We start from the raw sequence: 110927 nt of genomic DNA on the forward strand, positions 1-110927 counted from the left end.
TGGGCCCGATCCCGCCGCTCCTGATCCTCATCGGCAACGCGCTCACGCCCGGCAAGGGCTTCAGGCGCGGCCCGTTCGCCTCCGAGGCCGAGCTGCGCGCGATGGTCGACCTCGCCGAGAAGGAATCCCTCATCGAGGACGACGAGCGCCGCATGGTGCACTCCGTCTTCGAGCTCGGGGACACCCTCGTGCGTGAAGTCATGGTGCCCCGGACGGACTTGGTCGCCATCGAGCGCTTCAAGACCATCCGGCAGGCGCTGACGCTCGCGCTGCGGTCCGGTTTCTCGCGGATCCCGGTGACGGGCGAGAGCGAGGACGACATCGTGGGCATGGTCTATTTGAAGGACCTGGCCCGTAAGACGCACATCAACCGCGACAGCGAGTCGGAACTGGTGTCGACGGCGATGCGTCCCGCGACCTTCGTGCCCGACACGAAGAACGCGGGTGACCTGCTGCGCGAGATGCAGCAGGAGCGCAATCACGTCGCCGTCGTCATCGACGAGTACGGCGGCACGGCAGGGATCGTCACCATCGAGGACATCCTCGAAGAGATCGTCGGCGAGATCACCGACGAGTACGACCGTGAACTGCCGCCCGTCGAGGAACTCGACGACGGCTGCTACCGCGTCACCGCGCGCCTGGACATCGGTGACCTCGGCGAGCTCTTCGGGCTCGACGAGTTCGACGACGAGGACGTGGAGACGGTGGGCGGCCTGCTCGCCAAGGCGCTCGGCCGGGTGCCGATCGCCGACGCGTCGGCGCTTGTCCCGCTGCCGGACGGCCGACAGCTGCGGCTGACCGCGGAGTCCGCAGCCGGGCGCCGGAACAAGATCGTGACGGTGCTCGTGGAGCCGGTCGCGCCTGAGGGCGCGGAGAAGGAGACTTCGGCGTGAAACCGCAGGAACTGCGCGCGTTCTGCTTGTCCTTCAACGACGTGGTCGAGGAGTTTCCGTTCGGTCCTGACGCCTCGGTGTTCAAGGTTGCGGGGAAGATGTTCGCGCTCAGCACCCTGGACGCGACGCCGTTGACCGTGAACCTGAAGTGCGATCCCGACATCGCGGTCCAGCTGCGGGCCGCGCACCCGGAGATCGCGCCGGGGTGGCACATGAACAAGCGCCACTGGAACACCGTGACGGTCGACGCGAAACTCCCGGACCAGCAGGTCCGGGAGCTCGTCGAGGATTCGTACGACCTGGTGGTGGCCGGGCTTCCGAAGGCGCAACGCCTGCGGCTCGACCGCCCCTAGGCGCCATTCCCTCAGGTGTTACGGCGCCGGGTGCGCAGGCCCGTCGCGACCAGGGCCGCCGCCACGAGCACCACCGCCGCGTCGATCAGGAGCACGGTCCGCGTTCCCGCGAGCAGATCCGTGCTCGTGGTCGCGAGCACTCCCAGGAGCGGGATGCCGATCGTGATGCCCACCTGCTGGGTCGATGTCACCAGGCCCGTGGCCAGGCCCTGCTCCTCGTCCGGGACACCCGACGTGACGGTCACGCCGTACGAGATGATCGCGCCCAGGTGGAACATGCTCGCCACCGATACGCCCGCCGTGGCGAGCCAGACGGAGCCCGTGCCGTCGTCGATGCCCAGCAGCGACGCGATGAAAAGGCCCTGCCCCAGGAGCGAGACGACGAGGGTGCGGTGCGCCCCGAAGCGGCTGATGGCCTTGGGCGCGTAGATACCGGAGACCACCGAGAGCACGCCCTGCACGCCGAAGACGAGACCCGTCTGGAAGGCGGAGAGCTCCAGGACCTCCTGGAGGTAGAGCGTGAGGACGAAGACGACCGCCGACATCATCGAGAAGGTGACGAGACCGCCCAGGTTGCCCCACGCGACCGTCCGCCGCCGCAGCATGGGAAGCGAGACGAGCGGGGACGTGGCGCGCGACTCGACGTATCCGAAGGCCGCCAGCAGCAGGACGCCGGTGATCAGTGTGACGATGACGTCCGTGCCGCCGAAGCCGCGTTCGGCGGCCGTGGAGAGCGCGTAGATCAGGGCGAGCAGACCGCCGGTGACCGTGACCGCGCCGGGGATGTCGAGGCGGGGGCGGTCCGGGGTGCGGGACTCGGGCAGGAGGCCCGGCGCGAGCGGCAGCACGATCAGCACGAAGAGGGTCAGCAGGCCCATCGTGGAGCGCCAGCCGAGCGTGTCGGTCAGTACGCCGCCGAGCACCATGCCGACCGTGAAGCCGAGCGAGAGCAGCGTGCCGGAGATGCCGAGAGCCCGGTCGCGCTGCGGGCCCTCGGGGAAGGTCGTGGTCAGGAGCGACATGCCGGTCGGCACGATGGCCGCGGCGCCGACGCCCTGCAGCGCGCGCCCGGCGAGGAACGACGCCGGGTCCCAGGCGAAGGTAGCGAGCAGGGAGGCGAGGCCGAACAGGGCGAGGCCGCCGAGGAACAGCTTGCGCCGCCCGAACAGGTCGCCGGTGCGGCCGAAGAGGAGCAGGAAGCCACCGGAGGGAAGGGCGAACGCGGTCACCGCCCACTGCAGCGCGGACTGGCTCATGCCCAGGTCGGCGCCGAGCACGGGCAGCGCCACGTTAAGCACGGAGAAGTCGAGCGCGACCATGAACTGGGCCGCGCAGAGCACGAAGAGGACGAGCTTGTCGCGGGAGGAGAGCTTGGGGGCCGGGGGCTGAAGTGACGTGGCCGCCGTTGTGGTGGACGGGGGAGTGGTGGTGTCGATCGCCATGAGATGAGCTTCGGGCGTCAGGAATAGCCGTGGGGAGCCAGAACTTATGCTGGTGGTCGGAACACCAGGCAGGGGGACTGCTCATGGCGGGGACGAGTGAGGCCGTGGCGAGGGTGCCGCAGGACGCGTCCAAGGCGCGGAGGCTGGGCGAACTGCGCGAGTTCTTGATGAGCCGCCGCGCCCGGGTCAGCCCGGCGGACGCGGGGCTCCCGGACGGCGGGGCGCGGCGGCGTACGCCGGGTCTGCGCCGCGAGGAGGTCGCCGTGCTCGCCGGGGTCGGCGCGTCCTGGTACCAGTGGTTGGAGCAGGGGCGCGACATCTCGGTGTCGCCGCAGGTCCTGGACTCCGTGGGGCGCGTACTGAAGCTTTCGAGCGCCGAGCGGCGGCATCTGTACGTGCTCGCCGGGCTCAACCCGCCCGCGCCCGAGGTCGAGCAGGCGGACCGGGACATGTGCGCCGGGTTGCAGCGCCTTATCGACACGTGGATGCCGTACCCGGCGCACATCATGGACCGCTACTACAACTGCGTCCTGTACAACGACGCCGCCGGGATGGTCTTCGGGATGCGTCCCGAGATCACCCAGAACTGCATCGTGGACTTCTTCACCGACCCCATCTACCGCTCCCGGAGCGTGAGTTGGCGGACCAACGCGGAGTCGGTCGTCGCGCAGTTCCGTGCGTCGTGCTCGGAGGCGCCGGACGACGAGGGGTTCCAGGCGGTCCTGGCCGAGCTGCGGGACGTGGCGGGCGAGGAGTTCACCGAGCTGTGGGAGCGGCGGGACGTGCGGCCCGCGGGGCAGGTCCACAAGGAGCTCATCCATCCGCTGGTGGGGGCGTTGCACGTCGAGTCGACGGCGTTGCGGGTGCCTGCGCGGCCCGATCTGACGATCGTGATGCACACGCCGCTGCCGGAGGCGGATACTGCGGCGAAACTGGAGTGGCTCGCGTCGCCCGAGGGGCGGCGGGGGTCGATGTACCCGGTGGCGGTTTAGCTGCCTCTGCTCCGTATGCTCGGCGTATGACCGAGAGTGCTGCGCTTGGCGCGCTTGATGCTGAGGACCGGAAGATCGTTACGCTGGCTCGTTCGGCGCGGGCGCGGAACGGGGTGGCCGAGGGGGCCGCTGTGCGGGACGAGACGGGGCGTACGTATGTCGCCGGGACGGTTTCGCTCGACTCCCTGAAGCTTTCCGCCCTGCGTACCGCCGTCGCCATGGCTGTCGCCTCCGGCGCGGAGTCCCTGGAGGCGGCGGCGGTCGTCTCCTCCGGGGAGGCGCTGTCCTCCGAGGACCTTTCCGCTGTGCGGGACCTTGGTGGGGCCGGGACGCCGGTGTTTCTGGCGGGGGCTGACGGGGAGGTCCGGGTGCGGGTCGAGGCGAACTGACCTTTTCCCCAACCCCGCCCCTTCCCGGCTGTATCGATTTGCGGCTCCGCCGCGTGGCGTGCCTGCGCCCCGGGCCTACCTGGGGCTCCGCCCCAGACCCCGCTCCTCAAACGCCGGAGGGGCTGGATTGGGCGGGGTTGGGGAAATCAAACCGCGTCCGGGCCCCGTTCCCCCGTCCGTACCCGCACCACCGTCTCCACCGGCACCGCCCACACCTTCCCGTCACCGATCTTCCCCGTGGCCGCCGCGCGGACGATTCCGTCGATCACCGCGTCGGCGTCGGCATCATCGACGACGACCTCAAGACGCACCTTCGGCACCAGGTCCACCTGGTACTCCGCCCCCCGGTACACCTCCGTGTGCCCCCGCTGGCGCCCGTACCCGCTCGCCTCGGTGACCGTGAGGCCTTGTACGCCCAGTTCCTGCAAGGCCGTCTTCACCTCGTCGAGGCGGAACGGCTTGATGACCGCGGTAACGAGCTTCATCGGACGGTGCTCCCCTTCATCGGGCTGACCAGGACGCCGTGATCGTAGGCCGTCTCCGCGTGGTGCGTCTGGTCGAGGCCCGTCATCTCGTCGTCGGCGTTCGCGCGGAAGCCCATCACCTTGTCGATCGCCTTGCCGATGCAGTACGTCACGGTGAACGTGTACGCCGCCACGACGAGCACCGCCACCGCCTGCTTGCCCAGCTGCGCGAGCCCGCCCCCGTAGAAGAGACCCTCCGCGCCGTCCGTCATCGTGGCCGTCGCGAACAGGCCGATCAGGAGTGTGCCGATCACGCCGCCGACCAGGTGGACGCCCACGACGTCGAGAGAGTCGTCGTAGTCGAAGCGGAACTTCCACGCCACGGCGTACGAGCAGACCACGCCCGCCGCCAGACCGACCACCGCGGCGCCGAGCACCCCGACCACCCCGCACGCCGGAGTGATGGCGACGAGACCCGCCACCGCGCCCGATGCCGCGCCGAACGTCGTGGGGTGGCCGTCGCGCTTCTGCTCCACGAAGAGCCAGCCGAGCAGGCCCGTGCACCCGGCGAGCAGGGTGTTCAGGACGGAGGCCGCCGCGAGGCCGTTCGCGCCGAGGGCCGAGCCGCCGTTGAAGCCGAGCCAGCCGAACCAGAGCAGGCCCGCGCCCATCAGGACCATCGGCAGGTTGTGCGGGCGCATCGCGTCCTTCTTGAAGCCGATGCGCGGGCCGATGACCAGGACGAGGGCGAGGCCGGACGCGCCGGAGGCGATCTCGACGACCAGGCCGCCCGCGAAGTCCAGGGCGCCCAGGGACGAGGAGATCCAGCCGTCCGGGCCCCAGACCCAGTGCGCCACGGGAACGTATACGAGCAGCGCCCAGAGCGGCACGAAGACCAGCCAGGCCGCGAACTTCGTGCGGTCCGCGATGGCGCCGCTGATCAGCGCCGTGGTGAGGATCGCGAAGGTCAGCTGGAAGGTGGTGAAGAGGAGGGTGGGGACCGTCCCGGTGAGCGTGCTCGGGCCGATGCCCGCCATGCCGAAGTGGTCGACGCCGCCGATCAGGCCCGCGAACGTGTCGTCGCCGAACGCGAGCGAGTAGCCCGCGAGCAGCCACACCACGGTGACAAGGGCGATCGACACGAAACTCATGAGGAGCATGTTGAGGACGCTCTTCGTGCGGACCATGCCGCCGTAGAAGAGTGCGAGGCCCGGCGTCATCAGGAGGACCAGGGCGGTGGCCGCGAGCAGCCAGGCGGTGTCTCCGGTGTCGGGTCCCCCGGCCGCGGCCAGGGTGGTGGTGAGGGGGGCCGACGAGAACATGGACTGCACGGGGAATCTCTCCTCCGGGTGGGGGCAGAGGGGAAGCGTCACCGCCCAGCATTTCGGAAAGGGCACCCCGCGGTTTCCGCCGTGTTTCGTGTTGCGTGAGGGTTTCGTGGAGCTCACTGACACCGCGTCGGCGCCTCATTGGTGCCCGATCGGTGCCTCGGCGTGCTGCGGCCCTCCGTCGATCAGGGAGAATGGGCGCCATGAGCGTTCGTACCGAGTCATCCGAGCCGTCCGAGGCCCCCCATCGCGCCGGCTTCGCCTGCTTCGTGGGCCGCCCGAATGCGGGCAAGTCCACCCTTACGAATGCTCTGGTCGGCCAGAAGGTGGCGATCACCGCCAACCAGCCGCAGACCACGCGGCACACGGTGCGCGGCATCGTGCACCGGGAGGACGCGCAGCTGATCCTGGTGGACACCCCCGGGCTCCACAAGCCGCGCACGCTGCTCGGTGAGCGGCTCAACGACGTCGTACGGACCACGTGGGCCGAGGTCGACGTCATCGGGTTCTGTCTGCCCGCGAACGAGAAGCTCGGCCCCGGCGACCGGTTCATCGCCAAGGAACTGGCCACGATCAAGAAGACGCCGAAGATCGCGGTCGTGACGAAGACCGACCTCGTCGACAGCAAGACGCTCGCCGAGCAGCTCATCGCCATCGACCAGCTCGGCAAGGAGCTCGGCTTCGAGTGGGCGCAGATCGTGCCGGTGTCGGCCGTCGGCGACAAGCAGGTCCAGCTGCTCGCCGACCTGATCGTCCCGATGCTGCCCGAGAGCCCGCCGCTCTACCCCGAGGGCGACCTCACGGACGAGCCCGAGCAGGTCATGGTCGCCGAGCTGATCCGCGAGGCCGCGCTCGAGGGCGTACGGGACGAGCTGCCGCACTCCATCGCCGTCGTGGTGGAGGAGATGCTGCCGCGCCAGGACCGCCCCGCGGACAAGCCGATGCTCGACATCCACGCGAACGTCTACATCGAGCGGCCCAGCCAGAAGGGCATCATCATCGGCCCGAAGGGCAAGCGGCTCAAGGAGGTCGGGATCAAGTCCCGCCAGCAGATCGAGGCGCTCCTCGGGACGCCGGTCTTCCTGGATCTCCACGTGAAGGTCGCCAAGGACTGGCAGCGCGACCCGAAGCAGCTGCGCAAGCTCGGCTTCTGAGCGCCCCCCAGGTCAGTCCACGCCCCTGATCCGCGTCACCAGCAGCGCCCCCGCAAGGCCCACTCCTGCCGCCACCAGGTAAAGGACGCGGTAGCCGCCCAGGTGCGTCACGATCGGGGCCGCAAGGACGGGGGCGGCCACCTGGGGGAGCGAGTTGGCTATGTTGATGACGCCCATGTCCTTGCCGCGGTCCATGGCCTTGGGGAGTACGTCCGTCATCAGCGCGAAGTCCACCGACGTGAAGACGCCGAAGCCCACCCCGAGCACCGCCGCCGCGACGAGCGCGCCCGGCCACGTCTGCCAGCCGGCCAGCATCGCGGTCGCCAGGGCCATCAGGACGCCCGACCAGAGCACGAACGGTTTGCGGCGGCCCACGCGGTCCGACCAGACGCCGCCCACGACCACCGTCGCGAGCAGCGTCAGGCCGTTCACCGCCGTGAGGATCAGTACGCCCTCATCGGGGTCGGAGTAGTCCAGGCGGTCGCGCAGGTAGTAGAGGAGATAGAGCAGGACCAGGGCGTTGCTGAGGTTGATCAGGAAGCGGGTCAGCCAGGCCCAGCCGAGGTCCGGGTAGCGGCGCGGGCTCAGCCAGAACGCGGCGGCGAACGACCGCCACGCGAACGGCGGCCTGTCCCGTGGCGCCAGGCGCAGGTCCCGGTGGCGCAGGACGTACGGCAGGACCCCCGCCACCGTGAACACCGCGCAGGCCGCGTACCCCGCCCCCACACCCCCGGCCACCGTCGCCAGGCCCGTCCCCACCACCACGCCCAGGATCTGCGCCGCCCCGAGCCAGCCGCCCACCGCGCCCCGCTGGAGCCGCGGCACCCGGTCGGGCACGGCCGCCGTGACCGCGGCGAACGCGGCGTTCAGGGTGAGCTGGACCAGGCACCAGCCCGCCGCCATCCACCAGACCGACCCCGCGGCCGAGAGCAGCAGGAGCGCCGCAGCGCCGCCCGCCGTACCCGCCACGATCCACGGCGTACGCCGCCCGAAGCGCGACACCGTACGGTCCGAGAGCGCGCCGAAGAGCGGGTTCGACGCGAGCGACACCACCGCCCCCGCGCCCGCCACCCACGCGAGGACCGTCTCCTTCGACGTACCGGCCGGGGCGAGGTCCTCCGCCTGTAGGGCCAGGAGGATCTGCAGCGGGCCGTACCAGCCCACCCAGATCGCGCCGTTGGCGAGCGAGAGCGCGGACGTCCAGCTCCGCCCGACCCGCTCGGTCGGCTCCTTCAGGGCGTCGTCGACCGGCGTCGATGTCATGCCCGCTGGGCCCGCAGCGTCTCGCGCAGCCACGCGTACGACGCCTTGGGGGTGCGCTCGAGGGTGGTGTAGTCGACGTGGACGAGGCCGAAGCGCTGGCGGTAGCCCTCGGCCCACTCGAAGTTGTCCATCAGGGACCAGACGAAGTAGCCGCGCACGTCGACGCCCTGCGCCAACGCCCGGTGCAGTGAACGGAGATGACCGTCGAGGTACTCGATCCGGCGCTGGTCGTCGATGCCCTCGTACGAGCAGCCGTTCTCCGTGATCACCAGCGGCGGCAGGCGGTCGCCGTACCGGTCGCGGAAGCCGGTGAGGAGCTCGGTGAGCGACTCGGGGACCACCGGCCAGCCGAAGTCCGTCACCGGTCTGCCCTCGATCTCCCTGGGCGAGAAGGGGAGTTCGGGCGGGAGGGTGAGACCGGAGAATTCCGTGGCCGTGGGTGTCCCTGCCGTCGTCGCCGGGAGCGGCGCGCCCACCTTCGTCGGCTGGTAGAAGTTGATGCCGTACCAGTCGATCGGCTCCGCGATGACCTTGAGGTCCGCCTCGATGTCGCCGCAGTCCGCCAGCAACTCCCCTATTCCGTCCGGGTATCGGCCAAGGATCAGCGGGTCGGCGAACAGGCGGTTGAGGAGTACGTCGTAGAAGTCCGCCGCCTGTGTGTCCTCGGCCGAGGGTGACGCCGGCCAGGTGGGGCCGTGCGAGTTGGCGATGCCGATGTCGGTCACACCGGCCGCGCGCAGCGCCCGTACGGCGAGTCCGTGGGCCAGGAGCTGGTGGTGGGCCACCGGCAGCGCGTCGAACATGAGCTGTTCGCCCGGCGCGTGCTGGCCGAGCGCGTGACCGAGCAGGGTGTGCTCGGCGGGTTCGTTGAGGGTGATCCACTTCTTGGCCCGGTCGCCGATGCGGTCCGCCACCACGGCCGCGTACTCGGCGAAGCGCTCGGCCGTGTCCCGCCGCAGCCAGCCGCCCTCGTCGGCGAGCGCGAGCGGGGTGTCCCAGTGGAAGAGCGTGGGGACGGGGCTCACCCCCGCCGCGCACAGCTCGTCGACCAGACGGTCGTAGAAGTCGAGGCCCGTGGTGCTCACTTCCCCGGAGCCGCTCGGCAGCACGCGCGGCCACGACACCGAGAAGCGGTACGCGCCCGCCCCCAACTCCCTTATGAGAGCGACGTCTTCGCGGTAGCGGTGGTAGTGGTCGCAGGCGACGGCGGCCGTCGTGCCGTCCTTCACCTTGCCCGGCACCGCGGTGAACGCGTCCCAGACCGAGGGGCCGCGCTCGTCGACGGCGCCCTCGATCTGGTGAGCCGATGTGGACACCCCCCACAGGAAGTCGCGGGGGAACTGAGGTAGTGGATCGCGCGCGTCGCTCGCTGCCATGGGCGCGATCTTCCGTACGGCCGCGTACGGAAGTCAATGGGCGTACCTCAGAAAAGGTGAACAGTTCTCATGTCTTAGAACCTCTCGGGGGCTTCTGAGAGCCTCTCGGGGCCCTCGGAACCTCTCAGGCCCCTTCCTTCAGTACGCGCGTGATCAGCTTCCGCTGTGGATCGGTCAGGCGCGGATCCGCGCAGTACACCGTGTGCCCGTCGACGGTGAGCTGGTAGCTGAAGCCGTCCGGCACTCCTATCGGCGGCGTGCTCCGCGCGTCGGCCACGGCCTCCTCGGCCAGGACCTGCCACTCGTGGGCATCGGGCAGCCCCGAGGTCTCCACCTCGGAGTGCCGCTCGATGCCCGCGAAACCTCCTGTGCGCTTCACCTGGATACGCATGGGTCCTGTCTACTCCACCGGGTGGGCGGACGGTAGCGCCGCCGTCAGTCGGTGGCCGGCACCTTGACCGTGGACCACGCGTCGATGACGGCCTTGAGCTCGTCGCCGTCGCCGTACTTGGCGCGCGCCGCGGCGACCGTCAGCTTCGCGAAGTCCGCGAAGGACGCGTCCTGCGCGAGCTCGCCGCCGGTCAGGACGGCGTACCAGATCTGCCCGGCCCGCTCCCACGCGTTGCCGCCGAGCGTGTCGGCGACCAGGTAGAAGGCGCGGTTGGGGATGCCGGAGTTGATGTGCACGCCGCCGTTGTCGCGGCCCGTGTTGACGTAGTGGTCCATGTCGGCGGGCTGCGGGTCCTTGCCGAGCACGTCGTCGTCGTAGGCCGTGCCGGGGGCCTTCATGGAGCGCAGCGCCTTGCCCGTGACGCGCGGGGCGAGCAGCCCCGCGCCGATCAGCCAGTCGGCGTCGGCGGCGGTCTGGCCGAGCGTGTACTGCTTGATCAGCGAGCCGAAGACGTCCGACATCGACTCGTTCAGGGCGCCGGGCTGGCCGAAGTACGTGAGGTTGGCCGTGTACTGCGTGACGCCGTGGGTCAGCTCGTGGCCGATGACGTCGACGGGGATGGTGAAGTCGAGGAAGATCTCGCCGTCACCGTCGCCGAACACCATCTGCTCGCCGTTCCAGAAGGCGTTGTTGTAGTCCTCGGAGTAGTGCACGGTCGCGTTCAGCGGCAGGCCGCTGCCGTCGATGGAGTTGCGCTGGTACGTCTTCATGTACAGCTCGAAGGTCGCGCCGAGGCCCGCGTACGCGCGGTTGACGGTCGCGTCCTTGCCGGGCCGCTCGCCCTCACCGCGGACCTTGCGGCCCGGCAGGTCCGTCTTGTGCTTGGCGTCGTACAGCGTGCGGTGCGGCTTGCCCTCCGCCGCTTCCTTGGGCAGCGAGACGGCCGGGGCGCCGATGACCGTGGTCAGACGGCGGTGGGTGCGCTCGATGGAGTCGCGCTCCAGGGTGCGGCGGGCGGGTCCGGCGAGCGCGGGGTCGTCACTCTGGGCCAGAGTGTCGAGCACGTGCGGCGGGATGATCGTGCAGAAGACAGGCTCGAAGCCTGGATTGGCGGTCATGGCGGCAAATGTGGCACTGGGTCATGCCGCTGTCACTACCTGCAACCATGATTAGTGAAATAGAGGTATTGATCACCTCTTACCGGTAACACCGGTCCCGCATACTGATACGGAGCCACGCACACGGTGTGGCTCGGTTAGGCTGCGGAGCATCATGCGTTACGGGCTGCTTCTCCTTAGCTGCCGCGGCGAGGGCCTGTAGTCGAGGCCGACCCCCTCCCCGCGGAGTTCGGTGTTGCTCGCGAAGCGACCGTCGGCCGTCCTTAAGGACACTCCCGAGGAGCCCCCGCATCATGGCGATCAAGCCCAATCTGCAGCGTGCCACTTCCATGCCGATCCACAAGTACGGCCGGTACGACCAGGTCGACATCCCCGACCGCACGTGGCCCGACAACCGGATCACCGTCGCACCCCGCTGGCTCTCCACGGACCTGCGTGACGGCAACCAGGCGCTGATCGACCCGATGTCCCCGGCGCGCAAGCGCGAGATGTTCGACCTCCTGGTCCGCATGGGCTACAAGGAGATCGAGGTCGGCTTCCCCTCGTCGGGCCAGACGGACTTCGATTTCGTACGGTCGATCATCGAGGACGGCGCGATCCCGGACGACGTGACGATCTCCGTACTGACGCAGGCCCGCGAAGAGCTGATCGCGCGCACGGTCGAGTCGCTGATCGGCGCCAAGCGTGCCACCGTCCACCTGTACAACGCGACCGCGCCCGTCTGGCGCGAGGTCGTCTTCCGCGGCTCGAAGGACGCGGTCAAGCAGATCGCCGTCGACGGCACCCGCCTCGTCATGGAGTACGCCGAGAAGCTGCTGGGCCCCGAGACGGTCTTCGGCTACCAGTACAGCCCCGAGATCTTCACGGACACCGAGCTGGACTTCGCCCTGGAGGTCTGCGAGGCCGTCTGCGACGTGTGGCAGCCCGCCGAGGGCCGCGAGATCATCCTCAACCTGCCCGCCACGGTCGAGCGTTCGACGCCCTCCACCCACGCGGACCGCTTCGAGTGGATGTCCCGCAACCTGACCCGGCGCGAGCACGTCTGCCTGTCCGTCCACCCGCACAACGACCGCGGCACCGCCGTCGCCGCCGCCGAGCTGGCCATCATGGCCGGCGCCGACCGCATCGAGGGCTGCCTGTTCGGGCAGGGCGAGCGCACCGGCAACGTCGACCTGGTCACGCTGGGCATGAACCTGTTCTCGCAGGGCGTGGACCCGCAGATCGACTTCTCCGACATCGACGAGCTGCGCCGCACCGCCGAGTACTGCAACCAGATGGAGGTCCACCCGCGCCACCCGTACGCGGGCGACCTCGTCTACACCGCCTTCTCCGGCTCCCACCAGGACGCCATCAAGAAGGGCTTCGAGGCGATGGGCATCCGCGCCGAGCAGCAGGGCAAGACGATCGACGAGATCGAGTGGGCCGTCCCGTACCTGCCCATCGACCCGAAGGACGTCGGACGCTCCTACGAGGCCGTTATCCGCGTCAACTCGCAGTCCGGCAAGGGCGGCATCGCCTACGTCCTGCAGAACGACCACAAGCTGGACCTGCCGCGCCGCATGCAGGTGGAGTTCTCCAAGGCCATCCAGCTGAAGACCGACACCGAGGGCGGCGAGGTCACGCCTGGCGCGATCTGGAGCATCTTCCAGGACGAGTACCTGCCCAACCCCGAGAACCCGTGGGGCCGCATCCAGGTCAAGAACGGCCAGACGACCACGGACAAGGACGGCACCGACACGCTCACCGTCGAGGCGACGGTCGACGGCGCCGACACGGTCCTGACCGGCACCGGAAACGGCCCGATCTCGGCCTTCTTCGACGCGCTGCAGGGCATCGGCATCGACGTACGCCTCCTGGACTACCAGGAGCACACGATGAGTGAAGGAGCCTCCGCGCAGGCCGCGTCGTACATCGAGTGCGCGATCGGCGACAAGGTTCTGTGGGGCATCGGTATCGATGCGAATACGACACGCGCCTCGCTGAAGGCCGCGGTCTCCGCGGTGAACCGCGCGGCCCGCTGACCAGCGCCTCGCGGCTCCACTACGTAGCAGGAAAGCGCCGGACGGGCTCGAATCGGGCCCGTTCGGCGCTTTTGCGTGGGACCGTGTCCAGGTCGTCTACAGGCCATCTCTCGTGCAGGGTGCTGACGCCACATCAACAATGTGGCTAACATCACGCCCAACACGGCAACGTCGCCGGGGCGTTACGGAGGTGCGTGGTGCTGCCAGATCGGGAACGAAACGGCCGGGAATCCCGCATTTTCGCTACGCCCGTTTCACGCGGGCGGGTCCTGCGCAGGCGCGTGATCGGCGTGCATACGGCGTGGACCACCGTCGGGGACGGCGAGTTCTTCTGTCCGGCCTGCGGCGGTGACCGCAACTACCAGCGCCGCACCGGCCGTCGCCGCTTCGTCCTGCTTGGCGTCCCGGTCCTGCCGCGCGGCGCCGCGGGCCCCATCGTCGAGTGCGCCGCCTGCGGCGACCACTACGGCACTGACGTGCTAGACCACCCCACGACCACCCGGCTCTCCGCCATGGTGCGCGACGCCGTGCACACCGTCGTCCTCGCGATCCTCGCCGCGGGCGGCACCTCGTCGCGCACGACGCTGGACGCGGCCGTCGGCGTGCTGCGCGGCGCCGGGTTCGACGACGCCTGCGAGGAGCAGCTCGTCGCGCTCGTCGAGGCGCTCGCCGCGGACACCGGCCGTGCGACCGTGCCGGACTGCGGGCCCGGTCTGGCCATAGAGCTCCACGAGGCGCTCGGCCCACTGGCCCCGCACCTCGCCCCCGCCGGACGTGACGCGCTGCTGCTCCAGGGCGCGCGGATCGCGCTCGCCGACGGCCCGTACACCCCGGCCGAGCGCGAGGTGCTCACCACGGCGGGCGGCGCGCTGACCATCGGCGCAGACGAGGTGACGCGGCTGATGGTGGCGGCGCGGACGACGCACTTCTGACCGTCTCCGGGTCCCCTCACGCCCCCGCTGCGCCGATTGCGGCAGACGTACACTCCTGTCTGGCCAACGGCCATGGGGGCAGCAGCTGATGAGAGGGAACCTGTGAGGCAGCTACGTCTGCTGGGATGCGTCGCGGTCCTGGTCGTCATCACAGCGGGGTGCGGCGGTGAGGCTCCCTCGGCATCTCCCGAAGCTCCCGCCTCCCGCGCGCCGGTCAGTATCGACTTGAACCGCGTCGATTCCTGGTCGAAGAACAAGCCGAACATCCTCGAGGTGGACTTCACCAACCGACAGCGGGCCCGCCAGGACGTGACCGTCGAGCTGCGCATCGGCCTGGGGAAGCACAAGGGACAGGTGCCATCGGCCGCGTACGGCGACGACCGGCAAGAGGACGACAACTGGAAGAAGCTGACGCTCTCCACGCCTCGCGCGGGGCGGATAGGCGGCAAGAAGGACCTGGTGACGAGCGGCTCGTACCGCCTCCCGCTGCGTTCTGGGCAGAGCCGGACGCGGTTCCAGATCACCCCGCCGTTCGGCCCGCGGACCGAGGGCGACCGGCTGCCCGTCGAGGTGGTGTTCAAGGATCACGGCCGCCTCCTCGGACGCGAGTACCTGGGCGTCGAGTTGCAGGCGCTCTCCGGCACCGTGCGTCCCCGACGCAGCGCCGCGCTGAGCAAGGACGGCCGCTGGACGCCGTTCGAAGCCGCGGTCACCAACCAGTCGCAGAGCCCCTACCCGCAGGTCCGGGCCCAGCCCGAGTTCAGTACGTGCCAGAAGAGCGACGACCCTTTCGAGGAGTGTGCCTCCGGCGGCAAGGGCATGACGTCACAGGTGCGTGCTCAGTGGTACGACGGCAAGGCCTGGACGGATGTGCCCAGACAGGAAGCCGATCAGGATGACTTGCTCGTCTTGCCTGTCGGTGCCGTGCCCGCGGACAGCACGAAGAAGGTCAGACTCCGGTTCGCCGCCTCGCCGGAGAGCTTCGAGGACACCGACCGGCTCCAGTTGACCTTCGGTGTGTCCGGCCTCGCCGACGGAGCCAGGAAGCGCTCCGTCCACTACGACGACGCCATCCTCCTCACCCTCCGCTGACGGACAGCCGTGCAGCGAGCCGCCCTTACAGCAGCCCCGCCCCCGCCAGGAACTTCCCCACCCGCTCGACCTCCCCCGAGGACAACGGCACCTGCGGCTCAGCAGTGGCCGCACAAGCAATGACCCCCCGCAGATACAGCGCCGCCTTGAACGCCCCCAGCGCCGACGAACTACCCCCCATCCGCCCGGCACCCCCGACCCGCACCATCCCGAAGAGCCCGCACAACCGCTCCTGCTCGGCCCGGGCCCGCACCCAGTCCCCCTCCCGGCAGTAGCGGTACAGCCGCGCGTACCCCGCCGGATCCACGTTCCCGAGACCCGGCACCACCCCGTCCGCCCCCACGGCCAGCGCCGAGTCCACCGTCGTCTCCGACCCCGTGAGCACGCTGAAGCCCGAGACGTCCGTCCGGCCCCGCGCCCCGAGCACCAGCTCCCGGAAGTTCCCCTCGTCCCCGCTGGAGTCCTTCAACCCGGCGATGGTCCCCTCCGAGGCAAGCTCCAGGACCAGCTCCGCGTCCAGTTTCGAGTGGACCGCCACCGGGAGGTCGTACGCGAAGACCGGCACCGGGGACCCCGCCGCCACCAGACGGAAGTGACGGGCCACCTCCACCGGGTGCGTGCGCGTGTAGAAGGGTGCCGTCACCACCACCCCGTCGGCCCCCGCCCCCGTCACCGCGCGCACGTGGTCGAGGACCCGTGGCGTCGTCATGTCGATCGCCCCTGCCAGGACGGGCAGTTGACCCCCGACGTGCCCCGCCACCGTCTCGATCACGACCCTCCGCTGCCCGTCCGTCAGGTACGCCGCCTCCGACGACGAGCCGAGCACGAACAGACCGTCCACCCCTCCCGACACCAGATGGTCGACCAGCCTCACCAGCGATGACGTGTCCACCTCGCGCTCCGGTGTCAGAGGCGTACAGACAGGCGGGACGACACCGGTCAGCGGGGTGGGCATGGTCATGGAATCTCCCTGGGGCTCGCGTCCGTGGCGGCGGACTGGATCACTAGCTCGTGCGTGGACTGGCCGTCCCGCACGGGGTGGTGGCAGCGGTAGCGGTGCCCGGACCCCTCCGTCGACGCGAAGTCCGGCATGGCGGAGGCGCAGGCCTCGTCCGCCTTCCAGCACCTCGTACGGAACGGGCACCCGCTCGGCGGTCGCGTGGCCGACGGCACCGGGCCGACGAGCGGGATCGGGTCGATGGGGTCGAGGAGGCCAGGTGTCGCGGAGAACAGCGCGCGCGTGTACGGATGGCGCGCCCTGTCCAGGATCTCCTGGGCAGGAGACTCCTCCACGATTCTGCCCAGGTACATCGTGATGACCCGGTCGCTCATGCGCCGCACCGTCTGGATGTCGTGCGACACGAAGACCAGGGCGAGGCCGAGCCGCTCCTTCAGGTCCAGGAGGAGATTGAGGATCTGGGCGCGCACGGAGACGTCGAGCGCGCTCGTCGGCTCGTCCGCCACCACGAGCTCAGGTTCGAGCGCCAGCGCACGCGCGATCGCCACGCGCTGCCGCTGCCCGCCCGAGAGCTGTCCGGGCAGCCCGTCCGCCAGGACCTTGGGGAGGCCCACGAGTGACATCAACTCGCGGACACGATCGTCGCGTTGAGCGGGTGTCCCCAGCCTGTGTACGTCCAAGGGGTCACGGAGTATCTGCCGCACCGTCAGCCTGCGGTTCAGCGCGGTCGACGGGTCCTGGAAGATCATGCCGGTGTTCCTGCCGATCGCGGCCCGGCGCTCGGCTGGCGGCATCGTCCACAGGTCCCGCCCCCGGAAGGACACCGTGCCCGTGGTCGGCCGCTGCACCCCCACGAGTACCTTCGCGAGCGTCGACTTGCCGCACCCCGACTCGCCCACGACGCCCACGGTCTCGCCGGGCGCGATGGTCAGGTCGGCGCCGGTGAGGGCGTACACACGGTCGCGCGAGAACAGCCCGCCCGAGCGTGCCCGGTGCACGACGTGCGCGTCGGAGAGGGTGATCAGATCGTCCGTCGTCATTTGAGGGCCTCGCTTCCCCTGGGCTCCGGCACTCTCGGCGGCTGCCCCGCCGGATGGTGGCACGCGATGGAGTGACGCGCCCCGCCGACGACCTGGACGAGTTCGGGCGCCGTCGTCCGGCAGACCTCGCTCGCCAGCGGGCAACGGTCCGCGAACCTGCAGCCCGCCGGGAAGTCGGCGGGCGAAGGGACGACGCCCTTGATCTGGGTCAGGCGTTCCGCCGCCGATTCGAGCGAGAGCACCGAGCCGAGCAGGCCGCGCGTGTAGTGGTGCGACGGGGCCTCGACGAGGTCCGCCGTCACGCCCGTCTCGACGATCTGGCCCCCGTACATCACCACCACCCGGTCGGTGACGTCCGCGACGAGGGCCAGGTCGTGCGAGACGAGGATCAGGGCGAAGCCCAGCTCCTCGCGCAGGCGGAGGAGGAGTTGGATGACCTGGGCCTGGACGGTGACGTCCAGGGCCGTTGTCGGCTCGTCAGCGACGATCAGCTTCGGGTCGCGGGAGAGCGCCATCGCGATCAGGACGCGCTGGCGCTGACCGCCGGAGAGCTCGTGCGGGTAGCTGCGCAGGGTGCGGTCCGGGTCCAGGCCGACCAGTTCGAGGAGTTCGGTCGATGTGCGGCGCCCACCTCTTCGTACGACCTGTTTGAGCTGGGCGCGGACCGTCATCGCGGGGTTGAGGGAGGACAGGGCGTCCTGGTAGATCATCGCCATGTCGTGGCCGAGCAGCCGTCTGCGCGCCCGCATCGGCATCCCGAGCAACTGCTGCCCGTCGAACGTCACTTCACCGCCGACACGTGCGCCCTTCGGCTCCAGGCCCATCACGGTCAGCGCCGTGAGCGATTTGCCGCAGCCCGACTCGCCCACCAGGCCGAGCACTTCACCCGGCCGTACGTGGAAACTGATGCCGTCGACGATGTCCACCCCGCCGTGCCGGGCGTCGAAGCCGATCGCGAGATCGGAGACGGTCAGGACCGGCGCGCCTTCCGGGAGAGGGCGTGCGCGCGAGCGCAGACGCTGGGCCGCCTCCGTCAGGCCCGGCAGCTCGAGTACCTTGCCGCTGCCAGGTTCCGGCGCTTCGAGATGATCCTCCTTGCGGGCCGCGCCCGGCACGTCCCGGGTCGCGGGCGCCGCCCACGCGTCCGATACGCCCTCGGAGAGGATGTTCAGGGCAAGGACCGTGATCAGCATCAGGAGGCCCGGGAAGACCGTCGCCCACCAGCCGCCGAGCAGCACCATGTTCTTGCCGTCGGCGATGACGCTGCCCCAGGACGGGTCCGGGGGGCGCACGCCCGCGCCGATGAAGGACAGCGAGGCCTCGAAGACGATGGCCTCGGCGACCTGCACCGTACAGAAGACGAGGATCGGCGCGGCGCAGTTGATGGCCACGTGCTTGATGAGGATGTGCGGGGTACGGGCGCCGACGATGCGTTCGGCGACGACATAGTCCTCGCCGTACTGATCCATGACGTTCGCGCGTACGACCCGGGCGATCGGCGGTGTGAACAGGAACGCGATGGCGCAGATCAGTACGACGATGCCGCCCCCGAACACCGCCACGAGGACGGCCGCGAGCGCGATCCCGGGGAACGCCATGACGATGTCCAGGCACCGCATCAGCGTCTCGTCGACCGCCTTGCGCGAGGTCGCCGCGATCGCGCCGAGCACCGCGCCGACGATCAGGGCGAGCAGCGTCGCCCCGAGCCCGATCGCCAGGGACCAGCGTGCCCCGTACATCAGCCGGCTCAGGATGTCCCTGCCGAGGCTGTCCTGGCCCATCCAGTGGTCGCCCGACGGGTGTCCGGTGCCGTCCACCTGCGGCTGCTGGTCGAGAGGGTCGTGCGGGGCGATCAGCGGCGCGAAGAGCGCGACGAGGACGACCACGCCCACGACGCCCACCGCGACGCGGGAGAGGACGGGGAGGCGGCTCAGCGATCGCAGCCGTATGCCGGGCCGTGAGAGCCGCTCGGTCAGAGCCTTGCGCGACATGACCATCAGGCGGTCCCCCTCAGGCGCGGATTGACCAGCAGATGGAGGATGTCGAGGACCAGGTTCACGACCACGAACCCGACGGCCGTCGTGATGACGACCCCCTGTACGACGGCCGGGTCGCCGTTCTTCACGGCGTCGATCATCAGCTTCCCCATGCCGGGCAGCGAGAAGATCGTCTCGATGACGACCGCGCCGCCGAGCAGATAGCCGACGCGCAGGCCGAGCACGGTCAGCGGGTTGATGAGGGCGTTGCGCAGGACGTTGCGCCCGACGACCACGACCGGGGGGAGGCCGCTGCCGATCGCCGTCCGTACGTAGTCCTTGTCGAGCTCCTCGACCACCGCTGTACGGATGATGCGGGTGAGCCCGGCGGCCACGGGCAGGGAGAGCGCGAGGGCCGGGAGCGTCATCGACCTCAGCCAGCCGGTGAAGGAGTCGGCGGGGTTGATGTAGCCGCCGGTCGGGAACCAGCCCGCCTCCACCGCCAGATACTGGATCATGAGCAGCGCCAGCCAGAAGCCGGGCGCCGCCACGCCGGTCAGCGAGATGACGCGGATGAGCTGGTCGGGGAGCCGGTCGCGGTAGATCGCGGCGGTCACGCCGAGCAGCAACGAGATGACCACCGCGATGCCGAGCCCCATGAAGGTCAGCTGGAGGGTGAGCGGCAGCGCGGTGGTGACCTGCTCCACCACCGGCGAGCGGGTGAGCACGCTGATGCCCATGTCGCCCTGGAGCAGATCACCGACGAAGGCGAAGTAGCGCACCGGCAGCGGATCGAGCAGGCCGTTCTCCTCGCGGAACTGGTGCAGTTGCTCCGGGGTCGGATTGGCGCCCTGGAAGAACGCCGACGCCGGATCGATGTCCGAGAACCGCATCACGAGGAAGACGAACAGGACGATGCCGAGGAGCAGGGGGACGAGGAGGGCGAGGCGGCGGGCCAGGATTCTGACGATCGCGGTCACGTCTGGGTGACTCCCAACGACGGTGCTGAGAGGGCTGTTTAGGGGACTACTTGGCCCACTTGGCCTGGAGGAGATTGATACCGGGGTAGGGCTGGGCCTTGATGCCGGTGAGCTTCTTCGGGTCCCAGGCGGTCATCAGCTCGTTGTGGACGACCGGGTAGATCACCGCCTGCTCGGCGACGGTGTCGATGTAGTCCTGGACCATGGCCTTCTTCCTGGCCGCGTCCGGCTCGCGCGTCGCCTGGTCCATGTCCTTGAAGAGCTTCTTGGCCACGGAGTTGTCCGCCCAGCGCGCGTAGCCCATCCACAGGTTCTCGGGGCCGTAGTTGTAGTGCATGATCAGGTCGGGGTCGATGCCGAACTGGTTGGGGTTCGATGCGGCCGCGACGATCTGGTAGTCCTTCTTCTGGTCCATCTTGGTGAAGACGGCGGTGGTCTCCTGCGGATCCAGGGTCGTCTTGACACCGATCGCGTCCCACGAAGCCTTGATGGTCGGCAGACAGTCGACGATCCAACTCACGTTCACCGCCATGAGATTGATCGACAGGTCCTTGACCCCGGCCTCCTTCAGAAGCTTCTTCGCCTTCTCGGGGTCGTACGCGTAGACCGACTTGGCCCGGCGGTAGGCGGGGTTGGACTCGTTGAGGAACGAGGTCGACGCCTTGCCGTGCCCCTTGAGCGCGACCTCGATCATCTTCTCGGTGTCGATGGCGTAGTGCAGTGCCTGCCGCACGCGTACGTCGTCGAAGGGCTTGTGCGCGGTGTTGAACATCAGGAACAGGTTGTTCATCCCCGCCCCGCCCTCGACGCTGAGCCCGTCCTTCTTGAGCTGCTCGATGTTGGCGTACGGGATGTTGTCCGAGATCTCCGAGTCCGCGCTGCCGCCGGAGATCTTCGCGACGCGGGGCGCCGCGTCCACGATGGTCAGCCAGTTCATCTTCTTGAAGGCGGCCTTGCGCGGGCCGTTGTAGTCGCCGAAGGCCTCGAAAGTGGTGTTGGACTTCGGGTGGTGCGAGGACTGCTTGTACGGTCCTGAGCCGATGGCCTTGCCCTTGGTCGCGTCGTCCCAGGCGCCGGGCTTGGAGAAGACGTGCTTCGGCATGATCTTGGCGAGGGAGAGGCGGGCGAGGCCGTCCGGGAACGGGAACTTGAGGGTCAGCTCGACGGAGGTCGCGTCGACCTTCTTGACCCCCTTCAGCCAGCTCTCGAAGAAGCCCTTGGCCAGGGTCTGCGTCTTCGGGTCGAGGATGCGGTCGAAGACGAACACCACATCGTCGGCGGTGACGGGCTTCCCGTCGTGCCACTTGGCGCCGGGCCGCAACGTGAACTTCCAGGTGGTCGCCTTGTCGTCGGCGGGGATCTCCGTGGCGAGCGCGGCATACGGCTCGCGGGTGATGGGATCGGTGTTGAGCAGACCCTCGTAGATGTGCTCGTTGCCGGCCATCGCGAAGGCGGACGCGGTCTGCGTCGGGTCCCAACTGCCGTCGTTCCCATAGCCGATGACGGCGGTGAGAGTGGAGTCGCCGCCCTTGCCGCCGCCCCCTCCGGCGTCGTTCGTGGACTCGGGCCCCGACGAGCAGGCGGAGAGCGTGGTGGTGATGGCGGCGGCTGCGCCAAGGGCGCCGGTGTACTTGAGGAAGGACCGGCGGTCGGGTGCGGGTGCGGGGCCGGGGCCGGTGGGGCCGATGCGGGCCTTCATGCCGCCCACTTGCTCGCTCGCTTGCTCGCTCACTATGTCTCCCTTGAGAGATCCCACGTCCTACGTCATGGTGGCGTGGTGACCATAAGAGCGCCGCGATGGCCGGTCAAGAGATCGCGCACGGATCCGATTTGATGCTGTTCCTAACGATGTTGGTCCGGAGGTGGGACGTGGGATGTCATCCGTGTCTACGATGTGCCGCATGCCTCAGGAGCCAGCCCGCGAACGGCGTGTGGGCAGTCAAGTCCAGCGCTCGGTCATGCAGTTGATCCTCGACAGGCGACTTCGGCCGGGCGCGCTGCTGCCCACCGAGGCCGAGCTGATGGAGGAGCTGGGGGTCAGCAGGAACTCGGTGCGCGAGGCGCTGAAGGCCCTCCAGGCCCTGGACATCGTGGAGATCAGACACGGCTACGGGACGTACGTGGGCCAGGCGTCGCTGACCCCGCTGGCTGACGGTCTGACGTTCCGCGCGCTGGTGCAACTCGGCGACGACACCCATGCCTTGGCGGAGATCCTTCAGGTGCGGGAGGTGCTTGAGGAGGGCCTGGTGCGCCGCGTGGCGGTGCTGCTCACGGATGAGGAGCTGCGCCAACTGGAGTCACTTGTACGGAAGATGGAGGAGTCGGCGGACGGAGGGGCTGCCTTCCCCGAGCTGGACCGCGAGTTCCACGAGACGCTCTACCGTGCGCTGGGCAACGAGCTGGTGCCGCAGCTGCTCGGCGCGTTCTGGAACGTCTTCAACCGGGTGGCGGGTGTACGGGGGTGGGCCCGCGACCCGGCGCCTGACGTGACGGTGCGCAGGCACCGGGACATCGTGACGGCGCTGCGGGCGCGGGACGTGGAGCGGGCTCAGCGTGCGATGGCGGATCACTTCCGGGGGATCGCGGCGCGGTCGCAGCAGGGTGCGAGGGGCGTGGGATGAACGACGAACGCGGGATGAACGACGAACGCGGGATGAGACTGGGTCACTTCTATGACCGGGTTACGTCACTGGGGTTCGGGGGTGACTACAACCCCGAGCAGTGGGGCCCCGAAGTCCACGCGGAGGACCGGGAGCTGATGCGCGAGGCGGGCGTGAACCTCGTGACGCTCGGCATCTTCTCCTGGGCGAAGACGGAGCCCGCTCCCGGAACGTACGACTTCACCTGGCTCGACGGCCACATGGACCGCCTTGCGGAGGCGGGCGTCGCGGTCAGCCTCGCCACGATGACGGCGTCCCCGCCGCCCTGGCTGACCCGCCTGCACCCGGAGACGCTGCCGGTCCTCGAGGACGGCACGCGCCTGTACCCCGGCTCGCGCCAGCACTGGTGCCCGTCGAGCCCGGTCTACCGCCGCCATGCCGTACGCCTCGCGGAACGCCTGGCCACGCGCTACGGCACGCACCCCGCCCTCGCGCTCTGGCACATCGGCAACGAATACGGCTGCCACATCTCACGCCACTGCCACTGCGAGGTGTCGACGGCGGCGTTCCGCACGTGGCTGCGGAAGCGGTACGGGACGGTGGCGGCCCTCAACGACGCATGGTCGACGGACTTCTGGTCGCAGAGGTACGGCACGTTCGAGGAGATCCACACCCCGCGCAAGGCCCCGTCGTTCCGCAACCCGGCCCAGCAGCTGGACTACTGGCGCTTCTCGTCGGACGAACTCCTGGCGTGCTACCTGGCGGAGAAGGAGACCCTGACCCGCATCACGCCAACCGTGCCGGTGACGACGAACTTCGTCCCGATCGCGAAGACGCTGGACCTCTTCGCCTGGGCCCCGCACCTGGACGTGGTGGCGTACGACTCGTACCCGGACCCGCACGACCCGGACTCGCTCCAGCGGACGGCCTTCTCGTACGACGTCATGCGCGGCCTGAAGGGCGGCCGGCCGTGGCTGCTCCTCGAACAGGCCCCGGGCGCGGTGAACTGGCGCGAGCGCAACGGCAGGAAGCCGCCGGGCCGGATGCGCCTGGACAGCTGGCAGGCGGTGGCGCACGGCGCGGACTCGGTGCTGTTCTTCCAGTGGCGGCAGTCGCGCGGGGGAGCGGAGAAGTTCCACTCGGCGATGGTGCCGCACGGGGGCCGGGAGACGCGGATCTTCCGGGAGGTGCGGGAACTGGGCGCGGAACTGGCCCGCCACCCCGAGCTGTTGGGCTCCCGCTCCGAGCGTGCGGACGCGGCGCTGCTCCTGGACTGGCCGAGCTGGTGGGCCCTGGAACTGGACGCGCACCCCAGCAAGGACATCACGCTCCTCGAAGCGGCCCTGGCCCACCACAAGCCGCTGTACGACGCGTCGGTGGCGTGCGATGTGGTCCCGGTGGACGGCGACTTGACCGAGTACCGCTTGCTCCTGATCCCCAATCTTTACTCGGTCACGAAGGAAACCGCGGAACGAATCAGCGCGTACGTACGGGGTGGCGGCACGGTGGTCATGTCCTACTTCTCCGGAATCACGGACGAACACGACCGAGTCCACCTGGGCGGCTACCCGGCCCCGTTCCGCGAGCTCCTGGGCCTCCGGGTGGAGGAGTTCGACCCCCGCCCGGACGGCACCTGGTCGGAGGAGATCCACCTGGAGGGCGCGGAGGCGATCACCACGTTCACCGACGGCTCCCCGGCGGTGACCCGCCACGCCTACGGCGAGGGCACGGCCTGGTACCTGGGCACGCGCCCGCCCCCCAAGGAGATGCGGGAACTCCTGGACAGGGTGCGAACGGAGTGCGGCGTGACCCCGGTCCTGCCGGACCTCCCGGAAGGGGTGCAGGCGCGGACGCGGGTGACGGGGGCGGGGGAGCGGATCCATATCGTCCTGGACGAGCGGGACCTGAGCATGGACGTACGGAAGGGCGGCGGTACCCGGCTCACGGCTTCCGTGCCCGGAAGCGCAGCCCCCCGCTCTCCGGATGCCGGTCCACGACCGGGTCCTTGAAGCCGGCGGCGGACAGGCGGGACGGGAGTTCGGCAGGGGGCAGGGTGTTCATCGTGTCGCGGAAGTGCAGGAGGCGGAAGCGGAGGTTCGGTTGGCTGTCGCTGCCCGCGAAGACGCCGCCAGGGCGCAGTACGCGGAACGCCTCGGCGAAGATGCGGTCCTGGAGTGCGTCGGTGGGGACGTGATGCAGCATCGTGAAGCAGACCACCGCGGAGTACGTGGCGTCGGGCAGCGGCATGTCGGAGCCGTCCGCGTGCAGGATGCGGGCGCGGTCGCCCCACTCGCGCTCCAGGAGGCGGACCGTGTCGGCGTCGATCTCCAGCGCCGTGAGGCTGGGCACCTGGTCCACCAGTAGGCGCAGGTTGGCGCCGTAACCCGGGCCGATCTCCAGTACCTCGTCGCCGAGTTCGACGTCTTCGAGGGCCCAGGGCAGGATGCGGTCCTTGACCGTCTGAGCCCACTCCGGGGAACTGCACAGCTTGCGATGCGCTCGGTTCATTGGCATACCGACGACGCTAGATCCGGGCCCTCCGTGTCCGCCACGGGCTAGGCTGCCGTTCCATGTCGCAGACCGGACACCCTTACCCGGCGCTGACCGCGATCTTCGTCGGTGACTTCACCATGCCGCGCGGCGTGAAGTTCGCGACGCATCAGCATCCCGTCCATCAACTCGCCTGGTCCGCAAAGGGATTGCTCCGGATCAGGACGGACGACGGATCGTGGTTGCTGCCGCCCTCCCTCGCCCTGTGGATCCCCGCCGGGCTGCCCCACGCGACGGAGGCCGAGGGCGACACGGTGATGCGCAGCCCGTACGTCGACCCGGCATGCTGCCCCGAGTCCGTCACCTGGACGCGGCAGCTGACCGTACTCGCCGCCGGACCCCTCCTGCGCGCCCTGATCGACCACCTGCTCCGCGACGACCTCGCCCTGGACGCGCGATCCCGCGCGGAGCGGGTCCTCCTCGACGTGCTCCACCCCGTCCCTGTCACCAGCATCTCCGTGACGCAACCGAAGGACCCTCGCGCGCGGGAGGTGGCGGAGGCGCTCGTCGCCGACCCGTCCGACGGGCGCCCTCTGGAGGACTGGGGCCGGGCCGTCGGCGCCAGCGCTCGCACCCTCGCCCGGCTCTTCTCCGCCGAGACCGGCCTGGCGTTCGGCCAGTGGCGCGAGCGGCTGCGGATGCAGGCCGCTATGCCGATGCTTGCCACTGGCATGACGACCGAGGCGGTGGCCACGCGGGTCGGCTACGCCTCGGCCAGCTCGTTCGTCGCCGCGTTCCACCGCATCGTGGGGCTGACTCCGCGGCAGTATTTTCCGGTGCGGGAGGGGACGGGGCGGGGCTAGCGTGCGGGCATGCCCATGCCCATGCCTGAACTCCATTTGTTGCGCGCCGATCACGCTCCTGCTCTGCTCGCCTTCGAGCGCGAGAACCGGGAGTACTTCGCGAAGTCCGTCCGTGATCGTGGGGATGCCTACTTTGGCGAGTTCGGTGCGCGGCACGCGGCTCTGCTCGCGGAACAGGCCGCCGGAGCATGCCACTTCCATGTCCTGGTCGACGGGGACGGCGCTGTGCTAGGGCGGGTCAACCTCGTGGATGTCGCGGAGGGTGAAGCCGAGCTCGGATATCGCATCGCCGAGCGCGCGGCGGGCCGTGGCCTCGCCACCGGTGCCGTACGACGGCTGTGCGAGCTGGCCGCCGCCGAATACGGGCTGACCTCGCTGCGGGCCGCGACGGATGTGGAGAACACCGGGTCACGGGCGGTGCTCGAGCGTGCGGGGTTCGCGCTGGTGGGCCAGGGGCGGACAGAGGCGCGGTACTTCCGGGAGCTGTAGGCGGCCTGGGGTGGGACTTCTTTGCGGGCCGACCTCTGAGGCGTGGTCACTGCGCGTTGTGCTGGGGGGATTATTCAGTAGTCGGGGCGTGGGTGTCAGGGGTACCGGGAAGTATGGGCGATAGACATATGCCGTCGGTAATTTGGTGGTTACCTTCCTTCGAGCAGATGGGGGGTGGGGATCCCCGCCAGTGGGTTCCAGGTCGATGGTCTCCTTTCCGGAGCAGAAGAGCCCGTGTGGTGTCGGACCTGCCATGCAGCACCGTGATCCTTATCCGGTGGTGACCGTGGACGCGGACGGCATCGTGGTGGCTCACAACGAGCAGGCCGGTGTACTGCTGGCGCGCGTCGGGGTCGGCGTGGCGTTGGGTGATGTCGCGCCCGCTTGGCTGGTCGAGGCCCATGTGCGGCGTGTCGGTGGTGCGGGGGAAGGCGCGTCGGCGTGGGCGGGTGGCCGGATCGACGGGCGTCGGGTGAAGGCGCTTGCCGGGGCGGGTGTGGATGGGGCGGTGACGTGGTGGTTGGTCGTCGGCGACAGTGTTCCGGACGGCGCGGCGCTGGAGTTGGCGCGCGAGCGGGCCAGAGCCGGGTTGCTGCAGGAGCTCTCTTCCGAGCTGCTCGCCTCACTCAACCTCGAACGCTGTACGGCGGTGACCGTGCAACGGGCGGCGCAGCATCTGGCGGACGCGGCGGTCATCGTCGGAATGGGGGACGGATGCCTTTTCCCTGTGACGGGGTGCGCCATGGGTGGGCCTGTGGTGCAGGAGCGGGTTGTGCTGGATCCAGGGCAACTGCCGGGATTGGCTGAGGCGTTGTCGGGGCTTCCGGCCGTGTCCTCCGACTGGATCGATCCCCATCAGGTGCCGTCCTGGGCCATGCCCGACGGCTTCGTGGACGATGCCGCCGATATCGGTTCGGTGGTCGTGGTGCCGTTGCCCGGTCACGGTGCGCCTGCCGGGTGTCTCGTCCTGCTGCGCCGTCGCGAGGAAGCGACGTTCACCCCCGGCGAGGAGGCCTTCGCCCAGCTCTTCGCCGCACGCGCCGGTGCCGCTCTGTCCGTAGCCCGCAGTCACACCTGCCAGGCGCACATCAACGAAGTGCTGATGCGTGACCTGCTGCCGCCCACCCTCGGCCGGGTGCACGGCATCTGCTTCTCCGGCCGCTACCGTGCCTCGGCGGCGGGCGAACGCACCGGCGGCGACTTCTACGACCTGCACCCCGCTGCCACACCGGAAGCCGAGACCCTCGCGGTGCTGGGTGACGTGTGCGGCAAGGGTCTTGAAGCCGCGGTCACAGCAGGAAAGATTCGCACCGTACTTCAGGCGCTTGTGCCGTTCGCGGCTGACCACACCCGCTTGCTGACCCTCCTCAACAACGCACTCCTGGCCGCGGACCAGACCCCCTTCGTGACACTGGTCCTGGCCACCGCGGTACAGCAGGACGCATGGGTACGGCTGCGCATCACCAGCGCGGGCCATCCCGCCCCGCTCATCGTGCGCACCACCGGCCAGGTCGAGGAGACCCCGACCAGAGGCACACTCATCGGCGCGTTCGCCGACGTCGAGTTCACGACCGCCGAAGTGGCCCTGCGACCGGGTGAGACCTGCCTGCTGTACTCCGACGGGATCACCGAAGCGCGCGGCGGGCCGCTGGGGGACGTGATGTTCAGCGAGGACAGGCTGCGCGCCGTGCTGTCCCAGTGCGCCGGAATGCCGCCCGAGGTGCTCACCGAACGCGTGCAGCTGGTCGCCGCCCAGTGGGTGGGCGAAGGCCGGCACGACGACATGGCCGTTCTGGCGATCGGCGCCCCGTCGCAGCCGCCGCCGAGCGACAACCGTCTGACATCTCTCAAGGAACCAACCCAAGAAGGTGAGCCGCGTGAGCGGTGACAAGAACATCAACTCCTTCGCCGAGCCACGTGATCAGCTGTGGCAAGCGCTCGGCGAGTGCGACGAAACTCAGGCCGTCGCCATCGTGCGTCGGGCGCTCGGCACAGCAGACCGTGCCGCGGGTGAGCGGGTTCTGCTCGAACTGATCGCACCGGCTCAGGAGCGGATCGGTCTGGCCTGGGCGGCCAACGACATCACGGTGGCGCAGGAACACGCTGCCACCGCGATCAGCGAACGGTGCATCGCGGCGGTCGCCGACGCCACCGCCCCTGTTTTTGACGGCACGTTCGTGGGCCGTGTCCTGGTGGCGTGTGTCGACGGCGAGTGGCACGCCCTGCCCGCACGTCTGCTCAGCGAGGTGCTGCGACTGCGCGGCTGGCGCGTCGACTATCTCGGCGCCCAGGTCCCCACCGAGCATCTGGTCGCGCACGTGCACCGCACCCGCGCACAGGCGGTGCTGCTGTCCTCGTCCATCCCGACGCTTCTGCCCGGCGCCCACAACGCGATCGCCTCATGCCAGAGCGTGGGCGTTCCGGTAATCGCCGGAGGAGCCGCGTTCGGTCCGCAGGGCCGCTACGCGCGGTTGATGCAGGCCGAGTGGGCCGGGGACGCACCCGGCGCGGCCACCCTCCTCGGCCGGAACCTGATGGAGCCCGGCGCGGACGCGGCCCGTCTGCCGGACCTGGACCTGCCCCACCTGGGCGACCAGGAGTACACGATGATCCGCCGAAGCAGGCTGCAGCTGATCAAGCAGACCCTCGCCGACGTCGAGGACGGCTTTCCCGAGATGAGCGGGTACAGCGAGTACCAGCGCGAACGCACCGTCGAGGACATCGACTTCATCGTCAGCTACCTCGCCACGGCCGTCTACGTCGACGACCCGGCCCTGTTCACCCGGTTCATCACATGGACGGCGGACATCCTGGCGGCCCGTGGGGTTCCGCCGCGATGCCTGCTCCCCGCGCTCGACTCGCTCCTGGACCAGCTCAAGGACTTCCCCCGCGTGGTCGGCATCCTCACCGCCGCCCGCGATCTCCTCTCGTAGGAGTCGAACAGGCCACAGCTCAAGAGTTCAGGCTGCGTACGCTGCGGTGAACCTCTCGGCGTGTTCCCAGAGTTCGCCCTCGCGCCGAGGGTCGTAGGACTCCTCGGACGATCGGGCCGTACGGGCGCGGTCCACGTAGGACCCGGTCGGCGCCTCGGTCGTGCCGAGTACGACGTCGGCGAGGTAGCGCCCGGCGGCCTCGCGGCCGGTCGCGAACGGGGTGAGGGCCATGACCGGCAGGATGCGGCGCATCGCGAACCGGGAGACGGGTCCCGCGTTCCGGGCGAGACCGGTGCCGGGGACGAACCCCGGGTTGTAGGCGACGGCGTCGATCCCGGCGGGCAGTCGGCGCGCGTACTCGTGCACCAGGTAGATCGTGGCCAGCTTGCTCGTGGAGTACGCGGTACGGCCGCCGGTCGCGGTGCCCGGCTTGGGGAAGGCGCCCGGACGGGCGAGGACGTCCGGGGACTTCCACACCGGTCCCGGCACCATGCCCATGTTGTGCTTGAAGTCGCCGAAGTGGGTGTCGCTCGCGGTGATCACGATCCGGGCGGGAGCCACGAACCGGTCCTGGAGCAGGCGGACGAAGAGGTGGTTGGCGAGCACGTTGATCGCGAAGGTCGACTCGAACCCGTCGGGCCCCTCGGTCAGCGCGTTCGTGTACTGCATGCCCGCGTTGCCCACGAAGCCGCGCAGCGGCGGCAGGTCACCGCGGTCAAGGCGGTCGCCGATCTCGGCGGCAGCCGACCGGACGCTGCTCAGCGAGCCGAGGTCCGCCGAGACGTGCGAGACCGTGTGCCCGCCCGCGCTCAGCTCCTCGGCCAGGCGCGCGCCCGAGTCTGCGCGGGTGACGAGGAGGAGGTGCACGTGGGGCGACCGGCGCAGGATGTGCTCTGCGGCGACCCGGCCGATGCCGCGGCTCGCGCCTGTCATCACGACAGTGTGCTGTTGCATGGGGGCTCCAATGTTCGGGTCGGTCTGCCGGTGTGCGCCCGGCTGCGTCCGTCTTGGCGCATCACCACATTCGCCGCTCGCCCCGCCGCCAACCAGTGCCGTCCCCGTCACTAGGACTGGCAGTACCCAGGCTCATCCGGTGCCGAGCGGCGACAATGGATCCATGGCTGCCTCCCGCCCCACCTTCGGCGCACTCCTGCGCGCCTGGCGCGACCGCCTCTCTCCCGCCGACGCGGGCCTCGCCGCGACGGCCGGCCGCCGAGCCCCGGGACTGCGCCGCGAGGAGCTCGCGCAGCTGGCCGGGCTCTCGGTCGACTACGTCCTGCGCCTTGAGCAGTCACGCGCGAAGAATCCCTCGGCCCAGGTCGTCGGCGCCCTCTCCCGGGCCCTTCAGCTCTCCCGGCCCGAGCGCGACCAGCTCTATCGGAGCGCCGGGCTCCTGCCGCCGCAGGACGGCACGGTCAGCACCCATGTGCCCCCGGGCATCCAGCGCCTCGCCGCGCGCCTGGGCGACGTCCCGATCGGCGTGTTCACCGCTGACTGGTCCCTGGTGTGGTGGAACTCCATGTGGAGCGCACTGCACGGCGACCCCTCCGTGCTCCCGCCCGCCGAGCGCAACCTCGCGCGCGCCCTCTTCGGCAACGGCGCCGCGCGTGCCTCGCTGCTTCCCATCCAGTCCGAGCGCGGGCAGGACGCCTTCGAGGCGTCGATCGCCGCCGACCTCAAGGACGCCGCGTCCCGCTATCCCGCTGACGCTCGGCTCGACCGTCTCGTACAGGAACTGCGGGCAGGATCCGACGCCTTCGCCCGTCACTGGGCCACGCAGACGGCTGCCGCGCAGCACACCAGCGAACGCAAGACGATCCGGCATCCGGAGATCGGCGACATCCTGCTCGACTGCGACGTCCTGATCGTCCCGGGCGCGGACCTGCGCATGGTCACTTACACGGCGGCGTCCGGCAGCAGCGACGAGGGCAAGCTGGACCTCTTGCGTGTCACAGGGGGCCGTACCGCTACCGCACGCCCTTGACGCCGGGCGCCCGGACGCCCGCCACAAACGCGGACCAGGGCTTGGCGCCCAGCAGCAGGACGGGGCCCTCGGGGTTCTTGCTGTCCCGTACCGGGACGATGCCGGGGACTCCGTCGGCTATCTCGACGCAGTTGTCGCTGTCGCCACTGCTGTACGTGCTTTTGCGCCAGCGGGCGGCGCCCACGAAGTCGTGTGCGACCTCAAGGCAGTTGCCGCCGTCACCATTGCTGTAGGTGCTCTTGCGCCAGCAGGCATTGCTCAGGTCGTACTCGTACATCTTCTGTAGTCCCCAGCCGCCGACTCGATCAGGGCGAGGGACGCCTCCGGCGGCAATACGGCGACCCCAAGCAGATCGTAAGTCGCCTTGGCGCGCTTGACCACGGCTGGCTCGTCGATGAGGTTTCCCGAAAACCCCGTTTCTGTATAGAGCGTCGGCGGAGCATCATCGAACTCCATGAGCTTCATCGGCCCATGCATGGAGGCGTACGCTCCCACCTCGTACGGGACTACCAACGCCAGGACGTGTCGGTCTCGCGCAAGCTGAGCGATACGGTCCAGCTGATCAGCCATGACTGAGTTGCCGCCCACCGGGACGCGCAGTACGCACTCGTGCATGATCGCCCAATACACAGGCCTTGCAGCGTCCTTGAGGATGTGCCCGCGCTCAAGCCGCGCTGCGACCGTGTCCTCGATGAACTCCTCCGTCGCAAACGGGTGGCTCGCCAGAGTGAGTGCGCGGGCATACGGGGCTGTCTGCAGCAGGCCCGGCACAACCGTCGGCTCGAACTCGCGGATCTCTGTAGCCAGCCGCTCCAACTCCACGACCGCCGCGAAGTAATCCGCGTACCGCTTGTCATCGATCAGCTTGCGGCACATCCGCTCGAAAAAGCCCCCGGTTTGTAGCGTCTCATCAATCCGCTGCGCGACATCCAACTGCGGCTTCCGAATTGCCTGTTCGAATTGGCCGATGTATCCACCGGAAACAAATACCTGTACCCCCAGTGCCGACTGGGTGAAACCGGCATCCTCTCGGCGTCTCTTCAGCTCCGCCCCGAAGAACTCCCACGCCGCCTGACGTGAACCATTGGCCATGGCCAACCACCCTCCGCTGCGTCGCAGTTGTAGAGCGCAGACTGCTGCCGAGTGTAGGTCGGACCGGCCACCATCGAGACACGAAGCGTGAAATCCGATGGGAAAGGGGATCCACGTCATGGCTGAAAGCAAGGTGCACTCGGCGCTATGCGCCGAAGAAGCGGAGGAGACCGTGAAGGAATTGCGTGCCGCACTCGCGGGGGCCGGAATTATTCTTCCGTCATTGCGGATCGACCCCACATCCTGGGCCCGCGAAGCCCCCTGTCCGCGCGTCGAATTGGGCGGGTGTTCCGTCGATACGGCACTGCGCCTCACCGTCGCCCTGCCACGCGCCGCCCGCGTCGAGGGCGAGGAGCGCCGGTGAACCTGCAACTCCCCATCGGCATGTACGCCGTGGACACCCGTACCGGTCAGGTCGGCAGGATCATGGGCCACGAAGGGCCCTACGTCCAGCTCCGCCCCTTCGGCGGTGGGAGGGAGTGGGACTGTGAGCCGGATTCGCTCCGGACCGCCACCGATTCCGAGCGGATCAGCGCCGCCACCGCCTACGCGAACGCACGAAGTCGGGGGGAAGTCCCGTGACGTAAGGCGTGACGTAAGGTGCGGGCGCATGGCCATATGGAAGTGGAGCAAGCCGAGGGTCGAGTCGAAGTATCCGACGCCGCTCACCATGCACCAGCTCTGGATGGTGTCGCTCGGCGCCCCGGTGAGCCGGGACAAGGACGCGTCCCGGACGACCCTGTACCCGTTCACCCGCATCGACGACGGCAAGGCCGAGAAGTGGCTCGCCGATCAGTGGGAGATCACCGCGCCCGAGCAACTGCTCGGGCGCCTGAGCGGGCTCGCGAGCACCGGCTACCGCTCCATGGCCCAGCGGCGCCTCGGCGTCGCACCGCTGGCCTGGGACATCGGGCTCTACGTGGACATCTCACGGCGCGGCTTCGCCTGCGGGATGCTGAGCGAGGCCGACACCTGGGCGCGGCTCAAGAACGTCGTGCCGACGGTGGCAGGGACGTACTCCTCCTGGAAGGAGTACGCCGACCACTACCTCCTCGGCAGGCAGGTCTGGCGGGACAGCCTCGGTGGCACGGAGGACGAGAGTTTCCCCGCGCCCCAGGCCGCCTCCGACGCCCATTTGAGGGCCCTCCTCGACCCGGCGAACCGGACGAGCCCGTGGAACCTTGCCCCCTGGGAAGCGATCAGCCACCCCGACCGGGCCCGCCCCGCGCGCTAGGGGCCGGGCCCACTCGCTAGTGCTGCTGCGGCTTCTGCGGAGTCGCCTCGCTCGGGCGCACGATGACGTACCCCTCGCCCCGCAGCATCAGCTGCACCGCCTCGCCGGAACCGCCCCTGATCATGGAGCCGACGGACTGCGAGCGGTGCAGCGTGGTGTCCAGGTTCGCGGTCCAGCCGACCACCGCGTCCGTGTCGACGTACACCGGCTGCTGGGGCGAGACCGGGATCACCAGGGGGCTGCCGTCGCAGACGAGGCCGAGCTGCCCGGCGCCCGTGAAGACGCTGTTGAAGAGCCCGCCGCCCGTGATGCCCGCGCCCTTCACCGTCTTGATCTCGTACGAGAGCGTCGCGTCGAAACACAGGACGTTGCGGCCGTTGACCGTGAGGACGTCGCCCGGCTCTATGTCGACGATGAAGCAGTTCTGCGCCTCGTTCGCGAACCAGGCCTCCCCCTGGCCGCGCACCGCCATGAGCGGCAGGCCCTCGCCGGTCATCGCCCGCTTGAGCATGCCGCCCACGCCCTGGCCCTTGCGCTCGAACTTCAGGTCACCGCGGTAGGCGATCATCGCGCCCTGCCGCGCGTGCATCTCGCCGTTGACCGCGTACTTGATGGACTTGGCGTTCTGCAGCGTCATCCCGGGGGCGACGGACTGCTGCGCCATGTGCTCGCTGGAGAACAGATCACTCTTCATGCGGGCATTTTGTCAGGTCTGAGTCAGACGGACAGGGGTTGGAGCCACCCGGCCACGGCCGTCGGCCCCACCCCGGCCACGGCTGTCGGTCCCGTACGCGAGAATGAACCCATGAGTCTGTTCCGTGATGACGGCGTCGTGCTGCGCACCCAGAAGCTGGGTGAGGCGGACCGCATCATCACGCTGCTCACCCGCGGCCACGGCCGGGTGCGTGCCGTCGCCCGCGGCGTGCGGCGCACCAAGTCCAAGTTCGGGGCACGGCTCGAACCCTTCTCCCACGTCGACGTGCAGTTCTTCTCGCGCGGCAGCGAACTCATCGGCAGGGGACTGCCTTTGTGCACACAGAGTGAGACCATCGCTCCGTACGGTGGCGGAATCGTGACCGACTACGCGCGCTACACCGCGGGCACGGCCATGCTGGAGACCGCCGAGCGCTTCACGGACCACGAGGGCGAGCCCGCCGTGCAGCAGTACCTACTGCTGGTGGGCGGCCTGCGGACCCTCGCCAACGGCGAGCACGAGCCGCACCTCATCCTCGACGCGTTCCTTCTCCGCTCCCTCGCCGTGAACGGCTACGCGCCCAGCTTCAGCTCCTGCGCGAAGTGCGGAATGCCCGGTCCGAACCGGTTCTTCTCCGTGGCCGCCGGTGGCTCCGTCTGCGTCGACTGCCGGGTGCCCGGCAGCGTCGTACCCTCGTTGGAAGCCCTCGGCCTGCTCGGCGCGCTGCTCACCGGAGACTGGGAGACGGCGGACGCGTGCGAGGCACGGCACGTCAGGGAGGGCAGTGGGCTTGTTTCGGCCTATCTGCACTGGCACTTGGAGCGCGGGCTGCGTTCCTTGCGGTACGTAGAGAAGACCACGTGACGACAGGCGTACACGTGATGACAGACGTCACAGAGAACAGCTAGGTAGGAGAGAGCCCCCCATGGCACGACGCGGAATCCTCGGACGGTCCCGCCGTGAGTACAAGGTCCCCGAGCCGCATCCCTCGGGCGCCCGGCCGCCGAAGATCCCCGGCGAGCTGGTGCCGCAGCATGTGGCGTGCGTCATGGACGGCAACGGACGCTGGGCCAAGGATCGGGGGCTGCCGCGCACCGAGGGGCACAAGGTCGGCGAGGGCGTCGTCCTCGACGTGCTCAAGGGCTGCCTGGAGATGGGCGTCAAGAACCTCTCGCTGTACGCCTTCTCGACTGAGAACTGGAAGCGTTCGCCCGACGAGGTGCGCTTCCTCATGAACTTCAATCGCGACGTCATCCGGCGGCGGCGGGACGAGATGAACGAGCTCGGGATCCGGATCCGGTGGGTCGGCCGCATGCCCAAGATGTGGAAGTCCGTCGTCCAGGAGCTCCAGGTCGCCCAGGAGCAGACCGTCGACAACGACGCGATGACTCTGTACTTCTGCGTCAATTACGGCGGCCGTGCCGAGATCGCGGATGCCGCGCAGGCCATCGCGCGTGACGTCGCCGCGGGCAGGCTCGACCCGTCGAAGGTGAACGAGAAGACCTTCGCCAAGTACATGTACTACCCGGACATGCCGGACGTGGACCTGTTCCTGCGCCCCAGCGGTGAGCAGCGCACCTCCAACTACCTGATCTGGCAGTCCAGTTACGCCGAGATGGTCTTCCAGGACGTCCTGTGGCCCGACTTCGACCGGCGTGACCTGTGGCGCGCCTGCCTGGAGTACGCCGGGCGCGACCGCCGGTTCGGCGGGGCGATCCCGAACGAGGAAGAGATCGCGAACAGTTGACGTAGCAGCAAGCAAACGCCCTGTGGGCCCGCACCGGATCCGGTGCGGGCCCACAGGGCGTTCAATACGTCACTTCTGCTTCGCAGCGGCCTCCGCGCACTCCGCGCACGTGCCGAAGATCTCGACCGTGTGCGCCACGTTCGCGTACCCGTGCTCGGAGGCGATCGCCTCCGCCCACTTCTCCACCGCGGGGCCCTCGACCTCGACCGCCTTGCCGCACACCCGGCAGACCAGGTGATGGTGGTGGTCGCCGGTGGAGCAGCGGCGGTAGACCGACTCGCCCTCGTCGGTGCGGAGCACGTCGACCTCGCCGGCGTCGGCGAGGGACTGGAGCGTCCGGTAGACCGTGGTCAGGCCGACCGAATCGCCTTTGTGCTTGAGCATGTCGTGCAGGTCCTGCGCACTGCGGAACTCGTCCACCTCGCCCAGGGCCGCCGCCACCGCGGCGCGCTGCCGGGTGGATCGGCCTCGTACCGGGGGTCCCGCAGCCGTTGTCACAGGTGCCTCCTCAACTGAAAACTCGCACGATCGCCCGCACATCTGTCATATCCCGTCGGGCCATTGTGCCAGTTCGTTCTCAGACGGTGACCTCGTCCGCCGGGCGCCGCGCCTCGGGGACGTCCGCCGTGCAGGTCGCGTCCGCGGCGGTCACGGCCCGTGCCCGGCGCCTGGCCAAGGGGGTCGCGAGCGCCGTCAGGACCACGAAGACGCCGATCGCCATCAGGACGATCGTCGCGCCGGGCGGCACGTCCTGGTAGTACGACGTGACCGTGCCGGAGAGGGTCACGGCGGTGCCGATGACCACCGACAGGATGAACGTCACCTTGAACGAGCGGGTGATCTGCTGGGCCGCGGCGACCGGCACCACCATGAGCGCGCTCACCAGGAGCAGCCCCACGACGCGCATCGCGACGGTCACCGTCACCGCCGCCGTGACCGCGATGAGGAGGTTGAGCGCGCGCACGGGCAGGCCTGTCACCCGCGCGAACTCCTCGTCCTGGCTCACCGCGAACAGCTGCTTGCGCAGGCCGACCGTGACCAGGACCACGAAGGCCGCGAGCAGGCAGATCGCCGTGACGTCGGAGTCCGAGACCGTCGAGAGCGAGCCGAAGAGGTACGAGGAGAGGTTCGCGTTGGAGCCGGTGTCCGAGAGGTTGATCAGCAGGACACCGCCCGCCATACCGCCGTAGAAGAGCATCGCCAGGGCGATGTCGCCGCGCGTCTTGCCGTACGCCCTGATCAGCTCCATCGTCACCGCGCCGACCACGGCGATGAGCGTCGCCATCCACACGGGGCTCGAGTTGAGCAGGAAGCCGAGGCCGACGCCCGTCATGGCGATGTGGCCGATGCCGTCGCCCATCAGGGCCTGGCGGCGCTGGACGAGGTAGATGCCGATGGCGGGGGCCGTGATGCCGACGAGGACGGCGGCGATCAGCGCCCGCTGCATGAATTCGGTCTGGAAGATTTCCATGATCAGGTCAGCAGTCCCGTGCGGATCGGCTCGTCGGCCGAGTGCGGATGTACGTGGTCGTGGCCGGGCAGCGCGTGCTGTCCCGTGGCCTTGGGCGGCGGGCCGTCGTGGGTCACGCAGCCGTCGCGCAGGACGACCGCGCGGTCGATCAGCGGCTCAAGGGCGCCGAGCTCGTGCAGGACGAGCAGGACCGTCGTACCGGCGGCGACCTGCTCGCGCAGGGTCTGGGCGAGGATCTCCTGGCTGGCCAGGTCGACGCCCGCCATCGGCTCGTCCATGATCAGCAGCTCGGGCTCGGAGGCGAGCGCGCGGGCGATGAGCACGCGCTGGTGCTGGCCGCCGGAGAGGGCGCTCACGGAGTCCTTGGCGCGGTCGGCGAGGCCGACGAGCCTGATGGCCCGGTCGACCGCGGCGCGGTCGGCCTTGGTCGTCCAGCCCAGGCTCGCCAGCTTCGTACGCGAGAGGCGTCCTGCCGATACGACCTCGCGGATCGTCGCGGGGACGCCGCTGGCGGCCGTGGTGCGCTGCGGCACGTAGCCGATGCGGGCCCACTGGCGGAAGCGCTTCAGGGGGGTGCCGAAGAGGCTTATGTCGCCGCCGGTGAGCGGGACTTGGCCGATCACGGAGCGGACGGCGGTGGACTTGCCCGAGCCGTTCGCGCCGAGCAGGGCGACGACCTCGCCGCGCTCGACGGTGAGGTCGATGCCGCGCAGCACGGGGCGCGCGCCGAGGGTGGCCGTGGCCGCCCGCACGGATATGACGGGCGGGGTGGGTCCCGCTGCGTCCGTGGCTTCCATGGCGTGTGCCTCCGATGCTGCTAGCCGTACGTTCACTTCGCGCCGAGGGCCTTCTGGAGCGCGGCGAGGTTGGACTCCATGACCCCGATGTAGTCATCGCCCTTGGACTTGCCCGTAATTCCCTCGAGGGGGTCGAGGACGTCCGTCTTGAGGCTCGCGTCGGTGGCGAGCGTCTTGGCTGTCTTGTCGCTGGCGAGGGTCTCGAAGAACACCGTGGAGACCTTGTCCTCCTTGGCGATGTCCTGGAGCTCCTTGATGCGGGCGGGGCTCGGGTCCGACTCGGGGTCGATGCCCGCGATGCTCTCCTGCTCCAGGCCGTAGCGCTCGGCGAGGTAGCCGAAGGCGGAGTGCGTGGTGATGAAGGTCTTGGTCTTGGTGTTCTTCAGGCCGTTCTCGAACTTCGTGTTCAAGCCGTCCAGCTTCCCGACCAGGGCGTCGGTGTTCTTCTTGTACGCCGCCGCGTGGTCCGGATCGGCCTTCTCCAGGGCCTTGCCGACGCCCTTGGCGACCTCGGCGTACTTCACCGGGTCGAGCCAGATGTGCGGGTCGGCGCCCGCTTCGTCCTCGTGGCCGTGCTCTTCCTCGTCGGAGTGCTCTTCGCCCTCGTGGCCGTGGTCGTGGCCGACGCCGGTGCCGTGCTTCTCCAGCTTGGTGAGGGACGCGGCATCCACGGTGTTCTTCACGCCGGACTGGCCGATGGCGTCGTCGACGGCGGGCTGGATGCCCTTGAGGTAGAGGATGACGTCCGATTCGCCGAGGTAGGCGGTCTGCTTCGGGCTGAGCTCCAGGTCGTGCGGCTCGACGCCCGGCTTGGTCAGGGTGTCGACGGAGACGTGGTCGCCGCCTATCTCCTGGGCCAGGTACTGCATGGGATAGAACGACGCCGTCACGTTCAGCTTGCCGTCACCGTTCTTGTCCGCGGCGCTGGAGGACGAGCAGGCGGACAGGGCCGTGAGGCCGAGGACCGTGGCGGATGCGATGGCGGCGGTGGGTATCAGGCGACGTACGTTCATGACACTCATTTTCAACAAATCTGGAAACGATTGTCAACTAGCGGGTCCCCGCGGGCACCGACCCGGAACCGATTTGATTACGGGGGTAAGGCCGCCGGTAACCTGAGTCATTCGCTTCGCCCACCGTCGTAATGAAGAGAGCACCGTGGCCGCCGACAAGATCGACAGCATCGTCAGCCTGAGCAAGCGCCGTGGCTTTGTTTACCCGTGCAGTGAGATCTACGGCGGCCAGCGTGCCGCCTGGGATTACGGGCCCCTCGGCGTCGAGCTCAAGGAGAACCTCAAGCGTCAGTGGTGGCGCTACATGGTCACTTCGCGTGAGGACGTCGTCGGTATCGACTCGTCGGTGATCCTGGCCACGGAGGTCTGGCAGGCCTCGGGTCACGTCGCGACGTTCTCCGACCCGTTGACCGAGTGCCTCTCCTGCCACAAGCGCCACCGCGCCGACCACCTGGAAGAGGCGTACGAGGCCAAGCACGGCCGTCCGCCCGAGAGCCTCGCCGACGTCAACTGCCCGAACTGCGGCACCAAGGGCCAGTTCACCGAGCCCAAGCAGTTCTCCGGCATGCTCTCCACGCACCTCGGCCCCACGCAGGACAGCGGCTCCGTCGCCTACCTGCGCCCCGAGACCGCGCAGGGCATCTTCACCAACTTCGGCCAGGTCCAGCAGACTTCGCGCAAGAAGCCGCCGTTCGGCATCGCGCAGATGGGCAAGTCCTTCCGCAACGAGATCACGCCCGGCAACTTCATCTTCCGGACCCGCGAGTTCGAGCAGATGGAGATGGAGTTCTTCGTCAAGCCGGGCGAGGACGAGACGTGGCAGGAATACTGGATGGAGCAGCGCTGGAACTGGTACACCGGCCTGGGCCTGCGCGAGGAGAACATGCGGTGGTTCGAGCACCCGAAGGAGAAGCTCTCCCACTACTCGAAGCGCACCGCTGACATCGAGTACCGCTTCCGCTTCGGCGGCAGCGAGTGGGGCGAGCTCGAGGGCGTCGCCAACCGCACGGACTACGACCTCACCGCGCACTCCAAGGCCTCGGGCCAGGACCTGTCGTACTTCGACCAGGAGGCCGGCGAGCGCTGGACTCCGTACGTCATCGAGCCCGCGGCCGGTGTCGGCCGCACGATGCTGGCCTTCCTCCTCGACTCCTACATCGAGGACGAGGCGCCCAACGCCAAGGGCAAGCTGGAGAAGCGGACGGTCATGCGCTTCGACCACCGCATCGCCCCGGTGAAGGTCGCGGTGCTCCCGCTCTCCCGCAACCCGGAGCTTTCGCCGAAGGCCAAGGGCCTGGCCACGGCCCTGCGCCAGAACTGGAACATCGACTTCGACGACGCGGGCGCCATCGGCCGCCGCTACCGCCGCCAGGACGAGATCGGCACGCCGTACTGCGTGACGGTCGACTTCGACACCCTGGACGACAACGCGGTCACGGTGCGCGAGCGTGACTCGATGAAGCAGGAGCGGGTCTCCCTCGACCAGATCGAGGGCTACCTCGCATCGCGCCTGGTGGGCTGCTGACGCCTGGCGCTCGGCACTCCGGTGCCCGGCGTTCGTTGAGTGAAGGTTGAAAGAAGCCCCCGGATCCGCATACGGATCCGGGGGCTTCTGTTGCACACTGTTCGCCATGCCTTCGACGACCACCAGCAAGGTCAGCAGATGGGACCAGCACGGGCGCGAGCATGTCGTGCACGTGCAGAAGTCCGGTGTCCAACGGCAGTTGAGCTGCGACACGTGCGGCTGGGAGAAACGCGCCCAGTTCCTGCCGTGGCTCAAGGCGGAGGAGCATCTCGCCGAGGAGCATCAGGCGACGGTGGATCCTTCGGTGCCCTGACCTCGCCGGGCGCCGGGTGCGTCCGCTTCTTTGCCTCCCCGGCCCCCGCCGTCAGCCGAACCGCTTCACGAACCTCCGCTGCCACGGCGTCTCCACCGCCCGCCGCGCATAGTGCTCCCGCACATACGCGACCGCCTCGTCGCCCGGCACTCCGTCCAGTACCGCCATGCACGCGAGCGCCGTCCCCGTACGCCCCTGTCCGCCGGCGCACGCGACCTCGATCCGTTCGGTCTCCGACCGCTCCAACGCCTCGCGCAGGGCGGCGGTCGTCTCCGCGCGGTCGGCGGGCAGTCGGAAGTCGGGCCAGCGCAGCCAACGGGCCTCCCAGGCGACGGCGGGCGGCTCCTTGCCAAGCAGATACAGCGCGAAGGTGGGCGTCGGGCCTTCCGGGAGCGGGTGACGCAGACCCCGGCCGCGGACCAGTCGGCCCGAGGGGAGCCGTAGTACGCCTGATGCCGTGGGGTCCCAACTCGCCGTCGCATTCTCAGTCACGGCACGAGCGTAGTTCGAACGTTCGCTCAGGACTGGGCCGAACGCCGATCAGGGTGTGCCGTATTCGTACGCGGTCCCTGCGGCACGGTCTCCAGTCGTTCCGCCGTCCGCCGTGCCGTCTCCCTCGCCCACCGGCCGCTCGTCAGCGCGCCGAGGATCAGGACCGCGAGGCCGCAGCCCGCGATGATCCACCAGGCGGGGCGGCTCGCCTCCGTGAAGGCGGCCGCGTAGGACGAAGATCCCACCCCGGAGGCCAGGACCGCGCCGATGACCGCGACGCCAAGCGTCTGGCCGATCTGGCGGCTCGTGGAGGCGACGGCGGCGGCAACACCCGCCTGGGAGCGGGGCATTCCGGAGACGGCCGTGTTGGTGATGGGGGCGTTCACGAAGCCGAAGCCGAGGCCGAAGAGGGCGTATCCGAGGAAGAGCGTCCCGTTCGTGGTCTCCGCGTCGAACGCGGCGAACAGGACCCCCGAGACCGTCATCGCGACCCCCGCGATCAGGAGGGGGACGCGCGGGCCCCGGCTGCCGACCAGGCGGCCCGACAGCGGGGCGCAGACCAGCGTCATCGCGGCCATCGGCAGCATCCACACGCCCGCGTGCAGGGCGTTCAGGCCGCGCACGTTCTGGAGGTAGAGCGTGGAGAGGAAGAGGAAGCCGCCGAGCGCGGCGAAGGCGCTGACCGCGATCACCGTCGCCCCGCTGAACGGCGCCGAACGGAAGAAGCGCAGGTCGATGAGGGGGTCGGTGCGGCGCGGCTCGTAGGCGAGGAGTCCGAGGAGAGCAAGCAGCGCCGTGCCCGCGAACACGATGATCAGCGGCGACGTCCAGCCCGCCGTCGGGGCCTCGATGATCGCGTACGTCAGGGCGCCGAGCAGCACGATGATCAGGAGCTGGCCCACGGGGTCGGGGCGGCGCGGCTTGGGGGCGCGGGACTCGGGGACGTACCGGATGGTGAGGAGGAGCGCCGCGAGGCCGACCGGCAGGTTGATCCAGAAGATGGAGCGCCAGCCGACGGAGTCCACCAGGAGACCGCCCACGATCGGGCCCGCCGCCATGGAGATACCGACGACGCCGCCCCAGACGCCGATGGCGCGGGCCCGCTCGCGGGGGTCCGTGAAGGTGTTGGTGATGATCGACATCGCGACCGGGTTGAGCATGGAGCCGCCGACCGCCTGGGCCATGCGGAAGGCCACCAGGGATTCGAGGTTGGGCGCGAGGGAACAGGCGACCGAAGCGACCGTGAAGATCACCAGGCCGACCTTGAAGATCTTCTGGCGCCCCACGCGGTCGGCCGTCGAGCCCGCGAGCATGAGGAGCGCGGCGAGTACGAGGGTGTAGGCGTCGATCGTCCACTGCATGCCCGAGATGCTGGTGTCGAACTCGCGCGCCATCGTGGGCAGGGCGACGTTCAGGACGGTGTTGTCGAGACTGACGATGAGCAGGCTCATGCAGCAGATGGCGAGGACGAGCATGCGTCGGCGGTGCGTCAGCTCTTGCGGGGGCATGTGTTCGACGGTATCCCGGTCGGGCGGGGCGTGCCGCTCCCACAGTTCGCAGAACTCCGGCGAAGCGTTGCGCATCCGCCTGAGCAGCGTCTTCCACACGGGGTCCGCGAGGTGCACGGCCATCCGCGCCCGGAATCTCGTTCCCGGCCCCCCTCCCCCCCTTACGGGACGACCCGCACACCCGCCAGGTGATGCAGGCCGTGGACCAGTCGAAACGGTTCATCAACCCGGCCGAGGGCCCGCGCCTGGGGACGTACGTCCCGGCCGACGCGCGCTCGCAGGCGGCGTGGGCGGTCGCGCGGGCAGCGAACCGGGGTGGTCGCGCGGGCACTCCTGCGGATGAGGGACAATAAGAGGTCTGCCCCAGCACCGAACAGCTCGCCCCGGAGGAACCCGCGCCATGGAGCCTCAGCTTCAGATCGGCCCGCACGCCGTGCGGCCGCCCGTCGTGCTCGCCCCGATGGCGGGCATCACGAACGCGCCGTTCCGGACGCTGTGCCGGGAGTTCAGCGGGGGCAAGGGCCTCTTCGTCAGCGAGATGATCACGACGCGCGCCCTGGTCGAGCGCAACGAGAAGACCATGCAGCTGATCCACTTCGACGAGACCGAGAAGCCGCGGTCCATCCAGCTGTACGGGGTCGACCCCGCGACCGTCGGCAAGGCGGTCCGCATGATCGCCGAGGAGAACCTCGCCGACCACATCGACCTGAACTTCGGCTGCCCCGTCCCCAAGGTCACCCGCAAGGGCGGCGGCTCCGCGCTCCCGTACAAGCGCCCCCTGCTGCGCGCGATCCTCCGTGAGGCCGTCAGCGGCGCCGGGGACCTGCCCGTCACGATGAAGATGCGCAAGGGCATCAACGACGAGCACATCACCTTCCTCGACGCGGGCCGCATCGCCGTCGAGGAGGGCGTCACGGCGATCGCGCTGCACGGCCGCACCGCCGCCCAGCACTACGGCGGCACCGCCGACTGGGACGCCATCGCCCGCCTCAAGGAGCACGTCCCCGAGATCCCGGTCCTGGGCAACGGCGACATCTGGTCCGCCGCCGACGCGCAGCGGATGATGAAGGAGACCGGCTGCGACGGAGTCGTCGTCGGCCGTGGCTGCCTCGGCCGCCCCTGGCTCTTCGGCGACCTGGTGGCCGCCTTCGAGGGCACGGGCGCACCCAAGGCCCCTGACCTGCGCGAGGTCGCTGCCGTCATGCTGCGCCACGCGACGCTCCTCGGCGAGTGGATCGGCGACGAGGCGCGCGGAGTCATCGACTTCCGCAAGCACGTCGCCTGGTACCTGAAGGGCTTCGCTGTCGGCTCCGAGATGCGCAAGCGCCTCGCGATCACCTCGTCCCTCGCCGAACTGGAGGACGGGCTCGGCGAGTTGGACCTCGACCAGGGGTGGCCGACGGGCGCGGACGGGCCGCGCGGCCGTACGTCGGGCAACAACCGCGTGGTCCTGCCGGACGGCTGGCTGAAGGACCCCTACGACTGCGCGGGCATCAGCGAGGACGCGGAGCTGGACACGTCCGGCGGCTGATACGCGCGCCTTTGGGCGCGCGGGGCTGTGACATTTGCGGCTCCGCCGCGTGGGCGCGACCAGCCACATCCGGCCCGCGGACGCATACGTTTTCCGGCGGGAGCGCTACGCCAGTGTGACCGTGACGGGAAGTTCCTTGATCCCGTTCACGAAGTTCGACCGCACCCGCCGCACCTCACCGGCCACGCGGATGTCCGCCAACCTGGGCAGCAGCTCCTCGAACATGATCCGCATCTCCAGGCGGGCCAGGGAGTTGCCGAGGCAGAAGTGCGGGCTGCCCTTGCCGAAGGTGACGTGGTCGATGTTCTCGCGGGTGACGTCGAAGCGGTACGGGTCCGGGAAGACGTCCGCGTCACGGTTGCCGGAGGCGAACCACAGCACGACCTTGTCGCCTTCCTTGATCAGCTTTCCTCCCAGCTCCACGTCACGGGTCGCCGTCCGCCGGAAGTGGTAGACGGGCGAGGCCCAGCGCAGGCACTCCTCGACGCCGCCCGGGATGAGGGCGGGGTCGGCGGTGAGCCTGGCGCGCTCGTCCGGATGGTTGATCAGCGCGAGCATGGAGTGCGAAATGGCGTGCCTGGTCGTCTCGTTGCCCGCGACGACGAGCAGCAGGAAGTAGTTGTCGAAGTCGGTGTCGGAGAGCGGGACTCCGTCCTTCGGCGAGTTGTTGACCAGCGTGCTCACCAGGTCCGTGCCGTCACCGCCGCGCCGCTTGGCGGCCAACTTCCGCCCGTAGTCGAAGACTTCGAGCGCGGCGGGGGAGCGGAAGGGCAGATCGCGGTACCGCTCGCTCTCCGCGCTGTCCAGGAGCACGTCGGCGTAGTCGGGGTCGGTGTTCCCGATGATGCGGTTGCCCCAGTCGATGAGCTGCTGGGTGTCCTCCCCGGGAACGTCGAGCATCCGGGCGAGCACATTGATGGGGAAGTCGGCCGAGACCTCCCGCACGAAGTCGAAGGTCCCCTTGGGGAGCGCGGCGTCGAGCGTACGGGCGGTGAGTCCGCGCAGGAACGTCTCGTACGTCGCCACCGCGCGCGGCGTGAACTGTTTCTGCAGGATGAGACGCATCGCCCGGTGGCGCATGCCGTCGGTCTCCAGGAGGGATCGGCGCAGGGCGATCTGGTCCTCGTCGACCTCTTCGAGGTTCGTGAACCGCATCGAGGTGAAGGTCTCCGGGTCGCGGTCCACCCGCACGATGTCCTCGTGCCGGGTGACCGCCCAGAAGCCGGAGTTGGGCGCGGGCTCGGGCTGCCAGTGGACGGGGTCCTCCCGGCGCAGCACGTCGAACATCCGCCAGGGGAGCGCGCCGTCGGTGAACTTGTCGTTGTCGGAGAGATCGACGTCGGACAGCGCGAGGGGCGCGGGCCCCGTGACCGTACTCATGGACGTACTCCTTCAGAAGGGAGGGGCGGTCAGATGAGGAAGGCGTACTCCGTGAACTCCCACTCGGTGATGTGCTGCTGGAAGCGTTCGATCTCGTTGCGCTTGTACGTGACGAAGGCATCGGTGAACTCCGCGCCCAGGAGCCCGGTCAGTGCCTCGTCGGCCTCCAGGGCGTCGAGCGCGGCGCCGAGCGTGCCGGGGAGGCGGGGCGCGGAGTTCTCCTGGTAGCCGTAGCCCTCCAGGGGCGCGGGCGGGTCCGCCTTGTCGCGGATGCCGAGGAGCAGGGCGGCGACGGTGCCGGCTATGGCGAGATAGGCGTTGGCGGAGGCGTCGCCGAGTCGCAGCTCGAGCCTGGTCCCCGCCCCCCTCTCGGGCGGTATCCGGAGCATGGCGCTGCGGTTGTCGAGGCCCCAGTCGATCAGCCAGGGGGCGAGGGTGTCGGGGCCGAAGCGTTTGTAGGAGTTGACGGTCGGGTTGAGCAGGGCGCTGAGCGCGGGCGCGTGGCGCAGGAGTCCGGCGATGGCGTGCCGGGCGGTCGCGGAGAGGCCGTCGGCGGCTCCCGAGCCCTCGAACACATTGTGTCCTGCGGCATCGACGAGGGAGACGTGCAGATGGAAGCCGGAGCCGCCCAGTCCGTTGAACGGCTTGGCCATGAAGGTCGCGAGCCGCCCCTCCCGGCGGGCGATCTCCTTGACGGCGGCCTTGAAGCGGAAGGCGCGGTCGGCGGCGTCCATGGCGGCGGAGTGGTCGAGGTTGATCTCGAACTGCCCGCCGTCGAACTCGTGGTTGCCCGCGATGACGCCGATGCCGAGGTCTGCGAGCGAGCGCAGGGTGCGCAGGAGATGCCCGTCAGGGTCACCGCGTCGGCCCGCGCTGTATACGTTGCCGGTGGCGCCGCCGTACACGGACCACCCGGAGTGCGATGCGGGGTCGGCCTCGCACAGGAAGTACTCCAGCTCGGGCCCGACGATGGGGGTGACGGCGCCGTCGGCGTACTCGTCGGCGCTCTCAAGTACGCGCCGCAGCAGAGCGCGTGGCGATTCCGGGGCGGGCTCACCGGTCGCGGGATCGAAGGTGTCCCCGAGACACCAGGCGACGCCGGGTTCCCAGGGCAGCGCCTGGAGCGTGGACAGGTCGGGCCGTACGGAGACGTCCGGCAGCCCGGCCTCCAGCCCGCCCGCGACGGGTACGACATCGCCCTGGGGAGTGGTGTGGTAGACGGCGCGGCAGAAGGAGAGTCCGTGGCCGCAGGCGCTCGGCAGATGTCCGACGAGAATGTCCCGGCCGCGGTCGGCGCCTATGAGGTCGGGGTAGATGACGCGGACGATGTCCGTGCCTTGGGCGCGCAGCGCTTCCACTGTCTCTGAGACTGTCGCTTCACTCACCCGGATTCCAGCCTTTCTGCGGGGTGGATCGGGGGTATCGTTTGAGACCAAACGATAGGAATCCGCCGGGCTCCGCGCAAGCCCTCCGGGCGGGTTGGGCGGGAACTGGGCTTGCCCTGCGCAGACTTCGGCGCCGTAGGGGCTCTCCCACCCACCCGCCCGATTGCCCCGCGTCTACCTCTGGACGAACAGGCTTTCCCGCCCACCCGCCCGATCGCCCGCCATCGAGACGTGAGGGGACGTGTCGGGATTTCCGCCCGGAGCACGGTTCGCGGCGCTCCCCCGCCGAAGCAGACACGCGCCCACCGGCGGATGGCGAGGACGGACATCCCGGCGCGGCCCCGCCCCACAACCGAACCCGCACCGCACCCCGTGGCGCCCTGGCTCCCGCAGGCATATCGTACGGACCCAAACGACAAAGAAGGAGCCATCCCATGCCCGGAGTTCAAGGATTCTTCCCGCCCAAGACCGCGACGGGCCGCTCCTCGCTCATCCCGGCCCCGCCCTGGCACTACTCGGGCGACCTGCTCACCGTCGAGTACCGCACCGACCCGGCCAGGGTCCGCGAACTCCTCCCCACCCCGCTCGACCTGGCGGCCGACGACCCCGGCGCCGTAGCCCTCATCTGGGCCGACTGGCAGTCCTGCGGGGACTCCAAGGAGGAGCTGCTCGACCCGGTAAGGGCCCAGTACAAGGAGTGCTTCGCCGTCGTGCGCTGCGGCTACCGCGGCCGTACCTACTCCCGCTGCGTCTACATCTGGGTCGACAAGGACTTCGCCATCGCCCGCGGCAATCACCAGGGCTACCCGAAGAAGCTCGGCTCGATCCACCTGACCCGCCCGCACCCCTTCGGCCCCGCGCCCCGCATCGAGGAGGGCGCCACCTTCGGCGCCACCCTCGCCGCCGCCGACCGCCGCCTCGCCCAGGCCGTGGTGGCCCTGCGCGAACCCTCCGAGACGAACGGCTTCGTCAACGCCCACCCCATGGCCCACCACCGCCAAATCCCCGCCATCGAGGGCAAGGGCCTTGCCCTCGACGAACTCATCGCATCCGGTGCCGCTTCCTTCGAGGGCGGTCAGCCCTGGTCGGGCGAGGCCGAGCTCGACCTCTTCGACGCGCCCACGGAGGAGCTTGCCGCGCTGACGGTCGAGGAGCCGATCGGTGCGTACTACCGCCAGGTGGGCGTGACGTGGAACGGCGGAACGCTGCTGGAGAGCGGCCTGTAGGAGGGAACGCGAGCCCCCCAGCAGCTACTGCCCCCCAGCAGCTACTGCCCCGCAGCCGCCGACCCGATCCCCGCATACGTCTCCGGCCGGGCCCTCCGCAACCACAGCCCCCACACGATCCCCGCCGCCGCGGCGACGAGAATCAGGGACGGCAGGATCCACCGCAGCGGATTGCCGGACGAAACCCCCAGCTGGACGCTGAAGTTGGTCAGGGCGAGCCAGAAGAAGACCGCGAGCGCGACGCCCGACAGGAGTGGGGCGACAAGCCGGTTCCAAAGGGGCTCGCCCAGGTCGTCGTCGCCGCCGTCGTCGCGGCGGCGCGCGAAGTAGGCGACGACAGAGGCCGACGTGGCGAGCAGGAGCAGGATGACGCCGAGGGCGCCGAGGTTGGTCAGCCAGGTGAAGACGTCCATCACAGGGTCGCGCCCGGCGAGCGCGAACACGCCGATGACGGCGAGACTGAGCGCGGTCTGGAGCAGGGAACCCCGGTGCGGAGACCCGTGCCGCGGGTGGATCACCCCGAGCCCGCGCGGCAGCACACCTTCCCGCCCGAGTGAACGGGCGTACCGCGCAACGGCGTTGTGGAACGAGAGCAGCGCGGCAAGCAGGCTGGTGATGAGGAAGAGCTGCGCGAAGTCGGCGAAGGTCGAGCCAAGGCCGCTGCTCCGGCCGCTGAGGAAGAACAGCATCTCAGGACCCTGCTCGGCCGCGACCTTCGTGGCCTGCCCGGTACCGGCGCCGCTGATCATGGCCCACGCCGTGGCCGCGTAGAAGACACCGATGAGCCCGACGGCGATGTACGTCGCCCGTGCCACGGTCCGGCGCGGATCACGGCACTCCTCGCTGTAGAGCGCCGCCGACTCGAAGCCCATGTACGCGGCGAACACGCAGCACAGCGCGACCCCGAGCGAGCCGTCGGTGGCGGCGCCCCAGGTGAGCGGAGTGGCGGAGATGCCCTCGGGCGCTTCGGCGAACTGCCCGATGTCGAAGACGAGCACGGTGCCGAACTCGAGCACGAGCAGCACGGCGAGCACCTTCACGCCCAGGTCCACGCGCCGGTACCCGAGCGCCCCGACGACCACGACGCACGCGAAGACGAGCGCCCACCAGGGGATGTCGACGCCGGTCTTGGAGTCGATGAACTGCGCGGTCGTCGCTCCGAAGAGCCCCGCGATGCCGATCTGCATGGCGTTGTACGCGAGCAGCGCGACGAAGGCGGCGCCGACACCGGCGGTGCGGCCGAGCCCCTGGGCCGTGTACGCGTAGAACGCCCCGGCGCCGGTGATGCGCCGGCTCATCGCCGCGTACCCCGCGCTGAAGAGGGCGAGGACGACGCCGATGAGGAGGTAGAGGAGGGGTATGCCGAGGATCCCCGTGACGCCGAGGGACTGCGGTATGCCACCCGCGGCCACGGTGAGCGGGGCCGATGCCGCGACGACGAAGAAGACGATGCCGGTGACGCCGATACGGCGCTCGGGAGCGGAGGCGGGGGCGGAGGAGAGGGGCGGCGCGGGCGTGGGCGTGCCGGGGTGATCGATGGCCATACCGGGACTCCGGGGAGGAGAGGGGAGGAGAGAGGAGGGCGTATCCACTGGAAACGCGTTATCGTTTGAGCCCGTACGAATTCGAGTGGCGCTGATGGTACGGACGCGTATGCGCCCCGGCAAGAGGTCTTGGCAGACTGTGGCCGTCGGCCGGAACCACAGCGGACGCGCGAGGCGCAGGAACGAGGAGATACGGACGTGACGGGCTACCGCACCATCCGCGAGACCGAGAAGGCGGTCAGGGCCAAGCTCGGCGGCACCCCCGTCAAGTACGAGCAGATGGCCGCCGTATCGAACATCTACCGCGCGGCATCGGCCGTCCGGCAGCACTTCGAGAACTCCGTGCTGCGCGGGGCCGAGCTGACGTGGACGTCGTTCGTGGTCCTCTACGTGGTCTGGATCTGGGGAGAGATGGAGACGCGGTACGTCGCCGAGGAGGCGGGCATCTCCAAGGGCACGCTGACCGGCGTTGCCCGGACACTCGCGGGCCGGGGCCTCCTGGAACGCCGGGGCCACCCGGACGACGGACGGCTCGCGCTGCTGCGGCTCACGGAGGAGGGCGAGCGGCTGATGGAGAAGGTGTTCCCCGCCTTCAACGCGGAGGAGGAGTTCGTCGCCGACGGCTTGACGGACGAGGAGTGCAGGACGCTTGCCGATCTGCTGCGGAAGATCGTGGTGCAGACGGAGGAGAAGGGGGACGAGCGGAGGGTGGAACTCCTGGACGGGGCTGAGCCGGCTCCTCGCCGGAGTGGCAGGCGGGCCAAGGAGTAGGTCTCATCCGGTGCCCGGCCGACCGGCCCCTCCGCGCCTTCCGGGGGCGTGGCTTCGGATGAGGGAGACGGAACGGCCGGGTCAGCCCTCGCCGTCCGCGTCGTAGCGGGCCAGTACGGGACGCCGTGGCGGGTTCCCCGTGCTCGTGGAGTTGTTGAAGATCGCCACTCCCGCCGCGAGGACGGTCCGGGTGCCGGGGATCAGTCGTGTCGTGGCGATGTCGAACGGCTGCTTGAAGTCGTACTTCCGCTCCGGCTTCGGCACCTCGGACGGCTCGGGCAGCCGGCCCGGGTCGCGCAGTTTGCGCACCTTCCCGCCCTCGGTGCGGCGCGTCCGCGAGTCCAGGAGGAGCCCGCCGGTTCCGTCGGGGACGGTCGTGGCGGTCGTCAAGGCCCGGCCGAGATCGGGAGCGCGCACTTTCCTCCACGTAGTGCCGTCACCGGTCAGCACGATGGTCTCGTCGTCGGGCTCCTCGTCCACCTCGCCGTGGTTGAATTCGTGGCGGCCGAGTGCCCAAAGACGGTCGCTCACGGGGTCGTGGACGATGGTGTCGAGTGCGGCGGACGGCGCGGGCGGTACGGGGTCGGGGAAGTGGAACGAAGGGGTGCCGAGCTGCTGCCAGGCGCCGTCCGCCCACCGGGCTGTGGCGGGCTGTGGGTAGCACTCCCCCTGACCACACCCGGTGTCCACCGAACCGGCCACCCAGACGCGGGGGGTGCTGTCCTCGGCGGACGAGGCGGACGAGGCGGACGCGGCAGCGAGGGCGGCGGCACGGAAGGGCAGAGGGGGAACATCCCAGCGTTTCCCGTCCCAGTGCACCACCTTGCCGTAGGGGCTGAGCCAAAGGTGCGCCCCCGAGGCCACACACCAGGCGCCTTCTGTCGCCCTGCCCGACCATTCGCCGCCCGTGGCCGGGGGATCGGGCAGCCGCTGCCACGACCCGCCTTTCCGGTGGAACACGGCGAGTTGTCCGTCCTGCCCCGTGTCCTGCCCCGTGTGCTGTGCGAGCCAGATCTCGCCGGGCGCGCCCGCGGCCAGTGCCCAGGAGGATCGTCGGCCGCCCGCGATCAGCTCGTCGGGCGGCGCGGGCTCGCTCCATCGCTTCCCGTCCCAGTGCTCGAGGAACGGGGTGGAGGATTGCTTCTCCCGCGCCCCCAGCAGCCACACGTCGTCCCGCGACGTGACGGCCAGCGCGAGGTAGGAGGCGCTGTGCTCGGGGGAGAGGTGCGTATAGCGCCAAGCCTCGCCCGTCGATCTGGCCGAAGCGGTGTCGGCGGCGGGCGGGGCCTCGCCAAGCCGGGCGATGTCAGTGGTGGACGGGCTGGGCGAAGGATGACTCTTCCCCGTCCCGCCCGACTTGCCGTCCTTGGCACAACCGGTCAGCACTGAGGCCCCGGCGACAGAGACCCCGGCGAGAGCGACCCCGCCGATGAGCGTGCGCCGGGTGGGCAGGGAAGCGTTCATGCGCAACGACTGTAGTACCGGCCCGCCGGCCAACGGGCCCCAGGGCACGGGGAAGGCGCGAGCACAGCGCAGCACGGCCCACCGGCGCCTCAGTCACTCGCATCACTGTCGCAGGCGCAGGCGAGCGGACGTCCCGCCCGGCCGGGTGTCGGGCGGCAGGACAGAAGATGTACTTGCGAACATCGGGAAGGGGCGGGGTCAGGGAAGAAGGGGCGGGGCCAGGGATAAGGACGCCGCTTGAACCAGCGCCCCGAACAACCCCTGTTGCGCCGCATCCGCCGCGGCGGTGTCCTCCGGGTGCCACTGGATCGCCACGAACCACCCTTCTCCGTCCGGGAGTTCAAGTGCCTCGATGGTTCCGTCGGCCGCCCAGGCGCTGGGGGCGAGCCCCCGCCCGATCACCTCGACGCACTGATGGTGGAAGCAGGAGACGGACACCGACTCCGCGCCGCCCAGCGCACACGCCACCGCGGAGCCCGCGGCGACCCGCACGGAATGCACCACATGCCGATGTGCCCCCGCCCCCGTGCCCGCCCCTGCGCCCGCCCCCGCCCCCTCCGCCCCACCCATGTCCTGCCGAAGCGACCCGCCCAGCGCGACGTTCACCACCTGTAGCCCCCGACAGACCGCGAGGAAGGGCAGGCCGCAGGCCAGGGCGTGCCGGGCGAGGGCGAGGTCGAACGCGTCCTGGGCGTCGTCCACGTCGTACACGGACCCGTGCACTTCAAAGCCGCCCCCGTCCGCCGCGTACCGCCACGGCGCCAAGTCCCCGCCCCCGGGCAGCAGCAGCCCGTCGCAATGAGCCAGCCGCGCCGCCACATCGTCCGGCGGACCCGGCAGCATCATGAACGGCTCACCGCCCGCACGGAACACCGCCTCCGCCAACGCCCGCGCCGTCACCACGGCTTCGTACCGAAGAGCCGAAGTCGACTCCGCATATCGCTGGGGCAAGGCAATGAGGGGGCGCAGACTCACAGTTGGATCCACGTCGTCTTCAGCTCCGTGTACTTCTCCACCGCGTGCACCGACTTGTCCCGCCCGTTCCCCGACTGCTTGTAGCCGCCGAACGGCACGGTCACGTCGCCCTCCTCGTAGCAGTTGACCCACACCGTCCCTGCGCGCAGGCGGCGGGCCACCGTGTGCGCGGTCGACAGGTCCGAGGTCCAGAGACCCGCCGCGAGCCCGTACTCCGTGTCGTTGGCGAGCGTGACCGCATCGTCGAGCGAGCCGAAGGTGAGGACGGAGAGGACCGGGCCGAAGATCTCCTCGCGGGCGAGCGGCATGTCGGGGGTGACCCGGTCGAACACGGTGGGCGCGAAGTAGCTACCGCCGGGGACGACTTCACGCCGTACGCCCCCTGCGCGCAGCCGCGCGCCACTTTCCCCGCCCCGCCGCACGTGCTCCTGGACGGACTCCACGCGTGCGGCGCCCGCAAGGGCGCCCATCTCCGTGGCGGGGTCCAGCGGATCGCCCACCCGCAGGGTCCCGGCCCGTTCGACTACCGCCGCCGTCACCTCCTCCGCCACCGACTCGTGCACGAGGAGCCGCGAGGGCGCCGTGCACATCTCGCCCTGGTTGAAGAAGATGCCCCAGGCCGCGGTGGATGCCGCCGCCGCGAGGTCGGGGGCGTCGGGCAGGATGATGTTGGGGGACTTGCCTCCGAGTTCGAGCCAGACGCGCTTGAGGTTGGAGTCGGCCGCGTAGTGGAGGAACTGGCGGCCCACCGCGGTGGACCCCGTGAAGGCGAGTACGTCCACGTCCGGATGGCGGCCGAGCGCGCGGCCCGCGGTCGGGCCGTCGCCCGCGACGACGTTCAGGGCGCCGGGCGGAAGCCCCGCCTCGTCGGCGATCCTGCCCAGCAACAAGGCGGACAGGGGCGTGAGTTCGGAGGGTTTCAGGACCACCGTGCAGCCTGCCGCGAGTGCCGGGGCCAGCTTCCAGGCCGCGAGCGTCAGGGGGAAGTTCCACGGGACCACCGCGCCGACGACGCCGGACGGCTCGCGGGTGACGAGGGCGAGCGCTTCGGGGTCGGTGTGCGGGGCGGTGTCGGTCAGCTTGTCGGCGAGCTGGCCGTACCAGCGGAAGGTGTTGGCAAGGGCGCGCAGCTCGACGGCGTACGACTCCGTGATCGGCTTGCCGTTCTCCAGGGTGACCGTGAGGGCGAGAGTGGAGCGGTGCTCTTCGATGAGAGCGGCGATCCGAAGCAGGGTCCGGCCCCGGTCTGCGGGGGAGAGGCGCGGCCAGGGACCCGAGTCGAAGGCGCGGCGGGCGGCGGCGACGGCCAGGTCCACCTCCTTCTCGCCCGCGTCCGCGACAAGGGCGAGCGTGCGGCCGTCGCGCGGCGAGACGACGGGGAACGTACTCCCCGAGCCGTCCGCGTCGGCGCCCGCGATGCGGTGCCGGGTGGGGAGCGCGAGCGCTTCCGCCCGGCGTATCCAGTCCTGATGGCCGCTGGTGGACAGGGCGTCGTCCGGCATGGATTCCTCCTGGGGTATTTCGTTTGAGTTCAAACGGTAGCTGAACCGTGCGGTCCGATCGAGGGGTTGACCCCGTCACCCCGCCGCTCCTAATGTTGTTTGGGTTCAAACGAACTGGAGGAAGTCATGGCTCCCCCCAACCCCGCGCACCCGGCGAACCACCCGTACGCGGCGGATCCCTCGCACACGGCGACCGTCGCAGGTGTCCGCGTGGACACCCGGCACTGGATCGGCGGGGAGCGCGTCGCCTCTGCCTCCGGGGTCGCCTCCGCCTCCGCCACCTTCACCGACCACTCGCCCCTCGACGGCACCCCGCTCGCCGAGATCGCCCGCGGTGGCGCGGAAGAAGCGCGGGCAGCCCTCGCCGCCGCCCGCGAGGCCTTTCCCGGGTGGGCCGCCACCCCGCCCGCCGAGCGCGCCCGGCTCCTGCACGCGGTCGCCGACGGAGTCGAGGCCCGCATCGAGGACCTCGCCGCCGTCGAGACCGCCGACAACGGCGCGCTCCTGCGCTCCCACCGCCGCGGCGTCATGCCCCGCGTCGCCCACAACCTCCGCTACTTCGCCGACCGCCTCCTCGGCCTCGCCCACGAGGACTTCGAGACCAGGGGGCACACCAACCACGTGAGCTGGGACCCGGCGGGCCCCGCCGTCCTCATCACGCCGTGGAACGCGCCGCTGATGCTGGCCAGTTGGAAGATCGGGCCCGCGCTCGCCGCCGGGAGCACCGTCGTCCTCAAGCCCGCCGAGTGGACCCCGCTGACCGCCTCGCTCTTCGCGGACATCGCGCACGAGGCGGGGCTTCCGGCCGGGGTCTTCAACGTGGTGCAGGGGTACGGCGCGGAAGTGGGCGAGGCCCTTGTCGCCGACCCTGACGTGCGCCGGATCAGCTTCACCGGGTCCGTGCCCACGGCTCGGCGGATCGCGGCGACCGCGGGCGCGCACCTCGTGCCCTGCAGCTTCGAACTGGGCGGCAAGTCGCCGCTGCTCGTCTTCGCCGACGCGGATCCGGAGCTCGCGGCCGACCTCGCCGTCGAGCAGTTCGACAACGCGGGACAGGTCTGCCTGGCCGCCACCCGCATCCTGGTCGAGGAGTCCGCCCGGGACGCATTCCTCGGGCACGTTCTTGACCGGGTAACGAAGCTGACTCAGGGAGATCCGCGCGACGAGGCCACCGACATAGGGCCCAACATCCATCCCCGGCACGTCGAGCGCGTCGACGGATTCGTACGGCGCGCCCTGGACGCGGGCGCGAAGGCCGTCATCGGCGGCGCCCGCAACACCGAACTCGGCGGCAACTACTACCTCCCCACCCTCCTCACCGACGTCGCCCAGGACTCCGAGATCGTGCAGGAAGAGGTCTTCGGGCCCGTCCTCACCCTCCAGACCTTCCCCGACGGCGACGAGGACGAGGCCGTACGCCTCGCCAACGACACCCGCTTCGGCCTCGCCGCGACCCTCGCCACCGGCGACCGCGAGCGCGCCGCCCGGGTCGGCGCACGGCTCGTCGCCGGCACGGTCTGGGTCAACTGCTTCTTCGTACGCGACCTCTCCGCGCCCTTCGGCGGCTCCCGCGATTCGGGGATCGGGCGCGAGGGCGGCGACTGGTCCTTCGACTTCTACTGCGACCTGAAGAACACCGTGACCGCCTCGAAGGGATGGGTCCGCCATGGGTGAGATCGTCGGGGCGGGGCTCCTCGCCCACGTGCCCACCATCGTGCTGCCCGAAGAGACCCGCAAAGAGCTCAACGAAGGCCGCGAGATCAGCCTCGTACCCGGACTGCGCCGCCTGCGCGAAGAGGTCTTCGAGACCCTCGACCACGACACCGTCGTCGTCCTCGACTCGCACTGGGCCACCACGGTCGAGTTCGTCGTCTCCGCGCATGCACGCCGCGCCGGTCTCTTCACCTCGGAGGAGCTGCCGCGCGGCATGTGCAGGATGCCGTACGACTATCCGGGAGACCCCGAACTGGCAGCCTCGATCACGGAGTTCGCCGACCGGCACGCGACCTGGGTCACCCCGATCGACGACCCGTACCTGCCGGTCCACTACGCCACGATCAACCTCTGGAAGTACCTGGGCGAGGGCCTCCCGGACAAGAAATGGCTCTCGATCGGGGTCTGCCAGACCGGCGACACCGAGGACCACCTGCGCCTCGGCCGCGCGCTCGCCGACGGGATCGCCGCACTGCCCGACCGCAAGGTCATCCTCATCGCGTCCGGCGCGCTCTCGCACACCTTCTGGCCGCTGCGGCAACTGCGCGCCCACGAGTCGAGCGAGCCCTCGCACATCCGCACGCCCGAGGCGAGGGCCGCCGACGAGCAGTGCGTCGAGCGGCTCGAACGCGGCGACCACGCCACGGTCCTGCGCACCATGCCGGAGTTCCTCACCCACAAGCCCGAGGCGCGCTTCGGCCACTACCTCATGATGATCGGTGCTCTCGGAGAAGAGCGGTGCTCCGCACCCGGGCGCGCCTTCAGCGACTACGAGAACTCGGTGGGCACCGGCCAGATGCACCTGTGGTTCGACCGTCCGGCCGAGGGCTGGACCGCCACCCCCGACGCCCCCGATGACCAAGCCGAGAGTGAGGCCTCCCCCGTATGACGACCACCACCGTCGAATACCGCCGCATCCTCCTCGAAGGCGCCGCAGCCCAGGTCGTGCGCGAGGGCGACGAACTGGTCGCGGCCGACGGCCGCCGGGTGAAGGCGACGGAGGCGCACCACCTCCCGCCCTCCCGCCCCTCCAAGGTGATCGCCGTCCACCTCAACCACCGCAGCAGAGTGGAGGAGTTCGGCGTCAGCCTGCCGCCCGCGCCCACCTACTTCCACAAGCCGGTCTCGGCGCTGAACGCGCACGGCGGCGCGGTCGTCCGCCCCGAGGGCTGCAAGTACCTCAACTACGAGGGCGAGATCGGCATCGTCATCGGCCGCACCTGCCGCAACGTCGCCCCCGCCGACGCGGGCGCGTACATCGCGGGCTACACCGTCGCCAACGACTACGGACTGCACGACTTCCGCGACACCGACGCCGGTTCGATGCTCAGGGTCAAGGGCTCCGACACGCTCTGCCCGCTGGGTCCTGGCCTCGTCACGGGGTGGGACTTCCGTTCCAAGTACCTGCGGACGTACGTCAACGGGGACCTTGTGCAGGACGGTTCGACGGACGAGATGGAGTGGGACATGCACTATCTCGTCGCCGACATCGCCCGCACGATCACGCTGGAGCCGGGCGACGTGCTCCTGTCCGGCACCCCCGCCAATTCCCGGCCCGTCCGGCCGGGAGACGTCGTCGAGGTCGAGGCCGAGGGCCTGGGCCGCCTCACGAACCACATCGTCACCGGCCCGACGGCCATCCGCTCCGACGTCGGCGCCCAGCCCACTCAGTCCGAGGAGGTCGTCTCGACGGCCTTCGGAGGCGACTGGGAGTTCCGCGGCCAGCGGGCCCCACGCCGCTGAATCCCCCACACTGCAAAGGGAGTTCACATGCTCAAGGTGACCGTCGACCTGGATGTCTGTCAGAACCACGGCCAGTGCGTCTTCGCCGCCCCCGACGTCTTCGCACTCGACGAGGACGGCCATCTCGTGTACGCCGAATTGCCCGACGAGGCCCTGCGCGCCGACGTGGAGGACGCCGCCGACGTCTGTCCGCTCCAGGCCATCCGGGTCGAGGGCTGACCCGCCGTGGCCTCGGCAGAACCGGCGGGATCTACAGGATCGGCGGGAATCGCCGTCGTCGGCGCGTCGCTCGGCGGGCTGCGGGCGGCCGAACAGCTGCGGGCTGCGGGGTGGGAAGGGGTGATCACGGTGTTCGGTGATGAGCCCCATCTCCCTTACAACCGGCCTCCGTTGTCCAAGGAGGTCCTCGCGGGCGAGGCCTCGGCCACGGTCACGGCGCTGCGTCGGCGCCCCAGTGTCGACGACGTGGAATGGCGGCTCGGCTCGGCGGTCCGGTCCGCCGATCTGTCCGGGCGCACGCTCACCCTGGCCGACGGTTCGGTTCATGGGTACGAGGGCCTAGTGGCCGCTACAGGGGTGCGGCCACGCAGGCTTCCCTTCACCGGGGGTCCGCCACGACATGTCGTACGGACGCTGGAGGACTCGGCGGCGCTGCGTTGTGAACTGGGCTATGGCGTGCGGGTGTTGGTGATCGGATCGGGCTTCATCGGCTGCGAGGTGGCGGCCACGGCCCGCAAGGCGGGGTGCGAGGTGATGGTCGTCGCACCGGAGGCGGAGCCGATGATGCTCGCGTTGGGCGAGGAGCTCGGGCGGGCTCTGCGGCGGCGGCACGAGGCGCGGGGGGTTCGGTTCCGGATGGGGCGGCTCGTCGCGGAACTGGTCGACGGCTACGTGGTGTTGGACGACGGGAGCGAGTACGCGGCCGATGTCGTCGTCGAGGCGGTCGGCTCGATGCCCAATGTGGAATGGCTGAGGGCGAGTGAGGGGGGCGGGGGTGTCGGCCTCGATCTGACGGACGGCATCCTCTGCGACGCGCATCTGCGGATCGGGGGGCTCCCGTACGCGGTGGCCGTGGGGGACGTGGCGCGCTTCCCGAACCCCCGCTACGGGGCGCTCGCGCGGCGGGTCGAGCACTGGTCGATGCCGGGGGACTGCGCACGGCACGGGGCGCGGGTGCTTGTGGCCGGGCTCGGGGGAGGTGAGCACGGCTTGGCGCCGTTCGCGCCGCTGCCGTCGTTCTGGAGCGACCAGTTCGATGTGCGGGTGCAGTCGTTCGGGCTGCCGGGGGTGGGGGAGCGGGTCGAACTGCTTGAGGGGGACGCGGGCTCGCCGGAGGGGGACGTGATTTACGGGTACTACATGGGGGAGCGGATGGTGGGGGTGGTCGCCCTCGGTGGCCCTAAGGCCGTGGGTCTGGCTGGGCGTTATCGGGCGGAGCTGATGGTGTTGCCGGAGGGGGAGAGGGTGCCGTAGGGGCGGGCCCTGCGGGGCTTTCCCCAATCCCGCCCCTTCCCGAAACCATGGGGCTCCGCCCCCTGGACCCCCGAATAGATGGCCTCAAACGCCGGGCGGACTGAATATATCCAGCCCGGCCGAGATCATTCAGCCTGTCCGGCGATTGAGGACGAACTCGGCGAAGCCGGTGATCAAGGGTAACCAAGACCCCGAGTGCCTGGCCCCCGCTACCCCCCAACCGCGCTCAGCAGAGCCAGCGGCGCCGCAGCCGACCGCGACTCCCGTACACACGCATGCGGGTAGGGAACCGGCCCCGGATAGCACTCCCGTCCGTACCCCGCGATCACCTCCGGCAGCCGGTCGCCGCCCCGCGTCGCCGCCGCCACCAGGCCCCGTGCCACGGCCCGCGCCTCGTCATGGAGGCCGTATCGCGCGAGCCCCAGGGTGATGAGGGCGTTGTCGTGCGGCCACACCGAACCCCGGTGGTAGGAGAGCGGGTGGTACGCCGGCTGTCCGGCGGCCAGGGTGCGGACTCCCCAGCCCGAGAAGAAGTCCGGTTCCAGGAGACGGCGGCCCACCGCCTCTCCGTACTCCTTGTCCAGGAGTCCCGACCACAGCAGATGCCCGGCGTCCGATGCGAGCGCGTCGACCTGCTGCCCTTCGCCGTCCAGGGCGAGCGCGGGGAAGCCCTTCCCCGGCATCCAGAAGTCCCGCTGGAAGCGGTCCCGCAGGTCGGCCGCCGCCTGCGTGAGCAGGTCCGCGTACACCGCGTCGTCCCAGACCGTGCGCGCGAGCCACGCCGTACGGCCGAGGGCGTCGTACGCGTATCCCTGCGCGCCCGCCGCCATCACCGGGCCCGTGGCCCGGCTGCCGTCGGCGGAACAGATCGCGCCGGGGGAGTCCTTCCAGTTCTGGTTGGCGAGGCCGCCCTCGTCCGCGCGGTAGACGAGGTAGCCGCGCGAGGTGAGCCCGCCGTGGTCGAGGATCCAGCCGACGGCGGCCCGCGCGTGCGGCTCCAGGCGGCGGGCCAGGGCCGTGTCGCCGGTCTGCTCCGTGTACGCGCCGAGCAGGACGAGGAAGAGCGGGGTCGCGTCGACCGAGCCGTAGTAACGCCCGTAGGGCACCTGCCCGAAGTGCGCGAGCTCCCCGTGCCGCACCTCGTGCACGATCTTGCCGGGCTGGGCGACCGCACCCTCGGTGGCCTCCGTGGCCTGGGCGGCGGCGAGCGCGGGGAGCGTCGCGGCGGCCAGGCGCGGCAGGTAGGGCAGGGCGAAGAGCGAGGTCATGAGGGCGTCGCGGCCAAGGAGCGTCACGAACCAGGGGACTCCCGCCGCAGGGACGCTCAGCGCCTCGCCGTCCGGTCCTGACGCGGGCACCTGGAGTACGGCGAGGTCCGCGAGACCCCGCTCGCACGCCGCGGCCAGCTCCGGCCAGCCGCCGGGGATCTCGATGCCCTTCGCGAAATCGGCTTCCAGGGAGGTGAGCTGAGCGGAGGCCTCCGCCGGTCCCGCCGGTACCTGTGGCGTCGGCGCCTCGTGCGGATGCGCCGCGACACGCAGTGCCACCTCCGCGGTGCCGTGCGCGTCGAGGTCGAGGGTCCAGACGAGTCGTCGCGCTCCGGTCCCCGTCTCTTCGACCGCCTCCGGCGCGGGTTCCGCCGTCACGGTCGTACGGGAACACCACTCACGGCGCCGGTAGGCGAACTCGATGCCCTGGATCGCCTCGCCCTCGTCACCGCCGATGACCTTGCGCGAGCGGACGGCGCCCGACTTCGCGTACGTACGGTGGTCGGACCGCAGCTCGAACTGGTCGGTGAAGTCGGCGTCCACGGTCAGCGCGAGACGTACGGTCGTCGGCACCGGGCGGTTGCACGTGACGCGCAGCGACTCCACGAACGCGCCGTCCGTGACCGCCTGTTCGCGGAAGATCGTGCAGGACGCGGGCTCCTGCCTGCCGCCGCGCGGGACGAGTACGCAGCGCGCGACACCCGCGTCCGCGTCGGCGTCCGACACCGGCGCGAGGATCTCCGGGACGACCCCGTCGACCGTCAGCTGCCAGCGGCTCAGGTGCCGTGCGTCGCGCACGAACAGACCGCCCGGGGCCGTCCCGTCCCGCACCCCGGTGATGTCGCCACCCGGGCCGAGGGCCGCGAACGTACCGCCCCGCACGAGTGGTTGACGCTGATCAGTCATCCCTTAACCCCTCACTCGTCACCGCCGCGCCGGGCCCTTCGGCGGGCCTTCCGTGCGGCTCGTCGTCACGCCCGGCGGGATCGTCGAGCAGCAGATCCAGGGCGAGCGCGGCGCTCCAGCCGAAGCCGCGCGCACCGCAGCCACGCCCCGTGTACGGGTCCACGTACTCCGCGAACCCGGACTCCCCGGCCACATCGAGCAGCGCTCGCCGCAGTCCGTCCGCCCGCGCGCGCTCGCCGTGCAGTCGAAGTCCCCGCTCGAGAAGCCAGTTGGTGTTGAACCACGCGGGTCCGCGCCAGTACCGCCGCGGGTCGAAGGCGCTCGCGGTGAGGTCGTAGCTCGGCACGAGCCGCGCGGGACCGCCGAGGCCGAAGTGCGGTCCGCACACGGTCCGTACGAGGGCGGTGGCGACGCGGCGCGGCAGCGCGGGCAGGATCAGCGGTACGAGGCCGCCGACCCCGCGCTCCGGCACCAGCTCCCCGGCCTCTTCTCCGGAGCGCAGGTCGCGGCAGAGGAAGAGGCCGCCCGCCGGGTCCCACAGCCGCTCCACGAGGGTCCCGGTGAGTGCTTCCGCCCGGGATTCCCGCGCGCCGGACGCGTCGTGCAGACCCAACTCGGCCTCGATGCGAGCAAGTGCGTACTCGGAGGCGATCAGGAGCGCGTTGAACGAGGGGTCCTCGACGGCGAACTCACCCGCGCCGCCGGTGAATTCTCCTGCCGCACCGGTGAATCCGCCCGTCCCGTCGGCGTAACGGCGATCTCGGTAGTCGGCTGCGAGTCGCACATACCTGCCGTAGTCGAGATCGGTCGGCCGGTCCTCCGCTGCGCCGTGGTCCAGATCGGCGCGGCGGTACGCGGCCGGGTCCGCCGGGGTCACCCGGCTCAACGGGGCGTCCCAGCAAGGGCTGTTGTCCATCCCCTGCTCCCAGGGGTGGACGACGGAGGCGAGCCCCGCGCCGCCCACGTCCCTGTGGTGCAGCAGATAGTGGTGCCAGGCGGCGAGCCGCGGGTGGGCGCGGGCCAGGAAGGAGCGGGCGCGGGAGAGACCTGGGTCGGCGCGGTGGACGAGCCAGGCGGCGAGCGCGTGGACCGGCGGCTGCACGATGCCGGAGGTCTGCACGTCGCCGGGGGCCCCGGCCGCGCGCCCTGCCGTCGTGGAGCGCCAGAAGTCGGGGCTGGGAAAGTAGGCGTCCAGGGGGACGGACGGGTTGAACACGATGTGCGGTACGCGGCCGTCGCCCCACTGGGCGAAGAGCAGCGTCTCCAGCTCCAGCTGTGCTCTTAAGGGGGAGAGATGACGCAGGCCGATCGCGATGAACGCGGAGTCCCAGGACCACTGGTGTGGGTAGAGCTGGCGGGAGGGGACCGTCGACGTGCCCGTCCAGTTGGCCCACAGGACCTCGGCGGCACGCTCGCGCAGCGACGTCGGGACACGGCGGGTGGCAGTGATCAGCTGGGCTGTGCCGCCCACGTTCGTGCGGTCCACACAGATCTCCCCGAGGGGTTCGACGCTCTGTCAGTTTGGTCTCGTCCACCATAGAGTTACGTCTACTTAACACGCAAAACTCAATATGTAACGTGGAGTTGATGAGCGCAAGGGGAGAGTGGATGCCGGACGGCGAAGTGCAGGCGGAGACGCGGGTGGCGGTGCGGGCGGAGTCGGATCCGCAAGCGGCGGTGCCTGCGCAAGCGCGGGCAGAAGCGCGGGCGACGGGGGGACGCGTGGGCGGGCAGCATGCCGGAGCCGGTGACCTGCTCCACCTGGTCCGCAGCGGGCGGGCCACCACGCGCGGCGCCCTTCAGCGGGTCACCGGACTCTCCCGGGCCACGGTGGGCCAGCGCCTCGACCGCCTCTTCCGCGCGGGCTGGCTGCGGGAGGGCACCGGAGGCGCCCCCGACAAGGCGGGCTCACCGCTCGGCGGACGCCCGTCCATCCGTCTGGAGTTCGACGATTCCCACGCGGTCGTCCTCGCCGCCGATCTGGAGACCCGGCACGCCCGCACCGCCCTGCTCGGCCTCACCGGCGAGATCATCGCCGAGCAGGCGGGACCTCTGTCGATCGAGGACGGCCCTGAGGCGGTCCTCGCCGAACTGGGCGTCCGCTTCGCCGAGCTCCTTCGCAAGGCCGGCCGCGCCCCCGAGTCGGTCTGCGGCATCGGGCTCGCCGTGCCGGGGCCCGTGGACAGCGAGACGGGCCGCGTCGTCCAGCCGCCGATCATGCCGGGCTGGGACGGCTACGAGATAAGAGGCCGCCTGCGCCGCGCCTTCGCCGAACAGACGGGCGGGCCCGCCGACATCCCGGTCCTTGTCGACAACGACGCGAACCTCATGGCGTACGGCGAACAGCGCGTCTCGTACCCGGAGTGCTCGGCCTTCGCCCTGGTCAAGGTCTCCACCGGCATCGGCGCGGGCGTCGTCGTCGACGGCACGGTCTACCGGGGGATCGACGGCGGCGCGGGGGACATCGGCCACATCAGGGTGCTTGCGGGGGCGGGGGGCTCCAGGGGCGCACAGGACGGTGGTTCGGCCGCCCTGTGCAAGTGCGGTTCCTACGGCTGCCTGGCCGCCGTGGCCAGTGGCCGTGCGGTGGCCCGCCGGCTGAGGGAGGCGGGCGTTCCCGCGGCCTCGGGGGCGGATGTGCGGGCGCTCCTGGAGGCGGGCAACCCCGAGGCGGTGGGTTTCGCGCGGGAGGCGGGGCGGCACGTCGGCGAGGTTCTGGCCACCGTTGTCACGCTCCTGAACCCCGGCGTTCTGATGATCGCCGGAGATCTGGCCGGAACACCGTTCCTCACCGGGGTGCGCGAACTGCTGTATCAGCGGGCCCTGCCCCGCTCGACCGCTCATCTGGAGGTCGTCACCTCGCGCCTCGGTGAGCACGCGGCCCTCGTGGGTGCGGGAACGCTGGTGGTGGAGCACTTGTACGCCCCGAAGCGGGTGGAGGAGCGTCTTGCCGCGCTCGGCGTATGACAGCCGTGTGTCCGTCTCGATCCGGAGTCCGGATGCTGACATCCGGCCGCTTCAAACGGCGTGATTCTCGCCACCCCTGATAGGGGTTGCGCTCAGATGAGCAGATCTAGGGCGACTGCACTTCTGGAAGGGGTGGCACTCAGTGCCACTGCTCGATCATTCATGAGGTGAACTCACATCTGAGTATGGCCCGCTCATGTGAGCAAAACGCCGAGTCTACGGGGGTGGACCGTTCAAGAATTGAACGAATAATGTCGAGTCGGGCTACCGCCGAGTCACTTTCGATCTACTGGCGGACGGGTGGTTACAGCCGCATGACGCGCAAGTGGACGTACCCAGGTGCCTTCGATCTGGGTATGTTCCTCGCCGTCAGGGCAGCCACCGAGTCCTCGAGGAGTCGAGACCCGTGTCGGAAAACAAAGATCCCCACGTAGCGCACGTTGCGCAGAGCGATGCGGCCGTGAAGTTCGTTTACGACTTCACCGAGGGCAACAGGAACCTGAAGGACCTTCTGGGCGGGAAGGGCGCGAACCTCGCCGAGATGACCAACCTCGGGCTGCCCGTCCCTCCGGGCTTCACGATCACCACAGAGGCCTGCAAGACCTACCTCGCCAGTGGCGAGGAGCCGGTCGAGCTGCGCGACGAGGTGAGTGCGCACCTCGACGCCCTCGAGAAGAAGATGGACAAGAAGCTCGGTCAGGCAAATGACCCGCTGCTCGTCTCGGTCCGCTCGGGCGCCAAGTTCTCGATGCCCGGGATGATGGACACCGTCCTGAACATCGGGCTCTCCGACAAGTCGGTGACGGGCCTCGCCAAGCAGTCCGGCGACGACCGTTTCGCGTGGGACTCCTACCGCCGCCTCATCCAGATGTTCGGCAAGACCGTCATGGACGTCGACGGCGAGCTCTTCGAGGACGCCCTGGAGGCGGCCAAGGCGGCGAAGAAGGTCGTGGTCGACACCGACCTCGAGGCCGCCGACCTCAAGAAGCTGGTCACGAAGTTCAAGAAGATCGTCAAGACCGAGGCCGGGCGCGAATTCCCGCAGGACCCGCGCGAGCAGATGGACCTCGCGATCCGCTCGGTCTTCGAGTCGTGGAACACCGACCGCGCCAAGCTCTACCGCCGCCAGGAGCGCATCCCCGGTGACCTGGGCACCGCGGTCAACATCTGCTCGATGGTCTTCGGCAACCTCGGCCCGGACTCCGGCACGGGCGTCGCGTTCACCCGCGACCCGGCCAGCGGCCACCAGGGCGTGTACGGCGACTACCTGCAGAACGCGCAGGGCGAGGACGTGGTGGCGGGCATCCGCAACACCGTCCCGCTCGCGGATCTCGAGCAGATCGACAAGAAGTCGTACGACCAGCTCATGCAGATCATGGAGACCCTCGAGACGCACTACAAGGACCTGTGCGACATCGAGTTCACGATCGAGCGCGGTCAGCTGTGGATGCTGCAGACCCGTGTCGGCAAGCGCACCGCCGGTGCCGCCTTCCGCATCGCGACGCAGCTCGTCGACCAGGGCCTGATCGACGAGGCCGAGGCGCTGCAGCGCGTCAACGGCGCTCAGCTCGCGCAGCTCATGTTTCCCCGCTTCGACGCGGAGGGGACCGAGGGCGGGAAGGTGACGCAGCTCGGCCGGGGCATCGCCGCGTCACCCGGTGCCGCGGTCGGCAAGGCGGTCTTCGACTCGTACACGGCCATCAAGTGGTCGCGTTCGGGCGAGAAGGTCATCCTCATCCGCCGCGAGACCAACCCCGACGACCTCGACGGCATGATCGCCGCCGAGGGCATCCTCACCTCGCGCGGCGGCAAGACCTCGCACGCCGCCGTCGTCGCCCGCGGCATGGGCAAGACGTGCGTCTGCGGTGCCGAGGAGATCGAGGTCGACACCAAGCGGCGGCGCCTGACCGCCGCCAACGGTGCGATCGTCGAGGAGGGCGACGTCGTCTCCATCGACGGCTCGACGGGCAAGGTGTACCTGGGCGAGGTGCCCGTGGTCCCCTCGCCGGTCGTCGAGTACTTCGAGGGCCGGATGCACGCGGGTGCCGACGACGCGGACGAGCTGGTCGGCGCCGTGCACCGGATCATGGCGTACGCGGACCGAGTACGCCGCCTGCGTGTCCGTGCCAACGCGGACAACGCCGAGGACGCGCTGCGTGCCCGCCGCTTCGGCGCCCAGGGCATCGGCCTGTGCCGCACCGAGCACATGTTCCTCGGTGAGCGCCGCGAGATGGTCGAGCGGCTGATCCTCGCCGACGCGGACGTGGAGCGCGAGGAGGCCCTCAAGGAGCTCCTGCCCCTGCAGAAGCGGGACTTCGTAGAGCTGTTCGAGGCGATGGACGGCCTCCCGGTGACGGTCCGTCTCCTCGACCCGCCGCTGCACGAGTTCCTCCCGGACATCACCGAGCTCTCCGTCCGGGTGGCCCTCGCCGAGTCCCGCAAGGACGCCAACGAGAACGACCTGCGCCTGCTCCAGGCGGTCCACCGCCTGCACGAGCAGAACCCGATGCTGGGCCTGCGCGGCGTACGCCTCGGCCTGGTCATCCCCGGCCTCTTCACCATGCAGGTGCGGGCCATCGCAGAGGCCGCGGCCCAGCGCAAGAACGCCAAGGGCGACCCGCGCGCGGAGATCATGATTCCGCTCGTCGGCACGGTCCAGGAGCTGGAGATCGTCCGCGAGGAGGCCGAGCAGGTCATCGCGGAGGTCGAGGCGACGACCGGCGTGGCACTGAAGCTGGCGCTCGGCACCATGATCGAGCTGCCGCGTGCCGCGCTCACGGCGGACCAGATCGCGGAGGCCGCCGAGTTCTTCTCCTTCGGCACGAACGACCTCACGCAGACGGTCTGGGGCTTCTCGCGCGACGACGTGGAGGCGAGCTTCTTCACGGCGTACCTGGAGAAGGGCATCTTCGGGGTCTCCCCCTTCGAGACCATCGACAAGGACGGCGTGGGCAAGCTGGTCAAGGACGCGGTGAAGGCCGGCCGCGCCACCCGCCCCGACCTGAAGCTCGGCGTCTGCGGCGAACACGGCGGCGACCCGGAGTCCGTGCACTTCTTCCACGAGGTGGGCCTGGACTACGTCTCCTGCTCCCCGTTCCGCATCCCGGTGGCCCGCCTGGAGGCGGGGCGCGCGGCGTCGGACTCGGCGGGCAGCGACCACCGGTAGGTCTCCCGGGCCACCGGTAGAACTCCGGGGCCGACGCCGTGTCCCCGACCCTCACCGATGCGGCATCGGCTCCGGTTCACCAAGAAGGGGCAGCACCCTGTGCGGGGGTGCTGCCCCTTCGGGCGTCACCGTCACCGCCACCGCCACCGACTCAATCCGTTCTCAGCTCGCGGCTATTGGCCCGGTTCTTCGCGATGTTCCGTGTCTTCCTGGTGTTGGCCGACTCGGCGACCAGGGCGAGTACCGCCGGCGACGTCGACCACTCGGCGAGGTGGCGCTGCATCCAGTCCGTGACCTCCGCCAGCTCGGCCGGTGTCGGCACGTGACCGTCCTCGATGGACAGGTAGAACAACCAGTCGTGGATGCGACGGTGGATGAACTCGCGGAATGCCTCCACCTTGAGCCGGTCGATCTCCGGCAGCAGTTCGGCCGACCACTGCCGGAACTCGACAGGGCCGGTCACCTTCCTCGCGATCTCGTCCACGAGGGCGACCACCGCCCCCTTGGAGAGCGACTCGAGGGGGTCCCGCAGGATCGTGGCCACGATCGCGCGGTCCCGGTCCCGGTCGCGGCTCCGCGAGGAAGCGATCACCGAGACAACGCGTCGGTACGCGGACGCTCGCACGTGCTCGTCCTCGACGGCATCGTCGACGTCCACGTCGACGATGCCGGCCTCCGCCAGCAACTCGGCCACATCGGAGTGCAATGTCATCGCTTCATGCCTGCTTGGCGAACCAGTCGGCGGCGGCCTGCTCGAACGTGTCGAGGTCCAGGGTCTCTCCACTCGCCCAGGCCACGACGCCGTCGGGGCGCACGAGCACGGCACTGAACCCGAGATCGTCGTGCGCCGGTCCTGCCGCGTACTGGATGCGGTCCTGCCAGTTCTTGGCCGCACGCTGCAGCGCGTGGTCGGCGCGGAAGTCGAGCAGGACGCCCTGGCCCTGGCGCAACAGGTCGCCGAGTCGGGTGCCGTCCTCGAAGCGGAAGTCGGGGGCGGTGCCGCCGATGAGCGGGTGCGCGCTGCCCAGGTCGTAGCGGTTGAACAGCCCTGTCGTCCTCCGGTAGGCGAAGGTCGTTCCGTCGGTGGTGCTCAGCAGCTCGTGGACCAGCTGCCGCAGTGCGGGGGCGTTGGGGCCCGGTTCCATGGTCGCCACCTGGGCGCGCGACCAGTCGAGCACCGCGGCGCCCACGGGGTGGCGCTCACTGGTGTAGGTGTCGAGCAGGCCATCGGGCGCGGTGCCGCGCACGGTCGCCGCGAGCTTCCAGCCGAGGTTGACGGCATCACCGATGCCGAGGTTGAGTCCTTGGCCGCCGAGGGGGGAGTGGATGTGCGCGGCATCCCCGGCAAGCAGCACGCGCCCCTTGCGGTAGGTGGTCACCTGCATCGCACGGTCGGTGAAGCTCGATGCCAGATGCACATCGGTCAGCGTCACGTCGGTCCCCGTGATGCGGCGCAGGACCTCCTGGAGATGCTCACGCGTCAGCGGCTCGGAACGGTCGAACGAGCCGCCGTCGAAGTCCATCATGCCCAGGTGCCCCTCTAGGGGCGTGCGCAGGTACATGCCGTTCGGCGTCAGGTTGAAGCCGAGCGGCAGCCGCCCGGGGTCGGCGAAGGTGACCTTGGCGACGTAGCCGGTGAACAGCGGATCCGTGCCGACGAAGTCGAAGCCCGCGAGGCCGCGCACCGTACTGCGCCCGCCGTCGCACCCCACCAGGTGGCGCGCCCGGTACTCCTGTCCGCCTGCCGTGACGGTGACGGACTCGTCGTCCTGCGTGACGGCCGAGACGGGCACGCCACGCAGGATGTCCACGCCGAGCGCGATGGCGTGTTCGGTCATGACCGTGCTGACCGCTTCGAGGCTGGTCATGAAGCCTTCCATCGCCGGGCTCGGCAGCCGGAAGGGAAGGGCGGTCACTTCGATGTCGGCCGCGTCCAGGCTCATCCCCGCGAAGTGGCTCACATCGCGGGGATGCGGCGCCTCGACTGCGTCAGGGGCCGCACCGACCCTCGCCGCATCGGCGCCGGAAGCGCTGATCACCGCTTCGAGCAGGCCACGGCGGTAGAGCACCTCGGCCGACCCGGCGCTCAGGCCGCGCAGTCCCAGCGGGAGCGCCTTCCACTGAGAGGTGGGCTCCTCGTCCGCCTCCAGGACCAGGACGGAACAGCCGCCCAGGGCGAGCTCAGTGGCCAGAAACAGGCCGACCGGACCGCCGCCCGCAATCACTGCGTCACGCATGGAATCCCCTTCTGAAACGCACGTCGGTGAGGCCGTCCAGGCCGTGGAGGACGACGGCGATGCCGGTGAGGAACTGCTCACGGTCGTCGTGCTGATTCATCTGGCCGACGACGGCGTGCATGAACGGGTAGTCCTCGGGATCGAGCTCCTGCCAGGCCGCCGCCGTCGCGTCGAGGAACTCGGTGCGGTCGGCTGCGACGGTCGATGTGTCACCGTCGATCCGGGCGTTCTGACTGACGGCACCGAGGATGTAGTGCACAAGCGTCGAGGCGGCGTCGAACCAGGAAGCCTGCGGCACACCCAGCGCGCCCACCTGGCGGCCGATCCTCTCGAAGATCCCCACCGTCACCGGGCCGAACGGCTTCCGGACCAGCTGCAGGGTCAGCCGTGTCGCGAGCCACTGGTGCTCGGCGATCGCGTCGAACAGTGCCAGCGCGACGGTGCGGATCTCGTCCTCGGGCGTGGCCGTGGCCGTGGTCTGTACGGGTTCGGCCGCCAGCGCGGCCGTGACGACCGTTTCCGTCGCCGTGTCAAGCAGCTCGTCCCGGCTGCCCACCCGGTAGTAGATCGCCCCAGCCCCGGTGGAAAGACGCTCGGTCAGCGCCCGAGTGGTCAGCGCGCCCTCGCCGCCCGCATCGAGCAGCTCGATCGCAGTCTCGACGATCTGCTCCCCGGAGAGCACCTGGTTACGCCGCTGAGGGCGGGAGGTTCTCGTTGCCATGTCACCACCGTGACACATTTGGAGCGCTGCGCCAAATTGGTTCAACGCTCCAAATGGGATGGCCGGGGTCCCGCCCGTATCCGTCGTGCGTAGGAGCTGGGTTGATCTCCGGGCTACGTCAGCCTCAGATCGGCATGTACCGGACTGTGGTCCGAGAACTCGGAGGGGTGTACGCCCTGCTCGAGCGCGACGAAGCCTCGCAGGAAGATGTAGTCGAACTTGCTCTGCCAGTCGGTCGTCGGCTCGCAGGTGCCGGTGGATGCCGGGCCGCACCCGGGGTCCGCGTCCGCTGCCAGGCCCCACATCCCGGTGAGTTCGGCGGCCTCCGGCGTCGCGTTGAAGTCGCCGAGAACGATCGTGCGGTCGTGCTTGGCGACCTCCGTCGCGAGTACGCGGGTCTGCTTCGCCCGGACGTCTTCCTGCTGCCGTTGAGCCAGGTGCGTGTTGAAGACCCGGACGGGCCGGCCGTCCACGAGGGTGGTGACCGCCATGTACCCGCGGTCCTCGGAACCGCCGTCGGGGTACTCCACGTTCACGTGGTCCATCATCGGCGCCGCCGAGAGGATCGCCTGCCCGAAGCCTCCCGGGCTCCACGGCACGCCCCCGCAGCGGCCCCAATTGTGCAGAACCGAGCCGTACTCGACGTGGTAGACGAGCCCGTACAGGTACTCCAGATGGTCCCGGATCTTCTCGACGTCACGCACGCACGCCTCTTGCAGGCCGATGACCTGAGGTGCGTACGTGGCGATGTCCGCCGCCCGGCCCGCGTTGAACCCGCTCGCGTTGCAGGGGTTGCAGATGTTCCACGTCATGACCCGGTTCGGTACGACCTCTTTGGGGGCGCCGGCAGGCAGCGACTTGGCGACGGGGACGCCGTCCGGTGCGCTGGGGCCGACGAGCGCCATGCAGGCCACGATCATGGCGCCCGCGAGCCACCGCACGCCTGTTCCGGTCACCATCGCCTCCTCGAAGTGGAGACACACGGCGTCATCGGATGAGGTCTCCCCGCACGAGGTTATGGGACGGGGTGTCTGCGGCACGTGAGGGGCTGGCCTCTCGTTGCGCCCGCTCAGTGGACTACGTCAATGACCGCCTTGCCCGGCACGCGGCGGCCTGTCAGTTCTGCGGCTGCCTGGGCCACCTGTGTCCAGTCGGTGCGCAGGGCGACTTGCGGGTCCAGTTCGCCGCGGGCGGTGAGTGCGGCGAGCCAGGTGAGGTCGGCGCCCAGGCCTGCGGAATCGTCCAGCAGGTAGTAGGTGACGATCTGGCGGTTGTGGCGACGGTCGTTGCCGAACAGGGCGCCGTACGGGAACCGCTCGCCGTCACCGGAGATGTGGCCTGCGGCGACCAGCACGCCGTTCTCGGCCAGGGCGCCGTGTGCGGCGACCAGGTGGGCGCCGCCGACCAGTTCGACCACGCCGTGTACCGGGTCGAGCTCCTTGAGCGCCTCCAGGTCGGTGACGATCTCGTGGGCGCCGAGTGCGCGCAGTGCGTCCGCCTTCGCCGGATCGCTGGTCACCGCGGTGACATGTGCGCCGCCTCGGGCCGCGAGTTGCAGGGCGAAGCGGCCCACGCCGCCGCCCGCGCCGGTCACCAGGACGCGCCGTCCCAGGATGGGGCCGATGCGGCGCAGGGCGCGCAGGGCCGTGCCCGCTGCGACCGGCAGGGTGCTGATCGGGCCGAGGTCGGCCCCCTCGGGCACGGTGCCGATGAAATCGGTGTCCACCGCCCGCAGTTCGGCCCAGGCGCCTTCGGCCCCCACGGTGACGACCGGGGTGCCGGCCGCGGGGCCGGAGCCGTCGGCGGCTGCCCGGACCACCACGCCCGCGGCGTCCCAGCCGGGCACCGCGCCGGCTTCGCCCTCGGGGACCGCATGGTGGACCTCCCCGGAGTTGAGGGAGAACGAGTGGACCTGCACCAGGGCCTGGTGGGCGGCGGGTTCGGGGTCGGCGACCGCGGCGAGCGCGAGGTGTCCCGGGGCTGAGTGATCAATCGTCAGTGCCTTCATGGCGAGAGATAGTGCCACTCAGTGGCATCTGCGCACAAGAGGCAATCGCGGTTGGTAGGCTGCACCTCGTGCAGAAGGATCTGAAGGAACTGCCGCTGCGTGAGCGCAAGAAGCTGCGAACCCGTCAAGCTCTGGTCGATACGGCCCTGGAGCTGTTCACCGCGCGGGATTTCGCCGCGGTCACACTGGACGAGATCGTCGATGCGGTAGAGGTCTCCAAGCGCACCTTCTTCCGGACGTTCACCTCGAAGGAAGACGTGGCCCTGGCCCCGGAGAAGGAACTGTGGGCCGCCTACGTCGCTGACATGGAGGCCCGGCCTCTGATCGGTGAGCCCCTGCTCGGCGCCTGCAAGGACGCGCTGTTCGCGGCGCTGGCGCAGATGGCGGACGGATGGGAGCAGCGCTTCCTGGCCAGCCGCAGCCTGGCCGACCGCACCCCCGCGCTGTCCGCACACAGCTTGCGTCACTGCTCGGAGGTCTCCGCGGACGTCGTTCGGGTCATGGCGGACCGGCTGGTCGCAGAGGTCGCAGAGGTCTCAGAGGTCTCAGAGGCCTCCGGGCGAGTGGCCCCCGGCCGCATCGAACTGCGCCTGCTGCTCGACCTCATGCTGGCTGCCTGGAACTGCGCACTGGAGGCATGGACCTCCTCGGACGACGCCGTACAGAAGGACCGTGCGGCACTCGTCCGGCACATGCAGGAAGCCTTCGCGGCGATCCCCGCAGTCGCTGCGCTGGCGGCGCAGGGCAGCTGAGCGGGCGGCGCGAAGAGGCCCGGCCGGGGTCAGTCCTCGTAGGAACGGCCCCGCCCCGCCGCGACGCGGAACCGCAGTCGGCAGATGACCGCGTCCGTGTCCCTGCGGACGGCGCGTGCGAGGACCGAACCGCGCTGGTTCTGGAGGAGGCGCTGCCAGACGTGGGCCGGCTCCACCTCGGGGATCAGGACGGTGACGCGGGTGGTGGGGTGGTACGTGTAGATCTTCCGTACGTACGCCGACACCGGACGCCCGACCGTACGCGTGAGGGACGGCAGCTCCACCAGGTCGACGCCCGGGTTCCACAGTTCCCAGTCGCGGCGCAGCGCCTCCGACGCGCGCCGGTCCTCGGCGTCGGGGTGGGTGACCGTGACCGCGCGCACCTCGTCGCCCAGCGACACCGCGGCGTTCAGGGCCTCGCCGGTGAGGCGGGACAGGTTGGACACGGGAACGATGATCAGGGAGTGGTCGCGGTGCGGGGGCTCCGGGACACGGCCCAGGCCCAGGTCCTCGCCGATCCGGCGGTAGGCGCGGTGCACGGCCTCGAAGCAGAGCACGATCGCGGGCAGCGCGAGGACGATCAGCCAGGCGCCCTCCGTGAACTTGGTGGCCGTGACGACCACCGCGGAGATGCCGGTCAGGACCGCGCCCAAGCCGTTGAGCAGGGCCTTCGCGGGTTTGCCCGCCGCGCGCCAGTGGAGCACCATCCCGGTCTGGCAGAGCGTGAAGCCGACGAAGACGCCGATCGCGAAGAGCGGCACGAGCGTGTTGGTGTCGCCGCCGGAGAAGACGAGCAGCCCCGCCGATACGGCGGCCAGGGCGAGGACACCGTGCCGGTGCACCTGGCGGTCGGCCTTCAGGGCGAAGACGTGCGGGAGGTAGTTGTCCCGGGCGAGCAGGCTCATCAGGACCGGCAGGCCGCCGAAGGACGTGTTGGCGGAGAGGGCGAGCAGGATCATCGTCGCGAACTGCACCACGTAGAAAGCCCAGTTGTGACCGAGTGACGCGTCCGCGAGCTGCGCGAGGACCGTGACGCCCTCGACCGGCTGGAGTCCGAAGCGGGAGATCAGCACGGACAGGCCGATCAGCATCACCCCGAGCAGCGCGCCGAGCGCGACCTCCGCGTGCTGGGCGCGTTTGACGCGCGGGGTGCGGAAGGACGGCACGGCGTTGGCGATGGCCTCGACGCCGGTGAGGGCGGAGCAGCCCGAGGCGAACGCCTTCAGGAGGAGCAGGGCGCCGACGGTCGTGGCGTTGTCGGCGAGGGCCGATGCGTGGCCTTCGGCGGCGGCCGTGCTGACCGGTCCCTCGCGGAACAGGCCGACCGTGATCATGATCAGGATCGCCCCGACGAACACGGCGGTCGGGGCGATGAAGACGCGCGCCGAGTCGACGATGCCGCGCAGGTTGACGGCCGTGACGATGACCAGGACGGCCAGGCATATCCCTACCCGGTCGCCGTACAGCTCCGGGAACGCGGAGGTGAGCGCCGCGACGCCCGCGGTGACGGCGACGGCGACGTTCAGGACGTAGTCGAGGACGAGGGAGGCAGCTGCGACCAGGCCCGCCCGGCGGCCCAGGTGGGTCTTCGCGGCGGCGTAGCTGCCGCCGCCGTCGGGGAAGGCGGCGATCACCTGACGGTAGGAGGCGACGAGCACGGCGAGCAGTGCGGCGATCGCCAGGGTCACGGGGAGGGTGAAGCCGAGCCCGTGGCCGCCCGCCGCCGCGAGGACCAGGACGATGGCCTCGGGCCCGTAGGCGACCGACGCCATCGCGTCCAGGGAGAGGGCGGCGAGGCCCTGGAGGGCGGTGAGGCGGTGGCGGTCCTCGGGTGCCGGGGGCGCCACACCTTCGATATCCGGGGGGTCGTCGACGCCTGCGGGGCTGTCCGGGGGTTCGGAGACGGCGGAGACGGTGGTCATGGGCGGGCCCCTCCAGGCGGGTTCGTTCGCTTGAGCGATGCCCAGCGTGGGTGGGGTCCTGGCAGGCCGCGCGCCCTTTTGTCAGCTTCTTGGCGCGTACGAGGTGGATCTTCACGCCTCTTTGACGTGGGGCGTCAGCGGTACGTCAACGCTGATGACTTGTCGGGAAGTCCGTCCTACGGTGCCGCACATGCGACATGACAGGGGCGGGGCCGGGGGCAGGGGCGCGCGGGGCGGGGACGGTGTGGTGTCCGACCGGCGCTGGGCGGCCGATGTGCGGGCCGCCGCGTTCTGCGCTCTCGCGCTCTTCGTACTGATCGTCCTCATCGACTGGGCGAACGGCACGTTGGGCGCACTGCGGGGCGGGCTGTGGGCGGGGCTTTCGGGGCTGCTCCATCTGATCCTGCATCCGGCACGGGTGACGGCGGGGCCGGGGTGGCTCGCCGTGCGGGGGCTGCTGCGGCACCGGCACGTCTGTACGGGGCTGTTGACCGCCGTGCGGTACAGCGAAGGGGTGGGTGTCGCGGCGCGGCTCGTGCTGTGTGACTCGCTCGGGAATCGGGTGGAGGTCGAGTGCCAGGTGCTCGCGGAGAATCCCCTGTTGTTGCATCTGCTGGACGCGGGGGCGCGGGACGCACGTGCGTGCGGGCTGCTGCGGACCGGGTCCGAGGTGCTCGGGCGTCTTTCGGCTCGGATTTACGGGGATGGGGCGAAGGGGGTCTTTGAGGCGTCCGGGTTGCGGTAGGGGCGCGGGGTCGGTGGGCGGGGTCGGGAGGCGGGGGCCGGGGTGGCCGTCTGCCGGTAGGGCAGCGCCATCACACCCGCGTTGTTGACGAGGAGGTCGAGACCGTCACCCTGACCGCCGCCGCCATCGCCGCCATCGTCGAACGATGCCGCGAAGTCCCGCACCGAGCTGAGGTCGCCGAGGTCGAGGCGTCTGAACTCCACCTCGGCGGAAGGGACTTCGGACCGGAGCTGTTCCAGTGCCCGCGTCCCCCGTTCCTCGCTGCGGCAGGCGAGCACCACGTGCGCGCCGCGACGGGCGAGCTCGCGTGCGGTGACATAGCCGATGCCGCTGTTGGCGCCGGTGACCACGGCCGTACGGCCCGCCACTACTCGTTACTACCCGAGAGCAGGGCTCATGAGGAGGGCGTCAGGCCGCGGCGCCCCCGTCGATCACCAGATCCGCGCCGACCACCGACGCGGACTCGTCCGACGCGAGGTAGAGCACGGCGGCGGCGACCTCGGCGGTCGACGAGACGCGGCCGAGCGGCGTCGAGGTCTTCATGCGCTCCGTGCGCTCGGCCAGGCTCTCGCCCTGGCGCAGCGACATGCTGGTGTCGGAGGAGCCGGGGCTCACGGCGTTGATCCGTACCCCGTCCCCGATGTGCTCGGCGGCGGCGCCCTTGGTCAGCGCGGAGACGGCTGCCTTGGTGGCGCCGTAGCCGATGGTGCCCGGAACGCTGATGTGGGCGCCAAGGGTGGAGGAGATGTTGACGATCGCCCCGCCGCCCGGCTGCGTACGCATCTGCTTCACCTCGGCCTGGAGGGCGAGCAGCACCCCGGTGACGTTGATGTCGAGCATCGTCCGCCAGTCCTCCTCCGGCAGCTCCGCGAGCGGCTGCCCGGCGCGCAGGACGCCCGCGTTGTTGACGGCCACGTCCAGGGAGCCGAACCGCTCGACGGTGGCCTCGACCAGGGCTGCGAAGTCGGCGGAGCGCGAGACGTCGGCCGTGACGGCGACCGCCGTGCCACCGGCGTCCTCGATGAGCCCCACGGTCTCCTTGAGCGAGCCCTCGGTGCGCCCGGCGACGACGACGTTCGCGCCCTCGGCGGCGAAGGCGAGCGCCATGGCACGGCCCAGGCCGGAGCCGCCGCCGGTGACGAGGGCCGTGCGGCCTGCGAAACGGGTGCGCGGTACTGAGGCTGCTGAAGTTGCTGTAGTCATGACAGAGCTCTTTTCTTGAACGATCGGTTCAGTATGAGGGCGTGAAAAAGACCAAGGGTGTAAGTGGTGAATCGGAGGCTCAGTCGAGCAGGCTCAGCGCCTGCTCCGTCGCGTCCCGCAGTCGCGCACCGTCCTTCGACGCCTTGCCGACCACGCGCAGCCCCTGCATCAGGGTCAGCAGCATGCGCGCGAGGGCGAGCGGGTCACGGTGTTCCGGGAGCTCGCCCTGCGCCTGGGCGCGGACGAGCGCGGAGTGCAGCAGCGTCTCCATGTACTCCCAGCTGCGCTCGACGGAGCGGGCGGCCGACTCGTCGTGCGGGCCCAGCTCGGCAGCCGTGTTGGTGATGAAACAGCCGTTCAGGCGCCCCTCGTCGGACGAGGACTCGCCCCCGAAGCGGCGCACCACCGCGCGGACGGCGGGCAGTGCGGGGCCAGGCTGTGAGAGCTCGGCGAGCAGGAGCGGGTTCTGGAACTCGGCGTATCGCTCGAGCGCCTTCAGGTACAGCTCGTGCTTGTTGCCGAAGGTCGCGTAGATGCTGGCGCGGCCGATGCCGAGCTCCTCCACGAGGTCCGCCATCGACGTCGCCTCGTAGCCGCGCCGCCAGAACAGCTCTAGGGCCGACTGGAGCGCGGCGTCCGGATCGAATTCCTTGGTCCTGGCCACGAAGGAACAGTAAGCAATACTGGAACGGTCGGTCAAGTAGGGAGTCGATGGAGGGTAAATCAGACGAGGCGGACGGCGTGCGTCTCCACCGCCACCGAGTCATCGTCCAGGCACTGCCCCGTCTCCAGGTCGAACCGCTGCTTCAGGAGCGGTGACGCGACGAACGGCCGCCCTGCCGCCGCGCCGAGCAGGCCGCGCGAGAGCACCGCCGCACCCGTGAACGGGTCGCGGTTGTCGATCGCGTACGCACGGCCCGTGCGGTCGATGAAGAGTGCGGCCTGGCGGCCGTCGGGGAGCAGTGCGGCGATGCCGCGTCCCGGCTGGAGGTGTGCGCGGTCACAGACCTCGAACCAGTCGTCCTTCAGGCGGAGTTGAATGCTCATCGGGATGCAGCACCTTCCAGGTCGCGGGGGCGGGAGCCGATGGTGAGGAGGGGCAGGTCCGGCTTGATCTGGTCCCGCTCCGGTACGAAGCTCACGGTCGGGTCCGGGACGTCCGGCGCGTTCACGAAGGACACGAACCGGGCGAGACGCTCGGGGTCGTTGATGGTCTCGGACCACTCGTCGCGGTAGTGCGCGACATGGTCGGCCATCAGGGCTTCGAGCTCGGCGCACAGGCCGAGCGAGTCGTGGACGACCACGTCACGCACGTGGTCGAGGCCGCCCTCGATCCGCTCCAGCCAGGTCGATGTGCGCTCCAGACGGTCCGCCGTACGGATGTAGAACATCAGGAACCGGTCGATGAGGCGCACCAGTTCGGCGTCGGACAGGTCCTGCGCGAGCAGGTCCGCGTGGCGCGGGGTCGCGCCGCCGTTGCCGCCCACGTACAGGTTCCAGCCGCTCGACGTGGCGATCACTCCGAAGTCCTTGGACTGGGCCTCGGCGCACTCGCGGGCGCAGCCGGAGACCGCCGACTTCAGCTTGTGCGGCGAGCGAAGCCCCCGATAGCGCAGCTCCAGGTCGATCGCCATCCGGACCGAGTCCTGTACGCCGTAGCGGCACCAGGTCTGCCCCACGCACGACTTCACCGTCCGCAGCGACTTCCCGTACGCGTGACCCGACTCGAAACCCGCGTCCACCAACCGCGTCCAGATCAGAGGCAGTTGATCGACGCGTGCACCGAACATGTCGATGCGCTGACCGCCGGTGATTTTCGTGTAGAGCCCGAAGTCCCTCGCCACTTCACCGATCACGATCAGCTTGTCCGGGGTGATCTCGCCTCCCGGGATGCGCGGCACCACCGAATAGGAGCCGTTCTTCTGGAGGTTGGCGAGGAAGTGGTCGTTGGTGTCCTGGAGGGATGCCTGCTCGCCTTCGAGTACGTAGCCGTCGGCGCCGATCGTCGGGGCGAGCGAGGCGATGATCGAGCCGACCGTCGGCTTGCAGGTCTCGCAGCCCTCGGTGCCGCGCGCCGCCTCGCGGCCGTGGGTGTCAAGGAGCCGCCGGTAGGAGGTGATGCCCAGGGTGCGGACGATCTCGTACAGCTCCTGGCGGGTCTGGCCGAAGCAGCCGCACAGGCCCTTGTCGACCTCGACGCCCGACGCCTCCAGCTCGTCGTTGACCAGCTGGCCGAGCACCTTCACACAACTGCCGCAGCCCGTACCGGCCTTGGTGCACTTCTTGACCTCGGGCACGGTGGTGCAGCTGTGCTCGGTGACGGCGCCGCGGATCGCGCCCTTGGTGACGTTGTGGCAGGAGCAGATGACCGCGGAGTCCGGAAGGGCGGACGGGCCGAGCGCCACCGGGCCACCCGCGCCCGCGGGAAGCACCAGCTGCTCCGGCGAGACCGGCGGTACGCTCCCGGTCAGCGGCCGCAGCACGCCGTACGCCTCCGCGTCCCCGACCAGGACGCCGCCGAGCAGCTCGCCGCCCGCGCCGATGACCAGCTTCTTGTACGTTCCCGAGCGCGAGTCGGAGTAGACGACGTCCAGGCAGTCGGGGGTCGCGCCGTGCGCGTCGCCGAAGGAGGCGACGTCCACGCCGAGGAGCTTGAGCTTGGTCGACAGATCGGCGCCGGTGAAGCTCGACTCCTCCGCGGCGATCGTGGCGGCGACGGTCTCGGCCATTTCATAGCCGGGCGCGACGAGCCCGTAGACCCGGCCGTCCGACGCCTGGGCGCACTCGCCGATCGCGTACACGGCCGGGTCGCTGGTGCGGCACTGCTCGTCGACCGTGATGCCGCCGCGCTCACCCACCGACAGGCTGCTCTCACGGGCGAGTTGATCGCGGGGCCGGACACCGGCGGAGAACACGACCAGATCGGTGGCGAGTTCACTCCCGTCCGACAGCTTCATCCCGCTGACGGCGCCCTCCGAGCTGAGGATCTCCTGGGTGCCGACGCCCGTGTGCACGCTCAGGCCCATGCCGGTGATGGTGCGCAGGAGCGCCGCGCCGCCGCCCTCGTCGACCTGAACCGGCATGAGTCGCGGCGCGAACTCGACCACATGCGTGGCGAGTCCGAGCCCGCGCAGCGCGCCCGCCGCCTCCAGGCCGAGCAGTCCGCCGCCGACGACGGCGCCGGTCGTGGCGTACGTCTTCGCGTACTCCTCGATGGCGAGCAGGTCCTCGATGGTGCGGTAGACGAAACAGCCGGTGGTGTCCTTGCCGGGCACCGGCGGCACGAAGGGGAAGGAGCCGGTCGCGAGGACCAGGGTGTCGTAGGCGAAGGTCTGCCCGGAGCGCGCGGTGACGGTCTTCGCGTCGCGGTCGACGCTCTCCGCCGGATCGCCGACGTACAGCTCGATGCCGTGCTGCTCGATGAACTCCTGGTCCGTGAGGGAGAGTTCGTCCGGCGTGCGACCCGCGAAGTACGAGGTGAGCTGTACGCGGTCGTAGGCGGGCCGCGGCTCCTCGCACAGGACGACCACGCGGTGGGTCGCGGTGAGGCCGCGTGCGGCGATGGCTTCGAGGAAGCGCTGGCCGACCATGCCGTGCCCGACCAGCACGATGGTGTTGTCGTGCGCGCTGCTGTGGCGGGGGGTGTCCGTGGGCATGTCAGAGGCCTCCGTCGTGGGTGAGCAGGTGGAGCAGGGGGCTGCCGTCGTCGGGCAGCGGTTCGTCGGCCTCCCAGGCGCGGGCGAGCGCGCCTACGGCGGTGAGTTCGCCGAGCAGTACGCCGCCGACGAGGCGGTCATCGCGTACGACGACCTTGCGGTACGTGCCGCGGGTGGCGTCCGCGAGCTGGACGACGTCGTCGTCGGGCCTGTGCTCGGGGTCGCCGAAGGCCGCCAGGTCCAGGGGAGCGGAGCCGGGGCGTCCGGTGTGCAGGGTGAGACGGGTGAGGGCGCGGGTGCCGGAGTAGGGGCGTGCGGCCCGTGGGGAGATCAGGGAGTCCGCGAGGGCGTCGGCCTGTTCGAGCGCGGGGGCCGCGAGGCAGCGGGCCTCGCCGGAGTGCTCGGCGCAGTCGCCTATGGCGCGGATGTGCGGGTCGGAGGTGCGCAGCTCGTCGTCCACGACGATGCCGCGGCGTACGTCGAGTCCTGCGGCCCGCGCGAGTCCCGTGCGGGGGCGGACGCCGCAGGCCAGGACGGTGAGGTCGGTGCCGAGTACGTACCCGTCGGCGAGCTCCACCGACCGCACGGCCCCTTCCGCCTGTCGTACGCCGCGCACCCGGCACTCGGTGTGCACTTCCACTCCGAGGTCGGTGAGATGCCGGTGGACGAGCTCGCTCGCGGCCGGGTCGAGCTGGCGCTCCATGAGGCGGTCGCCCTGCTGGGTGAGGACGACCTGGGCGCCGCGGGCCGCGAGGGCGCGGGCGGCGGAGACGCCGAGGAGGCCGCCGCCGATGACGACTACGCGGGTGTTTGCACCTGTACCTGTGCCTGGCCGTACGGCCTCGGACAGGGCGAGGCAGTCGTCCATCGTGCGGAAGGCGTGTACGCCGCGGGGCAGTTCCGTGGCGCCGGGTTCGAAGAGGCCGCGGAGGGGAGGGAGCACGGGGTTCGAGCCCGTCGCGAGGACGAGAGTGCCGTACGGGACGACGCTGCCGTCCGCGCAGTGCACGATCCGGTCCGCGCGGTCCACGCGGACGGCGCGGGTGCGGAGGAACTCGCCGGGGGCGTGGGGCAGCTCTATGACCTCCGGTCCGTAGCGGCCCGCGAGGACGTCGGCGAGGAGAACGCGGTTGTACGGTGCGTGCGGCTCGTCGCCGATGAGGGTGGCCCCGGTGCCGGTGCTTTCTCCCAGCCGCTGCGCGAGGCGGACGCCGGCGAGTCCGGCGCCGATCACCACCACGCGGGAGGGCGGGCTCTGGGGGCCCGGGGTCGAAGAGGTCATGTACGGCAGAGTGCGGGGGCGGTGTTACCCGACCGCATCCTGACTGTTTCCCGGCGGGAACGCTGCCCTCAGCGGGCGCCGGGGCGGGGTGTGAGGGTGCCCCGCGTCCCCCTCCGGCCGAAGGGACCTCTCCCTCCCACCCGCCCGATCACCCCGCATCCACCCCTGAACGAACAAACCTTTCCCGCCCACCCACCCGATTGCCCAGCGTCCACCCCTGGACGAACAAACCTTTCCCGCCCACCCACCCGATTGCCCCGCGTCCACCCCTGGACGAACAAGCGGTTGGCGCGCCGCCCCCACCCCACCCGCAGTCGGCATCGAGACGTGAGGGGGTGTGTCGGTATTTCCGCCCGGAGCACGGTTCGCGGCACTCCCCAGCCGAAGCAGACGCACGCCCACCAGCGGATGGCGAGGACGGACATACCGGCGCGGCCCCGCCCCCACAACGAACCCGCACCGCACCGGCCACAGCCACGGGGCTTAACCCCCGTTGAGCCAACCCTCAAGCCCGCCTTAAGGATCAGCGGTAACCCCCTGACCAGCCACTTCTACCCCCGCCCCGCGCCTAGTCTGCGGCGGTGACCACCGAGGTAGCCGATTCCCGACTTGACGCGTACCCCGCGCTGTCCGCGTACCTGCGGCAGACGGAGGGACCGCAGATTCAGCAGATCCAGATGCAGATTCCCCCGATGCCAAAGACACCTCCGCGGCACCCCGTCCCCCCGATCCGCGTCACGCACACCGCCCTCCGCAACGGAATCCTCGCCACAGGCCTCGCCGTCACCGCGCTCTGGGCCGTACAGGCCGAGCCCTCGGCCCGGCTCGACGTGCTCTTCGCGACCGGCGCCCACCTCAGCGGGCTGCTCGCCGGGTACGGCATTCTCGTCATGCTGTTCCTGATGGCCCGCGTACCCGCGGTCGAGCACGGCGTCGGCGCCGACCGGCTCGCGCGGCTGCACGCCCTCGGCGGCCGCTACGTACTGACCCTGTGCCTGGCCCACGCCCTGCTCGCCCTGTGCGGATACGCCGCCCACGCCGACACCGATCTCCTCAGCGCCACCCTCGACCTGCTCGGCTATCCAGGGCTCGCCCTCGCCGCGGTCGGAACCGCCCTGCTCATGGCCGTCGGCGTCACATCGGCGCGTGCGATGCGGCGCCGCGTCCCGCACGAGACGTGGCGGGCCGTGCATCTGCTGACCTATCTCGGCGCGGCACTCGCCTTCGTGCACCAGCTCGCAGGGCCTGACGTGGCGGGCAGCATCCTGACGGTGTGGCTGTGGTCGATGCTGCACGCCACGGTGGCGGTCCTGCTGGTCTGGTACCGCGTCGTCGTACCCGTGCGGCAGGCGCTGAAGCACAGCCTGCGCGTCATCGACGTACGCGACGAAGGGCCCGGTGTCGTGTCGGTCGTGATGCAGGGCATCGGGCTCGACGGCCTGCGGGCCGAACCCGGACAGTTCTTCCGCTGGCGCTTCCTGCGGCGCAGGCTCTGGCGCACCGCGCTGCCGTTCTCGCTCTCCGCTCCCGTGCGCGACGACACCCTCCGGATCACGGTGAAGGCCCTCGGGAATCACACGCGGAGGATGCGGCGCCTGAAGCCGGGGACAAGGGTGCTCGCCACGGGGCCCTTCGGGGCGCTCACCGCTCATCGGCGTACGCGGAGAAAAGTGCTGCTGCTCGCGGGAGGCGTGGGGATCACCCCGATGCGGGCGCTGTTCGAGACGTTGCCCGGCGGCCCCGGCGACATCACCCTGCTCTACCGGGCGGGCAGCGCCGAGCAGCTCGTGCTGCGGGAGGAGCTTGAGGCGATCGCCCGGAGCAGGGGAGCGGGGCTGCACTATCTGCTCGGCCGCTCCGACGCCTCCTTCGACCCGCTCGCCCCACAGGCCCTGCGCAACCTCATCCCGGACCTCGCCGAGCACGACGTGTATCTGTGCGGGCCGCCCGGAATGACCACCTCCGCCACCGCTGCCCTCGTACGGGCCGGAGTGCCCGAGGAACGCATCCACGCCGAGTGCTTCACCTTCTGAGAGGGGCCGAGCTGACATGGGACGGCATCGCAAACCCGTAGGCCCGGCCCAGGGCCCGACCCTGCGGGGCCGCCGCAAGCTGGCGACGGGTCTGGCCGGAGCGAGCGCGCTGGTCGCCACGGTCCTCGCGTTCACGGTCGACCCGGCGGCGCCACCCGCTCCCGATCGTGCCCCGGCGGGAGTCCCGGCACCTCAGGCGGCGCCCTAACCTCTGAAGACCCTCAACTCTCCCTGATTTCGTGGACGGCATGATCGGCCCCTCCATAGGGTCTAGACCATGCCCGACATATCTCTGACCACCGTCGTCGTCCTCTGCGTCGCCGCACTCGCGGCCGGCTGGATCGACGCCGTGGTCGGCGGGGGCGGACTCCTGCTCCTTCCCGCGCTGCTGCTCGGCCTTCCGGGGTCGACCCCGGCGGCGCACGCCCTCGGGACGAACAAGGCCGTCGCCATCGTGGGGACGGCCGGGGCCGCGGTGACGTACGTCAGAAAGACGCCCGTCGACGTGTCCACCGCCGTACGGATCGGGCTCGCCGCGCTCGCCGGGTCCATGGGCGGCGCCTTCTTCGCCGCCGGTATGAGCACCGAGGTGCTCAAGCCCGTGATCATGGTGGTGCTGCTCGGCGTCGGGGCCTTCGTCATCTTCAGGCCCGCCTTCGGCACCGCGCCCCCCGCCCGGCCCGCCTCGCCCAAGCGCATCCTCGCCGCCATCGGCCTCGCGGGCCTCGGCATCGGGTTCTACGACGGCCTCATCGGGCCCGGCACCGGCACCTTCCTGGTGCTCGCGCTGACCGCCGTACTCCACCTCGACCTGGTGTCCGCATCCGCCACCGCCAAGATCGTCAACTGCTGTACCAACGGGGGCGCCCTGGCGATGTTCGCCTGGCAGGGCGCGGTCCTGTGGCAACTGGCCGCTCTGATGGCCGTCTTCAACCTCGCGGGCGGCATGTTCGGCGCACGCACCGCACTGAAGAAGGGCAGCGGCTTCGTACGGATCGTGCTGCTCACCACGGTGTTCGGACTCGTGGCGAAGATGGCGTACGAGCAGTGGCTCGCCTAGGACAACTGGCCCGGCGCCCGGCGAGGCGTCAGCGCACGCCCGTCAGGTGCGCGAACACCACCACATTGCCCTGGTAGCCCGTCTTCCTCGAATAGCCGCCGCCGCACGTGATCACCCGCAGCTCCGGGCGGTCCGCCCGCCCGTACACCTTGTCGTCCGGGAACTTCTTCGCGTCGTAGACCTCGTTCGCGTCGACCGTGAACACCGCCACGCTGCCGTCCCTGCGCTCGACCTCGATGGTGCGGCCCCTGGTCAGACCGCCCAGGTCGTAGAAGACGGACGGCCCGTCGGCGTTGTCGACGTGCCCCGCCACGATGGCCGTGCCGCTCTCTCCGGGCGTCGTCCCCGACTCGTACCAGCCCGCGAGGTTCGTCTTCTTCGGAGGCGGTACGTCGAGGCTGCCCTGCCGCGTGAGTTCGAGCCCCATGAGGGGCGCGTCGACCCGGATCGCCGGGATCCGGATCCGGTCGGGCGGGGACGGGGGGAGCGCCGCGACGGCCGGTGCGCGGTCCGGGTGAGGATGGGCGGACGCGGCCTGCGCGGCGGACGGCTGGGGCGGCGGATGGGACTCGGTGCCGTTGCGCAGCAGCCACGCACCGGAGCAGAGCGCCAGGACGGTGACCGCGCCCATGGCGGAGTTGGCGAACTTTCTGCGCATCACTCGACTCGTCCCCCTCAGGGTTCGGGGAGGCCGGTCCCCGCATCCCTCTCCGGGTCCGCGAGGGGCAGGCGGATCCGGAGAGGGAGGGGGCTGGCGGTACCGGTGGACAGCGGAGGGTGTCCGTCAGATCCTGTCGCCTCTCGCCCGGCGATGCAGGAGCCAGGTACCGCCCGCGGCGGCGACGGCAAGCGCCGCCACACCCGCCGCGGTCTGCACGGGGTCGGGGCCGAGAGCGCCGCCGACCCCCGTCTTCACATGTCCCTTCGGAGCCACCTGCTGCTGCTCGCGGGCGGCCGCGGTCGAGGTGATCGTCACGATCAGATCGCCCACCACCTGCTTGCCGTCCGCGCCGGAACCGGAGCACTGGGCGGCGATCTCGTAGGTGCCCGGCTGAGCCGACGGCGGCACCTTGAACCGCCCGACCGCGTTCTCCTTGTGGGTGCCGGGCGAGAGCGTGAACGTACCCGCGCCCACCGCGCTGGCATCGCCCGAAGCGCTCCCGTCGCTGCCGCAGGCGGTGGTGTTCACGGTGACCGTGGAGCCGGGCATGACCGTGCCGGGATGGACCTCGAGGCCTCCTCCGGCGGCGGATGCGGAGGTGGAGGCGGTCGCGGACACGGTCGCGAACGCGGTCGCGACCGCAGGGGGTGCCAGCAGCCCCGCCGATGCGACGGCGAGCGCGGCGGTGGTCAGCAGGCGGGCTTTGCGCATCGTGCTTGCTCCTCCGAGGGACCTTCAGAGGGCACGGCCCGCGGCACCTCCAAGTGCCACTGCGTCGGTCGAACCCCGCTCTACCGAGGTAAGTGGCACTCGGCGGCGCACGCCTCCTGAAGGCCGGTCAGAAACCCGGTGGTGGAGCGGCTTCTGACACTTCGACGGGAACATTCCAGCAGGTCACCCGGCGTGTCGCGGAGAAGAGTCCGAAGGGGTGGCGCGGCGCCTGTGAATGGGTGACCCAGAGGCCCGCCGGGACCTTGCCGCCACCCTGTCGCCACCCCGTCGCGACCCTGCCGGAGTACCTCCGCAGACCTGATTACGCCTCAGACGGTGTCCCAGGGAACGTCGGCGTAGAGCCCCGCCAGAGTCCCCATCAGCTTCTCGTCGACCTCGAACTCCGTGCCGTCGATCCGCCGCACAGGTGCGATGCCCCGCGCGTTCGTGACGAAGGCGGCCTCGTACGAGGAGAGGTCCCCGAGTGTGACCGGGGCCCGGCGCGTGGGGAGACCGGCGGCCGCGAGCCTCGGTTCGAGCAGTTGCATGGTGATGCCGACCAGGCAGGGGGCGTCGGGCCAGACGATCTCCGAGCCGTCGTGGAAGGCGATGTTCGTGACGGCGCCCTCGCTGATCGTCCCGTCGGGCGCGGTGAGCAGCGCGTCGTCGAATCCCGCACGCCGGGCGAGGTCCCCGTAGCGGGCCTGTCCGAAGCCGCCCAAGTGCTTGATGTGCGGAAAGGGCCGCTGGTAGGGGACGGCCTGCAGCGCCTGCGGGCTCTCGGACATCGTGCCCGGCGCCCGTACGGTGACCGTCACGGACGGCTCGCCCTCCGGTGCGTGGACGTGGACGCGTACGGAAGCGTCGGCGATGTCGTCGCGGAGCACGCTCCGGATGAGCTCGCGGACGTACTCGCCGTCGAGCTCCCGGTCGAAGAGCTCGCGGGTGGCCGCGTCGAGCCGGGCCAGGTGCAGCCCGAGCCCGCGCGTCGCGCCGCCCCTGACCTGCATCGCGGTGAAGTGCCCTGTGCCGCCGAGAGCGGGCCACAGCAGTCGGTCGGCGGTGGCGGCCCGGCCGTCGATCTCAAGGCGCTGCAGAGGCGCGGGAGTTGTCATGGGCCACACGGTACGACGTGCGGGAGAGGCCCTTAAGGGAGCGATCCAGCAGCCGACCGCAGCCGACCGCAGCCGTCCACAGTCGTCCGCTGAACTCACCGCAGCCCTCCGCCGAACTCGCCGCAGGAATCGCTTGACCTCAACCAAGGTTGAGCAACGAGGCTCTTCTCATGACTCAGAACACGACTGCTGCTGATTCCACGTCCACCACCACCCCCCAAAGCGCCACGCCCCTCCGCGTCGCCGTCATCATCGGGAGCAACCGCGAGGGCCGCTTCGGGCCGATCGTCGCCGACTGGCTCCTGGCCCGGATCCGCGAACACGCGGACTTCGAGGTGGACGTCGTCGACCTGGCCGAATCCCATCTGCCGACCTCGCTCTCCTTCAACCCGTCGCCCGAAGTGGTCGCCGAACTCGGCAAGGTCACCCCGAAGCTGGCCGCCGCCGACGCCTTCGTCGTCCTCACCCCCGAGTACAACCACTCCTACCCCGCGTCCCTCAAGGCCCTCATCGACTGGCACAACGCCGAATGGCAGGCCAAGCCCCTCGGCTTCGTCTCCTACGGAGGGCTCTCCGGCGGCCTGCGCGCGGTCGAGCACCTGCGTCCGGTCTTCGCCGAGCTGCACACCATGACGATTCGCGACACCGTCTCCTTCCACAACGCGGGCGCCCTCTTCGCCGACGACGGCACCCACAAGGACCCGGCGAGCGCGAACGCCGCCGCCAAGTCGATGCTCGACCAGCTGCACTGGTGGGCGTGGGCGCTGCGCGGCGCCAAGGAGGTCCGCCCGTACGGCAGCTGATCGCCACCATGAGGGCGCCCAGGGCCCTAGGCCTCCGGCAGATGCACCGCCGCCACCGCGCCGCCGCCCTCCGCGTTGCGCAGCTCCACCCGGGCGCCGATCGCCTGCGCCTGGCCGAGCGCGATCGTCAGGCCGAGGCCCGTGCCCTGGCCGCGCTCACGGGCGCCGGTCTGGAAGCGCCGCGGGCCGTCCTTCAGGAGGTGCGCGGGGAAGCCGGGCCCGTGGTCGCTCACGGTGACCACGGCTCCGGCCACCCGCACGTCGACCGGTTCCGCGCCGTGCCTGCGGGCGTTGGCGACGAGGTTGGCGACGATCCGCTCCAGGCGGCGCACGTCGGTGCGTACGAGCGTGTCGTCCGTGTCGTCGTCCGTGCCGTCGTCCGTGCCGTCCGGGCCACGCCCCGCCGTGAACCGCACCGGGTACCCCGACCGCCGCACGATCCCCTCGGTCAGCGTGCCCAGCGGATGTGTCTCCAGGTCGGGCCGCTCCATCTCCGCGTCGAGCCGCGCCACTTCGAGCAGGTCCTCGGTGAGGGTGCGCAGGGCGCTGACCCGGTCGCGCACGAGTTCCGTGGGCCGGCTCTGCGGCAGGAGCTCGGCCGCGGTGTGCAGACCGGTCAGCGGGGTGCGCAGTTCGTGGGCGACGTCCGCGGTGAAGCGCTGCTCGGCTTCGATGCGCTGTTGCAGGGACGCCGCCATCGTGTCGACGGCGGCGGCGAGTTCGGCCACCTCGTCCTTGCCGGGCCTGTTGCCGGGCCTGCTGCCCGGCCTGTTTCCTGTCTCCCCGCCCGGTGGTCGTGGGTGATTGATACGGGCGTCCAGGTCGCCCTGGCTGATGCGGCGCGCGATGGCCGCCGCGGTCCGCAGCTCGCGGCTGAGGCGGCTGGCCAGGGCGGCGCCGCCGAGCGCGGCGAGAAGGACGATGACGGCGCCCGAGGCAAGCAGCTGCTGGTCGAACTCCGCCATCTCGGCGGTCTCATCGTCCAGCGACTCGCGGACGGAGAGCACATGGTCGCCGACCGGACGCGCCGCCCATACGACGGGATCGTCGGCGCCCATGTCGAGGTACGTGGTCCGCCGCCCGTCCAGGGCCGCGGCCCGCAGTGACGGGGGCAGGTCGGGCGCGTCGACGGCGGCGTCCGTACCGGCGTCGTCGTCGGTGTCGACCTGCCCCGTCAGCTCGTACAGCTGGCGCACCCGCACCAACTGCGCGGTGGCCCCGGACCTGGCGCCCGCGGAGACCTGTTCGAGCCGCGCCTGGTGGACGAGTACCCCGATGGCGACGGCGACGACCGCGCAGCCCAGGGCGAGCAGCGCGGCGATCTTCCAGCGCAGACCGAGGGCGTTGAGCGCGGCGCGGGCGCGCCGGGCGACGCCCCTCACCTCTGCCCGCCCGTGCCACCCGACGTGCTGTCCACAGGCTTGTGCTTGTAGTTCTTGATGTCGCTCACCGTGGACATCCGTACGCCGTCCCAGTGGAACCGCACGGCCTGCTCGCCGCCGCCCGTGCAGTGGCTGCGCACCAACAGGTCCGGGCCGAGCGTCTCGACGTTCATGCGCTTGCCCGTGGTGAACAGGACCGGGTAGACGCGGCCCTCGCGCTCGGTGTAGACGGCGAGGACGCTCCGTCCGCTCTCCGTGTCGGCGGCCACGAGCAGTTCGGGCTGCCCGTCGCCCGTCAGGTCCGTCCGGAGCGGCGGCCGGAGTCCCACCCGGCCGGGGCGGTCGATCTCGCCGCGATCGGCGATCGGCTCCATCCGCGGATCGGCCCGCAGGACCTCGCGGAAGTCCACCGTGCGGAGCCCGCCCTTGCCGAGCTTCGGCAGTCCCTCCAGAGGCTCCGGTGGCGGCTGGTGGGTGGCGGTCTCGGCGCCGGGCGCCTCGGACGACGTACCTGACCAGGCGGACCAGAGCGGTTCCGGGTGCGGCTGCACGGACACGGACGGCGCGGGCTCACCTGCGCCGAGCCCGTCCACGCTGCCGCATCCGGCCAGCACGACGGCCGCCGCGACGGCGAAGGGGGCGGCGCGGCACAGGCGGCGGGTGCGGGTGCGGGTGGGCTTCATGGCTCCACCGACCGTAAGAAGCGTCCATCACGGAAAGCAGGATGTTGTGTAACAGATGGGGGTGAGTGGGGTGGAAACGTGGAGGTCAGGACCTTCGGCCTGGCCGGTTGTCCCCTCCGCCCCCCTCCGTCCCCCTCCGTCACCCTCTGCCCCGCGTCCGGCCCGGTCCGGCGACAATCGTGTGCATGACGCCGACGTACGAGACCCGGCTGCCGTTCTTCGTGTACGGGACGCTGCGCCCCGGGGAGCCGAACCACGACGTCCACCTGCGCGGCAACGTCACGACCGAGCTGCCAGCCAGGTTCGCGGGAGCGCTCCTCTACGAAGGACCCGGCTATCCGTACCTGGTGGAGGAACCCGAAGGCGGCCCGGTGCGGGGCGAGTTGATCGCCGCGCACCCGTCGGCGTACGAACGGCTCCTCGCCGGTCTCGACGTACTGGAGCACTACGCGCCGGGAGACCCCCGCAACCTGTACGAGCGCGTGGAGCGCGAGGTGACCCTCCTGGACGGGGTCGCGGCGCGCGCGTGGGTGTATGTCGCGGCGCCGTCGGTGGCGGCGAGGCTGCGTGCCTCGGGGGCGCTGATCGGGGGAGGGGACTGGGCGTCGTTCCGGGCGCGGCGTTGAGGGGTTGGGGCGGTCTGGGCCGGGCTGGGGCGATCCGGTGGACTCCGTCACCCGTGCGGGCGACGTGATCGAATCGCGTGATCACGGAGGGTCGATGCTGTGCGACGCTCCGTGTGCACCAGTCGGTGCGCGAGTCGGTGCGTGAGCACCACGTCCTCAAGCAGGAGTTGCCCCATGAGCCTTCGCCGTTCGCTGCCGGCCCTCGTCGGCGCCGTAGCCCTCACCCTCGGCCTCCCCGTGGCGGCCTCCGCGACAGCTCACGCCCCGACCGCCCCGACGGCCGTCATGGACCCCTGCGGGTTCTACGAGACCGGCAGCGACGCGTTCTACAACCACTGCACGGGCGACGGCTCGAACGTGGTCATCAAGGTGGAGGTGTCGATGGCCCCCGACTACGAGCGCTGTGTGGGTCCGGGCAGGAGCTGGCTGGGATCGGCGAGCAAGATCCAGGGCGCGCACTACACCGGGCGCACCTGCTGACTCTCCTGCGCGTATGACCGCGGGCCGGGGTGGTGCGACCGCGCGACCCCGGCCCGCCGCTATGCCCGCTCGAGCCGCACCGCGCACACCTTGAACTCCGGCATCCGCGACACCGGGTCGAGTGCCGGATTCGTCAGGGAGTTGGCGCGGCCCTCGCCCGGCCAGTGGAACGGCATGAAGACGGTGTCGGAGCGGATCGCGCTCGTGATCCGTGCAGGGGCCACGGCCCGCCCCCGCCGCGAGACGACCGTCACCGGTTCGCCGTCGCCGACCTCAAGGCGTGCGGCCAGGCGTGGATGCAGTTCCACGAAGGGGCCGGGAGCGGCGGAGTTGAGCTCGTCGACGCGGCGCGTCTGGGCCCCCGACTGGTACTGGGCGAGTACCCGCCCCGTGGTCAGGAGCACCGGATACTCCGCGTCCGGCTCCTCGGCGGCGCCCCGATGCGCCACCGGCACGAAGCGTGCCCGCCCGTCATCGGTGGCGAACCGGTCGAGGAAGAGACGGGGCGTTCCGGGGTGCCCGGCGTCGCTCTCGCTCTCCTCACCCTCCTGGCCCTCCATGCCGGGGCAGGGCCAGAACACCCCTTCCCCGTTGCCCTCCTTCAGCCGCGCGTACGAGATCCCCGAGTAGTCCGCGACGCCGCCCGCGCTCGCCCTCCTCAGCTCTTCGAAGACCTCCTCCGGGTCCGTCGGGAAGCCCTTCTCGTGGCCGAGGAGTGCGGCGAGACCGTGGAGCACGTCCAGGTCGCTCCGTACGCCGTCGGGCGCGCTCACCGCCCGGCGCCGCAGCAGTACCCGCCCCTCCAGGTTCGTCACCGTCCCCGTCTCCTCGGCCCACTGCGTCACCGGCAGGACGACGTCCGCCAGTTGGGCCGTCTCGGAGAGCACGACATCGGCCACCGCGAGGAAGTCCAGCGAGCGCAGCCGCTCCTCCACGTGCGCGGCGCGCGGCGCGGAGACGACCGGGTTGGAACCCATCAGGAGCAGCGCCTTGATGTCCCCGCCGAGCGCGTCGAGCAGCTCGTACGCCGACCGTCCCGGGCCGGGGAGCGAGTCGGGGTCGACGCCCCACACCCCCGCGACGTGCGCCCGCGCAGCCGGATCCGTCAGCTTGCGGTAGCCGGGCAACTGGTCGGCCTTCTGGCCGTGTTCGCGTCCGCCCTGCCCGTTGCCCTGTCCGGTCAGACAGCCGTACCCGGCGAGCGGGCGGCCCGCGTTGCCCGTCGCCAGGCAGAGGTTGATCCAGGCGCCGACCGTGTCCGTCCCCTTGGACTGCTGCTCGGGCCCGCGTGCGGTGAGCACCATCCCGGCTTCGGCGTCGCAGAACATCCGCGCCGCTTCCCGGAGTTCGGGCACGGGAACGCCGCTGATCCGCTCCACGTACTCCGGCCAGTGCGCCATCGCCGCCGCCCGTGCCTCCTGCCAGCCGCTCGTCCGCTCCGCGATGAACGCCTCGTCCGTCCGCCCCTCGGCCACCACCAGGTGCAGCAGGCCGAGCGCGAGAGCGAGGTCGGTGCCGGGGCGCGGCGCCAGATGGAGGTCGGCCTGCTCGGCGGTGCGGGTCCTGCGCGGGTCGACGACGATCAGCTTTCCGCCGTTCGCCCTCAGCTCCGTCAGATACCGCAGCGCGGGCGGCATCGTCTCCGCGAGGTTCGAGCCGACGAGGATCACACAGCCGGTGCGCGGAATGTCCTCGAGGGGGAACGGCAGGCCACGGTCGACCCCGAAGGCCCGCTGCCCCGCCGCTGCCGCCGACGACATGCAGAACCGGCCGTTGTAGTCGATCTGCGACGTGCCGAGCGCCACCCGCGCGAACTTCCCCAGGGCGTACGCCTTCTCGTTGGTCAGGCCCCCGCCGCCGAACACCCCGCACGCGTCCGCGCCATGCTCCCCGCGCGTGCGGGCGAGCCCTTCGGCGACGCGGCCGATCGCCTCCTCCCAGGTGGCCGGTTCGAGCCGGCCCGTGGCGTGGGACCGGATGAGCGGCTCGGTCAGGCGCACCCGGGAGGAGAGCACCGCGGGCGCCGTACGGCCCTTGCCGCACAATGCGCCTTTGTTCACGGGGAACCCGGGACGCTCCACGACCTCCACCCCGCCACCGGGGCCGGTGGCCAGGCCCATTCCGCATTGCAGCGCGCAGTACGGACAGTGGGTCGGTGTCGCCTCGGTGTGCATGGCGACCAGAGTCCGGCGCGCGTGTTACACGCCCCGCCCCAACGCGTTACGCCGCCGGTACGCCCCCCTCAGCCGACGCCCGGCCCCGCTGTGAGGGCCTGAGGGACCCGAACCCCCGCGTCCCTCAGCGCCGCGCCGCAAGAGCGTTGCGCACACCCGGCTCCTTGGGGCCCAGGAAGTGCGGATCGGGCCGCAGTGTCGCGTCGAGCGCCGCCTTGCCGGCCGCGAACACCTCCCGCGCGCCGCCGTAGTACCAGGTCACGTCGTGCTTGGCGTCGACCCCGACGCCGTACGACGAGACGCCCGCGGCGCGGCAGAGCGCGACGGCCCTGCGTATGTGGAAACCCTGGCTGATCAGCACCGCCCGGTCGACGCCGAACACCTTCTTGGCGCGGACGCAGGAGTCCCAGGTGTCGAAGCCCGCGTAGTCGCTGACGATGCGGCGGCTCGGCACGCCGCGTTCGGTCAGATACGTGCGCATGGCGTCCGGTTCGTCGTACTCCTCGCGGCTGTTGTCGCCCGTGACGAGCACGACCTCTATCCGTCCCGCCTCGTACAGCTCGGCCGCCGCGTCCAGGCGGTGTGCGAGATAGGGCGAGGGCTCGCCCTTCCACAGCCCGGCGCCGAAGACGACCGCGACCCGCGTGTGCGGCACGTCGGCCGTCGTGCGCAGCCGCCCGTCCGCCGTCACGAAGAGCCAGGTCGCGGGCAGCAGCGCCACCACGCAGACGGCCATGAAGACCTGCACGGCCCGCCGCTGCCCTTGCCGCGTGCGCGGCAGCCGCAGGCGGCGCAACCGGGCCACGCCCCCACGGGCCCAGACCCGTACGGTGGAGGGCTCCTTCGCCCCCGACCTCCGCATCCATCCCGGCCGTTTCATCCCGATCCCCCGTGCCCCGAAGCCGGATCCCCCGATCCGATCACTGTGGACAACGGTAAGCGACCGTACTGACAATGCCGCGGCACCATCGGTGAGCCAGGCTGAAAGGACCCGTCACCGGCGCGCAACGCGACGGCAATACGGCCCGTCCATCCTCTGTCCATGACGCCGTCGAAACCTCTTCGCGACGAGTCCGGCAGCATTGGCAGCACCCCTCTCGAAAGTACGGCGCAACTCATGGACCGGATCACCAGCCAGCTCGGCAGCCAGCTCAACCGCGTGTCGCTCGACGGCAGCCGCCGGACCGCACCCGCACCGGCGCCCGCCCTCGTCGTGGTCGGCCACGGCAGCCGTGATCCCCGCGCCCTGGCCACCGTCACCGCGCTCATCGAACGGGTCCGTGAGCTGCGGCCCGGACTCACCGTGCGCCTCGGCCACATCGAGCTGAACGAGCCGCTGCTCACCGACACCCTCGCCGCGGCGACCGGATCCGCCGTCCTCGTGCCGCTGCTGCTCGGCCGCGGCCACCACGTCAAGCACGACATTCCCCAGGCCGCCGCCGACGCGACGCACCTCGGCACACGGGTCGCCGCGCCGCTCGGCCCGCACTCGCTGCTCGTCGACGCCCTGTACGACCGGCTCGTCGACGCGGGCCTGCCGACCCGGCTCGGCAAGGCGGGGCGGCGCACCGGCGGAGTGATCCTCGCCGCCGCGGGCTCGCGCGACCCGGAATCGGCCACGGACACCCGGCGCACGGCGGACCTCCTCGCCGAGCGGATCGGCGTACCGGTGGTGCCCGCGTACGCGTCGCCCACCGCCGCCTGTCCGCTCGGCGTGCCCGCAGCGGTGCGTGCCCTCGCCGCCCGTGGCCGCCACCACACCGCTGTGGCCTCGTACTTCACGGCGCCAGGACGCTTCGCCACGCAGTGCGCCGACGCCGCCCCCTGGATCGCCTCGGCCCCGCTCGGCGCCCACCGGGCGATGGCCCGCCTCCTCCTGCACCGCTACGACCAGGCCCGTACGGACGCCACGGCGGCCCCGGCCGCCGCGCAGGAGCCGACCCGTCAGCCGACCCGTCAGCTGACCTCCGCCTGAAGTCCTTCGTTTACTGTCGGTGCATGGAAGGCACCGCACCGAACGTGTACGACGCTGAGGCGGCCTATGACAAGGCCGCAGTCGAGCGATGGGCCACCGAGCCGGACAAACGGCCGGGGCGCACCGCCTTCCAGCGGGACCGCGCGCGCGTGCTGCACTCCGCCGCGCTGCGCCGCCTCGCCGGAAAGACCCAGGTGGTCACCCCTGGCACACGCAGCAACGAGGCGTGGGACGCCAGCGCGCGGACCCGCCTGACGCACTCCCTGGAGTGCGCCCAGGTCGGCCGCGAGCTCGGCGCCGCCCTCGGCTGCGACCCCGACCTGGTGGAGACCGCCTGCCTCTCCCACGACATGGGGCACCCGCCCTTCGGGCACAACGGCGAGCAGGCCCTGAACGAAGTCGCCGAGAGCTGCGGCGGTTTCGAGGGCAACGCCCAGTCCCTGCGGCTCCTCACCCGTATCGAACCCAAGCGCTTCGTCACGGACGAGGAGACGGGCGAACCCGTCAGCGTGGGGCTCAACCTGACCCGCGCCGCCCTGGACGCCGCCACCAAGTACCCCTGGCCGCGCGGCGCCCACCCCACCGACCCGGCGTCCCCCAAGTTCGGGGTCTACGAAGACGACCGCCCTGTCTTCGACTGGGTCCGCAAGGAGGCACCGGGCCGCCGCACCTGCTTCGAGGCGCAGGTCATGGACTGGTCGGACGACGTCGCGTACTCGGTGCACGACATGGAGGACGGCCTGCACGCCGGACACCTCGACCCGAACCTGCTGCACGCCGAGCCCGAGCGCCAGGACATCTTCGCCGTCGCCATCGGCCGCTACGTACCGGCGGACACCGACCCCGAAGAGCTCTCCGAGGCCCTCGACCGCCTCCTGGACCAGGAGTGGTGGCCGCACGGGTACGACGGCTCCGCCGTCGCCCAGGGCCGTCTGAAGGACGCCACGAGCCAGCTCATCGGCCACTTCTGTCTCGCCGCGGAGAGCGCCACCCGCGCGCGGTACGGCAAGGGCCCCCTCACCCGGTACGGCGCCGAGCTCGTCGTCCCGCGCGAGGCCCGCCACGAGTGCGCGGTCCTCAAGGCCGTCGCCGACCGCTACGTGATGCAGCGCCCCGCCCAGGAGCGGCTCCGCGCGGACCAGCGGATCGTCGTCGCCGAGCTGGCAGAGGCGCTCACGGCCCGCGCCCCCGAAGGACTCGACCCGCAGTTCCGCGCGCTGTACCTCACGGCGCGCGACGACCGCGCGGCGCTGCGCGTCGTCATCGACCAGATCGCGTCGCTCACGGACGCCGCCGCGCGGTCCCTGCACGCACGGCTCACCGCAAAACACCCCTGACATATGCGAAATGAGCCGATCGACCACGGGGCGTGACGAAAACTGGCCGGATCGGTTCGCAACCCCTTCCCCCATCACGCTCCGTGCGGGACGCTCCCCTGACGGCAAGGCTTTGAGGAGGCACCAAGTGGTCGACGCGGATCAGACGTTCGTCATTGTCGGAGGAGGTCTCGCGGGCGCGAAAGCGGCCGAGACGCTCCGGTCCGAGGGCTTCACCGGCCGGGTGATCCTCATCGGCGACGAACGCGACCACCCGTACGAGCGCCCACCCTTGTCGAAGGGATACCTCCTGGGCAAGGAGGAGCGCGACAGCGTCTACGTCCACGAACCCGCCTGGTACGCGCAGTCGGACGTGGAGCTGCATCTCGGCCAGACCGTCGTCTCCATCGACCGCGCGACCAAGGCCGTCCACCTCGGCGACCGCGCCGTCATCCACTACGACAAACTCCTCCTCGCCACCGGCGCCGAACCGCGCCGTCTGGACGTTCCCGGCACCGGCCTGGTGGGCGTGCACCACCTGCGCCGCCTCGCACACGCCGACCGGCTGCGTCAGGTTCTGGCCAGTCTCGGCCGGGACAACGGCCATCTGGTGATCGCCGGAGCGGGCTGGATCGGCCTGGAGGTCGCGGCCGCCGCGCGGACGTACGGCGCGGAGGTCACCGTCGTCGAGTCCGAGCCGACCCCGCTGCACGCGGTCCTGGGTCCCGAGCTCGGCCAGATGTTCGCCGACCTGCACGCCGAGCACGGCGTCCGCTTCCACTTCGGCGCCAGACTCACCGAGATCGCGGGCCAGGACGGCATGGTCCTCGCCGCCCGCACGGACGACGGCGAGGAGCACCCGGCGCACGACGTGCTCGCCGCGATCGGGGCCGCCCCGCGCACCGCGCTCGCCGAGTCCGCAGGGCTTGAAATCGCCGACCGCGCGCACGGCGGCGGTGTCGTGGTCGACGCCTCCCTGCGGACCTCGGACCCGGACATCTTCGCGGCGGGCGACGTGGCCGCCGTCCACCACCCGCTCTTCGGCACGAGGCTGCGCGTGGAGCACTGGGCGAACGCGCTCAACGGCGGCCCGGCCGCGGCGCGCGCGATGCTCGGCAAGGACGTGACGTACGACCGCGTGCCCTACTTCTTCTCCGACCAGTACGACGTGGGCCTGGAGTACTCGGGATGGGCGCCCCCGGGGTCGTACGACCAGGTCGTGGTCAGAGGTGACGCCGGCAAGCGCGAGTTCGTCGCCTTCTGGCTGAGCGAGGGGCGCGTCCTGGCCGGGATGAACGTCAATGTGTGGGACGTCACGGACACCATCCAGAAGCTGATCCGCACGGGTGCGCGGCCGCCCGCCGAATCCCTCTCCGACCCGTCCGTCCCCCTGGAGTCGCTGCTCGGGTGACGGGTCCTGGCGGGAGTGTCACACGTGGGCCGTAGTATTCCTACGTGGCTGGCAGGATCAATGACGAGGACGTGAAGGCGGTTCGGGACGCGGTCCCGATCGACGCCGTGGTCTCCGACTACCTCCAGCTCCGGAGCGCGGGCGGAGGCAACCTCAAGGGCCTGTGCCCCTTCCACGACGAGAAGTCACCGTCCTTCCAGGTCAGCCCGAGCAAGGGTCTCTTCCACTGCTTCGGCTGCCAGGAAGGCGGCGACACGATCGCCTTCGTGATGAAGATCGACCACCTCACCTTCTCGGAGACGGTCGAGCGCCTCGCCGCCCAGGCGGGCATCACGCTGCGGTACGAAGAGGGCGGGTACAACCCCACCAACCAGCGCGGCGAGCGCATCCGCCTCGTCGAGGCCCACAAGATCGCCGCGCAGTTCTACATCGACCAGCTGGAGAGCCCCGAGGCGGAGATCGGCCGCAAGTTCCTCGCCGAGCGGGGCTTCGACCAGGCCGCCGCCGCGCACTTCGGCGTCGGCTACAGCCCGGCGGGCTGGGACCACCTCACCCGGTTCCTGCGCGGCAAGGGCTTCACCGACAAGGAGCTCACGCTCTCCGGCATCTCCCAGGACGGCCGCCGCGGCCCCATCGACCGCTTCCGCGGCCGTCTGATGTGGCCCATCCGCGACATCAGCGGCGAGGTCGTCGGCTTCGGCGCGCGCAAGCTGCGCGACGACGACAACGGCCCGAAGTACCTCAACACCCCCGAGACGCCGATCTACAAGAAGGGCCAGGTGCTCTACGGCGTCGACCTGGCCAAGAAGGAGATCGCCAAGACCTCCCGCGCGGTCGTCGTCGAGGGGTACACGGACGTCATGGCCTGCCACCTCGCCGGTGTCACCACCGCCATCGCGACCTGTGGCACCGCCTTCGGCGCCGATCACATCAAGATCCTGCGCCGCCTCCTGATGGACAACGGCTCGGCGCGGGTGATCTTCACCTTCGACGGCGACGCGGCAGGCCAGAAGGCCGCCCTGCGCGCCTTCGAGGACGACCAGAAGTTCGCCGCCGAGACGTACATCGCCATCGCGCCCGACGGCATGGACCCCTGCGAGCTGCGCCTGGCCAAGGGGGACACGGCGGTCGCCGACCTCGTCGAACCCCGCACGCCGCTCTTCGAGTTCGCGCTGCGCCAGATCGTCGCGCGGTACGACCTGGAGACCCCCGCGGGCCGCGCCGCCGCCCTCGACGAGGCGGCGCCGGTCGTCGCCCGCATCAAGAACACCGGCGCGCAGCACGAAGTGGCCGTCCAGCTCGCCGGGATGCTCGGCATCATGGACACCCAGTTCGTCGTCAAGCGCGTGGCACAGCTGGCGCGCTGGGCCCGCGACCGGGGCGGCAGGGGCCCGGCCCCGCAGCAGCAGCGCACGCACCAGGGCAAGCAGTACGAGGCCTCCGCGCCCTCCGCGCCCTCAGGACCGGCGCTCACGCTCCGCAGCCCCGCGCACCGCACCGAGCGCGAGCTGCTCAAACTGGCTCTGCAGCGACCCGAGTTGGTCTCCCCGGCCTTCGACGCGTACGGCGCGGACGAGTTCACGGCCCCGCCGTACGCCGCGGTGCGCCAGTGCGTCGAGGAGGCGGGCGGCGCCGAGGGGGGCATCTCCGAGTCGCAGCCCTACCTCGCCCGCGTCCTGGACGCCGCGCCGGACGACACGGTCCGCGCCATGGTCACCGAGCTTGCCGTCGAGGCGATCCTGCGCAGATCGGTGGACGAGATCTACGCGGGCGATCAGCTCGTCCAGGTCAGGCTGCGCGCCGTCGACCGCCGTATCCGCGACGTCCAGGGCAGTCTGACCCGCCTGAGCGGTCAGGGTGACCCCGCCCAACTCGCAGCCGTACAGAACGAGTTGTGGGTCCTCCAGCAGTACGGCAGGGCGCTGCGCGAGCGCGGCGCGGGCGCACTCTGAGGTTCGGATAGCGCGAGACTGGTTACCCGTGGGGTAACCACGCGGTTACGGACCGGACTCAGAAAGTCACCGCACGCCCCTCGTGGCGGCCGTGTGTCGTGCCCCACACTGGGTTGCGGTGCCTGAGTCCTCGGAGCGCGGCCGGCCCGCACACAGCGGATCCGACATACCCGCGATTCCACACATCGTGTTCGGGACGGACAGCGGCGAGGCCGTCTATGCCGATCCCGCTGTACCGCTGCCGCACGCCTCAGCAGCGATCATCATGGAGGTCGCCCCCGTGCAGACCCAGACCCTCAGCCAGACCGAGACCGCCATTGCCGCGGAAGCGGAAGCGGAGGCGGAGGCGGATACGGACGTCATCGCGACCGTGCCGCCGCAGAGCCGAGCCGCACGGCACCCGGAAGCGGGACCCGAAAGCCCCGAAGCGGAGGAGCCCCCCGAGCCCGGGGAGGCCCCGGAGGCTCCGGAGGCCCTCGAACCGGAGAGCGACGCGCTGCCGCTGCCGCCCGCTCCCCGCAGCCGCGCCGACACCAGCGGCCCGTCGTCCGACCTGTTCCGCCAGTATCTGCGCGAGATCGGCCGGATCCCCCTGCTCACGGCGGCGGAGGAAGTGGAACTCGCACGCGGTGTCGAGGCCGGTCTCTTCGCCGAGGAGAAGCTGCGCCTTGCCACCGACCTCGACTCGCAACTGGCCCTCGACCTGGACAAGTTGGTCGTCGTGGGCCGGATGGCCAAGCGCCGCCTTATCGAGGCCAACCTCCGCCTGGTCGTCTCCGTCGCCAAGCGGTACGTGGGGCGCGGGCTGACCATGCTCGACCTCGTCCAGGAGGGGAACCTGGGCCTGATCAGGGCGGTCGAGAAGTTCGACTACGCACGCGGCTACAAATTCTCCACGTACGCGACCTGGTGGATCCGCCAGGCGATGTCGCGGGCCCTCGCCGACCAGGCCCGCACCATCCGCGTACCGGTGCACGTCGTGGAGCTGATCAACCGCGTCGTCCGCGTCCAGCGCCGCATGCTCCAGGAGCGGGGGTACGAACCGACCCCCGAGGAGGTGGGCGCCCAACTGGACCTGCCGCACGAGCGGGTCAGCGAAGTCCTGCGCCTGGCCCAGGAACCGGTGTCGCTGCACGCGCCCGTGGGCGAGGAGGACGATGTCGCGCTCGGTGACCTCATCGAGGACGGCGACGCCGCGAGCCCCGTCGAATCGGCGGCCTTCCTGCTCCTGCGCGAACACCTGGAGGCGGTGCTCTCCACGCTCGGCGAGCGCGAACGCAAGGTGGTCCAGCTGCGCTACGGCCTCGCGGACGGCAGGCCCCGCACCCTGGAGGAGATAGGCCGGATCTTCGGCGTGACCCGCGAACGCATCCGCCAGATCGAGTCCAAGACCCTCAACAAACTGCGTGACCACGCCTTCGCGGACCAGCTGCGGGGCTACTTGGACTGAGGAGCGCCCCGTAGGGGCGCGGGGAACTGCGCGCTCAGCCACACACGACGGGCACGCGCAAGAACCCCGCTCCCACAGCGGCGCTAGTCGACCTCGGCCACGGCCTGCGCGAACTGAGCGGCGTACAGACGGGCGTAAGCCCCTTCCTCCGCCAGCAGAGCGTCGTGCGTGCCCTGCTCCACGATCGCCCCGTTCTCCATCACCAGAATCGTGTCCGCGTCCCGGATCGTGGAGAGCCGGTGGGCGATGACGAACGAGGTCCGCCCGTGGGCGAGCCGCGCCATCGCCTTCTGGATCAGCACCTCGGTACGGGTGTCGACCGAGCTCGTGGCCTCGTCGAGGACCAGGATCACCGGGTCGGACAGGAACGCCCGCGCGATCGTGATCAGCTGCTTCTCGCCCGCGCTCACCCCCGTGCCGTCGTCGTCGATCACCGTGTCGTAGCCGTCGGGCAGCGTGCGGCAGAAGCGGTCGGCGTGGGCCGCCCGCGCAGCCTCCTCGATCTCCTCGCGGGTGACGTCCTTGGCCGCTCCGTACGCGATGTTCTCCGCGATGGTGCCGCCGAACAGCCAGGTGTCCTGGAGCACCATGCCGATGCCCGAGCGCAGTTCGTCGCGCGACATCCTCGCGATGTCGACCCCGTCGAGCGTGATGCGCCCGCCGGTGACTTCGTAGAACCGCATAAGGAGGTTGACCAGCGTGGTCTTGCCCGCGCCTGTCGGGCCGACGATCGCCACCGTATGGCCGGGATCGACCTTCAGGGACAGGTCCTCGATGAGCGGCTTGTCCTTCTCGTAGCGGAAGGACACCTTCTCCATCTCGACCCTGCCGCGCAGCTGGTCGGGGCGCTCGCCCGGTACCGGGTCGGCCTCCTGCTCCTCCGCGTCGAGGAGCTCGAAGATCCGCTCGGCGGACGCGACGCCGGACTGCACCAGGTTCGCCATCGACGCGACCTGCGTGAGCGGCATCGAGAACTGCCGCGAGTACTGGATGAAGGCCTGTACGTCACCGATCGACAGGGACCCGGACGCGACCCGCAGGCCACCCACCACGGCCACGAGCACGTAGTTGAGGTTCGACATGAAGAACATCAGCGGCTGCATGGCCCCGCTGTTGAACTGCGCCTTGAACCCGGCCTCGTACAGTGCGTCGTTCTGCTCGGCGAAGGCCTTCGCCGACTCCTCCTGGCGCCCGAAGACCTTCACCAGGGTGTGCCCGGTGTACATCTCCTCGATGTGCGCGTTGAGCTTGCCCGTGGTCTTCCACTGCTGCACGAACTGCGGCTGCGACCGCTTGCCGACCTTCGTCGCCACGAAGAACGACAGCGGCACGGTGACAAGGGCCACCAGGGCGAGCAGCGGCGAGACGTAGAACATCATCACCAGTACGCCGACGATGGTGAGCAGCGAGTTCACCAGTTGGCCCATGGTCTGCTGGAGGGTCTGGCCGATGTTGTCGAGGTCGTTCGTCGCCCGGCTGAGCACCTCACCGCGCTGCCGCTTGTCGAAGTACGACAGCGGAAGCCGCGACAGCTTCTCCTGCACGTCGCCGCGCATCTTGAAGACGGTCTTGTTGATGGCGCGGTTCGAGAGCCGCGTCGCGACCATCATCAGGAGTCCCGCGATCAGGAACGCGCCGAGAGCGAGCAGAAGCACCTCGCCCATGGCGCCGAAGTCGATGCCCTTGCCCGGGGTGAAGTCGACCCCGGAGAGCATGTCGGCCATGCCGCCGTCGCCCTTGTCGCGCAGGCCCTCGATGGCCTGGTCCTTGGTGACGCCGTCCGGCATGTCACGGCCGACGATGCCCGCGAAGAGCAGGTCGGTCGCCTTGCCGAGGATCTTGGGGCCGAGCACGCTGAGCGCCACGCTGAGCACTCCGGCGCCGATCATCCCGTACATCGTGGTGCGTTCCGGCTTGAACTGCGCGAGGAGCCGTCTGCTTGACCCCTTGAAGTCCATGGACTTGGAGTCCGGACCCATCATCGGTCCACCCATGCCACCAGGGGGCATTACGCGGCCTCCGCTTCCGTCAGCTGGGAGAGCACGATCTCCCGGTAGGTCTCATTGCTCTCCATCAGCTCGTGATGGCGTCCCGTCCCCACGACCCGGCCCTCGTCGAGGACGATGATGCGGTCGGCGTCCCGGATCGTCGCCACGCGCTGGGCGACGATCACGACGGTCGCCTCGGCGGTCTCGCGGCCGAGCGCGGCGCGCAGGGCGGCGTCGGTCGCGTAGTCCAGGGCCGAGAAGGAGTCGTCGAAGAGGTAGATCTCGGGGCGCTGCACAAGGGTCCGCGCGATCGCGAGCCGCTGGCGCTGACCGCCGGAGACGTTCGTGCCGCCCTGCGAGATCGGCGCGCTCAGGCCCTCGTCGAGGCCTTCGACGAAGCCCTTGGCCTGGGCGACCTCAAGGGCGTGCCAGAGCTCCTCGTCCGTCGCGTCCGGGTTGCCGTAGCGGAGATTGGTGGCGACCGTGCCGGCGAAGAGGTACGGCTTCTGCGGTACGAGGCCCACCGTCCTCGCCAGCAGCCCAGGTTCGATGGTGTGCACGGGCACGCCGTCCACCAGGACCTCGCCCTCGGTGGTGTCGATGAGCCGCGCCACGAGGCTCAGCAGCGTCGACTTGCCGCTGCCGGTCGACCCGATCACGGCGGTCGTCTCACCGGGCCGTGCGACCAGGTCGACGGCCTTGATGACGGGCTCCTCGGCGCCGGGGTAGCGGAAGCCCGCCTCGCGGATCTCCAGGTGGCCGTGGCGCCGCAGCTCGGTCACGGGGGAGGACGGGGGCACCACGCTGCTCTCGGTGTCCAGGACCTCCTCGATGCGCTCGGCGCAGACCTCGGCGCGCGGCACCATCATGAACATGAAGGTGGCCATCATCACCGACATCACGATCTGCATCAGATACGCGAGGAACGCGGTGAGCGCCCCGATCTGCATGCCGCCGCTGTCGATGCGGTGGGCGCCGAACCAGACCACGGCGATCGACGAGATGTTCACGACGGTCATGACGATCGGGAACATCAGTGCGAGCAGCTTGCCGGTGCCGAGCGAGACCTCGGTCAGCTCGGCGTTGGCCTGCCGGAAGCGGTCCTTCTCGTACTCGTCGCGGACGAAGGCGCGGATGACGCGGTTGCCGGTGATCTGTTCGCGCAGCACGCGATTCACCGTGTCCAGGCGCACCTGCATGGTGCGGAAGAGCGGCCGGAGGCGCTTCACGATCAGGCTCACGCAGATCGCGAGGACGGGCACGACGGCGACCAGGACACCCGAGAGCGGTACGTCGAGGCCCAGGGCCATGACGATGCCGCCGACGCACATGATCGGCGCCGAGACCATCAGAGTGAACGACATCAGGACCAGCATCTGTACCTGCTGGACGTCGTTCGTGGTCCTGGTGATCAGGGACGGCGCGCCGAACTGCCCCAACTCCCGGGCGGAGAACGACTGCACGCGGTCGAAGACGGCGGCCCGGACGTCGCGGCCTAGGGCGGACGCGGTGCGGGCGCCGTAGTAGACGGCCCCCACGTTGCACACCACCTGGGCGACGGTGACGGCGATCATGACACCGCCGAACGAGAGGATGTAGCCCGTGTCGCCCTTCACGACACCCTCGTCGATGATGTCGGCGTTGAGCGTGGGCAGATACAGCGAGGCGCAGGTCTGCAGGAACTGCAGAAGCACCAGCAGGGCGATGGGTTTCTTGTACGGACCCAGGCGGGCCCGCAGGAGTCGTATCAGCACGCTCGGTCTCTCGGGAGGAAGTGGCGGCGGGGGTCGGCGATCGTGGCGAGGTCGCCCCCATACTCCGACATCGCACCCACCCGCGCGCAACCGATTAACCCATGACCCGGTAAAAATTTAGTCCGGGTACATAAGTCGCCACGCGGAGGGTCAGCCGTCAAGCGCCCCGGGGTGCGCCTGTTCCCGCACGGTGCGGTACTGCTGGCGCACCGCCTGACCCACGGAGAGGTCGTCGCCCGGCTCGAAGACCTGCGCCGACGCCCCCTGCCAGTACGGCAGTTGCCCGTTCAGCGCCCAGGCCGCCTGCCGCGCCGCACCGATCGCCGCGTAGTCCGCGGGCTGCGGCACCACGACCTGGGTGCCGAACAGCATCGGCGCCGCGGCCTGCACGGCCGGCAGCTCGGCGGCCCCGCCGAGCAGGAAGATCCGGCGCACCTCCACGCCCCGCGAGCGCAGCACGTCGAGCGCGTCCCCGAGCCCGCACAGCATGCCCTCGAAGGCCGCCCGCGCCAGATGCTCGGGCCGCATCGACTCACGCCGCAGCCCCGTCAGAGTGCCCGCCGCGTGCGGCAGATTCGGCGTCTTCTCACCCTCCAGATACGGCAGGAGTACCAGTCCATGCGCTCCCGGCGTCGACTTCATGGCCAGATCGGAGAGCGCGTCGAGGTCGGAAACGCCGAGCATCTCGGCGGCACCGCGCAACACGCGCACCGCGTTCAGCGTGTGCACCACCGGCAGATGCAGGCCGGTGGCGTCCGCGAGGGAGGTGATCGTCCCGCTCGGATCGACCAGCGCCTCGTGGTGGACGGCCATCACGGACCCCGAAGCCCCCAACGAGACGACCGCGTCGCCCTGTTGGACCCCGAGCCCGAACGCCGCCGCCATCGTCTCGCCGGTCCCCGCCGAGATCAGCAGCCCCTCGGGCGTCGTCCCCGCGGCCTCGGCGGGGCCGATCACCTCGGGCAGCATCGCCTGGTGCCCGAGCGCGAGCTCCACGAGATCGGGGCGGTACGTACCCGTCGCCGCCGACCAGTAGCCGGTCCCCGAGGCGCCGCCGCGGTCCGTCGTGCGCCGCGCGGGCCGCCCGAGCAACTGCCACACCAGCCAGTCGTGGGCCTGCATGAGGGAGGCGACGCGCTGGGCGGCCTCCGGCTCGGTCTTGGCGAGCCAGCGCAGCTTCGTCACGGGGTGGGCCGCCTGCGGGACGCAGCCCACGGCCTGCGCCCAGGCCTCGCGGCTGCCGAGTCCGTCGGTCAGGTCGGCGGCGGCGACCTGCGCCCGCCGGTCGTTGCCGACGAGCGCGGGCCGCACGGTGTTGCCGTGCTGGTCCAGGGCGACGAGCGCGTTCTGCTGCGCGGAGACGCCGATGGCCTGCACGCCTTCGAGCAGCCCGCCGCCCGCCGCCTCGCCGAGCGAGAGCAGCCAGGCCTGCGGATCCACGTCCGAGGGACGGCCGCCTCCATCGGGGCTTTCCGTCGGATGCGGGGCATAGCCCTGCTTGAGTACGGCGCCCGTGTCCGCGTCACAGACCACGATGCGCGTGAAATCGGGCGAACTGTCCAACCCTGCGACTATCCCCATGCCGGGAATTCTGCCGCACCGCGAGACGTGTCCCGTACCTCAGCTCCCAGGAACGGCGCCCATCGCGTACCTGTCACGTATTACTGGTGCCCCAGTCGTCCGCGCCGGAGCCCTGCCCGCGATCGCGCAGCGACCGCACCCGGTCGGTCACCGAGTCGGGAACCCGGTCCCCGACCTTCTCGGACACGGAGTGGAAGGCCTTGCCCGCCACGTCGCGGCCCTGCTGCGTCGCGGACTCGACCGTGTTGCGCACGGCCGGGTTCTGCGAGAACTCCCGGGCGGACTTCTTCAGCTTCTCGTAGCGCTCGCGACCGGCCCGGGTACCGAGCACGTACCCGAGAGCCAGTCCCGCCACGAATGTGAGCCGGTAGCGCATGACTGCCACCCTTCCCTTGCGTCGGCGTCGAGCGTGTGTTCGCTCGTCTGCTGCTCTGTGTCGGCGGTGGGGGATACCGATTGGCGGAGCACCCCCCTGCTTGCGCTAATGTATGTGTCGCAGCGACCGCCCGCCGCCTGGAGAGTTCCCAGCTAGGTGCGTTCGATGCAAACGAGACGATCCCCTGTAGCTCAATTGGCAGAGCAGCCGGCTGTTAACCGGCAGGTTACTGGTTCGAGTCCAGTCGGGGGAGCTCGGTCTCCTGTAGCTCAATTGGCAGAGCAGCCGGCTGTTAACCGGCAGGTTACTGGTTCGAGTCCAGTCGGGAGAGCAAGTGAGAAGGACCCTTGAGAATCCACCTCAAGGGTCCATTTTCATGCCTGGTGGAACCATGCGGGCAGCCCTGCGGTCCTCATGGTCGAGCGATGCCGACCATCCGAAGCAGGAGATCGTATGAGCGGCTATGCTGCGGCAGACGGCGCGCACAAATGTGCGCGACGCGCCGTTAGGGGCGGTAGCTCAGCCGGTTAGAGCAGCGGACTCATAATCCGTCGGCCGTGGGTTCGAGTCCCACCCGCCCCACCGAAGCGCTGGGGCGCAGGAACGATTCCACCTGCGTCAACAGTGCAAACCTCCGAGGGGTGTCCCTTTGGGTGGCGTGCGAGGCCCCCGGTGCAGGGTCGACGAAGCCCTGACTCACCGCCGTACGTGCTCGTGGGTCGGAATCGAGGGCAGGGCCGTCGTGCATCACCCCCGTAACAGAATGATCCACTTCCTTGTGCGGGCCGCGTTCATGCCCGTGAGGTGGGCTGATGCACTTTCCGAAAGCGGGCGGTCCGTTCTTCCGCCATCTGCGTGTGTGGCACGCCGTGCTGGCCTCGCTCGTAGTGGTGGCGGTGGTGGCGTTCCTCGTCCTTCGTCCGTCCGACGGTGTTCGCTCGGTGCCCAACGGCCCCTGCCGACCGACTGACGCGGCGCGCGAGGACCCACCCGCGGCCCCCGACCTCAACGGGGACGGCTTCGCCGATCTGGTGCATGAGATATCCCGTGAGATGAAGGTCGATGTGACCGTCGTGCCCGGTTCCGAGCACGGTCCGGACCACGACCGCACGACCGTCCTCACCCACGAAGACCTCGGTGTGCCGGACGAGATCTATGTGACCGACGAGCCGTTGCAGCCCACGGTCGCCGACCTGGACGGGGACGGCCATGCCGACCTCGTCGTCAGTGCCGCCGCCCAGATCGTGTGGGGAGGCCCCAAGGGCCCGCAGGCCGACGGACCGCACGGGCGCGTCCCGCTGCGGGGCAGCGGATTCCACATCGACACCGCGCCGATCGCGGGCGACTTCGACGGGGACGGCCACGCCGACCTCGCGGTCTTCAGGGACGCGCTCGAGGGCCAGGACGAACTGGTCGTCCTCAAGGGGCCGTTCGCGCGCTCCGGCGCCCCCGCCCGGACCGTGAAGATCCCCAGCCCGGTCCACGAGGGCGCGGAACCCGTGCTGGTCGCCGGGGACGCGAAGGACGACCGCGCGACCGATCTCGCGCTCTACGGCTCCCCGTGGGATCCGCCCCTGCTGTTCACCGGCGGTGCCCGTACCGCCAGCGGCCTGAGCAAGGAGCCCGAGCGGCTGGCGGAGGGCGAGAACGTCGTCTTCGGCGACTTCGACGGCGACGGACGGCAGGACATCGCAGTCGGCCGGAGCTTCGTCGACGACTACGACGACGTCGACACACCCCACCGGCGCGGCCAGGTCAGCGTCCGTTACGGGAAGGAGCCGGGGGAGTGGGTCACCATGGAAGGCGGCGACTTCAAGGAGGGCTTCGGCACCAGGCTCGCCGTCGGAGACTTCAACGGCGACGGCTGTGACGACCTGGCCGTGCAGCTCACCAAGAAGAAGGAGGAGGGGGACGCGCGGATCGAGGTGCTGCGGGGCGGCTCGGAGCACGGGCTCGGGTCGAGGCCCTGGCGCGCCACCAAGCGCTCCGGGCCGGGTGCCTACGGCTCCCTCTCCGGCGACGGCTCGCTCTTCTCCGTCCACGACTGGGACGGCGACGGCCGCGCGGAGCTGACCCTTCTCGGCGCGCGCAGATGGTGGATCACCGACGGCACGCACCGCGACGAGGCATCCTTCCCGGTCTCCCCCGGCAAGGACCAAGGCGCGTAGGCACCCGCCCGTTGTCCCGGCCGCGCGGGGTTCAAGGGGTCTGGTCCTCCTCCAGGCCGACCCGGCCGACCCGGACCGGATCGCCGAGCTGGTCCCCGGCGGCGCGGAGACCCACCGGATCGACGACCTCACCCACATCCTGCGGCGCGACTCGAGACGCCCCAGCATGGACTCCTACCGCCGCCTGATGCGCGAGCCGGTCGACCCCGGCCTGCTCGACCGCGTCGCCGAGTGGCTCACCCGCCACCTGTACGCGGCCGCCTCCTGGCCCCTGCCTGCCG

At 70.3% G+C, this 110927-nt stretch carries 99 protein-coding genes, 3 tRNA genes and 2 pseudogenes (1 of these 104 running past the window's edge); 49 read left to right on the forward strand and 55 right to left on the reverse strand.

The window, feature by feature from the left end; all coding sequences use genetic code 11:
• Positions 1-893, forward strand: the 3' portion of a protein-coding gene (locus ACWFRJ_RS08710; protein WP_453525927.1) for a hemolysin family protein. 409 nt of this gene lie to the left of the window's left edge; only the last 893 of its 1302 coding nucleotides appear in the window; the start codon falls outside the window, past its left edge; the stop codon is at positions 891-893.
• Entirely contained in the window at positions 890-1246 is a 357-nt protein-coding gene (locus tag ACWFRJ_RS08715; protein WP_453525930.1) for an MmcQ/YjbR family DNA-binding protein, read from the forward strand. Before ACWFRJ_RS08710 ends, ACWFRJ_RS08715 begins: the two co-directional genes overlap by 4 nt.
• 11 nt (positions 1247-1257) lie before the next feature.
• On the opposite strand, the gene ACWFRJ_RS08720 is transcribed toward ACWFRJ_RS08715, so the two are convergent.
• Complete coding sequence (locus ACWFRJ_RS08720) at positions 1258-2688, reverse strand: MFS transporter (protein WP_453525934.1); 1431 nt, start codon at positions 2686-2688, stop codon at positions 1258-1260.
• Between the two features lie 83 nt (positions 2689-2771).
• Between ACWFRJ_RS08720 and ACWFRJ_RS08725 the strand changes: the two genes are divergently transcribed.
• Entirely contained in the window at positions 2772-3680 is a 909-nt protein-coding gene (locus ACWFRJ_RS08725) for a helix-turn-helix transcriptional regulator (RefSeq protein ID WP_453525937.1), read from the forward strand.
• Between the two features lie 26 nt (positions 3681-3706).
• On the forward strand, positions 3707-4069 hold the full coding sequence (locus ACWFRJ_RS08730; protein ID WP_453525940.1) for a cytidine deaminase: 363 nt from the start codon (positions 3707-3709) through the stop codon (positions 4067-4069).
• Positions 4070-4215: 146 nt separating this feature from the next.
• On the opposite strand, the gene ACWFRJ_RS08735 is transcribed toward ACWFRJ_RS08730, so the two are convergent.
• Positions 4216-4554 carry a P-II family nitrogen regulator gene (locus ACWFRJ_RS08735; RefSeq protein WP_453525943.1) on the reverse strand — a complete coding sequence of 113 codons (339 nt, stop codon included), beginning with the start codon at positions 4552-4554 and terminating at the stop codon, positions 4216-4218.
• Positions 4551-5855, reverse strand: a complete 1305-nt coding sequence (locus ACWFRJ_RS08740; protein WP_453527130.1) for an ammonium transporter — start codon at positions 5853-5855, stop codon at positions 4551-4553. The genes ACWFRJ_RS08735 and ACWFRJ_RS08740 overlap by 4 nt, the downstream gene beginning before the upstream one ends.
• A gap of 200 nt (positions 5856-6055) precedes the next feature.
• On the opposite strand from ACWFRJ_RS08740, the gene era reads away from it, so the two are divergent.
• Positions 6056-7015 (forward strand): GTPase Era, encoded by a 960-nt coding sequence (gene era, locus ACWFRJ_RS08745; RefSeq protein WP_453525946.1) that lies wholly within the window; start codon positions 6056-6058, stop codon positions 7013-7015.
• 12 nt (positions 7016-7027) lie between these two features.
• Here era and ACWFRJ_RS08750 read toward each other — a convergent pair whose 3' ends face one another.
• The 4 genes from ACWFRJ_RS08750 to ACWFRJ_RS08765 form a co-directional block, all read right to left on the reverse strand.
• Entirely contained in the window at positions 7028-8278 is a 1251-nt protein-coding gene (locus ACWFRJ_RS08750; protein WP_453525949.1) for an MFS transporter, read from the reverse strand.
• On the reverse strand, positions 8275-9654 hold the full coding sequence (locus tag ACWFRJ_RS08755) for a GH1 family beta-glucosidase (protein ID WP_453525950.1): 1380 nt from the start codon (positions 9652-9654) through the stop codon (positions 8275-8277). Before ACWFRJ_RS08755 ends, ACWFRJ_RS08750 begins: the two co-directional genes overlap by 4 nt.
• Before the next feature lie 124 nt (positions 9655-9778).
• Complete coding sequence (locus ACWFRJ_RS08760) at positions 9779-10045, reverse strand: protealysin inhibitor emfourin (RefSeq protein WP_453525953.1); 267 nt, start codon at positions 10043-10045, stop codon at positions 9779-9781.
• Positions 10046-10089: 44 nt separating this feature from the next.
• The gene (locus tag ACWFRJ_RS08765; RefSeq protein WP_453525956.1) at positions 10090-11163 is read right to left on the reverse strand and encodes a M4 family metallopeptidase; all 1074 of its coding nucleotides are present in this window, start codon (positions 11161-11163) and stop codon (positions 10090-10092) included.
• A 293-nt stretch (positions 11164-11456) separates the two neighbouring features.
• On the opposite strand from ACWFRJ_RS08765, the gene leuA reads away from it, so the two are divergent.
• From leuA to ACWFRJ_RS08780, 3 genes are all read left to right on the forward strand, one after another.
• Positions 11457-13184: a 2-isopropylmalate synthase gene (gene leuA, locus ACWFRJ_RS08770; RefSeq protein WP_453525959.1), complete on the forward strand. Its 1728-nt coding sequence runs from the start codon at positions 11457-11459 to the stop codon at positions 13182-13184.
• 197 nt (positions 13185-13381) lie between these two features.
• On the forward strand, positions 13382-14116 hold the full coding sequence (locus ACWFRJ_RS08775; RefSeq protein WP_453527133.1) for a TerB family tellurite resistance protein: 735 nt from the start codon (positions 13382-13384) through the stop codon (positions 14114-14116).
• A gap of 225 nt (positions 14117-14341) precedes the next feature.
• Positions 14342-15208: a hypothetical protein gene (locus ACWFRJ_RS08780; RefSeq protein ID WP_453525961.1), complete on the forward strand. Its 867-nt coding sequence runs from the start codon at positions 14342-14344 to the stop codon at positions 15206-15208.
• 25 nt (positions 15209-15233) lie between these two features.
• Here the strand turns inward: ACWFRJ_RS08780 and ACWFRJ_RS08785 are convergent, their stop codons facing one another.
• The 5 genes from ACWFRJ_RS08785 to ACWFRJ_RS08805 are packed head-to-tail and all read right to left on the reverse strand — an operon-like array spanning position 15234 to position 21861.
• A complete protein-coding gene (locus ACWFRJ_RS08785; protein WP_453525964.1) occupies positions 15234-16169 on the reverse strand; it encodes a dihydrodipicolinate synthase family protein in 936 nt (311 codons plus the stop codon).
• Entirely contained in the window at positions 16166-17206 is a 1041-nt protein-coding gene (locus tag ACWFRJ_RS08790; RefSeq protein ID WP_453525967.1) for an oligopeptide/dipeptide ABC transporter ATP-binding protein, read from the reverse strand. The genes ACWFRJ_RS08785 and ACWFRJ_RS08790 overlap by 4 nt, the downstream gene beginning before the upstream one ends.
• Positions 17203-19203: a dipeptide/oligopeptide/nickel ABC transporter permease/ATP-binding protein gene (locus ACWFRJ_RS08795; protein ID WP_453525970.1), complete on the reverse strand. Its 2001-nt coding sequence runs from the start codon at positions 19201-19203 to the stop codon at positions 17203-17205. Before ACWFRJ_RS08795 ends, ACWFRJ_RS08790 begins: the two co-directional genes overlap by 4 nt.
• Complete coding sequence (locus tag ACWFRJ_RS08800; protein WP_453525973.1) at positions 19203-20162, reverse strand: ABC transporter permease; 960 nt, start codon at positions 20160-20162, stop codon at positions 19203-19205. Before ACWFRJ_RS08800 ends, ACWFRJ_RS08795 begins: the two co-directional genes overlap by 1 nt.
• 46 nt (positions 20163-20208) lie before the next feature.
• Positions 20209-21861 carry an ABC transporter substrate-binding protein gene (locus ACWFRJ_RS08805; RefSeq protein ID WP_453527136.1) on the reverse strand — a complete coding sequence of 551 codons (1653 nt, stop codon included), beginning with the start codon at positions 21859-21861 and terminating at the stop codon, positions 20209-20211.
• A 193-nt stretch (positions 21862-22054) separates the two neighbouring features.
• Between ACWFRJ_RS08805 and ACWFRJ_RS08810 the strand changes: the two genes are divergently transcribed.
• Positions 22055-22783, forward strand: coding sequence for a FadR/GntR family transcriptional regulator (locus ACWFRJ_RS08810; protein ID WP_453527139.1), 729 nt, complete (start codon positions 22055-22057; stop codon positions 22781-22783).
• A gap of 14 nt (positions 22784-22797) precedes the next feature.
• Positions 22798-24771: a beta-galactosidase gene (locus tag ACWFRJ_RS08815; RefSeq protein ID WP_453527142.1), complete on the forward strand. Its 1974-nt coding sequence runs from the start codon at positions 22798-22800 to the stop codon at positions 24769-24771.
• Here the strand turns inward: ACWFRJ_RS08815 and ACWFRJ_RS08820 are convergent.
• Complete coding sequence (locus ACWFRJ_RS08820) at positions 24704-25276, reverse strand: class I SAM-dependent methyltransferase (RefSeq protein ID WP_453525976.1); 573 nt, start codon at positions 25274-25276, stop codon at positions 24704-24706. The genes ACWFRJ_RS08815 and ACWFRJ_RS08820 overlap by 68 nt on opposite strands.
• Before the next feature lie 56 nt (positions 25277-25332).
• On the opposite strand from ACWFRJ_RS08820, the gene ACWFRJ_RS08825 reads away from it, so the two are divergent.
• The 4 genes from ACWFRJ_RS08825 to ACWFRJ_RS08840 all read left to right on the forward strand — a co-directional run bounded on the left by ACWFRJ_RS08825 (position 25333) and on the right by ACWFRJ_RS08840 (position 29537).
• Positions 25333-26115 carry an AraC family transcriptional regulator gene (locus tag ACWFRJ_RS08825; RefSeq protein ID WP_453525979.1) on the forward strand — a complete coding sequence of 261 codons (783 nt, stop codon included), beginning with the start codon at positions 25333-25335 and terminating at the stop codon, positions 26113-26115.
• Positions 26116-26136: 21 nt separating this feature from the next.
• Complete coding sequence (locus tag ACWFRJ_RS08830; protein WP_453527145.1) at positions 26137-26604, forward strand: GNAT family N-acetyltransferase; 468 nt, start codon at positions 26137-26139, stop codon at positions 26602-26604.
• A gap of 253 nt (positions 26605-26857) precedes the next feature.
• Entirely contained in the window at positions 26858-28492 is a 1635-nt protein-coding gene (locus tag ACWFRJ_RS08835) for a PP2C family protein-serine/threonine phosphatase (protein WP_453525982.1), read from the forward strand.
• Complete coding sequence (locus ACWFRJ_RS08840; RefSeq protein WP_453525984.1) at positions 28482-29537, forward strand: cobalamin B12-binding domain-containing protein; 1056 nt, start codon at positions 28482-28484, stop codon at positions 29535-29537. The genes ACWFRJ_RS08835 and ACWFRJ_RS08840 overlap by 11 nt, the downstream gene beginning before the upstream one ends.
• Positions 29538-29564: 27 nt before the next feature.
• Here the strand turns inward: ACWFRJ_RS08840 and ACWFRJ_RS08845 are convergent, their stop codons facing one another.
• Positions 29565-30491 carry an SDR family NAD(P)-dependent oxidoreductase gene (locus ACWFRJ_RS08845; RefSeq protein ID WP_453525987.1) on the reverse strand — a complete coding sequence of 309 codons (927 nt, stop codon included), beginning with the start codon at positions 30489-30491 and terminating at the stop codon, positions 29565-29567.
• 163 nt (positions 30492-30654) lie between these two features.
• Here ACWFRJ_RS08845 and ACWFRJ_RS08850 point away from each other — a divergent pair, with 163 nt between their 5' ends.
• On the forward strand, positions 30655-31521 hold the full coding sequence (locus ACWFRJ_RS08850) for a helix-turn-helix transcriptional regulator (RefSeq protein ID WP_453525989.1): 867 nt from the start codon (positions 30655-30657) through the stop codon (positions 31519-31521).
• Here the strand turns inward: ACWFRJ_RS08850 and ACWFRJ_RS08855 are convergent.
• Together ACWFRJ_RS08855 and ACWFRJ_RS08860 are read right to left on the reverse strand one after the other, a co-directional pair.
• On the reverse strand, positions 31505-31798 hold the full coding sequence (locus tag ACWFRJ_RS08855) for a DUF397 domain-containing protein (RefSeq protein ID WP_453525992.1): 294 nt from the start codon (positions 31796-31798) through the stop codon (positions 31505-31507). The two genes, ACWFRJ_RS08850 and ACWFRJ_RS08855, sit on opposite strands and share 17 nt — an antisense overlap.
• Positions 31780-32613, reverse strand: a complete 834-nt coding sequence (locus ACWFRJ_RS08860; RefSeq protein WP_453525995.1) for a helix-turn-helix domain-containing protein — start codon at positions 32611-32613, stop codon at positions 31780-31782. The genes ACWFRJ_RS08855 and ACWFRJ_RS08860 overlap by 19 nt, the downstream gene beginning before the upstream one ends.
• Before the next feature lie 118 nt (positions 32614-32731).
• Between ACWFRJ_RS08860 and ACWFRJ_RS08865 the strand changes: the two genes are divergently transcribed.
• Genes ACWFRJ_RS08865 through ACWFRJ_RS08875 form a run of 3 tightly spaced genes read left to right on the forward strand, consistent with a single transcriptional unit; the run spans position 32732 to position 33847 of the window.
• Complete coding sequence (locus tag ACWFRJ_RS08865) at positions 32732-32977, forward strand: hypothetical protein (protein WP_453525998.1); 246 nt, start codon at positions 32732-32734, stop codon at positions 32975-32977.
• 20 nt (positions 32978-32997) lie between these two features.
• A complete protein-coding gene (locus ACWFRJ_RS08870) occupies positions 32998-33195 on the forward strand; it encodes a hypothetical protein (protein ID WP_453527149.1) in 198 nt (65 codons plus the stop codon).
• A gap of 28 nt (positions 33196-33223) precedes the next feature.
• Positions 33224-33847: a DUF1266 domain-containing protein gene (locus ACWFRJ_RS08875; RefSeq protein WP_453526000.1), complete on the forward strand. Its 624-nt coding sequence runs from the start codon at positions 33224-33226 to the stop codon at positions 33845-33847.
• A 16-nt stretch (positions 33848-33863) separates the two neighbouring features.
• Here the strand turns inward: ACWFRJ_RS08875 and ACWFRJ_RS08880 are convergent, their stop codons facing one another.
• The gene (locus ACWFRJ_RS08880; protein ID WP_453526003.1) at positions 33864-34541 is read right to left on the reverse strand and encodes an AIM24 family protein; all 678 of its coding nucleotides are present in this window, start codon (positions 34539-34541) and stop codon (positions 33864-33866) included.
• Positions 34542-34652: 111 nt separating this feature from the next.
• Between ACWFRJ_RS08880 and recO the strand changes: the two genes are divergently transcribed.
• Positions 34653-35405 carry a DNA repair protein RecO gene (recO, locus tag ACWFRJ_RS08885; protein WP_389907335.1) on the forward strand — a complete coding sequence of 251 codons (753 nt, stop codon included), beginning with the start codon at positions 34653-34655 and terminating at the stop codon, positions 35403-35405.
• A gap of 61 nt (positions 35406-35466) precedes the next feature.
• Positions 35467-36288: an isoprenyl transferase gene (locus tag ACWFRJ_RS08890; RefSeq protein WP_453526005.1), complete on the forward strand. Its 822-nt coding sequence runs from the start codon at positions 35467-35469 to the stop codon at positions 36286-36288.
• A 69-nt stretch (positions 36289-36357) separates the two neighbouring features.
• Here the strand turns inward: ACWFRJ_RS08890 and ACWFRJ_RS08895 are convergent, their stop codons facing one another.
• Genes ACWFRJ_RS08895 through ACWFRJ_RS08910 form a run of 4 tightly spaced genes read right to left on the reverse strand, consistent with a single transcriptional unit; the run spans position 36358 to position 39569 of the window.
• Entirely contained in the window at positions 36358-36828 is a 471-nt protein-coding gene (locus ACWFRJ_RS08895) for a Fur family transcriptional regulator (RefSeq protein ID WP_453526008.1), read from the reverse strand.
• Positions 36829-36865: 37 nt separating this feature from the next.
• Positions 36866-37759 (reverse strand): metal ABC transporter permease, encoded by an 894-nt coding sequence (locus tag ACWFRJ_RS08900; RefSeq protein ID WP_453526010.1) that lies wholly within the window; start codon positions 37757-37759, stop codon positions 36866-36868.
• A gap of 2 nt (positions 37760-37761) precedes the next feature.
• Entirely contained in the window at positions 37762-38556 is a 795-nt protein-coding gene (locus tag ACWFRJ_RS08905) for a metal ABC transporter ATP-binding protein (protein WP_453526013.1), read from the reverse strand.
• 32 nt (positions 38557-38588) lie between these two features.
• Complete coding sequence (locus ACWFRJ_RS08910) at positions 38589-39569, reverse strand: metal ABC transporter substrate-binding protein (protein WP_453526016.1); 981 nt, start codon at positions 39567-39569, stop codon at positions 38589-38591.
• Positions 39570-39714: 145 nt separating this feature from the next.
• On the opposite strand from ACWFRJ_RS08910, the gene ACWFRJ_RS08915 reads away from it, so the two are divergent.
• Together ACWFRJ_RS08915 and ACWFRJ_RS08920 are read left to right on the forward strand one after the other, a co-directional pair.
• Positions 39715-41094 (forward strand): glycine--tRNA ligase, encoded by a 1380-nt coding sequence (locus ACWFRJ_RS08915; RefSeq protein ID WP_453526019.1) that lies wholly within the window; start codon positions 39715-39717, stop codon positions 41092-41094.
• 106 nt (positions 41095-41200) lie between these two features.
• Complete coding sequence (locus tag ACWFRJ_RS08920; RefSeq protein WP_453526022.1) at positions 41201-41407, forward strand: hypothetical protein; 207 nt, start codon at positions 41201-41203, stop codon at positions 41405-41407.
• Positions 41408-41458: 51 nt separating this feature from the next.
• Here the strand turns inward: ACWFRJ_RS08920 and ACWFRJ_RS08925 are convergent, their stop codons facing one another.
• On the reverse strand, positions 41459-41899 hold the full coding sequence (locus ACWFRJ_RS08925) for a protein-tyrosine phosphatase family protein (RefSeq protein WP_453526025.1): 441 nt from the start codon (positions 41897-41899) through the stop codon (positions 41459-41461).
• 26 nt (positions 41900-41925) lie between these two features.
• A pseudogene (locus ACWFRJ_RS08930) lies at positions 41926-43533 on the reverse strand (DHA2 family efflux MFS transporter permease subunit); the annotation flags it as partial.
• Positions 43534-43807: 274 nt separating this feature from the next.
• Between ACWFRJ_RS08930 and dusB the strand changes: the two are divergent.
• Positions 43808-44938 (forward strand): tRNA dihydrouridine synthase DusB, encoded by a 1131-nt coding sequence (gene dusB, locus ACWFRJ_RS08935; RefSeq protein WP_383278320.1) that lies wholly within the window; start codon positions 43808-43810, stop codon positions 44936-44938.
• Between the two features lie 105 nt (positions 44939-45043).
• On the opposite strand, the gene ACWFRJ_RS08940 is transcribed toward dusB, so the two are convergent.
• Both ACWFRJ_RS08940 and ACWFRJ_RS08945 read right to left on the reverse strand, forming a co-directional pair.
• Positions 45044-46318 (reverse strand): cytochrome P450, encoded by a 1275-nt coding sequence (locus tag ACWFRJ_RS08940; RefSeq protein ID WP_453526029.1) that lies wholly within the window; start codon positions 46316-46318, stop codon positions 45044-45046.
• Between the two features lie 29 nt (positions 46319-46347).
• Positions 46348-47703, reverse strand: a complete 1356-nt coding sequence (locus tag ACWFRJ_RS08945) for a glutamine synthetase family protein (RefSeq protein ID WP_453526032.1) — start codon at positions 47701-47703, stop codon at positions 46348-46350.
• A gap of 434 nt (positions 47704-48137) precedes the next feature.
• Between ACWFRJ_RS08945 and ACWFRJ_RS08950 the strand changes: the two genes are divergently transcribed.
• Positions 48138-48929, forward strand: a complete 792-nt coding sequence (locus tag ACWFRJ_RS08950; protein ID WP_453526035.1) for an acetoacetate decarboxylase family protein — start codon at positions 48138-48140, stop codon at positions 48927-48929.
• Between the two features lie 41 nt (positions 48930-48970).
• Here the strand turns inward: ACWFRJ_RS08950 and ACWFRJ_RS08955 are convergent, their stop codons facing one another.
• Complete coding sequence (locus ACWFRJ_RS08955; RefSeq protein WP_453526038.1) at positions 48971-50473, reverse strand: APC family permease; 1503 nt, start codon at positions 50471-50473, stop codon at positions 48971-48973.
• A 198-nt stretch (positions 50474-50671) separates the two neighbouring features.
• Here ACWFRJ_RS08955 and ACWFRJ_RS08960 point away from each other — a divergent pair, with 198 nt between their 5' ends.
• Complete coding sequence (locus ACWFRJ_RS08960) at positions 50672-51244, forward strand: MarR family winged helix-turn-helix transcriptional regulator (RefSeq protein WP_453526041.1); 573 nt, start codon at positions 50672-50674, stop codon at positions 51242-51244.
• A gap of 81 nt (positions 51245-51325) precedes the next feature.
• Here ACWFRJ_RS08960 and ACWFRJ_RS08965 read toward each other — a convergent pair whose 3' ends face one another.
• From ACWFRJ_RS08965 to ACWFRJ_RS08975, 3 genes are all read right to left on the reverse strand, one after another.
• Complete coding sequence (locus ACWFRJ_RS08965; RefSeq protein ID WP_453526044.1) at positions 51326-52708, reverse strand: hypothetical protein; 1383 nt, start codon at positions 52706-52708, stop codon at positions 51326-51328.
• 198 nt (positions 52709-52906) lie between these two features.
• Positions 52907-53659, reverse strand: a complete 753-nt coding sequence (locus ACWFRJ_RS08970; RefSeq protein WP_453526047.1) for a gamma-glutamyl-gamma-aminobutyrate hydrolase family protein — start codon at positions 53657-53659, stop codon at positions 52907-52909.
• A 20-nt stretch (positions 53660-53679) separates the two neighbouring features.
• Positions 53680-55185 (reverse strand): aldehyde dehydrogenase, encoded by a 1506-nt coding sequence (locus ACWFRJ_RS08975; RefSeq protein ID WP_453526050.1) that lies wholly within the window; start codon positions 55183-55185, stop codon positions 53680-53682.
• A gap of 126 nt (positions 55186-55311) precedes the next feature.
• On the opposite strand from ACWFRJ_RS08975, the gene ACWFRJ_RS08980 reads away from it, so the two are divergent.
• Genes ACWFRJ_RS08980 through ACWFRJ_RS09000 form a run of 5 tightly spaced genes read left to right on the forward strand, consistent with a single transcriptional unit; the run spans position 55312 to position 60114 of the window.
• Entirely contained in the window at positions 55312-56859 is a 1548-nt protein-coding gene (locus ACWFRJ_RS08980; RefSeq protein ID WP_453526053.1) for an aldehyde dehydrogenase, read from the forward strand.
• A complete protein-coding gene (locus ACWFRJ_RS08985; protein WP_453526056.1) occupies positions 56852-57787 on the forward strand; it encodes a DODA-type extradiol aromatic ring-opening family dioxygenase in 936 nt (311 codons plus the stop codon). Before ACWFRJ_RS08980 ends, ACWFRJ_RS08985 begins: the two co-directional genes overlap by 8 nt.
• Positions 57784-58641: a fumarylacetoacetate hydrolase family protein gene (locus ACWFRJ_RS08990; RefSeq protein ID WP_453526059.1), complete on the forward strand. Its 858-nt coding sequence runs from the start codon at positions 57784-57786 to the stop codon at positions 58639-58641. Before ACWFRJ_RS08985 ends, ACWFRJ_RS08990 begins: the two co-directional genes overlap by 4 nt.
• Before the next feature lie 27 nt (positions 58642-58668).
• Positions 58669-58860 (forward strand): ferredoxin, encoded by a 192-nt coding sequence (locus ACWFRJ_RS08995; RefSeq protein WP_453526061.1) that lies wholly within the window; start codon positions 58669-58671, stop codon positions 58858-58860.
• 6 nt (positions 58861-58866) lie between these two features.
• Positions 58867-60114 carry an NAD(P)/FAD-dependent oxidoreductase gene (locus tag ACWFRJ_RS09000; RefSeq protein WP_453526064.1) on the forward strand — a complete coding sequence of 416 codons (1248 nt, stop codon included), beginning with the start codon at positions 58867-58869 and terminating at the stop codon, positions 60112-60114.
• A gap of 209 nt (positions 60115-60323) precedes the next feature.
• Here the strand turns inward: ACWFRJ_RS09000 and ACWFRJ_RS09005 are convergent, their stop codons facing one another.
• Positions 60324-62288: an amylo-alpha-1,6-glucosidase gene (locus ACWFRJ_RS09005; RefSeq protein WP_453526067.1), complete on the reverse strand. Its 1965-nt coding sequence runs from the start codon at positions 62286-62288 to the stop codon at positions 60324-60326.
• Positions 62281-63759, reverse strand: coding sequence for an MGH1-like glycoside hydrolase domain-containing protein (locus ACWFRJ_RS09010; RefSeq protein ID WP_453527152.1), 1479 nt, complete (start codon positions 63757-63759; stop codon positions 62281-62283). Before ACWFRJ_RS09010 ends, ACWFRJ_RS09005 begins: the two co-directional genes overlap by 8 nt.
• Positions 63760-63875: 116 nt before the next feature.
• On the opposite strand from ACWFRJ_RS09010, the gene ACWFRJ_RS09015 reads away from it, so the two are divergent.
• Together ACWFRJ_RS09015 and ppdK are read left to right on the forward strand one after the other, a co-directional pair.
• Complete coding sequence (locus ACWFRJ_RS09015) at positions 63876-65255, forward strand: ROK family protein (protein WP_453526070.1); 1380 nt, start codon at positions 63876-63878, stop codon at positions 65253-65255.
• Between the two features lie 406 nt (positions 65256-65661).
• Positions 65662-68421: a pyruvate, phosphate dikinase gene (gene ppdK / locus ACWFRJ_RS09020; protein ID WP_453526073.1), complete on the forward strand. Its 2760-nt coding sequence runs from the start codon at positions 65662-65664 to the stop codon at positions 68419-68421.
• Between the two features lie 151 nt (positions 68422-68572).
• On the opposite strand, the gene ACWFRJ_RS09025 is transcribed toward ppdK, so the two are convergent.
• From ACWFRJ_RS09025 to ACWFRJ_RS09045, 5 genes are all read right to left on the reverse strand, one after another.
• Positions 68573-69133, reverse strand: coding sequence for a hypothetical protein (locus tag ACWFRJ_RS09025; protein ID WP_453526076.1), 561 nt, complete (start codon positions 69131-69133; stop codon positions 68573-68575).
• A gap of 4 nt (positions 69134-69137) precedes the next feature.
• The gene (locus tag ACWFRJ_RS09030) at positions 69138-70658 is read right to left on the reverse strand and encodes an FAD-dependent monooxygenase (RefSeq protein WP_453526079.1); all 1521 of its coding nucleotides are present in this window, start codon (positions 70656-70658) and stop codon (positions 69138-69140) included.
• Positions 70651-71379, reverse strand: a complete 729-nt coding sequence (locus ACWFRJ_RS09035; protein WP_453526082.1) for a TetR/AcrR family transcriptional regulator — start codon at positions 71377-71379, stop codon at positions 70651-70653. Before ACWFRJ_RS09035 ends, ACWFRJ_RS09030 begins: the two co-directional genes overlap by 8 nt.
• 113 nt (positions 71380-71492) lie before the next feature.
• Complete coding sequence (locus tag ACWFRJ_RS09040) at positions 71493-72338, reverse strand: endonuclease/exonuclease/phosphatase family protein (RefSeq protein ID WP_453526085.1); 846 nt, start codon at positions 72336-72338, stop codon at positions 71493-71495.
• Positions 72339-72448: 110 nt separating this feature from the next.
• Positions 72449-73387 carry a zinc-binding dehydrogenase gene (locus tag ACWFRJ_RS09045; protein ID WP_453526088.1) on the reverse strand — a complete coding sequence of 313 codons (939 nt, stop codon included), beginning with the start codon at positions 73385-73387 and terminating at the stop codon, positions 72449-72451.
• A gap of 68 nt (positions 73388-73455) precedes the next feature.
• Between ACWFRJ_RS09045 and ACWFRJ_RS09050 the strand changes: the two genes are divergently transcribed.
• Entirely contained in the window at positions 73456-74139 is a 684-nt protein-coding gene (locus tag ACWFRJ_RS09050; RefSeq protein WP_453526091.1) for a TetR/AcrR family transcriptional regulator, read from the forward strand.
• 29 nt (positions 74140-74168) lie between these two features.
• Here ACWFRJ_RS09050 and ACWFRJ_RS09055 read toward each other — a convergent pair whose 3' ends face one another.
• Entirely contained in the window at positions 74169-76061 is a 1893-nt protein-coding gene (locus ACWFRJ_RS09055) for an APC family permease (protein WP_453526094.1), read from the reverse strand.
• A gap of 190 nt (positions 76062-76251) precedes the next feature.
• On the opposite strand from ACWFRJ_RS09055, the gene ACWFRJ_RS09060 reads away from it, so the two are divergent.
• Positions 76252-76806 (forward strand): hypothetical protein, encoded by a 555-nt coding sequence (locus ACWFRJ_RS09060; RefSeq protein ID WP_453526097.1) that lies wholly within the window; start codon positions 76252-76254, stop codon positions 76804-76806.
• Between the two features lie 44 nt (positions 76807-76850).
• Here ACWFRJ_RS09060 and ACWFRJ_RS09065 read toward each other — a convergent pair.
• The 6 genes and pseudogenes from ACWFRJ_RS09065 to ACWFRJ_RS09090 all read right to left on the reverse strand — a co-directional run.
• Positions 76851-77174 (reverse strand): annotated as a pseudogene (locus ACWFRJ_RS09065) (SDR family NAD(P)-dependent oxidoreductase); the annotation flags it as partial.
• Between the two features lie 40 nt (positions 77175-77214).
• Positions 77215-78009, reverse strand: coding sequence for an SDR family NAD(P)-dependent oxidoreductase (locus ACWFRJ_RS09070; protein WP_453526100.1), 795 nt, complete (start codon positions 78007-78009; stop codon positions 77215-77217).
• Positions 78010-78088: 79 nt separating this feature from the next.
• Positions 78089-78673: a TetR/AcrR family transcriptional regulator gene (locus tag ACWFRJ_RS09075; protein WP_453526103.1), complete on the reverse strand. Its 585-nt coding sequence runs from the start codon at positions 78671-78673 to the stop codon at positions 78089-78091.
• Between the two features lie 59 nt (positions 78674-78732).
• Positions 78733-79056, reverse strand: a complete 324-nt coding sequence (nirD, locus tag ACWFRJ_RS09080) for a nitrite reductase small subunit NirD (protein ID WP_453526106.1) — start codon at positions 79054-79056, stop codon at positions 78733-78735.
• A complete protein-coding gene (nirB, locus tag ACWFRJ_RS09085; RefSeq protein ID WP_453526109.1) occupies positions 79053-81665 on the reverse strand; it encodes a nitrite reductase large subunit NirB in 2613 nt (870 codons plus the stop codon). The genes nirD and nirB overlap by 4 nt, the downstream gene beginning before the upstream one ends.
• A gap of 1 nt (position 81666) precedes the next feature.
• Positions 81667-82947, reverse strand: coding sequence for an NAD(P)/FAD-dependent oxidoreductase (locus ACWFRJ_RS09090; RefSeq protein ID WP_453526112.1), 1281 nt, complete (start codon positions 82945-82947; stop codon positions 81667-81669).
• Between the two features lie 581 nt (positions 82948-83528).
• On the opposite strand from ACWFRJ_RS09090, the gene ACWFRJ_RS09095 reads away from it, so the two are divergent.
• The 3 genes from ACWFRJ_RS09095 (at position 83529) to ACWFRJ_RS09105 (ending at position 86040) form a co-directional block, all read left to right on the forward strand.
• On the forward strand, positions 83529-84980 hold the full coding sequence (locus ACWFRJ_RS09095) for a ferredoxin reductase family protein (RefSeq protein WP_453526122.1): 1452 nt from the start codon (positions 83529-83531) through the stop codon (positions 84978-84980).
• Positions 84981-84996: 16 nt separating this feature from the next.
• Positions 84997-85188: a hypothetical protein gene (locus tag ACWFRJ_RS09100; RefSeq protein ID WP_453526126.1), complete on the forward strand. Its 192-nt coding sequence runs from the start codon at positions 84997-84999 to the stop codon at positions 85186-85188.
• 69 nt (positions 85189-85257) lie between these two features.
• Positions 85258-86040, forward strand: coding sequence for a sulfite exporter TauE/SafE family protein (locus ACWFRJ_RS09105; RefSeq protein WP_453526130.1), 783 nt, complete (start codon positions 85258-85260; stop codon positions 86038-86040).
• Between the two features lie 28 nt (positions 86041-86068).
• On the opposite strand, the gene ACWFRJ_RS09110 is transcribed toward ACWFRJ_RS09105, so the two are convergent.
• From ACWFRJ_RS09110 to ACWFRJ_RS09120, 3 genes are all read right to left on the reverse strand, one after another.
• Positions 86069-86698, reverse strand: coding sequence for a class F sortase (locus ACWFRJ_RS09110; protein WP_453526133.1), 630 nt, complete (start codon positions 86696-86698; stop codon positions 86069-86071).
• 126 nt (positions 86699-86824) lie between these two features.
• Positions 86825-87412 (reverse strand): hypothetical protein, encoded by a 588-nt coding sequence (locus tag ACWFRJ_RS09115; protein WP_453526136.1) that lies wholly within the window; start codon positions 87410-87412, stop codon positions 86825-86827.
• A gap of 329 nt (positions 87413-87741) precedes the next feature.
• Positions 87742-88527, reverse strand: a complete 786-nt coding sequence (locus ACWFRJ_RS09120; RefSeq protein WP_453526139.1) for an aminotransferase class IV family protein — start codon at positions 88525-88527, stop codon at positions 87742-87744.
• A 170-nt stretch (positions 88528-88697) separates the two neighbouring features.
• On the opposite strand from ACWFRJ_RS09120, the gene ACWFRJ_RS09125 reads away from it, so the two are divergent.
• Positions 88698-89330, forward strand: coding sequence for an NADPH-dependent FMN reductase (locus ACWFRJ_RS09125; RefSeq protein ID WP_453526142.1), 633 nt, complete (start codon positions 88698-88700; stop codon positions 89328-89330).
• 26 nt (positions 89331-89356) lie between these two features.
• On the opposite strand, the gene ACWFRJ_RS09130 is transcribed toward ACWFRJ_RS09125, so the two are convergent.
• Both ACWFRJ_RS09130 and ACWFRJ_RS09135 read right to left on the reverse strand, forming a co-directional pair.
• Positions 89357-90712 carry an ATP-binding protein gene (locus ACWFRJ_RS09130; RefSeq protein WP_453526145.1) on the reverse strand — a complete coding sequence of 452 codons (1356 nt, stop codon included), beginning with the start codon at positions 90710-90712 and terminating at the stop codon, positions 89357-89359.
• On the reverse strand, positions 90709-91395 hold the full coding sequence (locus tag ACWFRJ_RS09135; protein WP_453526148.1) for a hypothetical protein: 687 nt from the start codon (positions 91393-91395) through the stop codon (positions 90709-90711). The genes ACWFRJ_RS09130 and ACWFRJ_RS09135 overlap by 4 nt, the downstream gene beginning before the upstream one ends.
• 185 nt (positions 91396-91580) lie before the next feature.
• Here ACWFRJ_RS09135 and ACWFRJ_RS09140 point away from each other — a divergent pair, with 185 nt between their 5' ends.
• Positions 91581-92021: a gamma-glutamylcyclotransferase family protein gene (locus ACWFRJ_RS09140; RefSeq protein ID WP_453526151.1), complete on the forward strand. Its 441-nt coding sequence runs from the start codon at positions 91581-91583 to the stop codon at positions 92019-92021.
• A gap of 174 nt (positions 92022-92195) precedes the next feature.
• Complete coding sequence (locus ACWFRJ_RS09145; RefSeq protein ID WP_453526154.1) at positions 92196-92501, forward strand: DUF6355 family natural product biosynthesis protein; 306 nt, start codon at positions 92196-92198, stop codon at positions 92499-92501.
• Between the two features lie 59 nt (positions 92502-92560).
• Here ACWFRJ_RS09145 and ACWFRJ_RS09150 read toward each other — a convergent pair whose 3' ends face one another.
• Positions 92561-94675, reverse strand: a complete 2115-nt coding sequence (locus ACWFRJ_RS09150; protein ID WP_453526156.1) for a molybdopterin oxidoreductase family protein — start codon at positions 94673-94675, stop codon at positions 92561-92563.
• A gap of 124 nt (positions 94676-94799) precedes the next feature.
• Positions 94800-95555 carry a SanA/YdcF family protein gene (locus ACWFRJ_RS09155; protein WP_453526159.1) on the reverse strand — a complete coding sequence of 252 codons (756 nt, stop codon included), beginning with the start codon at positions 95553-95555 and terminating at the stop codon, positions 94800-94802.
• Between the two features lie 162 nt (positions 95556-95717).
• Here ACWFRJ_RS09155 and ACWFRJ_RS09160 point away from each other — a divergent pair, with 162 nt between their 5' ends.
• The 5 genes from ACWFRJ_RS09160 (at position 95718) to ACWFRJ_RS09180 (ending at position 102779) form a co-directional block, all read left to right on the forward strand.
• Complete coding sequence (locus ACWFRJ_RS09160) at positions 95718-96650, forward strand: sirohydrochlorin chelatase (protein ID WP_453526162.1); 933 nt, start codon at positions 95718-95720, stop codon at positions 96648-96650.
• Between the two features lie 23 nt (positions 96651-96673).
• The gene (locus ACWFRJ_RS09165; protein ID WP_453526165.1) at positions 96674-97987 is read left to right on the forward strand and encodes a deoxyguanosinetriphosphate triphosphohydrolase; all 1314 of its coding nucleotides are present in this window, start codon (positions 96674-96676) and stop codon (positions 97985-97987) included.
• A gap of 127 nt (positions 97988-98114) precedes the next feature.
• On the forward strand, positions 98115-99377 hold the full coding sequence (locus ACWFRJ_RS09170; RefSeq protein WP_453526168.1) for an NAD(P)/FAD-dependent oxidoreductase: 1263 nt from the start codon (positions 98115-98117) through the stop codon (positions 99375-99377).
• Positions 99378-99421: 44 nt separating this feature from the next.
• Positions 99422-101329 (forward strand): DNA primase, encoded by a 1908-nt coding sequence (gene dnaG / locus ACWFRJ_RS09175; RefSeq protein WP_453526171.1) that lies wholly within the window; start codon positions 99422-99424, stop codon positions 101327-101329.
• Between the two features lie 118 nt (positions 101330-101447).
• Positions 101448-102779 (forward strand): RNA polymerase sigma factor, encoded by a 1332-nt coding sequence (locus tag ACWFRJ_RS09180; protein ID WP_453526174.1) that lies wholly within the window; start codon positions 101448-101450, stop codon positions 102777-102779.
• An 83-nt stretch (positions 102780-102862) separates the two neighbouring features.
• On the opposite strand, the gene ACWFRJ_RS09185 is transcribed toward ACWFRJ_RS09180, so the two are convergent.
• The 4 genes from ACWFRJ_RS09185 to ACWFRJ_RS09200 form a co-directional block, all read right to left on the reverse strand.
• Positions 102863-104773: an ABC transporter ATP-binding protein gene (locus tag ACWFRJ_RS09185; protein WP_453526178.1), complete on the reverse strand. Its 1911-nt coding sequence runs from the start codon at positions 104771-104773 to the stop codon at positions 102863-102865.
• 14 nt (positions 104774-104787) lie between these two features.
• Positions 104788-106521, reverse strand: coding sequence for an ABC transporter ATP-binding protein (locus ACWFRJ_RS09190; protein ID WP_453526181.1), 1734 nt, complete (start codon positions 106519-106521; stop codon positions 104788-104790).
• Between the two features lie 150 nt (positions 106522-106671).
• Positions 106672-108102, reverse strand: a complete 1431-nt coding sequence (locus tag ACWFRJ_RS09195) for a xylulokinase (protein WP_453526184.1) — start codon at positions 108100-108102, stop codon at positions 106672-106674.
• A 73-nt stretch (positions 108103-108175) separates the two neighbouring features.
• Entirely contained in the window at positions 108176-108478 is a 303-nt protein-coding gene (locus tag ACWFRJ_RS09200) for a YtxH domain-containing protein (protein WP_453526187.1), read from the reverse strand.
• A gap of 180 nt (positions 108479-108658) precedes the next feature.
• Between ACWFRJ_RS09200 and ACWFRJ_RS09205 the strand changes: the two genes are divergently transcribed.
• From ACWFRJ_RS09205 to ACWFRJ_RS09220, 4 genes are all read left to right on the forward strand, one after another.
• Positions 108659-108731 (forward strand) — tRNA-Asn (locus ACWFRJ_RS09205).
• Between the two features lie 5 nt (positions 108732-108736).
• Positions 108737-108809: transfer RNA gene (locus tag ACWFRJ_RS09210), tRNA-Asn, on the forward strand.
• A gap of 177 nt (positions 108810-108986) precedes the next feature.
• Positions 108987-109060 (forward strand) — tRNA-Ile (locus ACWFRJ_RS09215).
• Positions 109061-109290: 230 nt separating this feature from the next.
• The gene (locus tag ACWFRJ_RS09220; protein WP_453526190.1) at positions 109291-110646 is read left to right on the forward strand and encodes an FG-GAP repeat domain-containing protein; all 1356 of its coding nucleotides are present in this window, start codon (positions 109291-109293) and stop codon (positions 110644-110646) included.
• Positions 110647-110677: 31 nt separating this feature from the next.
• Here ACWFRJ_RS09220 and ACWFRJ_RS09225 read toward each other — a convergent pair whose 3' ends face one another.
• A complete protein-coding gene (locus ACWFRJ_RS09225; RefSeq protein ID WP_453526193.1) occupies positions 110678-110893 on the reverse strand; it encodes a hypothetical protein in 216 nt (71 codons plus the stop codon).
• Positions 110894-110927 lie beyond the last annotated feature (34 nt).

The organism is Streptomyces sp. NPDC055239 (assembly GCF_053606205.1).

Excerpts from the sequence above, each read along its gene's own strand:
- ACWFRJ_RS08720 (WP_453525934.1), bottom strand. The coding sequence starts at position 2,688 with ATGGCGATCGACACCACCACTCCCCCGTCCACCACAACGGCGGCCACG.
- ACWFRJ_RS08725 (WP_453525937.1), top strand. The coding sequence starts at position 2,772 with ATGGCGGGGACGAGTGAGGCCGTGGCGAGGGTGCCGCAGGACGCGTCC.
- ACWFRJ_RS08730 (WP_453525940.1), top strand. The coding sequence starts at position 3,707 with ATGACCGAGAGTGCTGCGCTTGGCGCGCTTGATGCTGAGGACCGGAAG.
- ACWFRJ_RS08735 (WP_453525943.1), bottom strand. The coding sequence starts at position 4,554 with ATGAAGCTCGTTACCGCGGTCATCAAGCCGTTCCGCCTCGACGAGGTG.
- ACWFRJ_RS08740 (WP_453527130.1), bottom strand. The coding sequence starts at position 5,855 with ATGTTCTCGTCGGCCCCCCTCACCACCACCCTGGCCGCGGCCGGGGGA.
- era (WP_453525946.1), top strand. The coding sequence starts at position 6,056 with ATGGGCGCCATGAGCGTTCGTACCGAGTCATCCGAGCCGTCCGAGGCC.
- ACWFRJ_RS08750 (WP_453525949.1), bottom strand. The coding sequence starts at position 8,278 with ATGACATCGACGCCGGTCGACGACGCCCTGAAGGAGCCGACCGAGCGG.
- ACWFRJ_RS08755 (WP_453525950.1), bottom strand. The coding sequence starts at position 9,654 with ATGGCAGCGAGCGACGCGCGCGATCCACTACCTCAGTTCCCCCGCGAC.
- ACWFRJ_RS08760 (WP_453525953.1), bottom strand. The coding sequence starts at position 10,045 with ATGCGTATCCAGGTGAAGCGCACAGGAGGTTTCGCGGGCATCGAGCGG.
- ACWFRJ_RS08765 (WP_453525956.1), bottom strand. The coding sequence starts at position 11,163 with ATGACCGCCAATCCAGGCTTCGAGCCTGTCTTCTGCACGATCATCCCG.
- leuA (WP_453525959.1), top strand. The coding sequence starts at position 11,457 with ATGGCGATCAAGCCCAATCTGCAGCGTGCCACTTCCATGCCGATCCAC.
- ACWFRJ_RS08785 (WP_453525964.1), bottom strand. The coding sequence starts at position 16,169 with ATGACCATGCCCACCCCGCTGACCGGTGTCGTCCCGCCTGTCTGTACG.
- ACWFRJ_RS08790 (WP_453525967.1), bottom strand. The coding sequence starts at position 17,206 with ATGACGACGGACGATCTGATCACCCTCTCCGACGCGCACGTCGTGCAC.
- ACWFRJ_RS08795 (WP_453525970.1), bottom strand. The coding sequence starts at position 19,203 with ATGGTCATGTCGCGCAAGGCTCTGACCGAGCGGCTCTCACGGCCCGGC.
- ACWFRJ_RS08805 (WP_453527136.1), bottom strand. The coding sequence starts at position 21,861 with ATGAAGGCCCGCATCGGCCCCACCGGCCCCGGCCCCGCACCCGCACCC.
- ACWFRJ_RS08810 (WP_453527139.1), top strand. The coding sequence starts at position 22,055 with ATGTGCCGCATGCCTCAGGAGCCAGCCCGCGAACGGCGTGTGGGCAGT.
- ACWFRJ_RS08815 (WP_453527142.1), top strand. The coding sequence starts at position 22,798 with ATGAACGACGAACGCGGGATGAGACTGGGTCACTTCTATGACCGGGTT.
- ACWFRJ_RS08820 (WP_453525976.1), bottom strand. The coding sequence starts at position 25,276 with ATGCCAATGAACCGAGCGCATCGCAAGCTGTGCAGTTCCCCGGAGTGG.
- ACWFRJ_RS08825 (WP_453525979.1), top strand. The coding sequence starts at position 25,333 with ATGTCGCAGACCGGACACCCTTACCCGGCGCTGACCGCGATCTTCGTC.
- ACWFRJ_RS08830 (WP_453527145.1), top strand. The coding sequence starts at position 26,137 with ATGCCTGAACTCCATTTGTTGCGCGCCGATCACGCTCCTGCTCTGCTC.
- ACWFRJ_RS08835 (WP_453525982.1), top strand. The coding sequence starts at position 26,858 with ATGCAGCACCGTGATCCTTATCCGGTGGTGACCGTGGACGCGGACGGC.
- ACWFRJ_RS08845 (WP_453525987.1), bottom strand. The coding sequence starts at position 30,491 with ATGCAACAGCACACTGTCGTGATGACAGGCGCGAGCCGCGGCATCGGC.
- ACWFRJ_RS08850 (WP_453525989.1), top strand. The coding sequence starts at position 30,655 with ATGGCTGCCTCCCGCCCCACCTTCGGCGCACTCCTGCGCGCCTGGCGC.
- ACWFRJ_RS08855 (WP_453525992.1), bottom strand. The coding sequence starts at position 31,798 with ATGTACGAGTACGACCTGAGCAATGCCTGCTGGCGCAAGAGCACCTAC.
- ACWFRJ_RS08860 (WP_453525995.1), bottom strand. The coding sequence starts at position 32,613 with ATGGCCAATGGTTCACGTCAGGCGGCGTGGGAGTTCTTCGGGGCGGAG.
- ACWFRJ_RS08865 (WP_453525998.1), top strand. The coding sequence starts at position 32,732 with ATGGCTGAAAGCAAGGTGCACTCGGCGCTATGCGCCGAAGAAGCGGAG.
- ACWFRJ_RS08870 (WP_453527149.1), top strand. The coding sequence starts at position 32,998 with ATGTACGCCGTGGACACCCGTACCGGTCAGGTCGGCAGGATCATGGGC.
- ACWFRJ_RS08875 (WP_453526000.1), top strand. The coding sequence starts at position 33,224 with ATGGCCATATGGAAGTGGAGCAAGCCGAGGGTCGAGTCGAAGTATCCG.
- ACWFRJ_RS08880 (WP_453526003.1), bottom strand. The coding sequence starts at position 34,541 with ATGAAGAGTGATCTGTTCTCCAGCGAGCACATGGCGCAGCAGTCCGTC.
- recO (WP_389907335.1), top strand. The coding sequence starts at position 34,653 with ATGAGTCTGTTCCGTGATGACGGCGTCGTGCTGCGCACCCAGAAGCTG.
- ACWFRJ_RS08890 (WP_453526005.1), top strand. The coding sequence starts at position 35,467 with ATGGCACGACGCGGAATCCTCGGACGGTCCCGCCGTGAGTACAAGGTC.
- ACWFRJ_RS08895 (WP_453526008.1), bottom strand. The coding sequence starts at position 36,828 with ATGTGCGGGCGATCGTGCGAGTTTTCAGTTGAGGAGGCACCTGTGACA.
- ACWFRJ_RS08900 (WP_453526010.1), bottom strand. The coding sequence starts at position 37,759 with ATGGAAATCTTCCAGACCGAATTCATGCAGCGGGCGCTGATCGCCGCC.
- ACWFRJ_RS08905 (WP_453526013.1), bottom strand. The coding sequence starts at position 38,556 with ATGGAAGCCACGGACGCAGCGGGACCCACCCCGCCCGTCATATCCGTG.
- ACWFRJ_RS08910 (WP_453526016.1), bottom strand. The coding sequence starts at position 39,569 with ATGAACGTACGTCGCCTGATACCCACCGCCGCCATCGCATCCGCCACG.
- ACWFRJ_RS08920 (WP_453526022.1), top strand. The coding sequence starts at position 41,201 with ATGCCTTCGACGACCACCAGCAAGGTCAGCAGATGGGACCAGCACGGG.
- dusB (WP_383278320.1), top strand. The coding sequence starts at position 43,808 with ATGGAGCCTCAGCTTCAGATCGGCCCGCACGCCGTGCGGCCGCCCGTC.
- ACWFRJ_RS08940 (WP_453526029.1), bottom strand. The coding sequence starts at position 46,318 with ATGAGTACGGTCACGGGGCCCGCGCCCCTCGCGCTGTCCGACGTCGAT.
- ACWFRJ_RS08950 (WP_453526035.1), top strand. The coding sequence starts at position 48,138 with ATGCCCGGAGTTCAAGGATTCTTCCCGCCCAAGACCGCGACGGGCCGC.
- ACWFRJ_RS08955 (WP_453526038.1), bottom strand. The coding sequence starts at position 50,473 with ATGGCCATCGATCACCCCGGCACGCCCACGCCCGCGCCGCCCCTCTCC.
- ACWFRJ_RS08965 (WP_453526044.1), bottom strand. The coding sequence starts at position 52,708 with ATGAACGCTTCCCTGCCCACCCGGCGCACGCTCATCGGCGGGGTCGCT.
- ACWFRJ_RS08975 (WP_453526050.1), bottom strand. The coding sequence starts at position 55,185 with ATGCCGGACGACGCCCTGTCCACCAGCGGCCATCAGGACTGGATACGC.
- ACWFRJ_RS08980 (WP_453526053.1), top strand. The coding sequence starts at position 55,312 with ATGGCTCCCCCCAACCCCGCGCACCCGGCGAACCACCCGTACGCGGCG.
- ACWFRJ_RS08985 (WP_453526056.1), top strand. The coding sequence starts at position 56,852 with ATGGGTGAGATCGTCGGGGCGGGGCTCCTCGCCCACGTGCCCACCATC.
- ACWFRJ_RS08990 (WP_453526059.1), top strand. The coding sequence starts at position 57,784 with ATGACGACCACCACCGTCGAATACCGCCGCATCCTCCTCGAAGGCGCC.
- ACWFRJ_RS08995 (WP_453526061.1), top strand. The coding sequence starts at position 58,669 with ATGCTCAAGGTGACCGTCGACCTGGATGTCTGTCAGAACCACGGCCAG.
- ACWFRJ_RS09005 (WP_453526067.1), bottom strand. The coding sequence starts at position 62,288 with ATGACTGATCAGCGTCAACCACTCGTGCGGGGCGGTACGTTCGCGGCC.
- ACWFRJ_RS09015 (WP_453526070.1), top strand. The coding sequence starts at position 63,876 with ATGAGCGCAAGGGGAGAGTGGATGCCGGACGGCGAAGTGCAGGCGGAG.
- ACWFRJ_RS09025 (WP_453526076.1), bottom strand. The coding sequence starts at position 69,133 with ATGACATTGCACTCCGATGTGGCCGAGTTGCTGGCGGAGGCCGGCATC.
- ACWFRJ_RS09030 (WP_453526079.1), bottom strand. The coding sequence starts at position 70,658 with ATGCGTGACGCAGTGATTGCGGGCGGCGGTCCGGTCGGCCTGTTTCTG.
- ACWFRJ_RS09035 (WP_453526082.1), bottom strand. The coding sequence starts at position 71,379 with ATGGCAACGAGAACCTCCCGCCCTCAGCGGCGTAACCAGGTGCTCTCC.
- ACWFRJ_RS09040 (WP_453526085.1), bottom strand. The coding sequence starts at position 72,338 with ATGGTGACCGGAACAGGCGTGCGGTGGCTCGCGGGCGCCATGATCGTG.
- ACWFRJ_RS09045 (WP_453526088.1), bottom strand. The coding sequence starts at position 73,387 with ATGAAGGCACTGACGATTGATCACTCAGCCCCGGGACACCTCGCGCTC.
- ACWFRJ_RS09055 (WP_453526094.1), bottom strand. The coding sequence starts at position 76,061 with ATGACCACCGTCTCCGCCGTCTCCGAACCCCCGGACAGCCCCGCAGGC.
- ACWFRJ_RS09060 (WP_453526097.1), top strand. The coding sequence starts at position 76,252 with ATGCGACATGACAGGGGCGGGGCCGGGGGCAGGGGCGCGCGGGGCGGG.
- ACWFRJ_RS09070 (WP_453526100.1), bottom strand. The coding sequence starts at position 78,009 with ATGACTACAGCAACTTCAGCAGCCTCAGTACCGCGCACCCGTTTCGCA.
- nirD (WP_453526106.1), bottom strand. The coding sequence starts at position 79,056 with ATGAGCATTCAACTCCGCCTGAAGGACGACTGGTTCGAGGTCTGTGAC.
- nirB (WP_453526109.1), bottom strand. The coding sequence starts at position 81,665 with ATGCCCACGGACACCCCCCGCCACAGCAGCGCGCACGACAACACCATC.
- ACWFRJ_RS09090 (WP_453526112.1), bottom strand. The coding sequence starts at position 82,947 with ATGACCTCTTCGACCCCGGGCCCCCAGAGCCCGCCCTCCCGCGTGGTG.
- ACWFRJ_RS09100 (WP_453526126.1), top strand. The coding sequence starts at position 84,997 with ATGGGACGGCATCGCAAACCCGTAGGCCCGGCCCAGGGCCCGACCCTG.
- ACWFRJ_RS09105 (WP_453526130.1), top strand. The coding sequence starts at position 85,258 with ATGCCCGACATATCTCTGACCACCGTCGTCGTCCTCTGCGTCGCCGCA.
- ACWFRJ_RS09110 (WP_453526133.1), bottom strand. The coding sequence starts at position 86,698 with ATGCGCAGAAAGTTCGCCAACTCCGCCATGGGCGCGGTCACCGTCCTG.
- ACWFRJ_RS09115 (WP_453526136.1), bottom strand. The coding sequence starts at position 87,412 with ATGCGCAAAGCCCGCCTGCTGACCACCGCCGCGCTCGCCGTCGCATCG.
- ACWFRJ_RS09120 (WP_453526139.1), bottom strand. The coding sequence starts at position 88,527 with ATGACAACTCCCGCGCCTCTGCAGCGCCTTGAGATCGACGGCCGGGCC.
- ACWFRJ_RS09125 (WP_453526142.1), top strand. The coding sequence starts at position 88,698 with ATGACTCAGAACACGACTGCTGCTGATTCCACGTCCACCACCACCCCC.
- ACWFRJ_RS09135 (WP_453526148.1), bottom strand. The coding sequence starts at position 91,395 with ATGAAGCCCACCCGCACCCGCACCCGCCGCCTGTGCCGCGCCGCCCCC.
- ACWFRJ_RS09140 (WP_453526151.1), top strand. The coding sequence starts at position 91,581 with ATGACGCCGACGTACGAGACCCGGCTGCCGTTCTTCGTGTACGGGACG.
- ACWFRJ_RS09145 (WP_453526154.1), top strand. The coding sequence starts at position 92,196 with ATGAGCCTTCGCCGTTCGCTGCCGGCCCTCGTCGGCGCCGTAGCCCTC.
- ACWFRJ_RS09150 (WP_453526156.1), bottom strand. The coding sequence starts at position 94,675 with ATGCACACCGAGGCGACACCGACCCACTGTCCGTACTGCGCGCTGCAA.
- ACWFRJ_RS09155 (WP_453526159.1), bottom strand. The coding sequence starts at position 95,555 with ATGAAACGGCCGGGATGGATGCGGAGGTCGGGGGCGAAGGAGCCCTCC.
- ACWFRJ_RS09160 (WP_453526162.1), top strand. The coding sequence starts at position 95,718 with ATGACGCCGTCGAAACCTCTTCGCGACGAGTCCGGCAGCATTGGCAGC.
- ACWFRJ_RS09165 (WP_453526165.1), top strand. The coding sequence starts at position 96,674 with ATGGAAGGCACCGCACCGAACGTGTACGACGCTGAGGCGGCCTATGAC.
- ACWFRJ_RS09185 (WP_453526178.1), bottom strand. The coding sequence starts at position 104,773 with ATGGGTGGACCGATGATGGGTCCGGACTCCAAGTCCATGGACTTCAAG.
- ACWFRJ_RS09195 (WP_453526184.1), bottom strand. The coding sequence starts at position 108,102 with ATGGGGATAGTCGCAGGGTTGGACAGTTCGCCCGATTTCACGCGCATC.
- ACWFRJ_RS09200 (WP_453526187.1), bottom strand. The coding sequence starts at position 108,478 with ATGCGCTACCGGCTCACATTCGTGGCGGGACTGGCTCTCGGGTACGTG.
- ACWFRJ_RS09220 (WP_453526190.1), top strand. The coding sequence starts at position 109,291 with ATGCACTTTCCGAAAGCGGGCGGTCCGTTCTTCCGCCATCTGCGTGTG.